Raw genomic sequence first — 115,343 nt, 5'->3', positions numbered from 1 at the left:
GCGCCCAAAGGCGACCCCGACCCCTTTCATCTGGCCGATAACATAAGTTACCGAGGCGATGATCAAACAAACGACGGCAACAATGCGCGCGGTTTTTGAGTAGAAGCGCTCACCGACAAACTCTGGCACGGTAAATTTGCCAAACTTACGTAGGTAAGGAGCGAGCAACAGTGCGAGGAGCACGAAGCCGCCAGTCCAGCCCATCAAAAAGACCGAGCCCCCATAGCCCATAAACGCGATTAAGCCGGCCATAGAAATGAACGAGGCCGCTGACATCCAGTCGGCAGCGGTCGCCATCCCGTTCGCCACCGGATTGACCCCGCCACCGGCAACATAGAACTCTTTGGTGGAGCCTGCGCGTGCCCAGATCGCAATCCCGATATACAGTGCGAACGTGAACCCGACAACAATATAAGTAATGGTTCTTAAATCCATGTGTTAGTCCTCTTACTCGTCGTCCACGCCGAACTCGCGATCGAGTTTGCGCATTTGTTTGGCATACACGAATATGATGCCGAGGAAGGTATAAATTGATCCCTGCTGAGCAAACCAGAACCCAAGTTTGTAGCCACCAATTTGAATAGTATTGAGGGCATCCACGAATAAGATCCCACAGCCGAATGAGACAACAAACCAGACAATCAGCAGACTGATCATCAGTTTTACGTTTCTGTCCCAGTAGGCTTTCGCGTGTTCCTTGCTTTGAAACGCCATCGCCTTCTCCTTGTTTAGCACGTTAATGGAATGTTACTTGAAGACGATAGCAGGGGATGGAAGAAGCGACATTGCAACTTTAGTCGAGCGCAGTAAGCGGTAATGAGCGGAAAAAGCAGGGTTTTTGTGAGCTAGGCACGGCTGGCTCGGGTTGAGCCAGCCAAGCCTTGCGCCAAAGGTCTAACTAAGGTGATAAAACTTTTGGATACCTTCAAGTAAATTAGCAACGGCGACGGAGGCTAGGATCAGCCCCATGACGCGGCTGATAATCGACGCCCCCACATTCCCAATCACTTTGTGAATGACATTGGCCCCAAGGAGTAAGACCAAGGTCGCGACCAAAACAAAAAACATCACCCCAGCGGTCACTGCTTGTTCAGCGATGGCATATCGATTGTTATCTGTGAGCATGACCACGGCCATCATGGCACCGGGGGAAGCAATGGAAGGGACGGCGAGTGGATACACTGCGGTGGCGGCAATTTCTGCTTTATCAACGTCTTCACTCAGCATTTTGGCTTCTTGGCCGGGTTTTCCTTCACCGAAAATCATGGTGAGGGAAAACAATAGCAATACCAAACCACCGGCCGCTTGGAATGCGGGTAACGGGATTTGCATGGCTTCGAGCAAAATCTGACCGACAATTAAAAAGAACAGTAAAATAGCAAATGCAATCGCCACGGCTTTCACCGCGACGCGGCGCTTTTGTTTGGCGGACATGTGGCTGGTTTGTGACAGATAAATGGGCACGCTACCGACAGGGTCGATCACGGCCCATAAAATCACGAATTGCGTAGCAAGAATACTTAACATAGGCGCTCCAAAGTCGGTGTCTGGGGCGCTAGCGTATCAAAGTTCTATATTAGATTGCTGCAATAAAATCACCGCCTGAGTGCGGTTCTTTACCCCTAACTTGCGAAAGATGGCAGTCATGTGGGCTTTAATGGTCGCTTCGGAAACCGCCAGGTCGTAGGCGATTTGTTTGTTCAATAGACCATCGCAAAGCATTCGCAACACTTTGTACTGCTGTGGGGTCAGTGTGGCGAGTTTGTCAGATAAGCTATCGCTCTCATCGTCTTCGCCGAGATTATCAGGAAAGCAGGGAGTGCCTTCAAGCACTTGGGTTAGCGACTGTACCAATGCACGCATATCGCTGGATTTAGGGATAAAGCCAAAGGCACCATGAGCGCGTACCTGGCGGATCACGCTCGGTTCTTCACTGGCAGAGATCACCACAATTGGCAGGGTAGGGTACTGGTGACGCAGCGCAATTAAGCCAGACATGCCATTGGCGCCAGGCATTTTTAGGTCGAGTAGCACTAAGTCGACCTCAGCATCTCGGGCTAAGATCTGATTTAGACTATCTAAGCTGTCTGCTTCTAGCAGGTTGGCACCGCTTATTGCCATATGTACCGACTGAAACAAAGCATTTCGAAACAGTGGATGATCATCGGCAATAACGATGGTGTGTTGCGCTTCCATAATGCGGCTATCTTTCCCTTTGTTTGCAATAAAGCTACCACCAGATATGGGGTTTATCAATTTTGTAACAAGAGAACTAAGAGATTGATCATTACTCGCTTTTTACTTCATGGATTAATCCATGCTGGCGCAGGTGAGTCATAAAAGCTTGAGGTGTCAAAAAACCGGTAATGCGGGCTGTCGCATTAATCTTTCCATTAGGCAACCAAAAGTCGAGTGTGGGTAGCCCGGCCACGTCTTGGTTGCGCATCAACGCAAAATCTTCAGGACGGTTATTACTCAGGTTCACTTTAATGCGGTGCATGTGGCTAAGCTGCTGAGCGACAGCCGGATCAGTGAAGGTTTTTTGGGTGAATTGTTTGCACGGGATGCACCAATCGGCGTAGTAATCAACTAAAGCGATTTGTTGATTAGCAGCAGCGCTAGCGAGCTCTGCATCAAGTGTTTCTTGCGAGTTGACGGTGATAAATGCCGGTGCGGAATGAGAGGCTGTCGGTGGTGCGGTGGCTTGTTGTGAGCGAACGATATAAAGCGCACTGGCGCCCAGTGCGATAATCAACAATCCAGCCGTCAGTGCAAAGCGGCGACCCTGTCTCATACGTTTTCCCTTTCATGCTAATAGGATGAGTATACACACATACCATGACTCATTTCGAAAAAGGAAATGATGAGATCAAGATGCTCTCACGCCGTGAGGCACTGCCACATCAGTGACAGCACCTAGCTTAATATTAGGCGCGTTTTTTTGCGCGCCCCTGCACGGCTTTAAAACGCGGATTGGTTTTACAGATAACAAATGTACGTCCGCGACGACGGACAACCTGACAATCAGGGTGACGCTGGCGGGCGCTTTTTAGTGAGTTAACGACCTTCATGATCTCTCCTTTTGGCTGCCACCAATTTGGCCAAACTTGCGCGCAAAGTTGGCGGCGCGCCCCTCTTTATTGGCAGCGCGTTGTTTACCTGTGTACACCGGGTGTGAGGCGCTCGAGATATCCAGTGGGTAGTAGGGGTAGGTTTTGCCATCTTGCCATTCGATGGTGCGTGATGTCTGCAAGGTTGAGCCGACAATAAAATAGGCGTCAACGCTGGTGTCATGAAAAACAACAGGGCGGTACTCGGGATGGATATTGGCTTGCATAATAACTCTCCTTTAATTGTTACGATATAACATAACAATTAAAGGAGAGGATGAAAAGTCCATCAACGTCCAGGTTAAAGATCTCATTTCCCGAACTTTTTGTTGTCAGTTCGCGAAAAGTGTTACTTTTTCTTACCTGAATCAACATGCGCGTTACGGTACCTGGTTAGGATTTGGCCATGGTGCTGAGCGCGGTTGCTCACATCTCCCACCAAGGATGGTGCTTATCGGTGGTGGTAAGCGGACGGAGGAATCGTCATATCGTATCTACGCCCCAATACGCCATGTGCGTGCCATAAGACAATGAATGCATGTCAACGGACGTATGGGGACGTCTATCCAAAGTAGGAGAAAGTTATGTTCTTGGTTGAGTTATTAGTGGTACTCAGCTGCATCTTGATTGGTGCCCGTATCGGTGGCATTGGTTTAGGTGTAATGGGCGGGGTCGGGCTCGCGGTACTCAGTTTTGGTTTCGGTTTGCAACCCACGCATCCACCTATCGACGTGTTACTGATGATCATGGCGGTGGTCGCCGCCGCAGCAACCATGCAGGCGGCTGGCGGTTTGGATTTTTTAATTAAAATTGCCACCAATATTTTACGTAAAAACCCACGTCACATTACCTTTGTTGCCCCGTTAGTGACGTATGTCTTCACCATGATGGCGGGAACTGGACACGTTGCCTATTCGGTCTTACCTGTTATCGCGGAAGTCAGTCGTAAAAGTGGCATTCGTCCAGCGCGCCCGTTAGGGATGGCGGTCATTGCCTCACAATTTGCGATTGTGGCCAGCCCCATCGCCGCCGCCGTGGTGGCTTGTGTGGCCTTTTTGGAGCCGCAGGGCATTACCCTTACCGATGTGCTGTCGGTCACCATTCCTAGCACCTTTATCGGCCTTGCTTTGGCGTGTGTGATCGTTAATAAGCTCGGTAAAGAGCTCAAAGACGACCCAGAGTATCAACGCCGCCTGCAAGACCCCGACTTTCGCCGTGAAATGGAAGCCGATTTGGCGGTGGAAGAGATCCAAGTCACACCGGAGGCAAAAAAATCGGTGGGTCTGTTTCTATTCGGCGCGTTAGCGGTCGTCGTCATGGGGGCATTCCCTACCTTGCGCCCCGCCTTTGATGGTGAGCCGATGGGCATGGCGCATACCATTGAAATCGTGATGCTGTCAGTCGGTGCACTGATCATTTTGACTTGTAAGCCGGATGGTAATGCGATTAGCCAAGGCTCGGTGTTCCATGCCGGTATGCGTGCCATTGTCGCTATCTTTGGTATTGCCTGGCTAGGTGATACCTTGATTGCTGGCCATGGTGAGATGGTGAAAGAGGCGGTGTCTGGCTTGGTTGAGATGGCACCGTGGACATTCGCGTTTGCTCTGTTTGCCTTGTCAGTAATGGTGAACAGTCAAGGGGCGACGACAGCCGTCTTGGTGCCTGTGGCGATTACCTTGGGGCTACCACCTTCGATGATCATTGCGACCTTTGTGGCAGTGAATGGCTATTTCTTTATTCCCAACTACGGCCCTATCATTGCCTCTATCGACTTTGACCGCACCGGCACCACGCGGATTGGTAAGTACATTTTTAATCACAGCTTTATGGCACCAGGCTTGCTGAGTATGGTGTTCAGTATCGCTTGTGGGTTGCTGATTACGCAGGTGTTGTAACGGCAATGGATGGTATAAAAGAAGGGCGCTGTCAGCGCCCTTTGTTGTCTCTATCGGTCGTCGGTGCCTATTATCAGCTGACCCACAACGATGACTGATCCACTACGCGTTAAAACGTTTGCCGCGGTATTTAGGATGCATCAGGTTCTCCACCGAGAAGATCTCGTCGAGCTCCGCCTCGGTCATTAGACCGCGCTCGAGCACCACTTCTTTGACGCTTTTACCCGTTTCCGCGCAAATCTTACCGACAATATCGCCTTCGTGGTGGCCAATAAAGGGGTTAAGATAAGTGATAATCCCAATCGAGTTATGGACGTAGTGCTCGCACACTGCTTGGTTGACGGTAATCCCGCTCACACACTTCTCACCCAAGTTCCGGCAGCCATTCGCCAGAATGGAAATAGACTCAAACAGCGCCTGCCCGATGACCGGCTCCATCACGTTAAGTTGAAGCTGACCGGCTTCGGCTGCAAAGGTGATGGTGGTGTCGTTACCCATCACGCGATAGCAAACCTGATTCACCACTTCTGGGATTACCGGGTTGACCTTGGCAGGCATGATGGATGAACCTGCCTGCATTTCTGGTAGGTTAATCTCATTGAGTCCCGCTCGTGGGCCTGAGGAGAGCAGACGCAGGTCGTTGCAGATCTTCGATAGTTTCACTGCCAGGCGTTTTAGCGCGCCATGCACCATCACATAGGACCCACAGTCTGAGGTCGCTTCAATTAAATCTTCTGCTGGGATGCACGGCAAACCCGTGATTTCAGCCAGGTGTTTTACCGCCAGTTGCTGATAGCCTTCTGCGGCATTCAACTTGGTGCCAATTGCGGTCGCGCCGAGGTTTACCTCTAACAGCAGCGCGGCGGTATATTTAATGTTTTTGATTTCTTCGCGCAGTAGCACAGAGAACGCTTTGAACTCTTGTCCGACCGTCATCGGTACCGCGTCTTGTAGCTGGGTGCGGCCCATTTTGATCACGTGGGCATAGGCGTCAGCTTTGGCATCGAATTCTTTTTGTAGATAATCAATCGCATCCATCAGCTTGAGAATGCTGTTGTAGACTGCAATTCGGAAGCCCGTTGGGTACGCACAGTTGGTGGATTGGCTCTTATTGACGTGATCATTGGGGTTAATCACATCATAGTCACCTTTCTCATGCCCCATCAGTTCAAGTGCAAGGTTGGCAATCACCTCGTTGGCATTCATGTTGACTGAGGTGCCTGCGCCGCCTTGGAAGACATCCGAGGGGAACTGATCCATGCATTTGCCCGTTGTTAAAATCTGGTCACAAGCTTTGATGATGTAATCACCGACATCAGCAGGAATGACACCAAGCTCTTGGTTTGCCATCGCAGCGGCTTTTTTGGTGTAAACCATGCCGCGTACAAAGTCTGGGATATCAGAAATCCGAGTGCCGGAAATAGTAAAGTTCTCGACCGCGCGTAGGGTATGGATGCCGTAGTATGCATCGGCGGGTACCGCGCGTTGACCGAGTAAATCTTCTTCTAAGCGCGTTGCAGTAGTGAGGGTTGGGGTTTCATTAGGTGTTACAATCGTCTGAGACATGCGTTGGCCTTAACATCAAGTTATTATAATGATTAAAACGTCGCCACAAATTTTGCTGTAGAATCCATTCCTCAGAGATTTTGGCTGGATGTATTATCTGTTACATCCTTTCAGCCGCCATTACAGCATATAATGCGGTGAAAAGGGCTGACCCCGGTCACAGCTGTAGCATGGCGCACAGACAAAATGCGCTTTATTGCACATTGATTCAAGCGCTAAATTCGGTTTCGTTGTTCGGCTTTTGGCTGATTTTGATGTTAGGATGAACAGTCCATTTCCAGCGCGAGGTGAATCGTGTTTCCAATCTTATTGCTGCTATTTATTCTGGTCCCAGTGATTGAAATCGGCCTGTTCATTCAGGTTGGTGGTTGGTTGGGATTGTGGCCAACATTGGCGCTGGTATTGATCACCGCATTCGTCGGTGCCTCTTTGGTGCGCAGCCAAGGACTGATGACTCTGGCTTCGGTGCAAGACAGGCTTAATCGCGGTGAGTTGCCGGCTCAGCAAATCCTTGAAGGTGTGATGCTGGCAGTGTCAGGCGTTTTGCTTTTGACCCCGGGCTTTATGACCGACGCGATGGGGATGTTGGTGCTTTTGCCCGGACCACGTGCCGCGCTTGCCAAACAAGTGATGAAGCGCGTCACTGTGTCTCAAGCAGGCTTTAGCCAAGGTAGCTTCCATCAAGGGGGCAATGCACAAGGTCCTTTTGGGGAGGATCCTTTCCGTCGCGGAGGCCGTGGTGAGGATGGCAACACCTTTGAGGGGGAATATGAGCGCAAAGATGACGACGATGATGACCATCGCCTGCGCTAAGCCATTTCGGGACAAAGCCCAGCCAAAAGGCCGCATGAAGATGCGGCCTTTTGCGATCATCGCGTCAGCTTACTCGCTGAGCTCGGGGCGCTGACGGTATTGGTCGAGTGATGCTGGGTTATCCAGTGCGCTTAACTGTGCCACGTCTTGGCCATGAACCACATCGCGCACCGCCAGCTCAGCCAGTTTCCCTGACTTGGTGCGCGGAATATCGCTCACCTCGGCAATCACGGCGGGAACATGGCGCGGTGTGCACTGGGTGCGGATGGTTTTTTTGATGGTTTGCTTGAGTGACTCATCCAGTGTCACGCCGGCGGCGAGTTTGACGAACAGCACCACGCGGACATCATTTTGCCATTGCTGGCCAATGACCACTGAGTCCATGATCTCGCTAAGCTGGTTAACATGGCGATAGATCTCTGCCGTACCAATTCGTACCCCGCCTGGGTTCAATACCGCATCAGACCGACCATAAAACACCATGCCACCTTGTGCGGTCAGGCGCACATAGTCACCATGAAACCAGATATCATCAATCTTGTTCCAATAGGCGTTGTGATAGCGACTGCCATCGGTATCGTGCCAAAAGCCAACCGGCTGGTTGGGGAAGCTATTGCAGCACACCAGTTCCCCTTTCTGCTCTTCAACCGCTTGGCCTTGGGCGTTAAACACTTGTACATCGAGCGCCAAGCCTCGCTTTTGGCTTTCGCCGCGATAAACCGGTGACAGCGGGCTGCCAAGAACAAAGCAGCCACAAATGTCGGTGCCACCCGCAATCGAGCTTAACTGCAGATCAGATTTTATCTTTTGATAGACATAATCAAACTGCTCGGGCGCAAGTACCGAGCCGGTCGAACACAGGACGCGTAGCGACGCCAGCGAGTAATCATCTTTCGGTGCCACCCCTTGTTTTTCCAATGCTTCTAAGTACTTTGCCGCCGTACCAAAAAGGGTGAGCTGGTGCCGCTCGGCCAGTCGCCAAAGTACCCCCGCATCGGGATAAAACGGCGAGCCATCATAAAGCACCAAGGTCGCGCCACTTGCCAAGGCACTGACCTGCCAATTCCACATCATCCAGCCGCAGGTGGTGAAGTAGAAAAAGCGATCGCCGGGGCGCACATCCGAATGGAGCTGATGCTCTTTCAAATGATTGAGCAATATCCCCCCAACCGAATGAATAATGCACTTGGGCTTACCCGTGGTGCCGGAAGAGTACAGCACAAAGAGTGGGGCATTGAACGCCACGCGGGTAAAGCGAAGCGGCGGCGCGTCCTTGGCTAATAAGTCTTGCCAGTTATCCACGCCAGCAGGTAAAGAAGGTCGATCGCTATCAAAAGGGATCACCACTAGGCGCTCAATGGCCGGTACGTTATCCACCACCTGCTGTGCTTTATTCAGGCAGTCATAGGTTTTGCCGTTGTAATGGTAATGATCGGTGGTAAACAGCACTTTGGGCTCGGTTTGGCCAAAACGGTCTAACACACTGTCGACGCCAAAGTCCGGTGAGGTTGAGGTCCAAATCGCGCCCAGAGCCGCGGTGGCAAGCATCGCAATCACGGTTTCAGGCAGGTTAGGTAAATAGCCAGCAACCACATCGCCCGGCTGAACACCTTGCTTGTCTAAATAGTGACGGATGGCCGCGACCTGATCGACGAGCTCACGCCAAGTGATAGTTCGTGCCACTTCATGCTCACCGCTAAAAATTATCGCCGGTTGGTCGGCATATTGCTCTGCGTGCTTGAGTAGGTTTTCGGCATAGTTCAGACGTGCGGTGGGAAACCAGTGGCTATCTCGATTGGGGTGCTCGGGGTCGATATCGCACACACTCTCGCCCGGATCGCCGATCACGCCAGCAAATTGCCATAACTGTTGCCAAAAATCGCCGCTTTGACGTACTGACCATGCATAGAGATCGTCATAACCACTCAGCTGGGTGTCGTGAGTCTGATTCACGGCACGGATAAACGCGGCGAGTAACGTGTGGGTTTGACGTTCCTTATCCGGCGCCCACAACAATCCGTCTTTCATGTTCTCTCCTTAGCTCTTATCAGGGTGTGCCTGTATAAATGCATCCAGCGTTTGGCACTGTGCCTCAATGCGCGTCAGTGTTGGGTAGGCCGTTAAATCAAACGCAAATCGGCGTGCATTAAAAAGCTGCGGTACCAAACAAATATCGGCCAAATTAGGCGCTTCTCCGCCGATAAAGGGGCTGTCTAATCCCTGTAGTTTGGCTTCCAAGCCATCGAACCCTTGTTTTAGCCAATGGTGATACCAAGTGATTTTGTCGTCATCACTGTGGCCAAAGGGGCCAGTTAAGTATTGCAGAACACGCAAGTTATTGAGTGGATGCACATCACAGGCAATATCGAGCGCCAGAGATCGGCACTGGGCTTTTTGCACTGGATCACTGGGGAGCAGTTTTACCTGCGGATAGCGCTCATCAAGGTATTCAATAATGGCCAGTGATTGGCTCAAGGTGACATCGCCATCGACCAAGGTAGGCACTAAACCGGCGGGATTGAGCGAGCGATAGGCGTCGCTGTGCTGGTGTTTATCCAGCAAAGACACGGTTTCTCGTTGGTAGGAGAGGCCTTTAAGGCCAAGGGCGATGCGGACGCGGTAGGCCGCGGTCGACTTACTGTAATCATAAAGCAGCATACAAGCTCCTAGACGGCGTCAACGTCAAGCGCGCCCAGAGGCTCTAGGCGCGCATCAAGGTTACTCGGCGATGTAACGGGTCACGGTTTGGTCAATGGCGCCGAAAATAGACGCATCTTGGCTGTCGCGCATATCGATGGTGACGCTATCGCCAAAGGTCATAAACGGGGTTTTTGCCTCGCCCTGGTCGATAATTTCCAGCATGCGCTTTTCGGCTAAGCAGCAAGAGCCTTTACTGCGATCGGTATTGGAGACGGTGCCGGAGCCAATAATGGTCCCAGCGCTGACATGGCGGCTTTTCGCCACATGCGCAACCAACTCGGCAAAATCAAAGGTCATATCGACACCGGCGTCGGGTGACCCGAACCATTCGCCGTTGAGGGTGACATGCATCGGTAAGTGGACTTTATGGTCGCGCCAGTGATCGCCCAGCTCATCTGGGGTAACCGCCACCGGTGAAAATGCAGAGGCGGGCTTAGATTGGAAAAAGCCGAACCCTTTGGCAAGCTCGCCGGGGATCAGGTTGCGCAGGGAAACGTCGTTGACCAGCATCAGCAGTTTAATGTGTTGGCCCGCTTTGTCAGCACTAAGGTGCATGGGCACATCATCGGTGACGACGGCAAGCTCGGCTTCAAAGTCACAGCCCCACGCATCATCGACCAATTCAATCTCGTCACGTGGGCCGAGAAAGCCATCAGACATGCCTTGATACATGAGTGGATCGGTCCAAAAACTCTCAGGCATTTGTGCGCCGCGTGCTTTGCGCACCAGTTCAACGTGGTTAACGTAGGCGCTACCATCCGCCCACTGATAGGCGCGGGGCAGTGGTGAGTCGCAGACACTTGGGTCAAAGGCAAAGGATTCACTGACTTGGTTGTCATTGAGCGCGTCGTAGCGCTGAGTCAGTTTGGGTGCCAGTGTCGCCCAATGATCGAGTGCCGCTTGTAGTGTGGGTGCAATATCGTCGGCGTGGACGGCGCGAGTAAGGTCACGAGAGACCAAAATCAATTTGCCATCACGTCCGTGTTTGAGTGAAGCCAGTTTCATTGCTTTCTCCTTCGCTATTCTGCGTCACTTGGCGTGCGCCAAGAGTAAACATAATCGGTCAGTTCGGTGGCTTTCGCCGCGTCGCCCATATCAAGTGGCATGCGGGTATCGATCATCACCGCCACTTCATCGGTCTCTTTTTTCTGATGCTTTTTGCCCGCAGCAAAGGCTTTTGGGTGAGGCCCATGTGGGAAGCCACAAGGGTGTAGGGTCACCATGCCGGCATCAATGTTATCGCGGCTGAAAAAGTCACCTTGGTGATAGAAAAGCACTTCATCATAGTCATCGTTATTGTGGTAGAAAGGCACCTTCAGTGCACCGGGATCCGACTCGATTGGGCGGGGGACAAAGGTACAAATCACAAAACCTTGCGCGACAAAGGTGGTGTGCGCGGATGGCGGTAAGTGATAACGATGGCTCATCAACGGGCGGATATCTCGCCAGTTGAGTCGGAATACGGTGAGGTTGCCCTTCCAGCCTACCGCATCGAGTGGGTTATAAGGATAAGTGACGCGGTTAAGCTGTTGGCGCGATTTGATCATCACCTGCCAGCTTTCGTTATCGGATTGCTGGGCTTTAAAGCTATCGTCAATGCGCGCATGTTCTAACACCGCGGGGTCAAACACCGCATGTTCGCCGACAATGCCTCGTTCGGCGCTCATGTAGGAGCCATGTGTCGCTTCAATCATCAGCAAAGTGGTGGCCTCATCCGGCACCAGTCGCCAGCTGGTGGCGCGAGGAATGATCAAATAATCGCCTTTGGTGTAGCGCAAGTGGCCATAATCGCAATACAGCGAGCCTTCACCCTGGTGGACAAACAAGCAATCGTCACCATCGCTGTTGCGCACTAGATAAGACATGGCGGTATCGGTGCGCCATAAGCGAACCTGAACGTTGGCATTGGATAACAGCACAGGCGCATCCATTGGCGACGTGCCTTGAGTTTCAACTCGGTTGGTGTCAAAAGCATGCGGTCGCAATGGGCCTTCCCACTCGCTCCAGCCCGTCGGGGGATGGCGGTGATACATATGACTGGCCGGGCCAAAAAAGCCTTCCTTGCCACACTCGCGCTCGTAGGTTCCCTCGGGGAAGTCGCAGTGGGCTTGACGTGAGGCATCCCCTTCACGAATGGGGAATGAAAACCACTTTCGCATAACTCGCTCCTTGTGCTGGGCGGCCGTGCTCACCGGGACGGCCAAATAGTTTCAAAAGAAACAATATATCCGTTTATACTAGCGATCAGAGACGAGAAAAAGCAACGCGCTGTTAACAAATAATTTACCTTTTGTGTTCAGTATTTTTGCCGCTTAAAAACCGTAAGTGTAAACAAAGCACTACCTTTGCATCTTATCGAAGCCTCTCGTAAAGTATTCCACATGATTTCACTTGAAACTAAATGATATGACCCTTCCTCATTTAGCGCTCGATAGCTTTTTGCCTTATAAGCTGGTTCACACGGCGGAACTGGTTGCCGATAGTCTTGCGGCACGTTATGAAGCAGAGTTTGGATTGTCGCGTCCAGAATGGCGCGTGCTGGCCTCTTTGGGCGCACGGGATGGCGTGATGGCGAAAGATTTAGCCGCAGAAACGCGGCTGGATAAAGTAAAAGTGTCGCGCTTGCTTACCCGTTTAGAGCAGCATCAGTTGGTGGAGCGGCGCGCGTGCCAAGGTGATCAGCGCGCTGCGTTAGTCCATTTGACCGACAAAGGGCGCACCCATTATCAGACCATTGTTCCCAAGGTGCTGGAGTGGGAAAAAGCCATGCTCGAGGGACTCAGTGCGGCGCAGTATCAAGCGCTTTATCAGGCGTTAGATGCGTTGCAGCACCGCGTTCATGAGCTGGCTCAGACGGACAGTGACGCCGCGAGTGTCTGACGGCGCAGCACCACGGCATACAGGTACGCCATAATACCGGCCAGTAGATTGGCAATGGCGATTCCCGCAAACAGACCATGGGTACCGTTGACCATGCCGCCCAGCCATGCACAGGGCACTAAGAAGACAAACAAACGCACTAGGTTGCAGGCGAACGAATGCAGCGAACGCTTCATGGCATTCAGGCCGCCGACCAATAACATCAAGGTGCCTTGTAAGCCGTAACTGGCCGGGACCACCATTAAATAGTGGGCAATTTCTTGTTGAACTCGCACATCGTCACTGAATACATCCGCAATCAGATCGATAAAAGGCCACAGCGACAAGTACAAGGCAAACTGAAACAAGATGGCAAAGCGCATCGCGCTAAACAGCGCTTGAAAGGCCCGTTGATGGTATTGCGCACCAAAGTTTTGCGACATTAAGGGCGTGAGCGATGACGTCATCGCCATCATCACAATTAATAAAATGGCTTCAATGCGTTGAGCGGCGCCATAGGCGGCAACGCTTTCTGTTCCCTGTGAGGCAAGCATCATCATTAAAATGGCGCCTGCGGCTGGGTTTAAGGCATTGGTCATTCCAGCCGGCATGCCAATTTTAAGGATTTGACGCACATCAGTCGCTAGCTTGGTCCATTGCGGTGCCATCAGCAGCCGCTCACGGCGGATAAGAATACTCAGTGCGGCTATCAATGCGCCGGCCCAGCTGACGGCACTGGCGATGGCCGCCCCTTGCACACCCAGTTCGGGAAATGGACCCAAGCCGAAAATCAGTAAGGGGTCGAGCGCCCCATTAATCAGGCCGGATACCATCATGATTTTCGCCGGCGTTTTCGTGTCGCCCGTGGCACGGATAGCCGCGTTTCCTGCCATGGGTACCACAAGTAATGGAATGGTGAGGTACCACACTTGCATATAGTCATGGATTAACGGCAATAAGTTGTCGCTTGCCCCCAACGCGGAGAACACTGGGTCGATGGTGGCCGCCCCCAACCAGCCGACGGCCATCACCATGAAGACCGCCAACATCAAGCCGTGACTCGAGACCCGCGCGGCATCTTGATGATCGCCCTGACCAAGCAATCTTGCCACCAAGGCAGCAATACCGACTCCTAATCCGAGCGTGATGGAGTTAACCGCAAAGGTAATAGGGAAGGTGAAGCTCACCGCGGCTAATGCTTCCGTGCCAAGCAGTGAAATAAAGAAGGTATCCACCACATTGAACATGATGATCGCAAATAGCCCAAATACCATGGGCACGGTCATCTTACGTAATGTGAGGTTAATCGGGGCAGACAGCAGCCCGTGTTTGTCGTTCATAATCTCTTATCACTGGGTTGGGACGGCTTACCCTAGCGGATCCTCACAATCGGAGAAAGTTGCCAGTCTAAAAAAACAAAAAAATTGCTGTAAAACCCTTGGGAAAGAAAAAGGGCGTCCCCACATAGGGAGTTACATCAGGAACCGGACGCATGTACGGCCTGTGTGCATACTTACTTCATCAAACGGAACATCATTACTAATTCAGGAGACGACCGATGAACATTCGTCCACTACATGATCGCGTTATCGTTGAGCGCCAAGAAGCTGAGTCTAAATCAGCGGGCGGCATCGTGTTAACTGGTTCTGCTGCAGAAAAGTCTACCCGCGGCAAAGTGCTGGCGGTAGGCAAAGGCCGTATTCTTGAAAACGGCAACGTGCAGCCATTGGACGTTCAAGTGGGTGACACTGTTATCTTCTCTGAAGGCTTTGGCACCAAGACGGAAAAAATCGAGGGTCAAGAAGTTCTGATCTTGTCTGAAAGCGACATCATGGCAATCGTTGAATAATTCATTTCACCTCCAATCAATAATGTAAGAAAGGAATAGAATCATGGCTGCTAAAGACGTTAAATTTAGTGACGACGCGCGTGCGAAAATGCTCGAAGGTGTGAATGTTCTGGCTGATGCCGTGAAAGTCACACTGGGCCCTAAAGGCCGTAACGTAGTACTAGACAAATCATTCGGTGCCCCAACCATCACCAAAGATGGTGTCTCTGTTGCACGTGAAATTGAACTGGAAGACAAGTTCCAGAACATGGGCGCACAAATGGTGAAAGAAGTAGCGTCTCAATCAAACGACGCTGCGGGTGACGGTACGACTACCGCTACAGTATTGGCGCAATCCATTGTTAATGAAGGCTTGAAAGCAGTAGCGGCAGGCATGAACCCAATGGATCTAAAGCGCGGTATCGACAAAGCGGTTGTTGCGGCGGTTGAAGAGTTGAAAAAACTGTCTGCGCCTTGCACCAGCAACAATGCGATTGAGCAAGTGGGCACTATTTCTGCCAACTCTGACCACACCGTTGGTAAAATTATCGCACAAGCGATGGAAAAAGTCGGTCGTGACGGTGTCATCACCGTTGAAGAAGGTCAATCACTGCAAGACGAACTGAGCGTCGTCGAAGGCATGCAGTTCGACCGTGGTTACCTGTCTCCTTACTTCATCAATAACCAAGAAGCCGGTAACGTTGAGCTGGATAACCCATTTATCCTGCTGATCGACAAAAAAGTGTCGAACATTCGCGAGCTGCTACCAACCCTTGAAGCGGTTTCTAAAGCCTCTCGTCCACTGCTTATTATTGCAGAAGACCTTGAAGGTGAAGCGCTGGCAACCTTGGTGGTTAACAACATGCGTGGCATCGTTAAAGTCGCTGCAGTGAAAGCCCCTGGCTTTGGTGACCGTCGTAAAGCGATGCTGCAAGATATCGCAACCTTGACAGCAGGTACTGTGGTTTCTGAAGAAATCGGCATGGACCTAGAGAAAGTGACGTTGGAAGACCTGGGTCAAGCTAAGCGTGTTACCGTCACCAAAGACAACACCACCATCGTTGACGGTGTGGGTGAGGAAGCTGCGATTGAAGGGCGTGTTGCGCAAATTCGTCAGCAAATCGAAGAAGCGACGTCTGATTACGACAAAGAAAAACTGCAAGAGCGTGTAGCTAAGCTAGCTGGCGGTGTTGCGGTGATCAAAGTCGGTGCGGCGACTGAAGTCGAGATGAAAGAGAAGAAAGATCGCGTTGAAGATGCTCTGCACGCAACACGTGCGGCGGTTGAAGAAGGCGTGGTTGCCGGTGGTGGCGTTGCGCTTATTCGCGCAGCGAGCAAAGTTGGCGAGCTGAAAGGTGATAACGAAGAGCAAAACGTGGGCATCCGTGTCGCACTGCGCGCTATGGAATCACCACTTCGTCAAATCGCGACTAACGCGGGTGACGAAGACTCAGTGGTTGCTAACAAAGTGAAATCTGGCGAGAACCACTTTGGCTACAATGCATCAACCGGCGAATACGGTGACATGATTGAGATGGGTATTCTTGACCCAACCAAAGTAACACGTAGTGCACTACAGTTCGCTGCCTCTGTTGCGGGTCTGATGATCACCACTGAAGCCATGGTTACCGATCTGCCACAAAAAGACGGTGGTGCTGATATGGGCGCTGCTGCTGGTATGGGTGGCATGGGCGGAATGGGCGGCATGATGTAATCGCCTCTCCCTCCCTGAAATGAAAAAACCCAGCTTCGGCTGGGTTTTTTCGTTGTGTGCTGTCAGGATCTATTTTTAATCTTTAGTGTGTTGAGGTGGATGAGAATATGTTCATCACGGCCACACCAGAGACAATCAATGCCATTCCGATCACCGCCGGCGCATCCAGCTTTTGATCAAAGACCAGCCAACCAATTAAAGCAATCAATGTCACGCCCGCGCCGGCCCATATGGCATAGGCGATGCCTACGGGAATTGCGCGCAAAGTGAGGGCGAGTAGATAAAAAGAGAAACTGTATCCCACCACCACTAATATCGAAGGAACGAGCTTAGAAAAGCCGTCACTGTTTTTGAGTGATGCGGTTGCAATCACCTCTGCCACAATAGCAAACCCTAGAAAAAGCCAATGCTTCATATCGATGACTCCCAAGTGAGAAACAGGTGAGCCATGCTACCAGCCAATTTTTATGATGTATGCCTCATTTTGAGTGGAGAAGAGTGAAAGATACGATCGGGCATGTAAGCCAAGGTGAACACTGGCGGCAAAATATAGGGGGTAAAATAGACAAAAAAACTTGTTTTGTACGAATTTCGCTCAGGTGAGATTTTTTTTAAAAAAAGGGGTTGCGGTAAAAACTGAGATCTCTATACTGCGCTTCCTGTTGACGGGGCAACGAGACGCAAGTCACGAAATGCCGACCACGAAGTCAACATGCTCTTTAACAATTTGACCTATGCAATCTGTGTGGGCACTCGTTGAGAATAGACAAAAAGATTTATTCGATGAACTGAGTGACCAATTCATGTTGGTGCAGCCTTGAGCTGTTTTGATTTCACTTTTTTAAAAGTGGATGCCAACAGGAGCACAGTCAATTCGTTTGTCTCGTAAGAGACGAACAAAACAGTATTTATCGAGCCGTTTGTCTTTCCTTTTGGGAAAGCGAACAAAAAAACTTAAATTGAAGAGTTTGATCATGGCTCAGATTGAACGCTGGCGGCAGGCCTAACACATGCAAGTCGAGCGGAAACGGCAGCATTGAAGCTTCGGTGGATTTGCTGGACGTCGAGCGGCGGACGGGTGAGTAACGGCTGGGAACCTGCCCTGACGAGGGGGATAACCGTTGGAAACGACGGCTAATACCGCATAATGTCTTAGTTCATTACGAGCTGGGACCAAAGGTGGCCTCTACATGTAAGCTATCGCGTTGGGATGGGCCCAGTTAGGATTAGCTAGTTGGTAAGGTAATGGCTTACCAAGGCAACGATCCTTAGCTGGTTTGAGAGGATGATCAGCCACACTGGGACTGAGACACGGCCCAGACTCCTACGGGAGGCAGCAGTGGGGAATATTGCACAATGGGGGAGACCCTGATGCAGCCATGCCGCGTGTGTGAAGAAGGCCTTCGGGTTGTAAAGCACTTTCAGCAGTGAGGAAGGTAATGTACTTAATACGTGCATTGCTTGACGTTAGCTGCAGAAGAAGCACCGGCTAACTCCGTGCCAGCAGCCGCGGTAATACGGAGGGTGCGAGCGTTAATCGGAATTACTGGGCGTAAAGCGCATGCAGGCGGTTTGTTAAGTCAGATGTGAAAGCCCGGGGCTCAACCTCGGAACCGCATTTGAAACTGGCAGGCTAGAGTCTTGTAGAGGGGGGTAGAATTTCAGGTGTAGCGGTGAAATGCGTAGAGATCTGAAGGAATACCAGTGGCGAAGGCGGCCCCCTGGACAAAGACTGACGCTCAGATGCGAAAGCGTGGGTAGCAAACAGGATTAGATACCCTGGTAGTCCACGCCGTAAACGCTGTCTACTTGGAGGTTGAGGTTTAAGACTTTGGCTTTCGGCGCTAACGCATTAAGTAGACCGCCTGGGGAGTACGGCCGCAAGGTTAAAACTCAAATGAATTGACGGGGGCCCGCACAAGCGGTGGAGCATGTGGTTTAATTCGATGCAACGCGAAGAACCTTACCTACTCTTGACATCCAGAGAACTTTCCAGAGATGGATTGGTGCCTTCGGGAGCTCTGAGACAGGTGCTGCATGGCTGTCGTCAGCTCGTGTTGTGAAATGTTGGGTTAAGTCCCGCAACGAGCGCAACCCTTATCCTTGTTTGCCAGCACATAATGGTGGGAACTCCAGGGAGACTGCCGGTGATAAACCGGAGGAAGGTGGGGACGACGTCAAGTCATCATGGCCCTTACGAGTAGGGCTACACACGTGCTACAATGGCAGATACAGAGGGCAGCGAAGCTGCGAAGTGGAGCGAATCCCTTAAAGTCTGTCGTAGTCCGGATTGGAGTCTGCAACTCGACTCCATGAAGTCGGAATCGCTAGTAATCGTGGATCAGAATGCCACGGTGAATACGTTCCCGGGCCTTGTACACACCGCCCGTCACACCATGGGAGTGGGCTGCACCAGAAGTAGATAGCTTAACCTTCGGGAGGGCGTTTACCACGGTGTGGTTCATGACTGGGGTGAAGTCGTAACAAGGTAGCCCTAGGGGAACCTGGGGCTGGATCACCTCCTTACTGACGCTATTTTTGCGAGTGTTCACACAGATTGTATAGGTTGAAGTATTAAAGAGGATATGTTCCCAAACATATCAGTGTGTCCCATTCGTCTAGAGGCCTAGGACACCGCCCTTTCACGGCGGTAACAGGGGTTCGACTCCCCTATGGGACGCCACTTTATAAACATACTTTCGAGTGTGGTTACAAAGTGGTTTATTTAGCAATAAACGACATGCTCTTTAACAATCTGGAAAGCTGACAAGTCATTCTTAAAGAATGACAGTAAAGTTCTCAATCAGTGACATGTAATGTCACTCACACAATCAAGTGTGCTTGGGCTTTGTCTTAGTAATAAGCAAAGTCTCTATTTTGAGTCCGGCAAAAACAAAACCTTAATTAGTTGATGATTCAACACTCAGTGGTTTTGCGACGCAGATTTCTTTTTTAGACAATCTCGCGCGAGGCGTTTGTCGCTGGGAGCGTAACGTGTTACGTGACCAAGCAAACGGTGAGCAAGAGGCCGTATAAAAGAGAAAGATCGAGCAAAAAGACCTTTTGGGGTTGTATGGTTAAGTGATTAAGCGTAGACGGTGGATGCCTTGGCAGTCAGAGGCGATGAAGGACGTACTAACCTGCGAAAAGCGATGGTGAGCTGGTAAGAAGCATTTGAGCCATCGATGTCCGAATGGGGAAACCCACCTGCATAAGCAGGTATCTTAGCGTGAATACATAGCGCTAAGAGGCGAACTCGGGGAACTGAAACATCTAAGTACCCGAAGGAAAAGAAATCAATTGAGATTCCGGCAGTAGCGGCGAGCGAACCCGGAGCAGCCCTTAAGCGGCTTAGGCGTTAGGTGAACAGGTTGGAAAACCTGGCAATAAAGGGTGATAGCCCCGTAGCCGACGGCGCCTTAGTCGTGAAAACGAGTAGGACGGGACACGTGATATCTTGTCTGAACATGGGGGGACCATCCTCCAAGGCTAAATACTCCTGACTGACCGATAGTGAACCAGTACCGTGAGGGAAAGGCGAAAAGAACCCCTGTGAGGGGAGTGAAATAGAACCTGAAACCGTCTACGTACAAGCAGTGGGAGCCTCCTAGTGGGGTGACCGCGTACCTTTTGTATAATGGGTCAGCGACTTAATGTAAGTAGCAAGGTTAACCGCATAGGGGAGCCGTAGGGAAACCGAGTCTTAACTGGGCGTCGAGTTGCTTGCATTAGACCCGAAACCGAGTGATCTAGCCATGGGCAGGTTGAAGGTTGAGTAACATCAACTGGAGGACCGAACTCACTAACGTTGAAAAGTTAGGAGATGACCTGTGGCTAGGGGTGAAAGGCCAATCAAACTCGGAGATAGCTGGTTCTCCCCGAAAGCTATTTAGGTAGCGCCTCGGACGAATACTACTGGGGGTAGAGCACTGTTAAGGCTAGGGGGTCATCCCGACTTACCAACCCTTTGCAAACTCCGAATACCAGTAAGTACTATCCGGGAGACACACGGCGGGTGCTAACGTCCGTCGTGGAGAGGGAAACAACCCAGACCGCCAGCTAAGGTCCCAAAGTTATCGCTAAGTGGGAAACGATGTGGGAAGGCTCAGACAGCCAGGATGTTGGCTTAGAAGCAGCCATCATTTAAAGAAAGCGTAATAGCTCACTGGTCGAGTCGGCCTGCGCGGAAGATGTAACGGGGCTAAGCGATACACCGAAGCTGCGGCAATGTCCTTATGGATATTGGGTAGGGGAGCGTTGTGTAAGCTGTTGAAGGTGTGCTGAGAGGCATGCTGGAGGTATCACAAGTGCGAATGCTGACATGAGTAACGATAAAGGGGGTGAAAAACCTCCTCGCCGGAAGACCAAGGGTTCCTGTCCAACGTTAATCGGGGCAGGGTAAGTCGGCCCCTAAGGCGAGGCCGAAAGGCGTAGTCGATGGGAAACGGGTTAATATTCCCGTACTGCTACTTACTGCGATGGGGGGACGGAGAAGGCTAGGTGGGCCTGGCGATGGTAGTCCAGGTTCAAGTGCGTAGGCTGATTTCTTAGGCAAATCCGGGAAATCAAGGCCGAGACACGATGTCGAGCCACCAAGGTGGTGAAGTCATTGATGCCATGCTTCCGGGAAAAGCCTCTAAGCTTCAGGTAAGTAGCAACCGTACTCCAAACCGACACAGGTGGTCGGGTAGAGAATACCAAGGCGCTTGAGAGAACTCGGGTGAAGGAACTAGGCAAAATGGTACCGTAACTTCGGGAGAAGGTACGCTGCCCGCGGTGAAGTCCCTTGCGGATGGAGCTATGGGCAGTCGCAGATACCAGGTGGCTGCAACTGTTTATTAAAAACACAGCACTGTGCAAAATCGAAAGATGACGTATACGGTGTGACGCCTGCCCGGTGCCGGAAGGTTAATTGATGTGGTTATCGCAAGAGAAGCCATTGATTGAAGCCCCGGTAAACGGCGGCCGTAACTATAACGGTCCTAAGGTAGCGAAATTCCTTGTCGGGTAAGTTCCGACCTGCACGAATGGCGTAATGATGGCCACGCTGTCTCCACCCGAGACTCAGTGAAATTGAAATCGCAGTGAAGATGCTGTGTACCCGCGGCTAGACGGAAAGACCCCGTGAACCTTTACTACAGCTTGGCACTGAACATTGAGCCTACATGTGTAGGATAGGTGGGAGGCTTTGAAGCGGCGACGCCAGTTGCTGTGGAGCCATCCTTGAAATACCACCCTTGTATGTTTGATGTTCTAACTTAGCCCCGTTATCCGGGGTGAGGACAGTGCCTGGTGGGTAGTTTGACTGGGGCGGTCTCCTCCCAAAGCGTAACGGAGGAGCACGAAGGTGGGCTAATCACGGTCGGACATCGTGAGGTTAGTGCAATGGCATAAGCCCGCTTAACTGCGAGAGTGACGGCTCGAGCAGGTACGAAAGTAGGTCATAGTGATCCGGTGGTTCTGAATGGAAGGGCCATCGCTCAACGGATAAAAGGTACTCCGGGGATAACAGGCTGATACCGCCCAAGAGTTCATATCGACGGCGGTGTTTGGCACCTCGATGTCGGCTCATCACATCCTGGGGCTGAAGTCGGTCCCAAGGGTATGGCTGTTCGCCATTTAAAGTGGTACGCGAGCTGGGTTTAGAACGTCGTGAGACAGTTCGGTCCCTATCTGCCGTGGGCGTTGGATGATTGAGGGGAGCTGCTCCTAGTACGAGAGGACCGGAGTGGACGAACCGCTGGTGTTCGGGTTGTGTCGCCAGACGCATTGCCCGGTAGCTAAGTTCGGCACAGATAAGCGCTGAAAGCATCTAAGCGCGAAGCTGGCCCCGAGATGAGTCATCCCTAGAGCTTCGAGCTCTCTAAAGGGTTGTCGTAGACGACGACGTTGATAGGCAGGGTGTGTAAGCGCTGTGAGGCGTTGAGCTAACCTGTACTAATTGCCCGTGAGGCTTAACCATACAACACCCAAGAGGTTTTGGGTTGGACTTGAAATAAGCCAGTTGATTGTGGCGAGAACGAACAGCTTTCTAGATTACCGAATTTGCTTGGCGACCATAGCGCTTTGGACCCACCTGACTCCATGCCGAACTCAGTAGTGAAACGAAGCAGCGCCGATGGTAGTGTGGGGTCTCCCCATGTGAGAGTAGGACATCGCCAGGCTTTGATTATAAATTGCGCCTATTGCTTGCGATTTTTGATAGCTGCGATGCTCATGTATTGGCATACACTGCGCGTCTCGCTTCAAAAATCCCTACGCATAGCTCGCAATGTAAGCATCAAAGCAGATAGATGTAAGACTTTGATGAGAAAATACAGAGCCCTGACCTGACGGTCAGGGCTTTTTTGTGTCTAAACCAACATTGTGCGCGTTTTGCCTCAATAACCTGCTGCTTCTCCAACTCTCTAAACCGTTATACATCGACAAGCGTGTGGCTGTTCTCACTCAGCGCTGAAGCTGAGCGTTGATTACAATTATACTCGACGAAGCTTTCTTGGCGCCGCTGATCTATAGATATAAAAAAACCTCCTTGGCGGAGGTTTTTATTAGCAAGCTTGTTAGCCGTTATTACGCTGGATTCTTAGCGATAAGTTTTCTTGTTCGCTCTGCCGGTTCGTCGAGTCCGAGTTTTTCATAGGCTTTAAGCATCAAGGGTAACGATGCGCGTGCTGCTTCTGTATCAGGGAAGTCACGCTGCAACGCCTGGCAACGGTTAACCGCGGCAACCCAAGCTTCTCGACGGATGTAGTAATCAGCGGCGGCGAGCTCATAGTTAGCAAGGCGGTTTTTCAATGCGGTCATCCGCGCTTTGGCATCTGCGGCATACTCACTGTTGGGATAGCGCTCAAGTAAGCGACGAAAATCGGCAAAGGCTTTACGTGCTGGTTGCGGGTCTCTGTCATCCCGCTCCATACGTAGGATGTCGTGAATGAGGCTACGATCTTGGCCCATATGGACAAGACCACGCATATAAACCACCCAGTCACTTTCTGAGTGCGCTGGGTGCATACGCATAAAACGATCAATCGTGGCTTCGGCCAAAGCTAAGTCATCATTTTTGTAATATGCATAAATAAGGTCCAGCTGCACTTGATCAGAATAAGCACCAAAAGGATAGCGTGAATCCAGTGCTTCAAGCTTTTCAATCGCGGTTATCCAAGCCCCTTGATTTAACTGCGCTTCAGCATCCTGATACAGTTTGGATGGCGGATCGTCTTGAACGACTTGGTCGTTGCTTGAACAACCGGCGAGTAGAGAGGCTGCGAGTAGCGCAGTCAGGGTTAGGCGTTTCATGGGTTATCGCACTTCCTTGAAAAGTTTTTATGCCATCTGGATTACGGTCGCAGCGGCAAACAGATACAATGTCATTATTCCGGCTATTTTATCCAGTGACAGGCGACTATAGCAAAAGGCGTTTGCAGGCGATATGCCAAGCGCCACTATAACGACTGTCGCAAGGGTTTAGTCATAGAAATCACAGAAAAGTTCGATATGGCACAACAGATAGAGTTATCCCATCAGATCCAAGATCATCAACTAGGTCAGCGGCTCGACCAAGCTATCGCTGAGCTGTTTCCTGATTACTCGCGCTCTCGGATCAAAACCTGGATCCAAGCCGGTCAGGTGTCACTCAATGGCGTGGCTATTGATAAACCGCGTCAAAAAGTGATGGGAGGGGAAAACGTCGAGATCACCGCGGAAATCGAGGACGATGACCGTTGGATCCCGCAAGATATTCCATTGGACGTGGTTTTTGAAGATGACGACCTGTTAGTGATCAATAAACCTGCAGGACTTGTAGTGCATCCGGGAGCGGGCTGCCCAGACGGCACCTTGCTCAATGGCTTGTTATATCGGTATCCCGCAATAGCAGATGTGCCTCGAGCAGGGATAGTCCATCGTTTGGACAAAGACACTACTGGCTTGATGGTGGTCGCCAAAACGATCCCGGCACAAACACGTTTAGTTCGGGCGCTACAGAAGCGGAAAATCACCCGTGAGTACGAAGCGATTGCGATTGGCAATATGACCGGTGGTGGTTTGGTGGATAAGCCGATTGGCCGCCACGCAACGAAACGTACCCACATGGCGGTGCATGAATTAGGTAAGCCCGCGATCACCCACTACCGTGTGGCTGAGCATTTTCGTGGTCACACGCGGTTACGTTTGCGCTTGGAAACGGGCCGGACCCACCAGATCCGAGTCCATATGGCTTATTTAAACCACCCTTTAGTGGGCGATCCGCTATATGGTGGCAAGGCTAAACCACCTCGTCATGCCGATGATGAGCTCATCCAAGGCTTACGCCAATTCCGGCGCCAGGCGCTACATGCGGCCATGCTACGTTTAGATCATCCCGTCACTGGCGAGCAAATGGAATGGCATGCACCGATTCCAGATGACATGGTCGCCCTGACTGAGCTGCTAAGGGATGATCAAAGCCAATATGGAGAAGAGGAATACTGATGTGCTACCTCCAGCCCGATTGGCCAGCCCCAAGCAATGTACGTGCGCTGACGACCACGCGTGTTGGTGGCGTGAGCCATGGGCGCTTTTCGGGTTGGAACTTGGGTATGCATGTTGGCGACACACCTGATGATGTTGTAAAAAACCGACTGCTACTTGCAAAGCAGGTCGGAGGCGATATTACCTGGCTGGACCAAGTACATGGCACGCAGGTCGCGTGCCTTCCAAGTGAGGACCCTCACCCCAAGGCAGATGCGGCCTTCGCCGAAACAACGGGCCAAGTCTGTACCATCATGACGGCTGATTGTTTGCCAGTACTTTTTTGCAGTGACGATGGTCAGCAAGTCGCGGCAGCCCACGCAGGTTGGCGCGGATTATTACATGGTGTGCTGGAATCAACATTATCGATGTTTGAGGAACCAAGCCGATGCCTCGTTTGGCTGGGGCCTGCGATTGGTCCCCAAGCTTTTGAGGTGGGAGAAGATGTGTATCAGGCATTTACCGCTTTGTCACCGGAAGCCAAGGTCGCCTTTATGCCTACTGACAACCACAAGTACTTGGCTGATCTTTATATGCTCGCGACGCAACGACTTAGGCAGGTAGGTGTGACAGCGATCTATGGGGGAGGGGTCTGTACCTATCAACAAGCTGACCAGTTCTATTCATATCGACGAGATGGGCAAACAGGCCGGATGGCAACCTGCATCTGGCGGGTGAAATAAAATCGACAAAGGTGCTTGAAAAGCGCTTCAATCGTGCCCATTTATTCATCAATTAGAGGTGTTAAGTGGGAGGAACTATGCGCCTTGACCGATTTACGAGCAAATTTCAAATTGCGATATCTGATGCGCAATCACTCGCATTAGGGCGAGATCACCAATACATCGAGCCTGTTCACTTGATGACCGCGCTCCTGAACCAAGACAGCAGTGCCATCCGCCCGTTATTGACCATGCTGAACGTGGATGTGAGTCAGTTGCGTTCCAGTCTTTCTGAGTTATTGGACCGCCTACCACAAGTCACTGGTACGGGTGGCGAAGTACAGCTTTCAAACCACCTAGGCACGCTATTTAATCTGTGCGACAAAATCTCGCAAAAGCGTAAAGACAAATATATCTCGTCAGAGCTTTTTGTTTTGGCTGCGGTGGAAGACAAAGGCCAGTTGGGCGAGCTGTTACGTAGCCACGGTTTGACGTCGCAAAAGGTTGAAGAAGCGATAGAGAAAGTCCGTGGCGGCCAGCAAGTCGATGATCCAAACGCGGAAGAGAACCGCCAAGCCCTTGAAAAATTCACCATCGATCTTACTGAGCGTGCAGAACAAGGCAAGCTCGACCCTGTTATCGGTCGCGATGATGAAATCCGTCGTACGGTGCAAGTGTTACAACGCCGCACCAAAAATAACCCAGTGCTGATTGGTGAACCCGGTGTCGGTAAAACCGCCATTGTGGAAGGCTTAGCTCAGCGTATCGTCAACGGTGAGGTTCCTGAAGGGCTACGCAAAAAACGCGTTCTCTCGCTAGACATGGGTTCGTTGGTGGCCGGTGCGAAATACCGTGGTGAATTCGAAGAACGTTTAAAAGCGGTGCTGAATGAACTTGCGAAAGAAGAAGGCAATGTCATTCTCTTCATCGATGAATTACACACCATGGTCGGTGCAGGCAAAGCCGAAGGAGCGATGGATGCGGGCAACATGTTGAAGCCGGCGTTGGCTCGTGGGGAGCTACATTGTGTTGGGGCAACCACGCTGGATGAGTATCGGCAGTATGTGGAGAAAGATGCTGCATTAGAGCGTCGTTTCCAAAAAGTGTTGGTGAGTGAGCCAAATGTCGAAGACACGGTGGCCATTTTGCGAGGCCTCAAAGAGCGTTATGAATTGCATCATGCGGTAGAAATTACCGACCCGGCTATCGTGGCTGCTGCGAGTTTGTCACACCGCTATATTGCTGATCGGCAGCTGCCAGATAAAGCCATCGATCTGATCGACGAGGCTGCGTCTAGTATTCGGATGCAAATAGACTCTAAGCCAGACTCACTCGACAGGCTTGAGCGTCGCATTGTGCAACTGAAGATAGAGCAGCAAGCGCTGGAAAAAGAAGAAGACAGTGCGAGCCAAAAGCGCTTAGAAACGCTTCGCGACGAGTTAGAAGCAAAAGAGCGTGAGTACGCAGAATTGGAAGAGGTCTGGAACACTGAAAAAGCTGCTGTGTCTGGTGCACAACACATTAAAGCGGCGTTAGAGCAAGCACGTACTGACATGGAAATCGCTCGTCGAGCTGGTGATTTGAGCCGGATGTCAGAGCTGCAATACGGCAAGATCCCTGAGCTAGAGAAGCAATTGGATCTTGCCAGTCAGGCAGAGATGCAGGAAATGACGTTGCTTAAAAACCGTGTCACGGATGCGGAGATCGCAGATGTTATCGCACGCCAGACAGGCATTCCAGTGTCGCGTATGCTTGAAAGCGAAAAAGAAAAGCTGCTCAAGATGGAGTCGGCATTGCATGAACGCGTGATAGGGCAAGATGAAGCGGTGAGCGCTGTTGGTAATGCTATTCGCCGTAGCCGTGCTGGTTTGGCGGATCCGAATCGCCCGATTGGTTCATTTCTCTTCTTGGGCCCAACAGGGGTAGGTAAAACCGAACTTTGTAAATCACTGGCTGAATTCATGTTTGACAGCCGAGATGCCATGGTACGGATTGATATGTCCGAATTTATGGAGAAGCATTCCGTGGCTCGCCTTGTGGGGGCACCTCCAGGTTATGTGGGTTATGAAGAAGGGGGGTATCTGACCGAAGCAGTACGTCGTCGCCCTTACTCTGTCATTCTGCTTGATGAGATAGAGAAAGCCCACTCGGATGTGTTTAACATCTTGCTACAGGTGCTGGATGATGGTCGCCTGACGGATGGTCAAGGCCGCACCGTCGACTTTCGCAATGCGGTGGTGATCATGACGTCAAACCTTGGGTCGGAGCAGATTCAGGCGCATTTCGGTGAATTGGACTATGCGGGTATAAAACGCACCGTGATGGAAGTGGCTGCCAATCATTTCCGTCCAGAGTTCATCAACCGAATCGATGAAGCGGTGGTTTTCCATCCATTAGCCGAAGACCACATCAAAGAGATTGCGGGACTGCAGATGCAAGAGCTGGCCCACCGTATGGCCGAAAGAGACTTTAAGCTTGAGGTGTCTGACATGGCCTTAGCGAAAGTCGCCAAAGGTGGCTTCGATCCTGTCTATGGCGCGCGTCCATTAAAACGTGCTATCCAGCAGACGATTGAAAACCCACTGGCTCAGCAAATTCTAAGTGGCGAGCTTGTACCAGGGCGACCTGTTTTCCTTGATGTTGAAAACGACCAAATCATCGCAAAACAGGACTAATAAGGGCTTATCGGCCGAAAGCCACCAATTTTAGGTGGCTTTCTGCCTCGTTTTAGCGTGGAAATGCTCACTAATAACGCACCTTGCTGGGTTTTTGTTCGCCTGGAAAGTTTTTCTTAAAAACCCCTTGCGTCACAAAATTACCTCTCTATAATGCGCTTCTCGTTGGCACGGCAAACCGCGCCAACAACGGCAAAACAGCCAAGCAAACAAAACGCTTGACTCGATGCCAAAGTGGCGTAAAATGCCACTCCCGCTCAAGATTGGGCGGCGCTCTTTAACAATTTGACCTATGCAATCTGTGTGGGCACTCGTTGAGAATAGACAAAAAGATTTATTCGATGAACTGAGTGACCAATTCATGTTGGTGCAGCCTTGAGCTGTTTTGATTTCACTTTTTTAAAAGTGGATGCCAACAGGAGCACAGTCAATTCGTTTGTCTCGTAAGAGACGAACAAAACAGTATTTATCGAGCCGTTTGTCTTTCCTTTATAGGAAAGCAAACACCAAAACTTAAATTGAAGAGTTTGATCATGGCTCAGATTGAACGCTGGCGGCAGGCCTAACACATGCAAGTCGAGCGGAAACGGCAGCATTGAAGCTTCGGTGGATTTGCTGGACGTCGAGCGGCGGACGGGTGAGTAACGGCTGGGAACCTGCCCTGACGAGGGGGATAACCGTTGGAAACGACGGCTAATACCGCATAATGTCTTAGTTCATTACGAGCTGGGACCAAAGGTGGCCTCTACATGTAAGCTATCGCGTTGGGATGGGCCCAGTTAGGATTAGCTAGTTGGTAAGGTAATGGCTTACCAAGGCAACGATCCTTAGCTGGTTTGAGAGGATGATCAGCCACACTGGGACTGAGACACGGCCCAGACTCCTACGGGAGGCAGCAGTGGGGAATATTGCACAATGGGGGAGACCCTGATGCAGCCATGCCGCGTGTGTGAAGAAGGCCTTCGGGTTGTAAAGCACTTTCAGCAGTGAGGAAGGTGGTGTACTTAATACGTGCATTGCTTGACGTTAGCTGCAGAAGAAGCACCGGCTAACTCCGTGCCAGCAGCCGCGGTAATACGGAGGGTGCGAGCGTTAATCGGAATTACTGGGCGTAAAGCGCATGCAGGCGGTTTGTTAAGTCAGATGTGAAAGCCCGGGGCTCAACCTCGGAACCGCATTTGAAACTGGCAGGCTAGAGTCTTGTAGAGGGGGGTAGAATTTCAGGTGTAGCGGTGAAATGCGTAGAGATCTGAAGGAATACCAGTGGCGAAGGCGGCCCCCTGGACAAAGACTGACGCTCAGATGCGAAAGCGTGGGTAGCAAACAGGATTAGATACCCTGGTAGTCCACGCCGTAAACGCTGTCTACTTGGAGGTTGAGGTTTAAGACTTTGGCTTTCGGCGCTAACGCATTAAGTAGACCGCCTGGGGAGTACGGCCGCAAGGTTAAAACTCAAATGAATTGACGGGGGCCCGCACAAGCGGTGGAGCATGTGGTTTAATTCGATGCAACGCGAAGAACCTTACCTACTCTTGACATCCAGCGAATCCTTTAGAGATAGAGGAGTGCCTTCGGGAGCGCTGAGACAGGTGCTGCATGGCTGTCGTCAGCTCGTGTTGTGAAATGTTGGGTTAAGTCCCGCAACGAGCGCAACCCTTATCCTTGTTTGCCAGCACGTAATGGTGGGAACTCCAGGGAGACTGCCGGTGATAAACCGGAGGAAGGTGGGGACGACGTCAAGTCATCATGGCCCTTACGAGTAGGGCTACACACGTGCTACAATGGCAGATACAGAGGGCAGCGAAGCTGCGAAGTGGAGCGAATCCCTTAAAGTCTGTCGTAGTCCGGATTGGAGTCTGCAACTCGACTCCATGAAGTCGGAATCGCTAGTAATCGTGGATCAGAATGCCACGGTGAATACGTTCCCGGGCCTTGTACACACCGCCCGTCACACCATGGGAGTGGGCTGCACCAGAAGTAGATAGCTTAACCTTCGGGAGGGCGTTTACCACGGTGTGGTTCATGACTGGGGTGAAGTCGTAACAAGGTAGCCCTAGGGGAACCTGGGGCTGGATCACCTCCTTACTGACGCTATTGTTGCGAGTGTTCACACAGATTGTATAGGTTAAAAGTCAAAGAGATACGAATGCCTTAGTGAAAGGCTCGTACCTTAGATGGGTCTGTAGCTCAGGTGGTTAGAGCGCACCCCTGATAAGGGTGAGGTCGGTGGTTCAAGTCCACTCAGACCCACCAATTTCTCCTGATGCTGCGTTAGTGCATTCCTCGTTTAGCGAACTAAACGTCGAAATACACTGCCTTGCCTCAAAAGAAATTGGCACCAGCATCTAAGGGATTCATGATGGGGCTATAGCTCAGCTGGGAGAGCGCCTGCCTTGCACGCAGGAGGTCAGCAGTTCGATCCTGCTTAGCTCCACCACTTTTTAAGCGCATTTATGATGATAAGTGTCTTTAAAAAGTGGTTTATCGTATTGATAGATTCACATGCTCTTTAACAATCTGGAAAGCTGACAAGTCATTCTTTAAAGAATGACAGTAAAGTTCTCAATCAGTGACAGAAATGTCACTCACACAATCAAGTGTGCTTGGGCTTTGTCTTAGTGATAAGCAAAGTCTCTATTTTGAGTCCGGCAAAAACAAAACCTTAGTTGTTTTCATGCAAGACCTTTTGGGGTTGTATGGTTAAGTGACTAAGCGTAGACGGTGGATGCCTTGGCAGTCAGAGGCGATGAAGGACGTACTAACCTGCGAAAAGCGATGGTGAGCTGGTAAGAAGCATTTGAGCCATCGATGTCCGAATGGGGAAACCCACCTGCATAAGCAGGTATCTTAGCGTGAATACATAGCGCTAAGAGGCGAACTCGGGGAACTGAAACATCTAAGTACCCGAAGGAAAAGAAATCAATTGAGATTCCGGCAGTAGCGGCGAGCGAACCCGGAGCAGCCCTTAAGCGGCTTAGGCGTTAGGTGAACAGGTTGGAAAACCTGGCAATAAAGGGTGATAGCCCCGTAGCCGACGGCGCCTTAGTCGTGAAAACGAGTAGGACGGGACACGTGATATCTTGTCTGAACATGGGGGGACCATCCTCCAAGGCTAAATACTCCTGACTGACCGATAGTGAACCAGTACCGTGAGGGAAAGGCGAAAAGAACCCCTGTGAGGGGAGTGAAATAGAACCTGAAACCGTCTACGTACAAGCAGTGGGAGCCTCCTAGTGGGGTGACCGCGTACCTTTTGTATAATGGGTCAGCGACTTAATGTAAGTAGCAAGGTTAACCGCATAGGGGAGCCGTAGGGAAACCGAGTCTTAACTGGGCGTCGAGTTGCTTGCATTAGACCCGAAACCGAGTGATCTAGCCATGGGCAGGTTGAAGGTTGAGTAACATCAACTGGAGGACCGAACTCACTAACGTTGAAAAGTTAGGAGATGACCTGTGGCTAGGGGTGAAAGGCCAATCAAACTCGGAGATAGCTGGTTCTCCCCGAAAGCTATTTAGGTAGCGCCTCGGACGAATACTACTGGGGGTAGAGCACTGTTAAGGCTAGGGGGTCATCCCGACTTACCAACCCTTTGCAAACTCCGAATACCAGTAAGTACTATCCGGGAGACACACGGCGGGTGCTAACGTCCGTCGTGGAGAGGGAAACAACCCAGACCGCCAGCTAAGGTCCCAAAGTTATCGCTAAGTGGGAAACGATGTGGGAAGGCTCAGACAGCCAGGATGTTGGCTTAGAAGCAGCCATCATTTAAAGAAAGCGTAATAGCTCACTGGTCGAGTCGGCCTGCGCGGAAGATGTAACGGGGCTAAGCGATACACCGAAGCTGCGGCAATGTCCTTATGGATATTGGGTAGGGGAGCGTTGTGTAAGCTGTTGAAGGTGAGCTGAGAGGCTTGCTGGAGGTATCACAAGTGCGAATGCTGACATGAGTAACGATAAAGGGGGTGAAAAACCTCCTCGCCGGAAGACCAAGGGTTCCTGTCCAACGTTAATCGGGGCAGGGTAAGTCGGCCCCTAAGGCGAGGCCGAAAGGCGTAGTCGATGGGAAACGGGTTAATATTCCCGTACTGCTACTTACTGCGATGGGGGGACGGAGAAGGCTAGGTGGGCCTGGCGATGGTTGTCCAGGTTCAAGTGCGTAGGCTGATTTCTTAGGCAAATCCGGGAAATCAAGGCCGAGACACGATGTCGAGCCACCAAGGTGGTGAAGTCATTGATGCCATGCTTCCGGGAAAAGCCTCTAAGCTTCAGGTAAGTAGCAACCGTACTCCAAACCGACACAGGTGGTCGGGTAGAGAATACCAAGGCGCTTGAGAGAACTCGGGTGAAGGAACTAGGCAAAATGGTACCGTAACTTCGGGAGAAGGTACGCTGCCCGCGGTGAAGTCCCTTGCGGATGGAGCTATGGGCAGTCGCAGATACCAGGTGGCTGCAACTGTTTATTAAAAACACAGCACTGTGCAAAATCGAAAGATGACGTATACGGTGTGACGCCTGCCCGGTGCCGGAAGGTTAATTGATGTGGTTATCGCAAGAGAAGCCATTGATTGAAGCCCCGGTAAACGGCGGCCGTAACTATAACGGTCCTAAGGTAGCGAAATTCCTTGTCGGGTAAGTTCCGACCTGCACGAATGGCGTAATGATGGCCACGCTGTCTCCACCCGAGACTCAGTGAAATTGAAATCGCAGTGAAGATGCTGTGTACCCGCGGCTAGACGGAAAGACCCCGTGAACCTTTACTACAGCTTGGCACTGAACATTGAGCCTACATGTGTAGGATAGGTGGGAGGCTTTGAAGCGGCGACGCCAGTTGCTGTGGAGCCATCCTTGAAATACCACCCTTGTATGTTTGATGTTCTAACTTAGCCCCGTTATCCGGGGTGAGGACAGTGCCTGGTGGGTAGTTTGACTGGGGCGGTCTCCTCCCAAAGCGTAACGGAGGAGCACGAAGGTGGGCTAATCACGGTCGGACATCGTGAGGTTAGTGCAATGGCATAAGCCCGCTTAACTGCGAGAGTGACGGCTCGAGCAGGTACGAAAGTAGGTCATAGTGATCCGGTGGTTCTGAATGGAAGGGCCATCGCTCAACGGATAAAAGGTACTCCGGGGATAACAGGCTGATACCGCCCAAGAGTTCATATCGACGGCGGTGTTTGGCACCTCGATGTCGGCTCATCACATCCTGGGGCTGAAGTCGGTCCCAAGGGTATGGCTGTTCGCCATTTAAAGTGGTACGCGAGCTGGGTTTAGAACGTCGTGAGACAGTTCGGTCCCTATCTGCCGTGGGCGTTGGATGATTGAGGGGAGCTGCTCCTAGTACGAGAGGACCGGAGTGGACGAACCGCTGGTGTTCGGGTTGTGTCGCCAGACGCATTGCCCGGTAGCTAAGTTCGGCACAGATAAGCGCTGAAAGCATCTAAGCGCGAAGCTGGCCCCGAGATGAGTCATCCCTAGAGCTTCGAGCTCTCTAAAGGGTTGTCGTAGACGACGACGTTGATAGGCAGGGTGTGTAAGCGCTGTGAGGCGTTGAGCTAACCTGTACTAATTGCCCGTGAGGCTTAACCATACAACACCCAAGAGGTTTTGGGTTGGACTTGAAATAAGCCAGTTGATTGTGGCGAGAACGAACAGCTTTCTAGATTACCGAATTTGCTTGGCGACCATAGCGCTTTGGACCCACCTGACTCCATGCCGAACTCAGTAGTGAAACGAAGCAGCGCCGATGGTAGTGTGGGGTCTCCCCATGTGAGAGTAGGACATCGCCAGGCTTTGAATACAATTAATTAAAGCAGCTATATGTAAGACTTTAATTAGTAGAAACACCAAGCCCTGACCTTACGGTCGGGGCTTTTTTGTATCTTGAGGGTGTATCAGCCCTGTACGTCTCGCTTCAAAACTCCCTGCACATAGCTCGCAATTTAATCATCAAAGCGGATATGCGTAAGACTTTGATGAGAAAATACCAAGCCCTGACCTGACGGTCAGGGCTTTTTTATGTCTGTTATTTTTGTACTGAGCGCTATGCTTTTCCCTTCCTGCTCGATTTTTTACCGTGCGTTTTTCTGATCTTCATTGCCCTTCTGTGCGTAATCTCGCTGTTAGGAGGTGTGATTATGGTGACTGTATTTTATGACAGCATGTGTCCTTTATGCGTGAAAGAAATGCGTAAGCTGTCTCGTTGGGATACCCAAGGCGCGTTGCAGCTGGTTGATATTCATCAAGCTGATTTCTCTATTCGTTTTCCTGACATAGATCCCAGTGCCGCCAATCGCATTTTGCATGCGCAAGATAGCGGCGGGCAGATAGTGTATGGTTTAGATGCGACTTATGTAGCTTGGCGGGCTGTGAATAAAGGATATTGGGTGAAGTGGCTACGCTGGCCTGGTATTGCTTGGGTTGCTGACAAACTGTATCTGTTCTTTGCCCAACACCGTTATCGCATATCCGCGCTGTTAACGGGACAAGCTCGCTGTCAACAATGCCAACTTAAGTAAGGATGGATATGGCTCTGAGTGTGTATGAGAGAGACGATATACTGGCGATGGAAAAGCGTTATCGCGCGGCGTTCGTGAATAGCCTGTCCGGCTTTAAATCGGCGAACCTGCTAGGCACCAGTGACTCAAATCGACAGACAAACTTGTGCATTGTGAGTTCTGCGTTTCATCTAGGGGCCAACCCAGCGTTAATGGGTGTGATTATCCGCCCTGATACCGTACCGCGTGATACCTTAGAAAACATTCGCGAAACCGGGGTTTATACACTTAACCATGTTCAAAAGGAAATGGTTGTCGCCGCGCATCAAACGTCAGCACGCTATCCACACGGGGTGTCTGAATTTGAGCAAGTGGGTCTGACGCCCTTATGGCGTGAGCGAATTAATGCGCCTTATGTTCAAGAAGCCGCGATACGTCTTGGCCTGATTCTTCGTGAGGAGCATACCATGGCAATCAACGGCACCCATCTATTGGTCGGTGAGATCATTGAGGCGCATGTTCCAGATAGCTGTATCAGCCACGATGGTTTTGTCGATATTGAGCAAGCAGGCACCGTCGCGTTGAGTGGCTTAGACAGTTACCATCGCACCGACCGTGTGGGGCGGCTCAGTTACGCTAAGCCCGATACTATGCCTGAGTGGCTTGATTAGCGGGTACGCGCCATATAATGGGCATCAACAAACTCGCCGTTACGGAACGCAAACTGTTTGGCGGTGCCTTCAATCTCAAAGCCAAACTTTTGGTAGAGGCGGGTCGCAGCCGCGTTATCCGTATAAACGGTTAGCTCTATCCGTGATACGTTCAGCCAGTTTTCGGCTAAATCGATCGCTTTTTCCATTAGCGCACTACCAATGCCGCGGCCTTGATAAGCATCATGAACGCCCATGCCAATATCTGCAACGTGGCGACGGCGCGGGTTCGCGGCAATGACTAAGCCGAGGTTGCCGACCACTTTTCCCTCCAGCTCGGCAACCAATGGGTATACGCCATCTGGCACGTTATTAAGCCGTTTTTCCCACATCGCGAGGCTTGGCATCGGCAATTGCAGGGTGCCTGCTTGAGCCTTGGGTTGCGCGTAGATTTCACGTATCGCCGGAATGTCGTCGGTGTGGTATTGACGAATAATCAGAGACATAACACATCCTTGTGGTGAACTTTCCTCTCTAATAAGCCATGCAAGCAAAAATAAATCAACAGCTTATATCAATTAAGTCACTGATTATTCACTCTAAATGTAGATCCAGCGGCGTTTTACTGGCTCGTCCGCCAACTTCTCGGGTCAGTCGGGGGACTAAATAGCCGGAAAGCTGGCCGATAATGTCTTGCATTAAGGCGCGTGCTTCATCGTCTGAGACTAGAAAGTGGGCGGCGCCTTGGACTTTATCCAATACATGCAGATAGTAAGGTAAAACGCCGGCCTCAAACAGTCGTTGACTCAGAGCCACCAAAGCGTCAGCGCTATCATTCACGCCTTTAAGGAGGACGCTTTGGTTAAGCAGCGTGATACCTGCTTGTCGCAGTGCGTGGAGTTTGTCGCTTAACTCGTCATCGATCTCATTGGCGTGGTTGATGTGGGTGACCATCACCACGTTTAAACGCGAGTGCGATAAGCGCTCGGTCAGCGCTGAGGTGATGCGTGCGGGGATCACGACGGGCAAGCGAGAGTGGATACGCAGCCGTTTAACATGTGTTATTTGTTCAATAGCACTGATGAGCCAATCGAGCTCATCGTCTTTGGCCATCAGTGGGTCGCCACCAGATAAAATCACTTCGTCTATCTCTGCATGAGCGGCGATATAGTCCAGCGCCCCTTGCCATACACGCTTACTGCCTTTGTTGTCCTGGTAAGGGAAATGGCGACGGAAACAATAGCGGCAGTTTATCGCACAGCCGCCTTTTACGATCAGTAGCACTCGGTTGTGGTATTTGTGCAACAGTCCAGGGACGGCATTATCTTGTTCTTCCAGTGGGTCAGCGCTGAACCCGTCAACCTCATTAAATTCGTCGGCAATCGGTAGTACCTGCTTTAACAATGGGTCATGAGGGTTTCCCTTTTCCATTCTGGCGACAAAGCTGCGCGGTACACGCTGTGAAAACAAACGGCGCGCCGTAAAACCGGACTCCCATCCCTGTGGTGAAATTTCAAGCATTTGCAGCAGTTCACTGGGATCTGTGATCGCCTCTGCGAGTTCTTTGATCCAGTTTCGCTCAACAGCAGGCTGGATTCGGGTTATGATGTGCGACATTTGTGAAAACTCGAAGATGTTAAGAGGATCAAGATGGCGTCTTTCAGCACTAATGAATTCCGCGGCGGTTTGAAAATTATGCTCGATAACGAGCCGTGTGTCATTACCGAAAATGAATTCGTAAAGCCAGGCAAGGGTCAGGCCTTCAACCGTGTCAAAATCCGTAAGTTGATCTCCGGTAAAGTACTAGAGAAAACATTTAAATCGGGTGACAGCGTTGAAGCGGCCGACGTGATTGAAGTTGATATGGATTACCTGTACACAGACGGTGAATTCTATCACTTTATGAACAATGAAACCTTTGAGCAAATTGCGTCTAACGAGAGCGCAGTGGGTGATAACGTCAAGTGGCTCGTCGAGAACAACACGTGTACGCTTACACTGTGGAATGGCGACCCTATCGTGGTTACCCCACCTAACTTCGTTGAACTAGAGGTGACAGAAACCGATCCAGGCTTGAAAGGTGATACGCAAGGAACGGGCGGCAAGCCAGCGACACTGAGCACAGGCGCTGTGGTTCGCGTGCCTTTGTTTATTCAAATCGGCGAAGTGATTAAGGTCGATACCCGTACGGGTGAGTACGTTGGACGGGTTAAGTAACCTTTGTTAAAAAGCCCTGCGCTTCATCAGCCAGGGCTTTTTTTATGCCTTGTTTTGACTGGAATTAGACAATCAATACCAACAGTATGGCCGCGACACTGACCGCAAAGGCGATGGCGTAGCAAATTACCTTACCGGCGAGTCCAACATGCAGCTTTAAGTCGTGCAGCCCGTGATGGATGCGATGCATGGCATGCCACATAGGCAACGCAAGGGTGGCCAGGATCAGCAGCTTGCCGAGCCAGTGCTCAGCAAACATCGTCACACGGTCATAGCTCAATGTGGATGGGTCAATAATCCCGAGAGGGATGAGTACCCCTAAGATCAAGACAGTCACTGGGGTAAACATCGCGAACCAGGTTCCCCCGGCGCCAAAGAGGCTCCACCAAATGGGCTCATCGGAACGTTTGGGTTTGGAATCAATCATAACACCTCCTAAATGAGCACCAGAGCAATCAGTGATATCACCGCCACCGCGGCCCATTGCGCACCAATCACCCATTTACCGTCGAGCAGTTTGCCTTTAATGCGAATTGGCATCACTTGCGGCATCATGCTGAAAAATGTGGTGGCATGAAACAGGCTGGCGACCAAGGCAACCAGGTTCAAGGTAATCACCACCGGGTGGGCCATGTAATCCAGCCAGCTTTGCCACGCTTGCGGTCCCTGAACCAAGCAAATTAATCCAGCTGTGAGACTAAGCGTGAAAAAGACCAAAGGCAGTACTGTCGCTTCTCGCACCATATAAAAGCGGTAGAACGGATGGTCGAGCCACCAAGTACGCGGCATGGGGCGTGTATAGGGTTTGCGGTTACTCATCCTCTTACCTCCTGCCCATCTTTATTAGGGTTAAACATGGCAATCACCATATCTTGGGTGGAAGCCACCTTGCCTTGGTTGACTGCACCCGCAGGATCAACACCTTTCGGACACACTTTGGAGCAGTAGCCGACGAAAGTGCATCCCCACGCGCCGTTATCACTATTAATCAGCGGCATGCGTTGGGCTTTTCCCTTGTCTCGGCTGTCAAGATTATAGCGGTGTGCCAGCGCGATCGCGGCAGGGCCTAAAAAGTCGGGGTTGAGACCAAATTGCGGACAGGCGGCATAGCATAAGCCGCAATTGATACAAGCGGCAAATTGTTTATAACGTGCCATTTGTTCAGGCGTTTGTGTATTGGGCCCGTCTTCAGGGCGTCGATCATTACCCAAGATATAGGGTTTGATTGCTTCAAGACGCTCAATAAAGGGCGTCATATCGACAACGAGATCTTTCTCGATCGCAAAATTAGCCAAAGGCTCAATCACCACCCCTTTGGCGTAATCACGTAAAAACGCTTTGCAAGCGAGCTTGGGAACACCATTGACCATCATTCCGCATGAGCCACAAATGGCCATGCGACAAGACCAGCGGTAAGACAGCGATTTATCGAGGTTGTCTTTGATATAGCCTAGCGCATCTAAGACCGACATGGTTTCATCGCCGGGCACAACGAAAGATTGCGAGTAAGGCGCCTCATCCGTTGCCGGATCGTATCTGAGCACTGAGACCTGGTAGGTAGTTTGCGTCATGATGCGGGCTCCTCTTGTTGATCCACATTGCCACGATTGGCGTGTTCCGCCGCATCGCCATATAGGCGTGCTTGTGGTTGTGATTTGGTGATTTTAACATCGCCGTAGTCAATGCGAGGGCCGCCCTCGGGTTGATAGAAGGCCAAGGTATGTTTGAGGTAGTTATCATCATCACGCTCGGTGCAGCCTTCATCTAGCCGTTGGTGAGCGCCACGAGATTCCTTACGCTGGATGGCAGAGTGTGCCATGGCCTCTGCGACCTCCAAGCCATAGCCCACTTCAATGGCATAGAGTAGGTCAGTATTGAACACACTCCCTTGGTCTTGGATGGCAACATGCTGATAGCGTGCTTTGAGCTCAGCAATTTTATCAATGGTGGCTTGCATCAGATCTTCGCGACGATAAATACCGCAGCCCGCTTCCATTGTCTCGCCCAGCTCTTTGCGAATATCCGCCCAGTTTTCTTCGCCTTGATTGCTCAGCAACTGATCAATGCGCGCTTTGACGTTCTGAACCTGGGCATCAATAGCTGCTTGATTCCAACCTGTAAAGGCCGCTGCCCGTTTTGCTGCGCCTTCACCCGCCAAACGACCAAATACCGCTAATTCAGCGAGCGAGTTTGAGCCGAGTCGATTAGCCCCGTGCAAACCGACGGAGGAGCACTCACCAACCGCAAATAAGCCGTTAACGCGCGTTTCGGTTTGGGCATCCGTTTCAATGCCACCCATGGTGTAGTGCACCGTGGGACGAATTGGGATCGGCTCTTTGGCGGGGTCAACGTTGACATAGGCTTTGGCGAGCTCACAAATAAACGGCAGCCGTTCTTGAATATAGTCTTCGCCGAGGTGACGTAAATCGAGATGAACAACGTCACCGAGCGTGTGCTTGATGGTATTGCCTTTTTGCTGCTCATGCCAAAAGGCTTGTGAGACTTTATCGCGTGGGCCGAGCTCCATGTATTTGTTCTTTGGCTGTCCGACCGGCGTTTCTGGCCCGAGACCATAATCTTGCAGGTATCGGTAGCCGTCTTTGTTGACAATAATGCCACCTTCGCCACGGCAGCCTTCGGTCATTAAGATCCCCGTTCCAGGCAGCCCTGTGGGGTGATATTGGACAAATTCCATATCACGCAGCGGGATACCGTGGCGATAAGCCATGGCCATGCCATCCCCGGTGACAATCCCACCATTGGTATTGCAGCTGTACACGCGTCCGGCGCCGCCCGTGGCTAACACCACCGATTTGGCTTTAATACAGACCAGCTCGCCTTCCGCCATGTGCAAGGCAATCAAGCCTTGTACTTGCCCGTCATCGATAATCAAATCAATCACAAAGTATTCGTCGAGACGTTGGATCTGTGGATATTTGGTCGAGGTTTGAAACAGGGTATGGAGCATATGGAAGCCGGTTTTATCCGCGGCAAACCAAGTACGCTCGACTTTCATGCCACCAAAACGGCGGACATTGATGCTGCCATCGTCTTTTCGGCTCCAAGGGCAGCCCCATTGCTCGAGTTGTACCATTTCATGGGCACAATGTTTGACAAAGTAATCGACGACATCTTGTTCGCATAACCAGTCGCCACCGCTGACGGTATCATTGAAGTGGTTGTCTAGGCTGTCTTCGTCCTTGATGACGGCAGCTGAGCCACCCTCTGCGGCCACAGTGTGGGAGCGCATCGGATAAACCTTAGATACCAGGGCAATATTAAGAGAGGGGTCTGCCTCGGCGGCCGCAATGGCGGTGCGCAGCCCGGCGCCACCAGCGCCAATCACTGCAATATCTGTGGTAATGGTCTGCACGTTCATCCTCCAGTGTAGGGAAAGCCAGTGCTTGGCTTATTTATTGTTCTGCTGTCATGGTAGGCAATCTGTGCACAGCAAAAATTGACTCAGTCGGGGAATTACCGCGATTTTGTGGGCATGAGTGTTAAATTGCATAAAAGTGTGATGTTAGTCGTTAAGTGCCTGCCGCTCTTGTAAAAAGGGGAAATAATTACAAAGAAAATGCGTTATGTGGCACATGCTTGCCGCGCAACACTAATCGTGAGTACTTGTCATTCCAGACGGCAGCGATAGACTGGCGCCATCAGAGAGCGTGCAAGGGTAACGTATGAGTGAGATGAATCAGTGGCAGCCAACCGCAGGCTTGCCACAATTAAAAAAACGCGCCGCGATCATCGCCCGTATCCGTCAATTTTTTGCTGATCGTGACGTATGGGAAGTGGATACCCCTGCACTGAGTCAAGCGGCGGTGACTGATGTGCACCTGCACAGTTTTTCCACCTCGCTGGTCGGCCCCGGCTTTGCCAAGGGACTACCTTTGTATTTGATGACCAGCCCAGAATTTCATATGAAGCGATTACTGGCAGCGGGCAGCGGTGCCATTTACCAAATCAGTAAGGCGTTTCGTAATGAAGAGGCAGGGCGCTACCACAACCCTGAATTTACGATGTTGGAGTGGTATCAACCTGGCTATACCCACCATGACTTAATGGATGAAATGGATGGGTTGTTGCAAGCGGTACTTAGGTGTCAAGCTGCGACACGGATGAGCTATCAAACGGCCTTTGAATCGTTCACCGGACTGTGCCCATTAACCGCGGATAGTAGTCAGTTGCGTGCACTGGCTGCTACGCAGGGATTGGCAGACATCACTCAGGATGAAACCGACAAAGATACCTTGCTGCAGCTGCTTTTCTCCGTGATGGTAGAGCCGAATATTGGCCAGCAGGTGCCCGCTTTTATTTATGACTTTCCCGCGTCGCAAGCCGCGCTGGCTAAAATCAGCGAAGAAGACTGGCGTGTTGCGCATCGGTTTGAGGTGTACTTCCGAGGGATTGAGCTGGCCAATGGTTTTTATGAGTTGCAAGACGCCAACGAGCAACGACAGCGGTTTGAGGCGGACAATGCGGCACGTGAGGCTCGCGGTCTACCACCACAACCTATCGATGAGCACTTATTGTCCGCGCTGGAAAGTGGCTTACCTGATTGCGCGGGGGTGGCATTAGGCGTCGATCGTTTAGTGATGTTAGCGCTCGGTTGTGATCACATTGATGCGGTGACCGCGTTTCCTGTCTCACGCGCGTAGCGCCATAAGAAAAACGCCGCCTTGCGGCGGCGTCTGAAAGGGCATTCACCTAGACTTTAAATTTTGACAAATCTTGATGCATATCCCGCGCGGCTTGCGCCATGCTTTCACCTTGATCGCCGGTGGCACTGGCTTGCTGGTGGATCTCATAGGACAGATCTTTTACCGCTTGAGTATTGCGATTGATGTCGTCGGTGACCGCACGCTGCTCCTCTGCAGCACTGGCAATTTGAATCGCCATTTCTGAGATAGTACCAATAGCGCTGGTGATTTGGTTGAGGCGCTCACTGGCCGCTTCGGCGCGATCCACACTTGATGTCGCCATTTCATTACTTTGGGTCATATCATCGACCGCGCGCTGTGTGGTGTGCTGCAGCGTCTCAATCATGTTGCGAATCTCTTCGGTGGAGTCATGGGTACGCTGGCTCAGTACGCGCACTTCATCGGCGACCACTGCAAACCCTCGCCCTTGATCGCCTGCTCGGGCTGCCTCAATGGCTGCGTTGAGAGCAAGCAAGTTGGTTTGCTCGGCCACCCCTTGAATGGTCGCGATGATTTGGTTGATACTCTGGGCGTTCTCATCCAGCTCGCGGATCACATTAGTGGCTCGCTCTACTTGCTCGGCCAACTGAGTGATAGCATTGCGGTTATCACTGACGACACTTAACCCCTCTTGGCATGACTGCTCCGCCTGTTGCGCGGACGAGGCCGTATCTTCAGCATGGCTTGCCACCTCGTTGGCTGTGGTCGACATTTCGTGGATAGCCGTCGCTATTTGGTCAACATCATTTTGCTGTTTATCAACCAACTGGCTGGACTGCAGGGCGTGGGTGCGACATTCTTCGGCGCTTTCTGACAGCGTCATGCTCTGACTAACCGCTTTACCGACCATCTGCTGGAGCTGAGCGAGGAAGGCATTGACGTATCCAGCCAGTTCGCCAATTTCATCTTGGCGGGCGATGTTGAGCCTTTGCGTGAGATCCCCTTCGCCTGCAGAGAGAGTACGTACAGCGCCTGTCAGCTCGCCTAATGGCTTAAGCAGCTGTTTGATTAACGCACCGGCGACAAAGGCAATCACGATAAACAAGATCACTGAGGCAATCACCACAAAGGTAATTTGCTCTGATACCGAAGCATAGGCTTGTGTCTTATCTTCGACGATACCCAGGGTCCAATCGGTATTGGGAACCTCGATCGCCGCGAGAAGCTTTTCTTTGCCATTAAGCTCGAAGGTAGTGAGTTGGCGCTGGGCGCTCGCGCTAGCCATAAATGTGGGCGTGAGTTCTTCGTCAAGCTCAGTCAGTGGCTGACGGCTAAGATCGGTATCGCGATAGGCCACTAGGCGGTTGTCACCATCGACGAGGAAGGCAAAGCCATTGCTGAGTTTTAAATTTAATACTTGCTCGACAATATCGGTCACGGTGACATCGGCAGCTAGTACCCCTTGATATTGGCCATTAAAGGCTTTGGCGAGACTGACCACCAAACTGCCATCGAAATCTTGATAGGGCTCGGTAATGATTAAGCCATTGGCGTCACTGGCGCTTTGATACCAAGGGCGAGTGCGCGGATCATAGTCGGCGGGCCAATCTTCGCTTTTATCACCGTAGGCGATACGGCCATCTTCAAAACCGGCATACACGGAGAGGAAACGCCCCGCTCGCTTGGTGACAAGAAGCTCGCGATCCACATTAGCCTGGTTGGCGATCAGTGATTCGTTTGCCAATAGCATATCGGCGCGCGTACTCAGCCAGCTGTCGATAAACTGGACGGTGGCATCCCCGACATCATGCATTTGCTTGGTGATACTGCTAGTCGTCTCGCTTTGGAGTTGACGCACAGAAATGCTGGCAAGTACCGCACTGACCAAGGCCACGATAAAGGCAATAGCCACAATGATTTTTAGCTTAATTGTTGGCTTGGGCATAGACACATTTCCATCTGCTTGAAAAGTGTCACAAGTGTATACGCAACGTTTGCACTAAAGTTGGATCGATAAGACAAAATGCGGTCACAAAAGCGGCAAAGTGAGAGAATAAGGGTGAATCTGTGATCTTTCTGCCAGTGACAGTCTGCCTACCTAGGCAGGCAGACTGCGGTGGCGCAGGTTATACTTTGAACTTGGAAAGGTCGTTGTGCATTTCTTGCGCATCTTGCGCCATTTGCTCACCTTGCTCGCCCGTTTCATTGGACTTTTGGTGGATCTCTAACGAGAGGTCACGCACCGCTTGGGTATTACGGTTGATATCTTCGGTCACCGCTCGTTGTTCTTCAGCCGCGCTGGCGATTTGTGCCGCCATCTCAGAAATGTCGCCGATTGCACGGGTGATTTCGTTGAGTTTCTCGCTCGCTGAGGCTGCGCGTTCGACACTTGAAGTCGCCATATCATTACTTTGGGTCATGCCATCTACTGCGCGTTGAGTGGTGTTTTGTAGCGTTTCAATCATGTTACGGATCTCTTCCGTGGAATCATGAGTACGCTGACTCAATACACGCACTTCATCAGCGACGACAGCAAAGCCACGTCCTTGTTCACCGGCTCGGGCGGCCTCAATGGCGGCGTTAAGCGCGAGTAGGTTGGTTTGTTCGGCAATATCCTGAATAGTGGAGATGATTTGGTTGATGCTTTGTGAGTTGGTATCCAATTCACGGATCACATCTGTGGCTTGCTCCACCTGTTCTGCTAGTTGGGTAATGGCATCACGGTTGCTTTCCACTACCTCTAGGCCGTCACGGCATGAGCCCTCTGCCTCTTGGGCAGAGCGCGCGGTTTGTTCGGCATTACTGGCGACTTCGTTAGCCGTGGTCGACATCTCATGGATGGCGGTGGCAATTTGATCAACATCGCCTTGCTGCTGACCCACCAAGCTACTGGACTGGTGAGCAAGGTTGCGACATTGGTCGGCGCGATCCGATAGGGTCACACTCTGAGTGACGCTGCGGCCTATCATCGCTTGTAACTGCTCAAGGAACGCATTGACGTGTCCGGCTAACTCTCCAATTTCATCTTTACGGACAATATCAAGACGCTGAGTGAGATCCCCACTACCTTTTGAAAGCGAGCTTACTGCCTGTGTCAGTTGAGTCAGCGGCGCCAACATCCGGTGGATAAGCGCCCCGGCAATCAGAGCAATGATCACAAATAAGATCACTGACGTGACCAAGGTGGAAACAATCTGCTCGGAGACAGACGCAAACGCCAACTTTTTATCTTGCACCACGCCAAGGCTCCAGTCAGCGCCTTCAACGGGCGTTACCGCGAGCAGTTTTTCTCTGCCGTCACCGTCAAAAGTAATGGTTGAGAGTGCATCACTGTTACGTGCCTGTTGGATAAAAGCGGGGGTAAGTTCATCGTCAACCTGGGTCAGGGGCTTGGTACTGAGCGCAGTATCCCGATAAGCCACGACATTGTTGTTACCATCAACCAAAAAAGCAAAGCCTTGGTTGGGCAACCGCACATTGAGTACTTCTTGCACAATGGCGTCAACGGAGAGGTCTGCAGCAATGACGCCCTCGTAGCGTTGATTGAACGATTTGGCAAAACTGATCACCATCCCAGCGCCATTAGCATCGACATAAGGGGGGGTGATGATTAGCTCATTAGCGGCGTTGGCTTGTTTGTACCAAGGTCGAGTCCGTGGGTCATAATTGGCCGGCCAGCTTTCTGTTTTGTCACCATAAGCAATCGAGCCGTCTGCAAAGCCGGCGTAAACGGTGAGAAAGTTACCCTGGCGCTTGGTCAGCAATAATTCACGATCGACATTAGGCTGAGTCGCAATCAGTGGCACATTGGCGACTAGCATGTCACTGCGGATATCAAGCCACTCTTCGATAAAGTTGCTGGTGGAAAGACCGACATCGCGCATTTGCTCAGTGACGTTTTGCTGCGTCTCTTGTTCCAATTGGTTAACGGAAAACCATGCCTGTACTGCACTGACTAAGGCAACGACCAAAGCAACAGCAAGCAATATTTTGGTCTTGATGGTGAATTTCATTAAAGATCCCTCGTACTACCACGTTCCGACGATACTTTCTTATTGAGTATCTGATTAATTGTAGAAAGCTTGGCCAGCGTTGATAAAGTTTTTTTAAACGTTGTCTTATCCGCGCCGCGCATTTTCTATTTTGCCTACATCACAAGTGTTATCCCATTTTTACTCGATGAAACATATCCACTTACACAGGATGGAGTGAATTTATCGTTTTTATTTCTCAATTGTTAAACGCATGTCACGTTAGTAAGACAACTGCACTGTAGACCAAACCTAAACCACTGACGCCTAAAATAACCCCTACCTTGACCAAATCTTGACTGTTGATAAAGCCGGTTGAATACGCCAACGAATTGGGCGGTGTCGAAACGGGTAGAATCATCCCCAAGGAGGCCGAGAAGGCAACCACAATTAATAGCCCCTGCATACCACCAATGCTTGCCAGCGCGGGCATGGAGGTGGCAATGGCGGCAGCTATCGGCATTAAGAGGTTGGCGGTGGCTGTGTTGGACATAAAGTTCGCCATCAGCCAGCAGATAATTGATAAGGTAACCAGCACCGTCATGGCGGTAAGCAAGTTGTAATCGACCGCATGCGCGAGGGCCGCGGCAAGTCCTGTTTGATCGAGTGCTATCCCCATCGCAATCCCGCCGGCGACCAGCCATAAGACATCCCAGTTGATCTGTTTGAGCTCTGGCTTACCAATAATGCCAGTGAGGGTAAAAATCGCCAGTGGGATCACTGCCACCACATAAGTATTCATGCCATGCAAGCTGGTGGTAAGCCAGAGCACGATCGTGAGGGCGAAGGTAATGTAAACCGTGTAGGCCTGCCAGCTTTGTAGAAAGCGTCCCTCTAAAGCAAGATTCACTTGGGTCTGTTGACTACGAAAGAGACGTTGTAATAGCCACCAGGCGAAGGTGAGCTGAACGATCACGAAAGGCAGGCCCATCTGCATCCAGCCCAGAAAAGAGACTTTATACTCCCCCGTTAAGTACTGTAAGGCAATGGCGTTTGGCGGCGTCCCTATTGGTGTCGCAATACCACCGGTATTGGCGGCTACAGGAATACAGAGCACGAGTGCTTTGATGAGAGGATCCCCTTTGGGCAGTACCGCGATGATTGGGGTAAGTAGTGCCAGCATCATCACCGTGGTGGCAGTATTGGACATAAACATCGAAAACACTGCGGTGATTAACATCAGGCCGAGCATGATAAATTTAGGGTGCTGACCAAAGGGTTTCAGTAATACGCGTGCTAAGTTGATATCCAGTTCGTACTTTGACGCGGCGATGGCAAGCGAAAACCCGCCCATAAAGAGAATAATGATAGGGGATGAAAACGCACTGAGAATATCGGTATAAGGAATTAATTCGCCACGTGGATGGTGGGGGCTCATACCGCGAAACCAGTGCAAGCCTTTATCTGAAATCATCACCAGTTGTAGTGTGATTATCAATAAAGACGTAGAAAAAACAGGCACAGGCTCTAACACCCACAGTAATGCCGCCATCAAAAAGATCGCCAATAAACGGTGTTGAATAATGGTGAGGTTGGCAATCGGTAACCAATCAGTGGGGATAAGCAATAATATGAGCGGTAAGCCGAGGGCGACCAGCAATTTTATAAAATGAGCATTAACCACAAATACGCTCCTTCGTTATCGGTGGGCGAGCGCGTCCCGTCTTAGACGCTAAGACCTGCGTGCGCCTTGTTCTCGCTAATGGAATATCCTTATCATACGGTGCTGCATCGACGATTAACGGGAAAAATCTCCGAATTTCGACACAAAAAAGGGGCTTAAATGCCCCTTATTTCACATTTTCCACCTTGGATGGGTGAGATGGGTTAGCGTTGGCGATGTGCGTAAGGTTGCCCGAGTCGTGTGGCTTCTCCAGGGTAAACGCAATCATCAAAATGTACCGCGCCTTTGGGAAATAGGTTAATCACGGTAGAGCCGAGCTTAAACCGACCCATTTCGTCACCTTGAGCAAAGTGAACCGCTTGTTCCCCTTCACTGGGGTATTGCCAGCGACGAATACTGCCGCCAGTGGGTGGGGTAACCGTACCTGCCCACGTGGTTTCGATACTACCGACAATGGTGGCGCCGACTAATATTTGCGCCATGGGACCAAATTCCGTATCGAAAACGCACACGACGCGCTCGTTACGAGCAAAGAGATTAGGCACGTTTTCTGCCGTCAATGGATTCACTGAAAATAAATCGCCAGGAATATAAACCATTTCTCGCAATATCCCGTCGCAAGGCATGTGGACGCGGTGATAGTCGCGAGGAGAAAGGTACAAGGTGGCAAATTCGCCTTGGTCAAATTTCGCCGCAAGGGTGTCATCTCCGCCCACTAACTCGGTCAGAGAGAAGCTATGGCCTTTCGCTTGAATCAAGCGGCCTTGATCGATGGCGCCAGCTTGGCTGACACAGGCATCTGCGGGAAAGACGAGTGTGTCGTCATCGCCTTCGATAGGGCGAAGTGCGGGCTTTAGCTCGCGGACGAAAAAATCGTTAAAGGTGCTATAGTAACTCGGATCGCTGACTTTCGCTTCGCTCATATCGACGTGGTATTGTTTGATAAACCACTTGATGACTGCAGTGGTTAACCAGCCACCTTTTAAGCTCGCAAGCTTGCCCATAAATCGGGTTAACGCATGTTTCGGCGTAAGATATTGTAGGCCGATTTTCAAATCGTCTCGCACAGTGTAGTCCTAACCAGTTATCGGATTGATGATGCAGCTGATGCGCACCTCTACTGGCGCGCAGTGTAGCGAATCTGTGGGCGAAGTGACAGCCGCTCAGTGTTGCTTATTGCGGGAGAACTGACGGTTGTCTTTGGCTTCTTTCATGCTCTCAATGATACGGTGATAGCTGTCAAAACGCTCGACACTAATATGTCCGTCTTCAACCGCTTGTCGCAGCAGGCAACCGGGATCATCTCCATGTTTGCAATCACGGAACTTACACCCACCCAAATAATCACGAAATTCGACAAAGCCATGGGCAATTTGTTCCGGCTCTAAATGCCATAAGCCAAATTCACGCACGCCCGGCGAGTCAATCAGATCGCCACCTTGGTCGAAATGATACAAACGTGCGGCGGTGGTCGTGTGTTGGCCTAGCCCTGAATTTTCCGATACCTGGTAGGTTTGGGCGTGCACGTCAGGGAGCAGGGTATTGACCAAGCTTGATTTACCGACGCCGGATTGGCCGACAAAGACGCTGACATGCTGGTCAAGATGTTGGGTTAAGGCTGACATGCCTTCGCCCGAGTCTGCGCTGACCATCACCACGGAATAACCTATCTCTCGATAGATATCGAGCAGTTCATCAACCATCTCCCGACCGTCTTCGTCCAATAAGTCAACTTTATTGACAGCAATCAGTGGCGCGATATCCAGTGCCTCACAGGCAATCAGATAACGGTCGATAATATTGAGTGACAATTCGGGTAAGATCGCGGCAACGATCACGACTTGATCAATGTTAGCGGCCACCGGCTTGACCCCATCGTAATAATCGGGACGAGTCAGCACAGAATCACGCTCACGGACGGCTTCTACTACCCCTGCAAATCCATCGAGGGTTTCTTTACCGGGTCGCCAGACCACTCGGTCGCCGGTGACTAAACTATGGACAGAGCGGCGTAGGTTGCACCTGTGCACTTTTCCTGTATCTGGGTCTTCGATATCGGCATGCTGGCCAAAGCGGGTGATAACGCGCCCTTCACGCGCAGATTCAAGCGCTGCATCTTCCCACTGCAGATCATTATCTTTGTCTTTGATCCGGCGCTGCTGGTTGGATCTAACCCGTCGTAGTTGACCCTTAGTTAGCTTTTTCTTTTTTGCCACGTTGACTCTTATCGGTTAAGTTGGCTTTCATATCAAGCACAGTATGATACATGGTTTATCGATAAAAAAGGCAAGTTCAATGGCGTTCAGTGAAAACAATTTAATCTGGATTGATCTGGAAATGACGGGGCTGGATCCGGATACACATAAGATCATTGAGATCGCGACAATTGTCACCGATGCACAGTTGAATATTCTGGCTGAGGGACCCGTGCTGGCGGTACATCAACCGCAAAGTGAGCTCGACAAAATGGATGATTGGTGCACGCGAACACACAGCCAGTCCGGCCTAGTAGCGCGCGTACAACAAAGTGATATTGATGAACAAACCGCCATTGAGCAAACCATCGCGTTCTTATCGCAATGGGTGCCGTCTGGCGCATCACCGATTTGCGGTAATAGTGTGGGGCAAGATCGACGCTTCCTGTATCGACACATGCCAGCACTCGAGCGCTATTTTCACTATCGCACCGTGGATGTCAGTACCTTGAAAGAATTAGTACGACGCTGGAAGCCTGAGATATTGAATGACTTTTCGAAGCAGGGGACGCACTTAGCGCTTGACGACATCCGAGAATCAATTGCAGAATTACGCTTCTATCGCGAGAGGATCTTAACGATCTGATGAGTCAGTCATCGATCTGGTGTTCTTTTGAGCGATTAAAAGAAAAAACCAAAATTTTGCTCGTCAGCACTTGCAACCCGGTTTTTTCTTCGTATAATTCGCAGCCCTAACGACGTGAAACGTCTGTTGAAAGCGACATTAGCTCAGCTGGTAGAGCGCAACCTTGCCAAGGTTGAGGTCACGAGTTCGAACCTCGTATGTCGCTCCAAATTAATGTCGATCTGAGATTGATCAGGTCGATCTAAGCGACACTAGCTCAGCTGGTAGAGCGCAACCTTGCCAAGGTTGAGGTCACGAGTTCGAACCTCGTGTGTCGCTCCAAATTAAAATGCGATGTAATGCATCAGCAATGCGACATTAGCTCAGCTGGTAGAGCGCAACCTTGCCAAGGTTGAGGTCACGAGTTCGAACCTCGTATGTCGCTCCAAACAACAATTCGGAATAAGCGACACTAGCTCAGCTGGTAGAGCGCAACCTTGCCAAGGTTGAGGTCACGGGTTCGAACCCCGTGTGTCGCTCCAATCACTTGGTTAACCACCAGTGTGGCGTTTAAGATAGCGCCATCTTTAATGCTGTGAAGCATCATTTCTTACACGAATCCCATCTGCCCATGCTTTCTCTGAAAGCGCATGGTGGCGCGGTTTTTACTCATACTGCACAGACTTATCCACAAGTGAAGTGTTGTGGATAAACCAGTTAATGGATTTGTTGCCGTGTATGGTTCTGGTTATCTTATCATCAGGCACGATATCTATGTTGCACATATGAAATAAACGCAAAAACACCATAAATGCTTGTAAAATAATAAAAATATAGGGTTTTCTTTCAGGTTAACTAACGCTTATCCACAGTGTTATGCACTTACGTGATCTTGCTCGCTTAATGCACCATCAATGTGTTTAACTATCAAAAAGCGCACCATAAATGCGCATTGCGTGACGGTTTTCCACATTATGTGAATAGTGTCATCTTTCCGCTTGTAAGCCTCGATTAAGCGTCACGAGGCAATCCTTTTTCTACGATGCGCACGAGACGACGCGTCCCTGTGGGTAACGGCTTGACATCAATACGCTGTCGTTTCTGCTCCTGCTCATTAAGTGCCCACTTTATGTGCTCGTCAACCAGATCATCCTCGCCGAGCCGCGCAGTGAGACAGTCAATAATGTCTTGATTGAATGGGGCATTGCCCATCGCAATAGCCAGGTTGCGCCGCCATTTTTGGATCCCAATGCGACGTATCGCCGATCCCTGTGTCAGCGATAAGAAAGTCTCCTCATCCCAATTGAACAGTGTGGTGAGTGGCTGTTGTTCAAGGCTGGGGCGACAATGAAAATCGGCCTCTAAGGTGATCTCGGCCTCACGGTTAAACGGACAAACTAGCTGGCAGTCATCGCAGCCATAGATGCGGTTGCCAATGGCATGGCGAAACTCTAGTGGGATCACGCCATCATATTCGATGGTGAGGTAGGAAATGCAGCGGCGTGCGTCGACCACGCCTTCAGCGACGATCGCTTGGGTTGGACAACTGGTCATGCAGGCCACGCATTTTCCACACTGATTCTCGACAGGCGTGTCGACAGGTAAAGGCAGATCCACCAATAACTCACCGAGGAAGAACCAGGATCCGGTTTCATCATTGAGGATCAGGGAGTGTTTGCCTGTCCAGCCCAATCCTGCCTTTTCCGCTAAAGGACGCTCAAGTATTGGTGCGGAGTCGACGAAAGGACGGTAGCCATAGGCGCCTACTTCATGCTCGATTTGTTGCCCAAGTTTTTTTAAGCGATTGCGGATCAGCTTATGGTAGTCACGTCCCAGCGAGTAACGACTCACATATCCTAGATCAGGGTTTGCCAGTGTTTGGGCAAAACCTGCATTGGGGGGTAAGTAGTTCATCCGCACACTGATCACGCGTACCGTGCCGGGTACTAATTCGTCCGGTCGGGCGCGCATCATGCCATGTCTGGCCATCCACGCCATCTCACCGTGATACCCGTTGTCTAGCCAACGTTGCAATTGCGCTTCATGTTGCTTGAGATCAACATCCGTGATCCCCACCTGCTGGAAGCCTAGCGCTTGCCCCCATTGCTTGATACGTTGGGCGAGGTGATCGAAATCAATGGATGCATCGGACTTGGGTTGCGACATAGCGGTAGATCCTGAGGCCTTGGGTGGTGCAGAACAATCAATGGAGGCACTTAATGGCGACAAGTTTACCACAGAGTTTCTATCGCGCAGAGCAAGTTCGTGAAGGCGAGCAAGCTGTTGCGCAAGCGTTGTCTATCCCCATGTATCAATTAATGTTAAGAGCGGGGCAGTCGGTGTTTGATAGCATCAACCAGTATTACCCCAATGCTGCGAGGCTGCTAATTGTATGTGGCGCTGGTAATAACGCGGGTGATGGCTATGTGATCGCCCGGCTTGCTAAATCTGCTGGGTTAAGTGTCACTGTGTGGTCGCTAGTGACACCAAGCCAACTCGAGGGTGATGCGGCGACCGCTTGGCAAGAGTGGCAAGATTGTGGTGGTAGCTATGTTGAGCAACAACCGACCATAAGCCAGTTTGATGTGGTCGTCGATGCTATTTTAGGTACCGGATTATCGCGTGTCGTAGAGGGGGCGTTTGCTCAGGCGATCAGCGCCATCAACCTCGCGGACGTACCTGTGGTTGCGGTAGATATTCCCTCTGGGCTTTGTGCCAATAGTGGCTGCGTGAAAGGCGTAGCCATTGATGCGGATATGACCGTCACCTTAATTGCGCTCAAACAAGGACTGCTGACCGGTCAAGCGGTTGCCCATCGCGGTGAATTATTGTTTGCGGGTTTGAACGTGGCAACAGCGTTCGCGCGTCAATGTACACCCGCCGGCTATCTTGTCCGCGATGACTGGATTGAACAGCATTTACCAAAGCGTGCGCGTAGTGCACACAAAGGCCAGTTCGGGCGCGTACTGTGCTTAGGCGGCGATCAAGGTATGGCAGGCGCGGTGACCTTGTCGGCACAAGCAGCGTTAAGGACCGGTGCCGGGCTTGTCAAAGTGGTGACGCAAAAAGCGCATACGTTGATGCTGGTCACCCGTCAGCCTGAGCTGATGACACAAGATTGGGCGCCAGGTCAATCACTCAGCGAGACGCTAGCGTGGGCAACACATTTAGTCATTGGCCCGGGACTCGGTCAGAGTGCATGGTCCGACGCGCTATGGAATATTGTCGTGAATGCCCGAAGCCCCAAGGTAATTGATGCCGATGGCCTCAATAAGTTAGCGCGGCAGCCACAACACCGTGATGACTGGATCCTGACGCCTCATCCTGGTGAGGCCGCACGATTATTAGGTTGTGACACGAAAGATGTGGAACTTGACCGTTTTGCTGCCGTCAAAGCGATACACACGCGTTATGGTGGCGTTGCCGTACTTAAAGGAGCGGGAACAATCGTATATGATGGCACAAATTATGCCGTTGCTAATGTCGGCAACCCTGGCATGGCGTCAGGGGGAATGGGCGATGTGTTATCTGGTGTAATAGGCAGTCTTCTTGCGCAAGGCGTAGACTTATTTCCTGCCGCGGCTCTGGGGTGCTATCTTCATGGTAAAGCGGGCGACAAGGCGGCCGAGGCAGGTGAACGGGGATTATTGGCCAGCGATCTATTCCCCTATTTGCAGCAACTAGTTGATTAACGTACTGGGATGGCAAAGGCCGCCCAGGTGCGACAAATACCCATATAAAGATGAGATCCCGTTGTAGTATGACCCAGACTTTTATCACCTCGTTAACTGATGCCGATCGTACCGTGGCCTTTGGTGCCGCACTTGCCCGGGCGTGTACGCAAAGTACCACTTGTTACTTGCACGGTGATCTTGGCGCCGGCAAAACCACGTTCTGCCGCGGCTTTGTGCAAGCAATGGGACATACTGGTAATGTGAAAAGCCCTACCTATACGCTCGTAGAGCCTTACCAGTTAACGCCATGGCAGGTTTATCATTTTGACCTTTACCGGTTGGGTGATCCGGAAGAGCTGGAGTTTATGGGGATCCGTGATTATTTTAATGATCAAGCGCTTTGCTTGATTGAATGGCCGGAAAAAGGCCAAGGCTGGTTACCGCGCGCCGATCTAGACATTACTCTGCGCTATGAAGGTGAGCAACGAGAACTGGTTATTAACGCGAATACCCGCGTTGGGATCGCAATTATCGACCGTCTAGAATGGGAAGACTAGCATGATGTGGCAGCGGCTTTGCATCTTGATGATCGCCAGTTTGTTGAGTGCAACAAGTTGGGCCAATAAGATTGAAAATATTCGGGTATGGCCCGCCCCCAATGAGACACGGGTGGTGGTTGATCTTGAAGATAAACCGGATTTTAGCTATTTCTCTCTGTCACGCCCCGATCGGCTGGTGGTTGATTTAAAGCAAAGCCAGCTGGCGACGCGTTTGCCTAAGCCGGTCAAGGGCAGCGACATTCTGAGTAAGATCCGTAAAAGTAGCCCGCCAGAAGCATCGACCTACCGGCTAGTCTTTGAATTAAAAGACGGTGCCAAGCCGCATATCTTCTCGCTCGCGCCCGGTGGTGAGTACGGCCATCGTCTGGTCGTCGACTTGCCCCACCCAAAGAAGGTGGATAAAAACAAACCCGAATTGTCTGTTGCTGAAAAGAAGCGGCGTGAGACGGTGGCTGCATTGCCTTTTGGCACTGAGGATATCGTGGTGGCCATTGATGCCGGACACGGCGGTAACGATCCCGGCGCGGTGGGGCCGAGCCGCAAATTTGAAAAATATGTCACGCTCTCCATCGCTAAGCAAGCGGCGGCGCGTATTAACGCTGTTCCCGGCATGCGTGCGGTCTTAACCCGTACGGGCGATTATTTTGTCGACTTGAACCGTCGTTCCGAAATTGCACGTAAACACAAAGCCCATTTATTGGTCTCGGTGCACGCGGATGGCTTCCATAAACCACAGCCTCGAGGCGCGTCAGTATGGGTACTTTCTCGTCGCCGTGCGAACAGTGAAATTGGTCGTTGGATAGAAAAACACGAAGAGCAATCCAACTTGTTGGGTGGGGGCTCTTTGCTGGCTCAGAATAATGAAGACGAGTATTTAAGTCGTGCGGTGTTGGATTTGCAGTTTAGTAACTCGCAAAAGGAAGGCTTTAATGTCGCGAAACGCGTACTAAAGGAGCTCGGCAAAGTCACCAAGTTACATAAATCGAGTCCAGAGCACGCTAGCCTTGCCGTATTAAAATCACCAGACATACCGTCTTTGCTCGTCGAAGTTGGCTTTATCTCTAATCCACAAGAAGAACGCCTGCTATTTCAGCGTGATCATCAGCGCCGGCTCGCGGATGCGGTCTATCATGGTATTCGCAATTATTTTGAGCGCTTCCCGCCGGATGGCACCTTGTTTGCTGCGCGCAAAAACGGGGTAAAACACAAAGTCAGTGCCGGTCAGTCACTGTCGGTCATTGCCAAAAAATATAAGAGTTCCGTCGCCGCGATAAAATCGGCGAATGGATTAACCTCCAATACCTTACGGGTTGGCCAAGTGTTATCGATCCCCAATGTTGATGTCGCTAAATTAGCAGGCAAGACCAGCAAAACGACGTCAACGCGTACGCTGACGCACACCGTGAGTCGCGGAGAGTTTCTTGGCAAAATTGCCGAGCACTACCAAGTCTCGGTGGCGACGTTGCGCCGCGCGAATAACTTGAAGTCTGACACGCTCTGGGTGGGGCAAAAGCTAAAAGTGCCGGGCGCGACATCACCAGCGGTGAAGCACAAGGTAAAACGCGGTGAATACCTTGGCAAAATTGCCAGCAATTACGGGGTGACCATTGAAAGCCTCCGCCGCGCCAATGAATTACGCTCTGATACGCTGGCGGTCGGACAAACCTTGATCATCCCAGGAAGCTGATATGGCGATTGAGATTTTACCCGCGCGCCTAGCCAACCAGATTGCAGCAGGTGAAGTGGTCGAGCGTCCCGCCTCGGTGGTGAAAGAGCTGGTAGAAAACAGCATTGATGCGGGGGCGACCCGTATTGATGTGGATATTGAAAAAGGGGGAAGCAAGCTGATCCGTGTGCGTGATAACGGGTGTGGGATCAGTAAAGCGGATCTGCAGCTCGCCCTCAGTCGACACGCTACGTCTAAGATCCACAGCCTTGATGACCTTGAGGCGATCATGAGCCTTGGCTTTCGTGGTGAGGCGCTAGCCAGTGTGAGCTCGGTATCACGCCTAACCATCACTTCGCGTCCTGCTGAGCAGCAAGAAGCATGGTCGGCGTTTGCCGAGGGGCGAGAGATGGCGGTGAATGTAAAACCCGCCGCCCATCCGGTTGGCTGTACCGTTGAAGTGGTAGACTTATTCTTTAATACCCCAGCGCGGCGCAAATTTTTACGGACCGACAAAACCGAATTTGGCCACATTGATGAGCTATTACGCCGCATTGCATTGAGCCGGTTTGATATCACCATCAATCTACGCCACAACGGCACGCAAGTGCGCCAATATCGACGTGTACCAGAAAATGGCGATCCACTGCGTCGCGTCAAGGCGATTTGTGGGCAAAAATTTGTTGAGCATGCGTTGCGGATTGACTTACATCATCACGACATGGCACTGACCGGCTGGATTTGCACACCGGAAGGGGCTCGACAGCAAAACGATATGCAGCATTGTTTTGTTAATCAGCGAATGATGAAAGATAAGCTGATTAACCACGCCATTCGTCAAGGGTATGAACAAAGCCTTGCGCACGATCAGTACGCCGCGTTTGTGTTGTATATCGATGTCGACCCGCATCAAGTCGATGTCAATGTGCACCCCGCCAAACACGAAGTCCGGTTTCATCAGGCACGCCTGGTCCATGATTTTATCTATCAAGCTATTTATGATGGTTTACAACAAGCGGCATTGTCAGCTGAAAATGGCGTGGATCCCGATACGGGAGAAATAAGAGAAGCGGTAACCTACCAGCCGCGCGCCTCTGCGACCGCCAAACCCAACCCTTACCAACAAGCTGTTGACGCGTTTCCTGATTACCCGGGTAAACGCGAAGGCGGCGGTTCATCACTGACGACCTCGTCGCGTGATACGGCATCGTATAAGCACGACGCCAGTGACAGCTCACACCGTGGCCGCTCCTCTCACGGTTCAGAGTGGGCAGGTAGACCAGCTGCGCCCTCAAGCCCTCCTTCAAAGCAAGCGACGCAAGCGTATCAAGCGTTGATGACGCCCCAGTCTGATGCAGGCACTGACCTTGGTGGTGCTATGCAAAGAAGCGCGACAACGTTATCGCATTTTGAAAGTATCCCAGCAACGCTCGATACCGTCTCAACAACGGAGTGCACGGGCCAGTCTGGACTAGGCAAGGTGCTTGCAGTGGTTGAGCAGCACTATGTGCTGATGTCTTGGGGCGAGGGGTTATGGTTAGTCGATCATCACCGGTTAGAGTGCTGGCGCCATCAAGGTGCGCTTCAACCCGCTCTGGGTGAAGGGCTAGTCACTCAACCTCTATTGATCCCACAACGGTTATCTGCCTCTGAAGAAGAGTGTCAGCGCGTGATCCAGTATCAGGCGTTACTTGGTCAGTTTGGTATTCATATTCGCCCTAAAGGGCAGCAATTGATGGTGATGTCAGTCTGTCAGCCACTACGCCAACATAACTTGCAAGCATTTATACCTGCACTGCTGGATTTTTTGGGTGGGTTAGACCCCGACCAATCCCACACGGATCACAGCGCGAGTATGTGCAGTTGGCTGGCAAAGCAGTTGACAGTAGCATCGGATCCAGTCAGCCTTGCGCAAGCGGTACAAACCGTATCGGACATTGAACAATATTGGCAGGGGGATGCGTTAGAAAAGGGCCGTCAGCGCTACTTTAAACGCCTCGACCTGACCTCAGTGATAGAAGCATTACAGCATGACTAATCCGCTGCCTAAAGCGATTTTTTTAATGGGGCCGACTGCATCCGGGAAAACGGATTTGGCCATTGCAATACGCCAGACCTTGCCAGTGGAAATCATTAGTGTTGATTCGGCACTGATTTATCGCGGGATGGATATTGGTACTGCTAAGCCAACAGCGGAGGAATTAGCGCAAGCGCCACATCGTTTGATCGACATTCGTGATCCGTCTGAAGCCTACTCGGCGGCAGACTTTCGTGACGATGCGCTCACAGAAATGGCGCGGATCGTCGCGGATGGCAAGATCCCACTGTTGGTGGGAGGCACCATGCTGTATTTTAAAGCATTGCTAGAAGGGCTATCACCGTTGCCTAGTGCGGATCCTGACATCCGTGAAGCGTTAGAAAACGAGGCGCAGCAGCATGGGTGGGAAGCATTACATGCTCAGTTGTGTGAGGTTGATCCCGTGTCGGGGGCGCGGATCCATCCTAACGATCCTCAGCGAATTACGCGGGCGTTAGAAGTCTATCGGATCAGTGGCCAGACCCTAACAGCATTGACAGAAAAAAAAGGTGAACCTTTGCCGTATCAGGTACACCAATTTGCAATAGCGCCTCAGGATCGAGGCGAATTGCATCGCCGCATCGAGCTTCGTTTCGACAAAATGATCGACGCGGGGTTTGAAAAAGAGGTACGGACGTTATACGAACGAGACGATCTGCATGTCGATCTGCCCTCGATTCGTTGTGTCGGCTACCGCCAGATGTGGGATTATTTGGCCGGACGTTGCACCCATGATGAAGCCGTTTACCGTGGGATTTGCGCGACGCGCCAGTTAGCCAAGCGTCAGATAACCTGGCTAAGAGGCTGGGATAATGTGACTTGGCTTGATAGCGACACACCGTCGCTGTCTTTACAAACGGTGACAAAAGCGTTGACAGCAGGGACGGAAACTTGATGTATACTGTCACTGACAAGGACGCTGCTTAACCGCGACAATTGACTACAATTACAAACAAATAAGGAAAAGAAATAATGGCTAAGGGGCAATCATTACAAGACCCATTCCTGAACGCGTTACGTCGTGAACGCATTCCTGTCTCCATTTACTTAGTAAATGGTATTAAGTTGCAAGGCCAAATTGAATCGTTTGATCAGTTCGTGATCCTGCTAAAAAATACGGTTAATCAAATGGTGTACAAGCACGCGATTTCAACCGTTGTGCCGGCACGTGCTGTAAGCCACCACAACAATAACCAAGGGGCTGGTGAGCGTCCACAGGGCGAGCGTCAGCAAGAAAAACCTGAGGAATAAAGCATTCTATTGCTAAGGAGTCTATCGCTTGTTTGACCGTTACGAGGCCGGTGAACAGGCTGTACTCGTTCATATAAACTTTACCCATGATGGCGAGTGGGATGATCTCAGCGAATTTCAAATGCTGGTGTCATCCTCGGGTGTCGATGCCTTGCAAGTTGTTGTCGGCAGCCGTCAGTCCCCTCATCCCAAATATTTTGTTGGAGAGGGCAAAGCCCAAGAAATAGCAGATACTGTGCAACAAGTCGGCGCGGACATTGTGATTTTTAATCACACCTTATCCGCGGCCCAAGAGCGCAACCTAGAACAGCGATTTAAATGCCGAGTATTAGACCGAACCGGATTGATCCTCGATATTTTTGCCCAGCGTGCGCGTACGCATGAGGGTAAGTTACAAGTTGAGCTCGCACAGTTACGCCACTTATCTACCCGGCTGGTGCGAGGCTGGACTCACCTTGAGCGTCAAAAAGGCGGGATTGGCTTGCGTGGCCCGGGTGAAACACAGTTAGAAACAGACCGTCGCTTAGTGCGTGATCGGGTGAAAGCGATTTTAAAGCGACTGGATAAGGTTGCGAAGCAGCGTGAACAAGGGCGACGCGCTCGGGCACGGGCGGAAGTACCGACTGTGTCATTGGTGGGGTATACCAATGCGGGCAAATCAACCTTGTTTAATCGGATCACCGAAGCGGGGGTATATTCGGCCGATCAGCTGTTTGCCACCTTGGATCCGACCTTACGCCGTATTGAAGTGGACGATGTGGGTACCGCGATATTGGCGGATACCGTCGGCTTTATTCGTCACTTACCGCATGACTTGGTCGCGGCATTTAAAGCAACGCTTCAAGAAACCCAAGAAGCGAGCTTGCTACTACACGTGGTCGATGCCAGTGATGAACGCTTTGGTGAAAACATTGAAGCGGTCAACAGTGTGTTAGATGAAATCGATGCGGCAGATGTGCCTCATCTTATCATTATGAACAAAATAGATAGTCTGGATCAGGCTGAACCTCGTATTGAACGGGACGAAGAGGGCGTTCCGAGAGCAGTATGGGTGTCAGCGTTGTCTGGTCAAGGTATCGCGCTCATATTTGAAGCCCTTACTGAGCGTTTATCTGGCACCATGGTGCGGCATCAATTACGGCTGCCACCTAGTATGGCTGGGCGAATGCAAAGTAAATTTCACCAGATGCGATGCGTTATCAGTGAAGAATACCAAGATGATGGGCATCTGTTAGTCGATGTCAGGCTGCCACAAACGGACTGGTATCGGTTAGAAAAAAGAGAAGGCAACCAACTCGGCGACTTTATCGTCAGTGATTAGGCTGCTAGAGTAAAAAATTATCGTCAGATCAATTTGATGGAGTGCGCGAATGGCGTGGAATGAGCCAGGAAACAATGGCGGTCCCGACAAAGACCCCTGGGGGAATCGTGGAGGCCGTAATCAAGGGCCACCGGATCTTGATGAATTGTTTAACAAACTAAGCCGCAAACTGGGTGGCTTAGGTGGCCGCAAAGGTAAAGGACCATCGTTCGGCGGTGGCATGGCAGGGCTAGGCGTTCTCGCGCTGGTAGGTATCATTGTCTGGGGTATTTCCGGGTTCTATACCATCGGGGAAGCTCAGCGTGGTGTGGTTCTGCGGTTTGGTCAGTATGATCGTATCGTTCAACCGGGCCTTAACTGGAAGCCAACCTTTGTGGATACGGTAAGCACGGTAGATGTGGAGTCGATTCGTTCGCTCAACAGCTCTGGCCTGATGCTGACTAAAGATGAAAACGTCGTCAATGTAGAGATGGACGTTCAGTACCGCGTGATGGATCCACAGCAATATCTTTATAGCGTGACCAATGCAGATGACAGCTTGCGTCAAGCAACCGATTCAGCATTGCGTGCGGTCGTCGGTGACTCTTTGATGGATGACATCATCACCCGTGGCCGTCAAGAAGTGCGTGAGCGCACTCAGGTTGAGCTGAACGAAATCATCGACAAGTACGACATGGGCTTGCTGGTGGTTGACGTCAACTTCCAATATGCACGTCCACCAGAGCAAGTAAAAGACGCCTTTGATGATGCGATTGCAGCGCGAGAGGATGAGGCCCGCTTTATCCGTGAAGCCGAAGCGTATCGTAATGATGTGTTGCCGAAAGCAACGGGTCGTGCTGAAACGCTGAAAAAAGCGGCATTGGGTTACAAAGAGCGTACCGTTAACGAAGCAGAGGGTGAAGTCTCTCAATTTGAGAAACTCTTGCCTGAGTATCGTGATGCACCCCGTGTGACGCGTAACCGGCTATACATCCAGACCATGGAAGAAGTGTACAGCAATACGAGTAAGGTGATGGTGGATTCGCAAAGCGGAAACAGCAACCTGATGTATCTCCCACTGGATAAGCTAATGGGAGGCGCAGCCGTTGGCGCTAACCAGCGTAAAGAAACGTCGAGCAGCCAATATGGTATTGAGCTTGAGCAAAGCTCACAGCCTCAACAGCAAGAGTCGGCGCCGCGTTCTGGTTCATCACGAGAAGGGAGATACTAAGCATGCGTAAGATGATGATCCCAGTTGTCGTCCTAGCGGCAGTGGTCTTTTTGATGTCGATCTTCGTGGTGAGTGAAGGTGAGCGTAGCATTGTGATCCGCTTTGGACGTGTGCTTAAAGCGGATAACGATGTGGCGAAAATCTATCAGCCCGGTCTGCACTTCAAGCTGCCGTTGTTTGATCGCGTTAAGACGTTGGATGCCCGCATTCAAACGATGGATGACCGCGCTGACCGCTTTGTTACCGCTGAGAAAAAAGACGTTATTATCGACTCGTACGTCAAATGGCGTATTAAAGACTTTGGCCAGTACTATCTGTCCACGGGGGGCGGTAATAAACTGACGGCTGAATCTCTGTTGCAACGTCGTGTCGCTGATGGGCTGCGTGCCGAAATTGGTAACAAGACCATCAAAGAGATTGTGTCTGAAAAGCGTGATCAAGTGATGAAAAGTGTCCTTGAGCGTGCGGCCAGCGAGGGCTCGCGTGATTTGGGGATTGAGTTAATTGATTTACGTATCAAGCGTATCAACTTGCCGAGCGAAATCAGTGAGTCGATTTATGCGCGTATGCGCGCTGAGCGTGAGGCCGTAGCCCGTCGCCATCGTGCACAGGGTCGCGAGCAAGCGGAAATCATTCGTGCACAAGCTGAGCTCGAAGTGGCGACGATTCTGTCTAAGGCAGAGCGTCAAGCAAGGATCACCCGAGGTGAAGCGGATGCGGAAGTGGCGAAGCTGTTTGCCAGTGCTTTCAAGAAAGAGCCTGAATTTTATAGCTTTGTTCGCTCGCTACAAGCGTATCGCAAGAGCTTTAACAGCAAGAGTGATATGCTCGTCGTGGATCCGAAGAGTGATTTCTTCAAATACATGAAGCAACCTGAAGCGATAGAAAAGTAAATCGTTAAGTGAGCTATCTCGTTTGAAAGACAAGGCCCAGGCCTTGTCTTTTTTTATCTCGCAACGCCATGTTTATGTAGCTGGAGGTCATTATGGATAGCGTGTGGGGCGCGTTAGCACTGGTGTTAGTGGTAGAGGGGTTAGGGCCGATGTTATTGCCCAAACAGTGGCGACAAATGGTCATGGCTTTAGGTGAGCAGTCTGACACGCAGTTGCGGCGTATTGGTGGCTGCTTAGTGGTGATTGGGAGTGTGCTGGCTTACCAATTTTTAGCTTAACACTCCGCAACCTAGCACCGAGCAGGTGAGTGAAAATGTCAATACGGTTAAAAAATGACTGCAACCGAGTTTTTAAGGTGCTAGAATCCATTTTTAACTAGCTGCATATCGAAGAAGATGGGTAATAACGTAGTCGTTCTCGGCACCCAATGGGGTGACGAAGGTAAGGGAAAGATCGTTGATCTTTTGACTGAAGATGCAAAATACGTGGTTCGCTACCAAGGCGGTCACAACGCAGGTCATACTCTTGTCATTGACGGTGAAAAGACCGTCCTACACTTGATTCCTTCTGGTATCCTCCGCAACAACGTTAAATGTATTATCGGCAACGGTGTGGTGCTATCTCCAGACGCTTTGCTGAAAGAAATGGGTGAGCTAGAAGCACGTGGTGTGCCTGTGCGTGAGCGCCTATTCCTGTCAGAAGCGTGTCCTCTGATCCTGCCTTATCACATCGCACTAGATGCGGCACGTGAGCAAGCACGCGGTAAGAAAGCTATCGGTACCACGGGGCGTGGTATTGGTCCTGCGTACGAAGACAAGGTAGCACGTCGTGGCCTACGCGTTGGCGACTTGTTTGACAAAGAAGCCTTTGCTGAAAAGCTCAAAGAAGTGATGGAGTTCCACAACTTCCAGCTTGAGCATTTCTACAAAACCGAGCCAGTCAGCTACGAAGAGACCTTGGCGAAAGTCATGGAGCAAGCGGACATCCTCACCGGTATGGTGATGGACGTGACCCAAGAGCTGGATGATGCCCGCAAACGTGGTGACAAAATCATGTTTGAAGGCGCGCAAGGCACTTTGCTTGATATCGATCACGGCACCTATCCGTATGTGACCTCATCGAACACCACCGCAGGCGGTGTAGCGGCAGGCTCTGGCTTTGGCCCGCGTCATCTTGGCTATGTGTTGGGGATTGCTAAAGCCTACTGCACCCGCGTAGGGGCAGGCCCATTCCCGACTGAGCTGGATGATGAGATTGGCATGCACCTTGGTACCAAGGGCGCTGAGTTCGGCGCAACCACGGGCCGTAAGCGTCGTTGTGGTTGGTTTGATGCGGTGGCAATGCGTCGTGCCGTACAGATTAACTCGGTATCGGGTTTCTGCTTAACCAAGCTTGACGTGATGGACGGTTTGGAAGAAATCAAAATCTGCACCGGTTACAAGATGGCAGACGGTTCAACGGTTGAGGTTTCTCCATTGGCCGCTGACGCGTATGAGAACATCGAGCCTATCTATGAAAGCATGCCTGGCTGGAGTGAAAACACCTTTGGGGTGAAATCTCTCGACGAACTGCCGCAAGCTGCGCTCGATTACATCAAGCGTATCGAAGAGTTGACTGGTGTGCCCATCGATGTGGTCTCGACCGGTCCAGACCGGAACGAAACCATTATCAAAGTGCACCCTTTTAATAGTTAAGCACGTGAGTTCGTTTTGATAACAAAGGCCAGCGTTGATCGCTGGCTTTTTTAATAGTTTGGTATGGAGTTGGAAGCCAAATCGCGTGAAAGCGGAAAAAACTTGCCGCCTTTGCTAAAGTCAGTATGCAAGGTGCCGATACAAAAAAGCACACGGCGAGCGTGCGCGTTGCTGTTGGGTTTCTTGGTTGAATAGCGAGTAGGCATGAAGTTTCGAACGCTGATTTTTTCACTTTCTCTGACGGCAGCGACGCTGACGACAGCAACGGCCCGCGCGGACGTCGGGGCGGCTGTGCCATTATATGAAGAAAGTGAGCTTATCACGCTGTTTGAAACCAACTCTCACCTTGAGCGCGTCAAACAAGACGAATGCCAGCTCGTGCAAGACATCGAAGCCCGTGCCACCCGTGTGGGGTCTCCTGCCTATGAATTTTTGTACGGTGATATGCTGGCGTGGGGTGTGTGTGTGGATCAAGACGCGGATCTCGGTGTTTACTACATGAAGCAAGCGGCGCAGCAAGGGCTGCCCGCCGCGCTAGAGCAAATTGGGCGTTACTACGCCAATGGCACCCTGGTCCAACAGGATCAACGCCGAGCGATTCCTTACCTTCGTGAAGCCGCGTCGCTGGGTGATACACGTGCGCGGATCCAACTGGCTGAGTTGTTAGTGGACGATGTTGGCTCGCCACTTGATTATGAAGACGCTTATCGCTGGCTATATCAAACCATCACTGCAGATTCTCGCACTCGTAACCGTATTTCAGAGCTTCGTGCCGCACTTGAAGCACGGATGCCACAGAATATTATCGCCCGTGCCAAACGCCGGACCAGTTATTGGTGACCGTGAGAGGCGTCAGTAGGCGACTTTATGCGCAAAATCCGTTACACTCCCTATACACATCTGTTCCCAATCTGATTTGATATGGCCTAGGTGCCATGCTCCTCTCGTAGCCTGCAAGCAAGGCGCTGAAACAAAACGTCAAACTGCGATCATCGTGGCGCAATAGCGACAGTTTACAGATATAATGAAATCAACATACGCCAATAGGAAAAGGTCTATGTCGCAAGACACAGGTTCGACAAATAATACCCCTAACAGCCTCGCAGCCGATCCTCACCACGCGCGCGAAGCAGAGAAATATGACAATCCGGTTCCCAGCCGTGAGCATTTGCTGGAAGTTATCCGCAGCTTCAAGGCACCAGTGAGCCGCGATAATCTGTTTTCACACCTTGGCTTAGCCGGTGATGAACAGTATGAAGGGCTACGTCGACGCCTGCGCGCCATGGAGCGTGATGGACAATTGGTGTTTACTCGCCGTCAGTGTTATGCCTTACCCGAGCGATTGGACTTGGTCAAAGGTACCGTGATTGGTCACCGAGATGGCTTTGGCTTTCTGCGCCCAGAAGGCAAAGGCAATCATGATGATTGGATGCTGCCACACCACCAAATGCGCAGCGTGATGCACGGTGATGTGATTTTAGCCCAAGGTGTCGGCACCGATAAACGCGGTCGCAAAGAAGCCCGTGTAGTGCGGGTGCTCGAGGCGCGCCAAGGCCAAATCGTGGGTCGTTACTTTGTTGAAGATGGCATGGGCTTTGTGGTGCCGGATGATAGCCGCCTTGGTCAAGATATTGTGATCGACAAAGAACAAACCCAAGGTGCGCGGATGGGCAATGTGGTGGTGGTCGAGATCATGCAGCGCCCAACCCGCCAAACCAATCCTGTCGGTAAAATTGTCGAAGTGCTGGGCGAGAATATGGCACCCGGTATGGAAATTGAGATTGCACTGCGTACGCACGATATTCCTCATCAATGGCCGGATGCGGTGCTCAAGCAAGTCAAAAGCTTGAGTGAAGAGGTACCAGAAAAAGCCAAAGAAGGCCGCGTCGATCTGCGTGACTTGCCACTGGTAACCATCGATGGTGAAGATGCCCGCGACTTTGATGACGCGGTGTATTGTGAGCGTAAACGCTCGGGCGGCTGGCGCTTGTGGGTGGCGATTGCCGATGTCAGTTACTATGTGCGTCCTGACTCAGCGCTGGATAAAGAAGCGCAAAATCGCGGTAACTCGGTGTACTTCCCTAACCAAGTGGTGCCCATGTTGCCGGAAGTGCTTTCCAATGGCTTATGCTCGCTGAATCCCCAAGTCGACCGCTTGTGTATGGTGTGTGAGATGACGATTTCAGAATCAGGGGCGTTGTCTGGTTACAAACATTACGAAGCGGTGATGAACTCCCACGCGCGTCTGACCTATACCAAGGTGTCCCATATCCTAGAAGGGGACCAAGAGTTGCGTGAGCGCTACCGCTCTCTGGTACCGCACTTAGAAACTTTACACGATATGTACAAGGTACTCAGTGGTGCGCGTCAGCAGCGTGGGGCGATTGAGTTCGAGACGGTGGAAACTCAGTTTATATTCAACGCACAGCGCAAAATTGACCGCATCGTGCCGGTGGAGCGCAACGATGCGCACAAGATCATCGAAGAATGTATGATTTTGGCCAATGTCGCGTCTGCCCGTTTTGTAGAAAAACACAAAGAGCCGGCGCTCTTTCGTGTTCACGAAGCGCCCGGTGAAGAGCGCCTCAGTGGCTTTAAAGATTTCTTAGGCGAGTTAGGTTTGAGCTTAAGTGGTGGCCTAGAGCCGACACCGAAAGACTACGCGGCACTGATGCATCAAGTGCATGGTCGCGCTGACAGTGAACTGATTCAAACCATGCTGCTACGTTCGATGAAGCAAGCGGTCTATCAAGCGGATAACCAAGGCCACTTTGGTTTGGCGCTCAAGCAATACGCGCACTTTACCTCGCCCATCCGTCGTTATCCGGATTTGCTGTTGCACCGTGCGCTTAAATACCTGATTGCCAAGCAAGCGGGCAAAAACCAAGACCGTTGGACACCCACCGGCGGCTATCATTACTCGTTTGATGATATGGACGTGCTGGGTGAACAATGCTCGAAAACAGAGCGACGTGCCGATGATGCCACCCGAGATGTATCGGACTGGCTCAAATGTGAGTACATGCAAGATCACGTTGGCGATGAGCTAGAGGGTGTGATTGCCAATGTCACTGGTTTTGGCTTCTTTGTTCGCCTCAATGAGCTACATATCGATGGCTTGGTCCATATTTCTAACCTCGATAACGATTACTATCGCTTTGATATGGTGGGTCAGCGTCTGGTGGGCGAAGGCTCGGGTCGTGTATTCCGACTCGGCGATCAGGTGACCGTGAAAGTCTTAGCCGTGAACTTGGATGAGCGACAAATTGACTTTGAGCTGGTAGGCTCTGAGCGCAAAGCCCGTCGCCCGGGCAAAACCGCGCGCGATAAACGCAAGAAAGGCCGTGCGGAGTCGAATAAAGACCCGCAAGCCCGTCGTGAGCGAACCTCGGTACGGCAACAGCTCAAACGTGGGGCGGTGCCAAATGTTGAAGCCGATAAGGCGCCTGCAGATAAAAACGGCAAAAAGCGTAAAGTGAAATCGCCTGCGGAAAAAGCGCGTAAGAAAAAGGCGAAGAAACAAAAAGCCAAAGCGGGTCAGAAAAAGAAGTAAATCATGAGTAATGAAGTAATTTACGGTATTCATGCCGTTAAAGCGATTTTAGCGACCGACCCTTCCCGCTTTATCGAAGTGATGGTGTTAAAAGGGCGCCAGGATGAACGTCTGGTACCTGTGCTAAATGAGATTGCGATGCTGGGCGTCAGTATTCAGCAAGTCGGCCGCAAAGCGTTAGACGACAAAACCCAAGGTGCGTCGCACCAAGGGATTGTGGCACGTGTCAAAGCGGGCCGTCAGTATAACGAGAATGACTTGGAGGCGATCCTCGCCAATAGCGAGAACCCCTTGCTGCTGGTGCTTGATGGGGTGACTGATCCCCACAATTTAGGGGCGTGCTTGCGTACCGCGGATGCGGCGGGAGTCAGTGCAGTGATTGTCCCGAAAGACAAATCCGCTCAGCTCAATGCCACGGCGCGAAAAGTCGCCTGTGGCGCGGCTGAAGTCGTGCCTTTAGTGCGTGTCACCAACTTGGCGCGAACCATGCGTGCGCTCAAAGAGCAGGGTGTGTGGTTTGTGGGTACGGCGGGTGAAGCCGATCATGATGTTTACGACACCAAATTGGTCGGGCCGCTAGCCTTAGTGATGGGCGCAGAAGGAGATGGCATGCGCCGTTTGACCCGTGAAACCTGTGATGAACTGATCCGGGTACCAATGGCGGGCAGCGTGTCGAGCTTGAACGTGTCCGTGGCAACTGGCGTCTGTTTGTATGAAGCGGTGCGTCAGCGTCGTTAAGTGCCGCCTCTCTGTCCACTGTTTAAGAAAAACGCCCCAGCTGGGGCGTTTTTTGTTTGGCAGGAAAAGCATCTCGTTACAGTAGTTGCCAGACCGTGGCGCTGCCCGGCTTTTCCCCTTGCGTCCACCACTTGGCTTGGTAGCGTTGGTTGTTATATTCAACTTCATCGCCGCCGGAATAAGCAACGGTCGCTTGCCATTCACTGCTTTGGTTGGCTTGGCTATCCCCGACGCGCTCCCATGGCCCGCCTTGATCTGGGCGCTGGCCTTTTGTCCACCACTTGGCGCGATACTCCACCCCTTGATACAGGACGCGATCGCCGCCGACATACACGGTGTTTTCATCCCACGTTGGCAAGCCGCTGGCCGGTGTCACGGTTACCGTGAATTGCGCTTGCGTGGTTTTGTCGCCATCGTTGACCTCGACCGTGACCACATAGTCGCGATTCTCCGTCACGGTGGGCGCGGTCAGTGTCACCTGATCACCGGTGCCAGCAACGGCCAGATCGCCGGATGCACGGTAGGTGTAGCTGAGTGTATCGCCATCTGGGTCGTTTGCCTCAACCGTCACGCGGGTTTGCTCACCGCTTTTCAGGCTAACAGGGGCGATAGGTGCCACGGTAGGAGCTTGGTTTTCACCCGGTACCACCACCTTAATAGTAGCGTTGGCCTCGGCATTGGCTTGACCATCCGATACCGTCACCGACAGGGAATAGTCGGTGCTGGTGCTCACATCGGGGGCGGTCACGGTGACCGAATCCGTGTCGCTATTAGTCAGGGTCAACGCCGTATCGCCTTGCCAGCGATAGGTCAGGGCGTCGCCATCCCGATCACGCCCATTGGCAGCAATGGTTAACGACGATCCGGGTGCCAGCGTATAGCTTTGCTGCGCAAGGGTGACGGTAGGAGCACTATTGACGGGTGGTTGACCATCCTGTGCTAAGCCCTCGTGCATCGCATTAAGGATATCGCCATTGTCGGCATCGATTTCCCAAGCAAACAAACCGGCGAAGTTGTGGTTGCGTACATACTGGCCTTTAGCTTTGACCGAGCGCTGGTTGTCGTAAGTGACTAGCTTGCCGTTGTCTGGGTTCCAAACGTAGGCCGCTTCAGCTTGCTCATCATAACCGGGTTGGAAGCCATTGATACCGTTCCCCGCGCTGCCGAGCATTGATTTGACGACGCCTTTGTAGTCAATCACGCCCGCTTCCCAAATACCATCAGCGGTGCTGCCTTTGATTGGGCCGTTACCGGGGGCGGTCATCGGGTTGCTAGGATCGGTCGCATTGGCAGGGAAAACGCCTTCCCAGCCACGGCCGTACATCGCGGTACCGATCACCATTTTCTCCGGTGGCACGCCGCTTTCGAGCAGTAATTGCACGCCATTATCGAGGGTGTAGGCAGGGCCTTTACGGGGCTCGCCGTTGTCATCGACGCCAGTACCATCACACTCATCGGCGCTCATATGGCTGCCGCAGTAAATCGCGGTTTGGTGACCGGTGACATTATTCCACGCGCCGAAAAAGTCGTAGGTCATGGCAAAGATGTAATCCATGTACGGTGCGCTGGCGCTGTAATCGACGTTGGCGATTTTGTCATAACCGGCCCCGACGGCCGAGGTGAGTTGGTACTCACGGCCCGTGTCGGCTTCGAGCTCATCCAACATCGCGCGCAGCTCACGCATTAAGGCCGCGTAGGCTTGACTGTCTTTATCTGGATTGCCTAAATCTGGGTTGGCACCGCCACCGCCTGGGTATTCCCAGTCAATGTCGACCCCATCATAGAACTTCCAGGTTTGTAGGAACTCTTTCATCGAGGCAACAAAGACATCACGGTTGGCTTTGTCGGTGAAATCATAGAAGGGGTCTGATAGGGTCCAGCCGCCAACGGATGGGAGAATTTTCAGATCCGGGTAACGCTGCTTGAGCGCCATCATTTGCGCGTAAGTGCCACCAATTGGATCTTTAGCTGGTGTGCCGGGCAGTTTTTTCTGAATCGCTGCCCAAGGGTCATGGATCACCACTTCATAGTCTTTTGAGCCTTGGCAAGCGAGCTCAAGCGCGCGCAAGCTGTTGCCATTTTCGATGTCGCCCAATGACTCATTGGGGCCACAAATGGGGACAAAGCCATATAAGATGTGGGTGAGATTACCCGCGGGCACCTGACTGACATCGAAGTTACGGCCATAAATGCCCCATTCGACAAAGTATGCCCCCACCACGGTATCAGGCTGTTTGGGGTAGTCATTGTTATTGGGGTCGACATTCATCGGCAGTGGGTCAAGATGCACACCGTCGGTGTCTGCGATCACGATGGGTTTGGCGGCACTGGTGGCACACTGGCCATCCACGCCGCCTTCACACAAGGCGAGTTTAAGCTGGTGGCGGCCGCCTTTGTCATAGGGAAAAGTGACAATGCCGGATTTGGTTCCTGCCGGTAAGGTGCCTTGATTGACGACTTGATCGTCAAAGTACACCTTGTAGCTGTCACCGCCATCACCGGACCACGCATTCCATTTAATCTCAATTTGGACTTCATCCACGCGTTGCACCAGATCTTTGTACGATCCGCGGCCATATTCGTCGACTTCAACAAAAGAATAGTTTTGTGGCTTCCAGTCCAAACTTGGGGTTGAGGGGGCCGCCACGGCGTGGCTGGCACCCAGTGCCCCAGCAATCGCCAGAGAGAGTAGGGTCATTGGCTTCATGTTTGCTCCTTATTGTGTCACGCGTTGCCAAACAAGGGCAGCGCCGGGTTGCTCGTTGCGTGTCCACCATTTTGCTTGGTAGATGTTGTCGCCATAGCGCACGCGATCCTTGGCCACATAGACGTCAGATGCATTCCAAGTGGGCAGGTTACTGGTGGGTTCGTCGGTAGCCGGGATCACCGACAGGTTGAAGCTATAGCTATCGTGATGGCTAAAGACTTGGTTTTGCACCACGTCATCGGCATTAAACTGGATCTCACCGTGGCGCATCACCCCGATACGTAAGGGCTCGTTAGCCTGTTGCTCGATAAGGCTGGCCAGTGCGTGTGGCCAATTCGCCACATTTTGGTCCGTCAGGGTGAGTGTGACATCCACGACTTCTTGGCCTTGGCGATTGTGCAAGCGGGCCCGCACGCGATCGCCCAATGCTGCCATTTGTGGATGTGGGACAAAGTAGCCCAGCTCGTGCCATTGGGCGGGTGCGGTCTGACCAGGGGTGATAGTGATGTCGGCACAGTTGTAGAAGCCTTCTCCGGCCGGATCAATACGTTGCCAACGGCTATAGAGAATGGCATCACCTTGACGATCGGCGGGCAGGGTCACGGTCATCTCGTAATACCGGTTGCCGTTATCGCCAACCACAATGGGCAGGTCGCCAAAGGTGTCGATCTTTTCGAGATCGTCCCACGTCAGCGCATCGGTCGCGCCGTTGTAGTCTGGCTTGGTCAGATAAATTTCCCAAAAGCTTGGGTTGTGCGGTGTGGTGGCGCGAAAACGCACGTCAATTTGCCCATTGCCATCTGGGGTGACTTCGGTCCGTTGCCAATCCGGTGAGGGCAAACTGATCCCCGCTTTATTGGGATCACCGGCACCGCATAAGTTGCCATCGGTAACGGCCGCTTTCACCGCATCCATATTGCGATAATCTGCCACCAATTGCGCTGATTCGTGGTGTTGCACAAATGGGTAGTGCCCCGACTCTAAGAACGCAGCGCGACAGGCAGCGTTAGGGATACGTGATCCATCTGAAGGCCACCAATAGCCCCCTTGCTCATGGCAAATCGCTTGGCGTGCTTTGGGGCTTTCTAAATAGCCATGTGCCATCACTTGTGAACTGCTTGCGACCAGCGCAAGGGCCACGGCGCTACGGCAGGAAAACTGTGTGAGCGAAGACTTGAACATAACGACTCCTTAACGGGGGCACGCAGCCCCCGCATTCAAGATCAGAAATGGATTAGAGGCTGCAGACTTTGCGCCAAGCTTGACCACCGGGTGCTGCTTGGGTCCACCATTTGGCTTCCCATACTGCATCTTGGTAGATAAGTTGGTCGCCACCGCTGGCATGGTTGCCACCATTGGGCCAGTTGGGGTAGGTACTCAGGCTCGCGACATCGACGCCGGGACACTGAGTGTCGCCACCACTTTGACCGGTGCTACCGGGTAGCGCAGGCGGAAGGCTTGGATACTCCTGCTTTACCGCATAGCGCTGGCCATCTTTTTCGATGGTGATATTGGTCGGGTTAGTGATCGGCATGTAGTACATCACCTGTGTGTCCAAGGTTTCACCCGGCTTAAAGCTTTGCTCTATACCACCCCATTCGTTGATCAAGGTGATGGCAAAGCGATGATGCGTGGCATCAAACCCGCCGATGTTGTTACCACTGGCATTGCTGCTATCACGCACGACTTCCATGCGCAGCTTTTTCTGGGCGTTCCAGTCAGATTTAAAAATGGCCGAGGTGGAAACCGGCACATCAAAGCTGATGGTGGCGCCCGATAAGTCCAGATCCGAGTGGTTGGTAAAGCGGAACGTGGGGCGGATAGGATAGTTGTCATCGCCCACTGGGAAGTTCAGCGCGTCAAACGTGACATCCACTTGCTCGCTTGGCACTTGGAAGTTGGCGTCGCCACGTTGTAGCGAGTAGTCGCTGCCGGATTGCTTAAAGGTTTGGTACGCCAGCGAGGTCAGGGTGTCACCCATAAAATAGGCTTGACGCTGATCATCATAGCGATAATCCCCCGCCAGCTCCCAGAACATCACCCCGCCTAGGCCTTTGTTGACGACGTAGTCCACTTTCTCGGCCATCGAGGTTTCGTCTTCCATCGACAGGAATACGCGTTTCTCCTCGTTCCAAACCCATGGCGCTTTGGCGATGTCATCGTAGTAACGCTGATAACTACCAGTAAGGCGATCAGTGGGGTCTTGCTCAGGGTCGAGTCCGTATTCCGCCGCATAGGCCGGTAGTTTGCCGTCGAGCAGGTTTTTCACATGCCACAATGGGTTAGACCCTGCAGGCACTTCGTTACCGAGCTCGTCCACATCATGCCAAAGGTTATCTATCCCGACTGCACCGTTGCCGCATTTGTTTTTCTCACCGACACCGGTGCCAGCTGGGCACTCACTTTGGTTTGGCAGTGGCGCGCGTCCCCAAAGACCTTTATCGCCGCCTTGTACGTCTTTAAAGCCGCGGGTGTAATACGGGATACCGATATTGATACGCCCGGGTGACATACCGCCCATAAAGTAGGTTGCTGCCCAGTCGGTATTTAAATAACCAATTCCCTCGAACTCAGGGGTTTGGTAGACATTCCACTGTTTAAGCTCCGAGTCTTCGCCGGTGTCGTACAGCGGCGCTTGATGGCCAACATGATCGTTCCATGCCCCATGTAGGTCATAGCTCATGATGTTGACGTAATCTAAGTATTGGGTGGTTTGGAAGGTTTCCATCCCGCGCAATAAGTAACCCGACGACGGTGCGGCAATGGTCAGCATATAGTGCTTGCCATCTTGTGCACTGGCTTTATCGAGCGCTTCACGCAGCGACTTCATCAGCACTTGATAGGATTTATTCAAGTGTGCTCGACGTGGGTTGGAGTAACCGAAATCGTCAGGGTGGCCAGAGTCTTTCATTGACGATGGGTATTCATAATCAATGTCGAGACCATCAAAGCCATACTGGCGCAAGAAGGCGACGGCACTGTCGGTGAAAGCTTCAATGCCAGCTTGGTTGACGCTGCCATCGGCATTGGTGGTCATAGTGTAGAAACCGCCACTGTCGATGCGCTCGCCGTTTTCACCGAAGTAACCCCCGGTTTCGGCCCAGCCACCTACGGAGATCAGCGTTTTCACGTCGGGGTGCTGCTTCTTATACTTGTTGAGCAAGTTAAAGTGGCCTTTGTACGGCAGGGTTGGATCCATTTCTGCGCCGGCCACGCCCGGCCAGGTCATTTGGGTCGCTGGGTTATCGGGGGCGTTGGGATCGCCAATAGACAGTTGGTTGTCCGCGTTGACGTGGGCAAAGGCGTAGTTAATGTGGGTGATCTTTTCCCAAGGAATATCGTTGACTAAGTAAGCTGGCTGGCCGTTGGCGCCGTTTCGCCAGCTGGTGAAATAGCCAATGACACGGCGAGGGTGATCGGTGCCCATGTCTTCAAGGCCGTTCTCGTCATACACCGAGCAATACGGCACGTCGACATCGGGGGTGGTGTATAAACCAGCAGGGCGACAGGCATACTCATCGCCGCCGGTTTGATCATCCCCCACCACCTGCTGCAATGTTTGGGTATCGGTCGCGTCTTTGTCGTCGGTCACGGTGAGACTAAACGTAAAGCGCCCCGTTTGTTCGGCTTGCCAGTCAATGGTGGTCGCTTCTGCACCTTCATATAAGACAGTGTCGCCTTGTGAGAGTACGAATGAGGTCACCGTGCCATCCGTGTCGGTTCCGGCGAGGGTGAAGGTGAGTGTGTCGCCAACCTTAACGGGTCCAGACGGGGAGACGGTTAAGGTTGCGGTAGGGGCTTGGTTGACGCTGCCCGCGCACTGGCCGAGGATTTTCCACGCTTTCCATTCGCCAGACTGAGTCGCAGGATCGGATTGCGTCCACCACCTTGCTTCATAGGCGGTATTGTCCGCTTTGACTTGATCCCCTGAGGTATAGGTATTTCCGTCCTGCCAAGCGGGCAATGGCTGGCAATCAACCGCAGCATGCACGCTGGGGCTACTTAACGCGAGTCCCGCCAAACCTAGCGCGACGGCACGTGATGGCGTCATCAGTTTCATATTTTGCTCCCAAAATTTTTGAAGCGAATTTCATCAATGCAGTCAGTGATTGATGAGTCCTTTCCCTACGCTTTTTGCAGTAAAAAACTGACTTTCAGGTCAAGCCTAGGCAATAAAACCGTTATGTTGGGCAATTGATGCCAAGAAATGGAGGCGGAAATGCAATAATTTGAGCGCGGGTTCAGAAATTAATTATCATTGAAAAATAAGTACATCGGTAGCGTGATGTCGGTTGAAAGTTAAACAAACTTGACAGTTTGCAGGCTTGATTTCTTGATTTGTTTGCGATCTGTCAAGTTTTTGCGGCCAACGTCACGAAGAGATGTTATCAGTATGTTGTTTTGAGCGAATTAACTAGTGTGCCGATTTCATGCTGTAGGTGGTGAGAAGTTGTGGGTGATGAGAATAAAGAGCGTTAGTTGACGAGAGCGACAAACGGTGGTGGAAGACGGGCAAATTAAGAGAAAATCTGTTTGCTTATGTCGCTGCAATTCTGTACTATCTCGCGCCTGATTCTCGGTCTTTTACTTTTCGTTCCTTGCTTCCGCTGGACGACCGAGCCAATTGTGGAAGCTGATTAATCCGTAAGGAGCAACTCAATGCGTCATTACGAAATCGTATTCATGGTGCACCCTGATCAAAGCGAGCAAGTTGCTGGCATGATCGAGCGTTACACTGCGTCTATCAAAGATGCAGGCGGTCAAATCCACCGTCTAGAAGACTGGGGCCGTCGTCAACTGGCTTACCCAATCAACAAGCTGCACAAAGCACACTACGTTCTTATGAACGTGGAAGCTGAGCAGGCTGTGATTGATGAGCTGGAAAGCATGTTCCGCTTCAACGACGCGGTGATCCGTAACATGATCATGCGTACCAAAGACGCTATCACTGAGCCATCTGTGATGATGAAGGCTAAAGAAGAGCGTACTGCTAAGCGTGAAGATCGCCCTGAGCGCGAAGAGCGTGCAGAAGCGAAACCAGAAGCAAAAGCTGAAGCGCAAGCTGAAGGCGAAAACGCAGCTGAGTAATTGCTGTGATGACCAATCGGTTGGAGCTTGCTGGTGTCATCAGTAAAGGTCCGGTCCGTCGCCAAAGCCCTGCTGGAATTCCGCACTGTCACTTTGTGCTAGAGCATCGTTCCACGCAGGTTGAAGCTGACCTACCTCGACAAGTGTTTTGTCGCTTATCAGTGGTAGCCAGCGGGCAAGTGTCAACACAACAAACGCAAAATTTAGCTTTAGGCAGCCATATCAAGGTAAGCGGGTTTCTCGCCTACCAGACCAGCCGACAAGGCGAGGGAAAATTGGTATTGCACGCCGACAACATCATAGACATTTAGATCAGGAGATAAGCCCATGGCACGTTTCTTCCGTCGTCGTAAATTCTGCCGTTTCACTGCAGAAGGCGTACAAGAGATCGACTACAAAGATGTAGCGACTCTAAAAAACTACATTACCGAATCAGGTAAAATCGTACCTAGCCGTATCACTGGTACTCGTGCTAAGTATCAGCGTCAACTGGCTCGTGCTATCAAGCGCGCTCGTTACCTGGCCCTGCTGCCGTACACTGACAAGCATCAGTAATCGGAACTGTCCAAGTTAGAGAGGATTGAAGAATGCAAGTTATTCTACTTGATAAAATCGGTAACCTGGGTGGCCTAGGTGATCAGGTAACTGTTAAATCTGGTTATGCGCGTAACTTCCTTATCCCTCAGGGTAAAGCAGTTATGGCAACCAAAGCCAACATCGAACATTTTGAAGCACGTCGTGCTGAGCTAGAAGCAAAAGTTGCTGAGCAACTGGCCGCTGCTCAAGCGCGTGCAGAGAAAGTTGAAGCACTAGAAGCGGTTGAAATCGCTTCTAAAGCGGGTGATGAAGGTAAACTGTTTGGTTCTATCGGTACCCGTGACATCGCTGATGCTGTGACTGCAGCCGGCGTTGAAATTGCGAAAAACGAAGTTCGTCTTCCAGAGGGCGCACTGCGTCACACTGGCGAGTACGAAATCAGCGTTCAGCTGCACTATGACGTGTTCGCAACTGTAAAAGTTAACGTTGTTGCTGCGTAATTGCGCATCAATACGTTGTAAAAAACCAGCCTTCGGGCTGGTTTTTTTTTCGTCTTTTATAGCCACTGATAACGAAGACCGAGTGTGAGCACGCTATCGTGATTTTTGAGCCCTGGTGGTACATCCGTCATATAGTTGTGTTTACTGGTTATCTTTATCGAAAGCTTCTCGGTAATGGTGGAAGCCAGAGTGACGGCGCCTTCCACGCTGGTATTACTGCCACCTGATATCACTATGCTTCTCCCCTCTAAGCTAACACTGTCGACCAGTTGCCATTCTCCTTTGGCCTGTGCCCGAATCACTGGCTCGCGAACCGAGTACGGCATGATGAGATCATCATCGTCGATTTCATCAAGGTTGGGGCGCTGGTAGCGATACCCTGGCCCCACTTCCGTGCTGAGTTGGAATGTGTCACTTTGCCTCCATTGGTGGCCAAGCCCTGTGGCCAACATAAAGTCATCATAGTAAGGACCATAGCGATCTGCGACATAGGTAGCGTTCAGTAAGACATAGCTACGCGCGCTAATACCACGGTTTGCTTGGGTTTCTAATTCTGTTTTACGTTTATCTTCCTCACCATCTTTTTCCACTTGTAGCACGCTCGCGCTGGCTTGATAACGTGTTTGTTCGCCATCATATTGACCATTTACTTCCCCGTTGACTGTTTGTGAATCGGCATTGCCGCTTAACTGTTGCAGCCCTAGAGACAAATCACTTTGCCAAGGGGACGGCGTGGCCTCCGTTGCGTTGCACAAAGGGATATATAATGTGGACATCACAAGGAAGAGAGACAGCACTTTCATCGTGAATCACCTGTTGACAATATCGCGCCTTATCCTAGGTGCATGGGCTCCCTCAGCCGTCAAATTTCCGTTAAAATCGCGGCGACTTCTTCAGCGTTGGGAAAAAAATGCTGCGTGGGGCAGCGTCTTGCGAGGACAGCGGGTATAATGACCCCCAGTAGCAATAGGTGAGTTTTTATGGCAGACAATCGTAAACCCGCAAAAGATCAGCAAGTCGCTAACCTTAAAGTGCCCCCACATTCCATCGAAGCCGAGCAGTCTGTGCTGGGTGGCTTGATGTTGGATAACGAGCGCTGGGATGCGGTTGCGGAAAAAGTGGTTGGCCATGACTTTTACAGCCGTCCGCATCGATTGATTTATGAGTCTACCAAGTCTTTGCTCGATGAAGGCAAGCCACTGGACTTGATCACCCTGTCTGAGCATTTAGAAAAAGGCGGACATTTGGATGATGTCGGTGGGTTTGCCTATCTCGCAGAGTTGGCGAAAAACACGCCAAGCGCAGCGAATATTGTCGCTTATGCGGACATTGTCCGCGAACGTGCTATGGTTCGTAACCTGATTGGGGTTGCCAATGAAATTGCGGACGCCGGCTATGATACTCAAGGGCGTACGTCAGAAGATCTGCTCGATATGGCAGAGAGCAAGGTGTTTGCGATTGCCGAGTCACGCACCAGCGAGACAGAAGGGCCGCAGCATATTGATTCTGTGCTCAGCAAAACCCTTGAGCGTATCGAAGAGCTCTTTAAAACTCCGCAAGATGGAGTTACTGGGGTTTCGACCGGTTTTACCGACCTCAATAAAAAAACGGCAGGTTTGCAACCGTCCGACTTAGTGATCGTTGCCGCGCGCCCCTCGATGGGTAAAACCACCTTTGCGATGAACCTGTGTGAAAACGCAGCGATGGATCAAGAAAAGCCGGTACTCATTTTCTCGCTCGAGATGCCAGCGGAACAGCTGATGATGCGTATGTTGGCCTCGCTATCACGGGTCGACCAAACCAAGATCCGAACCGGCCAGCTTGATGATGAAGACTGGGCGCGTATTTCCTCATCGATGGGGATCTTGATGCAGAAAAAGAATATGTACATCGATGACAGCTCCGGCCTGACGCCCACCGATGTGCGCTCGCGAGCGCGTCGAGTCGCGCGTGAGCATGGAGGAGTGAGCATGATCATGGTCGACTACCTGCAGCTGATGCGAGTGCCTGGTTTACAAGAAAACCGAACCCTTGAAATTGCCGAAATTTCCCGCTCGCTCAAAGCGCTCGCCAAAGAGCTGAACGTGCCAGTGGTGGCGCTATCACAGCTCAACCGTTCGTTGGAGCAGCGCGCAGACAAACGCCCGGTGAACTCCGACTTGCGTGAATCGGGCGCCATTGAGCAGGATGCTGACTTGATCATGTTTATTTACCGTGACGAAGTCTATAACCCGGAAAGTGCGATGAAAGGGATTGCAGAAATCCTGATTGGTAAGCAGCGTAACGGCCCGATTGGCTCGGTGCGACTGACGTTCCAAGGCCAGTATTCGCGATTTGATAATTATGCAGGACCGGCGTTTGATGACGAGTAATCCTTTTATCATGACCAATGCGGCCAAAGCCGTTATCGATCCGGAGGCGATGGTACACAACATCCAGGTGATGCGTCGCCAAGCCCCCCACAGCAACGTCATGACAGTGGTTAAATCTGATGGTTACGGGCATGGTTTGGTCTCAGTGGCCACCACCCTTGCGCCATATAGCGATGCTTTTGGGGTGGCGCGGATTGAAGAAGCATTGACGTTACGTCAGGCTGGTATCAACTTGCCTATTGTCTTGCTGGAAGGCTTCTATGAAGCTGACGAGCTCCCGCTATTGGTTGAACACCAGCTGACCGCCACTGTGCACTGTGACGAACAAGTCACCATGTTGACTCACGCGGCACTGAGTGAGCCTTTACCCGTGTGGCTTAAAGTCGACTCAGGCATGCACCGCTTAGGTTTTCAGCCTGAGCAAGTGCCCGAAGCACTCGCCGCCCTGAAAGCCTGTGACAACGTGGCGCCAGACATCGGCTTTCTCAGTCATTTTGGTTGTGCCGATGAAATGGATAACCCCATTACGCAAGCGCAAATAGACACTTTTACAAAGGTGACGGAAGGGCTGCCTGGTGAACGCTCACTGGCGGCGTCGTCGGGAACCTTGTTTTGGCCGCAAAGTCATTTTGATTGGGTGCGCCCCGGCATTTGCCTATATGGCATTTCGTCGCGGATTGAACTGACGGGTGAACAGCTGGGCTTGAAACCGGCGATGCGCTTAACGTCACGTGTTATGGCCGTTCGTAAGCTAAAAGCTGGGGAGCCCGTGGGATATGGCGCTCGGTGGCGAACTGAGCGCGATACCCTGATTGGTGTGATAGCCATCGGGTATGGCGATGGCTATCCACGGCTGGCGCCTGATGGCACGCCAGTGTGGTTGAATGGCCGCGAAGTGCCGCTCGCTGGGCGGGTATCGATGGATATGATCACCGTTGATCTGGGTCCAGATGCGACCGATAAAGTGGGTGACGAAGCGGTATTGTGGGGGCCAGAGCTACCGGTCGAACGTATTGCACGTCTCGTTGACACCATCGGCTATGAGCTCGTATGCCAAGTGACGGGGCGCGTACCGCGCCAATACCTGACCATCAACTCTGACCAACGGGCAGCGGGATAGCCTCGCGCCATCCGTTAATTTTCAAGCCTGTTTGCCGGTGGCATCAGACGTTGGCTTGTGGCGCGCCTTGCAGGGTCACTACCAAGGTACGCATGCCGCCTGCATCGCGATGCTCGCCCAGATAAATCCCTTGCCACGTACCGAGGTTCAACCGACCTTGGCTGATGGGCACCGTGACGCTTGCGCCTAACAATGATGCTTTAATGTGCGCTGGCATGTCATCGTCCCCTTCGTAGGTGTGGCGATAATAAGGCGCGCGCTCAGGCACTGCGTGATTAAAGTGCGCCTCCATATCTTGGCGCACGGTCGGGTCGGCGTTTTCATTGAGGGTTAAGCTCGCTGAGGTGTGCTTGATAAACACCTGCACCATACCCATTTCCACATCGTTCAGCATAGGCAGTGCATTAACGATTTCGTCGGTGACCAGGTGAAAGCCGCGCGGCCGGGCACGCAGACGAATCTCAGTTTGATACCACATAAGCAATCCTTGTTGTGATCTTTATCGTATGCTGTTGGCTCACAGGCGATCCAACTATTCTATGATTGATCGCAACCTACTCACAGCGATTAGATGTGAGAATCGAGCCATGATTATGTAATATTACACCAATGACCGCTGCGTACAGCGTGGTGGTGCTGACGTTATACAGGATCCTTGCCTGCTGTGATACCCACAGCAGCACTCACAACGCGATTTGGATGACATGATGCTAAAGACAACGAATCCCACTCAGACCGTGGCGTGGCAATCACTGACCGCCCATTTTGAAGAAGCGCAGGACTACACACTGGCTGATCTGTTTGCTGATAACCCAGAGCGATTTGCCCACTTCTCAACGCAATTCGAAGACAGCATTTTGTTGGATTATTCCAAAAACCTGATCAGTGAAGAAACGCTGACCAAGTTATTGGCACTCGCCGACGAAACCGGGGTGGCTGAAGCGATTGAGTCAATGTTTAGCGGTGAGAAAATCAACCGTACAGAAGATCGCGCGGTTCTCCACACAGCACTACGTAATCGCAGTAACACGCCTGTGATGGTTGACGGCGAAGATGTGATGCCTAAGGTCAACGCGGTATTGGCACAGATGCAGTCTTTTTCCGATCGCGTAATCAGTGGCGAATGGAAAGGTTATACCGGCAAAGCGATCACCGACGTGGTGAATATTGGTATCGGGGGGTCAGATTTGGGTCCTTATATGGTGACTGAAGCACTCGCCCCTTATAAGAACCACCTCAACCTGCACTTTGTGTCTAACGTCGATGGCACCCATATGGCCGAGACGTTAAAAGCCCTTAACCCGGAAACCACCTTGTTCTTGGTGGCGTCAAAAACCTTTACCACCCAAGAAACCATGACCAATGCGCACACAGCGCGTGACTGGTTTATGAACGCAGCAGGCGATGAGAGCCAAGTGGCGAAGCATTTTGCCGCGCTTTCAACGAATGCCGATGCCGTGGCGAACTTTGGTATTGATACCGCCAACATGTTCGAGTTTTGGGATTGGGTTGGCGGCCGCTACTCACTGTGGTCAGCGATTGGTCTTTCTATCTGTTTAGGCGTGGGTTACGACAACTTTGTCGCGCTGCTTGATGGCGCGCACCAAATGGACAACCACTTCAAAACCGCACCGATGGCGCAAAATATGCCGGTGTTATTGGCTTTGATTGGCCTTTGGTACAATAACTTCCACGGTGCGGAATCAGAAGCGATTTTACCGTATGACCAATACATGCACCGTTTTGCTGCCTACTTCCAGCAAGGCAATATGGAATCAAACGGTAAGTATGTCGACCGCAACGGTAACCCTGTTGACTACCAAACCGGTCCAATCATTTGGGGTGAACCAGGCACCAATGGCCAGCACGCTTTCTATCAGCTGATTCACCAGGGCACCAAGTTGATCCCATGTGACTTTATTGCACCGGTACATAGTCACAACGCGATTGGTGATCATCACGCCAAATTGATGGCGAACTTCTTCGCCCAGACGGAAGCGCTAGCCTTTGGTAAGAGCCGTGAGCAAGTTAAAGCCGAGCTGACGCAAGCGGGCAAATCGGCGGAAGACGTGGCTGCGATTGCGCCATTTAAAGTGTTTGAAGGCAACCGCCCAACCAACTCGATTTTGGTGGAGAAAATTACCCCTTATACACTCGGCGCGCTGATTGCGATGTACGAACACAAAATCTTCACCCAGGGTGTGATTTGGAATATCTTCAGCTTTGATCAGTGGGGTGTTGAGCTGGGTAAACAGCTGGCAAGTAACATCCTGCCAGAGCTTAGTGATGCACAACAGGTTGAGAGCCACGATAGCTCAACCAATGGCCTGATCAACGCGTTTAAGCAGTGGCGCCAAGCATAAGTTAAGTGGAGCCACGATTGAGAACGTCAAACGCCGCGAGAGTAATCGCGGCGTTTTTTTATTTTGTTTGGGTTAACCACTCGAGTGAACGGGGGATGCCTGACTAGTGGTCGAAACAGATTTCGATAAAGGCGGTGCCGTGCGGGGATTTAAATGGCATGATGATCACAGGCCCATCACTTTTGTGGTTGATGGTATGGCCTTTGCCGGATACCACCACTGGCGTTGCCATTTCAAACTCGAAGCCTTTTTCTGACAAAATACGCTTCGCGCCACCTGTCACCATATTGGTGATCTCACCGACCATATCCGTCACTTCTTCATCAATCGACTCGGATCGCTCTCCGAGCATGCGTTGCATGATTTCAAGCGCCATGTCCTCATCAAAGGTGACGGAAAAGGAGCCTTTAGTCTGTGGGCCGACCATGCCAATTAATCCAGAAACGTCCCCTTTGGCGATCTCTGACTTCTTCAAGTGAGGCTTCTCAGGCTGGATTTCCAGCTGTGCCATGGTCTGTAGCACATTGATCAGTGAAGTAAGAAACGGGTTGACGAATTGTGCTTCCATAAAGAATGTCCGTCCTAATCAATTCAGTATTAGTGAGCTAGGCATTGTGCGCAGGTTCCGTGAGTTTCAATCACATGGTGTTGAACCTCAAACCCCATCGTTTGCGCTTTTTCACGCAATGCCTCAGAAAGCTCCTCAGTGTGACACTCTTCCACGGTGCCGCATTGATCACAGATGAGCAGTTGGGAGCAGTGCCCCTGGTGGCCAAGATGGCAACAAGCGATATAGCTATTGGTTGACTCCACCTTATGCACAAACCCCTGCGCTAACAGAAAGTCTAGCGCACGATAAACCGTTGGTGGTTTGGCTTGTGGCTCTGTTTCACGCAGCTCGTCTAGCAGCTCATAGGCGGTGATCGCACGTGAATAGTTGGCGATAATCTCGTAAACGCGCGTCCGCTGCGGCGTTAATCGCACGCCGCGTTGCTCGCAAAGCTGCTGTGCGCGGTGCAGTAACCCAGTGGTGTTGGTCATAGCGCCTCAAAGTGCTAACAGTCAGTCAGTTATCTTACCATAGCTGTATAACATCGCACCCCACCTATCGTCATCCTATGCGCTTTGCCACAAGTGTAAATAGGTAGTCCAATATCACTTGATCGCGATCAGTTACCTTACAGTAATGATAGAAGTAAAAATAAAAACCAATCAGTCGATTTTTGAATCGGCTAACTGTTTTGCGCTGTCATGTCAGTATGATGACAGCGTGCCACAGGCATTAAAAACATACCTTTACATCCATAATAGGAGTATGTACCGATGAAAAAACTGTTAGCCCTCGCCGCCCTGGCGTTCGCGTCTGTTTCAACGCAAGCGGCTGCCAATGAGTGTGAGTTAACTGTCACCACCGGCGATAAAATGGCCTACGATCAGTCATCGTTGTCCGTACCAGCAAGCTGCAGCGAAGTCACGCTAACGCTTGAGCATCAAGGCTCAATGCCTGTGACCTCTATGGGCCACAACTGGGTGCTGTCGGAAACGTCTAACCTGCAAGACATCGCCATGAAAGGCGCCGGTGCAGGGGCTGATAACGACTATCTGCCACAAGGCGACGATCGTATTTTGGCACACACTAAGTTGATTGGCGGCGGCGAAAGCACCACCATCACCTTCTCAACTGAAGGCTTGCAAGGCAAAGACTTAACTTATTTCTGCTCTTTCCCAGGCCACTGGACTGTAATGAAAGGCAAATTCACCATCGAATAAGTCTTGTCGCGAGAGAGCACCTTGTTCGGCTCTCTCGCTTGTTTCACTCCCTCGTCATCTTGCTCAACTAGGCTTTCCTATACATGGATTGACGGAGCAAGGGTGTGAGTAAACTCCGCTACTATAGTTATAACTTGGCACTCAATGCTATTCCTAATGATTGGTATCGCACATGGATGTGCCGGCAACTGTTGCCCATTTATCAGCAGCACAAATCTGATATTGACCAACGTGTCAGTTATTACAACCGTTTGAATGCGCCATTTTGTTTATCTGAGCAATACTGTGATCACCAGACGGGCCGTGTGAGACAAGATAAAGGGTCGGTGTACTTTTTAGATATATTGCGAGTGATGCGCTGGTTCCCAAATGGCTTGTTTCTTCACTACTTAGGCGGCGATGTAACGCAACCACCATTTACGCCTGCATTTGTAAAAAGCCGCCCCATTCATGGCGACAACCAAAACGCCGTACTACTCAAGCTCAATGCAGTGCGTCATTTTCAATTTATCGATGATCCCGTACCGTTTACGCAAAAACGCGATAGTGCGGTATGGCGCGGACGCTGTTTCAATCACAAGCGCCACCAGCTTCTTCAGCGCTTTTACACGCACCCAACCATTGATGTTGGGGATACACGCCCAGCGAGTGATAATGACCAAGCCTATCGAAAAGCCCCGCTGACACCGCAAGCGCAGCTACAGCATAAGTTTATTCTCAGTGTGGAAGGGAAAGACGTTGCCACCAACTTAAAATGGATCATGTCCTCTAACTCGCTTTGCTTGTCACCCCCAATGGAATATGAAACTTGGTTTATGGAGGGCCAATTAATCCCTGGAGTCCACTATGCCGAGGTCAACGCAGATTTTTCCAACCTAGAGGTAGTCATCGACTACTACCTCACTCATCCGCATGAAGCACAAGCGATCATCAACAATGCTCACCAATGGGTAAACCAATTTCGCGACCGACAAAAAGAGGCGGTGATCAGCTACTTGGCGGCAGAGAAATACTTTCGGCTCTCACAGCAGCTATAGGAGCATAGGGGCTGGTTTGGTTTAAACGATCATAACGGCTGCCATACTGTTAGCTTGTGCTTTTCTTCTGCCTCGCGGTCAGGCGGGATGGTTCTGCTTAAATCTTACCGGTGCAATGTGTATAATCCGCGTCCGCCTGTCGAAAACGACCGTCGTTCAACGTAATTGCAGAGATTCGAGACCATGACTAACCCCAGCAAAACCGCCGCCAGCCCTGATGTGACGCCAAAAACGGTGATGCAGCGTTTCTCTGTTGCGCCCATGCTCGATTGGACCGATCGCCACTGCCGTTATTTTCATCGTTTATTATCAGAACACACGTTGCTGTTTACCGAGATGGTGACCACAGGCGCGATCATTCATGGTAAGGCGGATTACCTTGCCTATAACGAGCAGGAGCATCCGGTGGCGTTGCAGCTGGGGGGATCGGATCCGGCGGATTTGGCAACGTGCGCCAAGCTGGCGGCCGAGCGTGGCTATGATGAAATTAACCTAAACGTAGGTTGCCCGTCGGATCGGGTGCAAAACGGGCGTTTTGGTGCTTGCTTAATGGCTGAACCTGAGCTGGTGGCGCAGTGTGTGGCCGCGATGCGCGAAGTGACCGAGGTGCCTATTACGGTGAAAACCCGCATTGGTATTGATGAGCAAGATAGCTACGAATTTTTGACTGACTTTGTGGGTATTGTGAGTGAAAAGAGTGGCTGCGATATGTTTACGGTTCACGCGCGCAAGGCGTGGTTGAAAGGCCTGAGCCCTAAAGAAAATCGTGAAATTCCGCCGCTGGATTATCCGCGTGTTTACCAGCTTAAAAAAGATTTTCCGCACCTGACGCTTGCTATCAATGGTGGCGTGAAAAGCCTTGAGGAGGCGGAACAGCACCTTGCGCATCTTGATGGCGTGATGGTCGGCCGCCAAGCCTATCAGAGCCCGTTTATGTTAGCCGAGGTCGATCAGCGTTTATTTGGCAAGACAACCCCTCGCATTACACGTCGCCAAGCAGTCGAGGCGATGTTCCCATACATCGAACAGCAGCTCACTCAAGGGGCGCAACTCAATCATATTAGTCGCCATATGTTAGGTCTGTTCCAAAATATGCCAGGCGCGCGGCAATGGCGCCGCTATATCAGCGAGAATGCGCACAAGCCGGGCGCGGGGGTCGAGGTACTGACCACTGCAATGAGCCATATCCCTGAGCAATGGCTTGATGCCTGAACCGGTTAAAAGCACCAATTATTGGTGAAAATATAACCGCGCCCTCATTGAAACCGGAAGTCAGCGCCGTAATCTATTGAATTAATGAGTAATTATCGAGTGACAAATTGGCCTAAAACCTGCAAAGTCTGTCTCGCTACCAAGACAAGGAGATCGTAATGATCGAAATACTCTTTCTGATTGGCTTTGCTGTTGTGTTATTCATGACAGGCGTGAGCATCATGGGCATGGTGTTGGCCATGCTGGCAGGCTTTGCCGTGATGATGCTGGCCGGGATGATAGGTACGCTGCTTAAGCTACTACCATGGCTTTTGGTGATCGCCTTGGTCGTGTGGCTTGTTAAACGCCAGCGTCGCAGCCGCAAAGGTGAGCCTGAAGTGATTATCAACGAAAAGCGCTGGGAACGATTCCGTCGCCGTTAAGCGAACAAAATTTGCGCGTTGACACAGCAAACACACGCCGTTGCGGGTTTTTCTCTTCACCTCGGCACAAAGCTTGCTATTATTCTAAGCAATCGGCGACAAGGCATGGCTTTGCCGCCTCCGCGTGACGACCTTTTTTAATCGACAATGTGGAGAGTTTCATGAAAACCACTTCAATGACGCTTGCCGCCGCAGCGCTCACTGCGTTTCTGGCCATGCCCGCTCAGGCTGATACCTTGGCAGGCGGTAAAGTAGGGGCTGATGCCTGGTTTATGGATGCTGACGTCAATAATGTAGAAGCCGATGATGCGAGCACGGCCGGCTCTTATTATGCGGCGATTGAGCACCCGTTACCATTGATCCCCAATGCGAAAATCCGCCAAACCTCGGTGAGTGTGGATAACCCTGACGTTGATTTTGACCAAATCGATTTTGTTGCCTATTACGAGTTTCTCGATAACGATCTCGTGTCGGTGGATGCGGGCATCAATATGCAGCGTTTCCAATCCGGCAAGTTCCAAGGGCAAAGCTTTGACGAGTGGCAACCGAACATTTATGCCGATGCTCGTGTAGGTCTAGTCGGCACGCCTTTATTTGTATTTGCCACTGTGAGCAAAGGCGAGTTTGATGGTACCAGCACCTTGGATGCCGAAGCAGGCTTGCAATATCAGTTAGGTTTAGTGGCCGCTGATTTGAACGTGCGAGGCGGGTATCGCATGATCGACCATGACTTTGACTACTTTGATAACAACGATGGCGAGCTTGATGTGACTGGCTTCTTTGTCGGCGCAGAGCTCGACTTTTAATCGGTTGAGCGTCAAGGCTATGAGTAAAAACCGCGCACATGCGCGGTTTTTTTATACCTGAAGATTCTGCCTATTCGCTTCTGTTGCCCATGTCTCACTGCGACTTTCGCCTAATACCCAGCCAATAAAATCTCTGCCACGCTTTTTGGGCAATAACGGCAAGGAGAGAGCTGTGCGTACTCCGCCACCCACTCAAACATGGAATAAGGAAAGAGTATGATCTACGCAAAACCAGGAACAGATGGGTCAGTGGTAAGTTTTAAGTCGCGTTATCAAAACTTTATTGGTGGTGAATGGGTGCCGCCGGTGAAAGGGCAGTATTTTGCCAATACGTCACCGTGTACCGGCGAAACCCTTGCTGAAGTGCCGCGATCAAGTAGCGACGATGTGGATTTGGCATTAGATGCAGCGCATGGTGCTAAAGACGCATGGGGCAAAACCTCGGTCACTGATCGGGCCAATATTTTGTTAAAAATAGCTGATCGGATTGAAGCGAACCTTGAAATGCTTGCGGTGGCGGAAACCTGGGAAAACGGTAAAGCGGTGCGTGAAACTCTGGCGGCGGACATTCCTCTTTGCGCTGATCACTTTCGTTATTTTGCCGGTTGTATTCGCGCCCAAGAAGGCACGGCGGCGGAGCTTGATACCGGCACGGTGGCTTATCATATTTACGAGCCTTTAGGTGTTGTGGGGCAGATCATTCCGTGGAATTTCCCTTTGCTGATGGCATCGTGGAAGCTCGCGCCGGCCTTGGCGGCGGGCAACTGCGTAGTACTCAAGCCGGCGGAGCAAACCCCGACGACCATCTTGCTATTGATGGAGTTGATTGGCGATCTGCTGCCTGCTGGTGTGGTTAATGTGGTCAATGGTTATGGCGCAGAGGCGGGCCAAGCGCTTGCGACGTCCCCTCGGATTGCCAAACTGGCGTTCACAGGCTCCACGCCTGTGGGTCATCACATTCTACGCTGCGCGGCAGAAAACCTCATTCCTTCAACCGTTGAGCTGGGTGGCAAATCCCCCAACATCTATTTTGAAGATGTGATGCAGCAAGAAGAAGCATATATCAACAAAGCGGTAGAAGGCCTGTTGCTTGGCTTTTTCAACCAAGGCGAGGTGTGCACCTGTCCGTCGCGCGCGCTGATCCAGGAAAGCATCTACGACGACTTTATCGCCCGCGTGATTGAGCGCGCAGGCACGATAAAACAGGGTAACCCGCTCGACACCGAGACCCAAGTGGGCGCGCAAGCGTCAGATGAGCAGTTTGATAAGATCATGAGTTATTTGAAGGTCGGACAAGAAGAGGGGGCGAAGGTCTTAATTGGCGGAAGCCACCAGGATTTGGGCGGCGGCTATTATGTGCAGCCGACCTTACTGAAAGGCCATAACAATATGCGGGTTTTCCAAGAAGAGATCTTTGGGCCGGTGATTGGGGTGACCACCTTTAAAGATGAGGCGGAAGCGCTAGAGATTGCCAACCACACCGAGTACGGGTTGGGCGCAGGGCTTTGGACCCGCGATATGAACCGCGCCTATCGTGTTGGACGTGCGATTGAAGCAGGTCGTGTCTGGACAAACTGCTATCACCTTTATCCTGCACACGCGGCGTTTGGTGGCTACAAAAAATCAGGGATCGGGCGAGAGACGCACAAAATGATGCTGGGTCACTATCAACAAACGAAGAACTTACTCGTTAGCTACGACATTGATCCTTTAGGCTTCTTTTAATAGAGGCACCCTCAAAGCAGAGGCGGTAACAACATCGCCTCTGGCCTCAAACGTCCCGCATGGCAGCTTTGCTTATCTGAGACTAAACTCAATAAGTGATCCAATTCAGTGGGCAAAGCATCATGACAGCCGAACAGCTACGTGCTTTATACCGCCAACAGCTTTTGATTGAGGCGGTCGTTGAGCCTTCGTTAGATAGCGAGGGGTGGGTGGTGGAGTGTCGCCACACCGGTGGTGGTTTAATGGCCCTTACTAATGCTGAAGGGATTGAACAATGCTTTACCGATATTGACCAAGCAACCTTGAACGCGCTTGAGATTGGTTTTCAGCAAGTACGTATTGCCGATTAATCGCGTTACCCGCCTCAAAACACGCTTTCTCCCATCCTATCTTACAAAAAGTTATAAAACATTCGTATCTATTCTTTATTGTTATTAATTGGTGAGGGTACGCTAGCATTCACGCAATGTTAGCAAGGAATGTCGTCACCATGTTACTCAAGGATCTCTCCGGGTTAACCAGCCCGCTCAATGATCAGCAGATAGGCCAGTTGCAACAAGCAGTGGCGGAGTTGTCACCGCAGCAACTGGCCTGGATCAGTGGTTATTTTTGGGGGTTAAGCCAAACACCTGCTGGTGAAGCGGCGGCCCCCAATGCTATGCCACAAGCCAGTTCTGCCCCCAACCATACTCTGACCATTTTGTATGCGTCACAAACCGGCAATGCTAAAGGCGTGGCGGAGGCGCTGCATCAGGAAGCGGAAGCGGCTGGGATCCCAGCTAAATTGGTTGCGGCAGATAACTACAAAGGCAAGCAACTGGGCAAAGAAACCCATCTTGTGATCGTCGCCTCTACTAATGGGGAGGGCGAGCCGCCCGACAACGCCATTGAGCTGCATGAATTTTTGCAATCAAAGAAAGCGCCCAAACTTGATCATCTTCATTATGCCGTTTTGAGCTTAGGGGATTCGAGCTATGAGTACTTCTGCCAGACGGGGAAAGACTTTGATGCCTTCTTGCAAAAGCTTGGTGCCAAGCCGATGGTTGCTCGTCTTGATTGCGACGTGGATTATGAAGCGACGGCCAGTGCTTGGCGAGAGCAAACCTTAGCCGAGGTCAAGCAACAATTTAAGGCCAGTGGCGATGCGCAGGTAGTGCCTCTCCATCAAGCCACCGCGCAAGCAAAATACACCAAACAGTCTCCTTATACGGCTGAGCTACTCACTTGTCAGCGTATTACCGGACGAGGCTCAGATAAAGCGGTTTACCATATTGAATTCGATCTTGATGAGTCCGGCATGGAATATCAGCCAGGCGATGCGTTGGGCGTATGGTACCAAAATGATCCCGAACTGGTGGACAAGCTCGTCGCCAAGGTGGGCCTGCGTGGCGATGAAAGCGTCGATATCGATGGTGACAACCTCTCGCTGCGAGACGCGTTAATTTCCCACTATGAGATCACTGCTTCTAACCCGCAGCAGATCACAGCGTTGGCTGCGTTATCTGAGAGCGACACACTCACCGCATTGACCGAAGACAAAGCCGCCTTGCGCGAGTTCGCGAATCGCACCCAGCTGATCGATGTCTTGGCTCTGGCGGACGTCAGCCTGAATGTCGAGCAATTTCAATCGATATTGCGCCGACTGACTCCGCGTTTGTACTCGATCGCCTCTAGCCAAGCGGAAGTGGAAGATGAAGTGCACCTCACCGTGGGGCTGGTGGAGTATCAGCATGAGAGTGGAGAGTCACGCCAAGGCGGTGCATCGAGCTTTCTCGCCCACCGCGCTGACGCGGCCGAGACGGTCAAAGTGTTTATTGAGCACAACGATAACTTCAAACTGCCAGCCAGTGATGACACCCCCATCATCATGATAGGCCCAGGCACCGGCATTGCGCCGTTTCGCGCCTTCTTGCAAGAGCGAGAGCAGCGCGAGGCGAAAGGCGATAACTGGTTGTTCTTTGGCGATCGCACCTTTACTGACGATTTCCTCTATCAGGTTGAATGGCAGCAATACCTTAAATCTGGCCTGTTGACGCGGATGGATGTGGCCTTTAGCCGCGATCAGGCTGAGAAAGTGTATGTCCAGCATCGGTTGCTCGCGCGTGCTGAGGCGGTATGGCAATGGCTATCAAATGGCGCGTACATCTATGTGTGTGGTGATGCCAATCAAATGGCGAAAGATGTCCATGAAGCGTTAATTGAGATTGCCCAGACACAGGGTCAACAAAGCCGTGAGCAAGCGGAAACCTTTATTAATGAATTGCGCAAAGATAAGCGCTATCAAAGGGATGTGTACTAATGAGTGAACAGAAATTTGAGGGCGATACACTGGGCCCACTGGCTGATAATGAACGGCTTAAAAAAGACAGTGATTACTTGCGTGGTACCATTGATCACGACTTACAGGATCCTATCACGGGTGGTTTTACCGATGATAACTTCCAGCTGATCCGTTTTCACGGCATGTATCAGCAAGACGATCGCGATATTCGTGCTGAGCGGCAAAAACAAAAACTCGAGCCGCTACACAACGTGATGCTGCGTGCGCGGATGCCGGGCGGGATCATTACGCCCCAGCAATGGCTAGCGATTGATAAGTTTGCGCGAGAGAGCTCGCTCTATGGCAGTATTCGCCTGACGACCCGACAAACCTTTCAGTTTCATGGTGTCCTTAAGCCGAACATCAAGCTTATGCACCAGACCTTGAATGAATATGGCATTGACTCGATTGCCACCGCCGGGGATGTCAATCGCAACGTATTGTGTACCTCCAACCCGGTGGAGTCAGAGCTCCATCAGCAAGCCTATGACTGGGCAAAGCGCATCAGCGAACACTTACTCCCTAAAACGCGCGCTTACGCAGAGATTTGGCTCGACGGTGAAAAAGTCGAAGGCAGCCAAGATAAAGAGCCGATTTTGGGCGAGCGTTATCTGCCGCGTAAGTTCAAGACCACGGTGGTGATCCCACCACAAAACGATGTGGATGTGCACGCGAACGATCTTAACTTTGTCGCGATTGCGGAAAACGGACAGCTGATTGGCTTCAACGTCCTCGTCGGTGGCGGGCTGGCGATGACCCATGGTGACACCAACACCTACCCGCGTCGTGCCGATGACTTTGGCTTTATTCCGCTAGAACATACGTTGCAGATTGCTGAGGCGGTGGTCACCACCCAGCGTGATTGGGGAAACCGTTCGAACCGTAAGAATGCGAAGACCAAGTATACCCTTGATCGCGTTGGCGCAGATGTATTCAAAGCGGAAGTCGAAAAGCGTGCTGGTGTGACCTTTGCACCAAGCCGGCCTTATACCTTTACCGGACGCGGCGATCGCTTAGGCTGGACCAAAGGCATTGACGGTAAATACCACCTCGCCCTGTTTATCGAAAATGGCCGTTTGCGTGATACACCAGAAAAACCGCTCAAAACCGGCATGGCAGAGATCGCCAAGGTACACCAAGGCGATTTCCGTATGACCGCCAACCAAAACTTGATCATTGCTGGGATCCCAGAAGCGCAAAAAGACGAGATTGAGGCGTTAGCGCGTCGTTATCGGTTAATTGACGATGAACACAGTGTTCAGCGTACTAACTCGATGGCGTGTGTGGCCTTCCCAACGTGTCCACTGGCGATGGCAGAAGCCGAACGCTTCTTGCCGGACTTTGTCACGGAAGTGGAGAAAATTCAGCAAAAGCATCAAGTGCAAGATGATCCGATTGTACTGCGTGTGACAGGTTGCCCGAACGGCTGTGGTCGCGCAATGCTGGCTGAGGTCGGCTTGGTGGGTAAAGCGCCCGGGCGTTACAACCTGCACTTAGGTGGAAATTGGGAGGGAACACGGATCCCCAAAATGTATAAAGAAAATATCACCGATCGCCAAATCCTTGAGGAGTTGGATCAGCTGATTGGTCGCTGGGCGACAGAGCGCGAACCGGGCGAGCACTTTGGTGATTTCTTGATCCGTGGCGAGGTGGTTGCGCCCGTGCATGTATCTAAGAGGGACTTTTATGCCTGAAGCCATTCAACCCAACGCGACGTTAGCCTTAGCTGACATTGCCGCGATGAATAAAAGCCAGCGAGCGTTGGCATTGGCGGAGGTCAATGCCACCTTGGAAACACTTTCTGCACCTGAGCGTGTCGCCTGGGCGTTAGAGCACCTTGAGGGGCAATTTGTCCTCTCATCGAGCTTTGGGGTGCAAGCGGCATTGATGCTGCATTTGGTCAGCCAAGTAAAATCAGATATTCCGGTAATTTTAACCGACACAGGTTACTTGTTCGCTGAAACTTATCGGTTTATCGATACCTTAACCACGCGGCTAGATTTGGACTTACGGGTGTATCGCGCTGCACTCAGCCCCGCTTGGCAGGAGGCACGCTATGGCCAACTGTGGGAGCAAGGTGTGGAGGGGATCACCCAATACAATCAAATCAACAAAGTTGAGCCGATGAAGCGCGCGTTGCGAGAGCTAAACGCCGGCACCTGGTTCTCGGGATTACGCCGGGGGCAGTCAGACTCTCGTGCCAATTTGCCGATACTCAGTGTCCAGAATGGGGTGTTTAAGTTCTTGCCGGTGATTGATTGGTCTAACCAAGCGGTGGACGATTATCTGCGCGAGCATGACTTGCCGAATCATCCTTTGCGCGAACAAGGGTATGTGTCGGTGGGCGATGTGCATACTACCCAGCGCTTGGAGCCAGGAATGCGTGATGAACAAACGCGCTTTTTTGGTTTAAAACGCGAGTGTGGATTACACGAAGACGATCTGAACGATGGGGCTGGCATCTAGCTCGTTGAGTCCTGTCTGCAACCAGGCTTCTCTCAAACGCCACCGTGAGGTGGCGTTTTTTTGTTCAAACACGCGGAACTTGTCTATCTTTTTTATTGAGTGACTCGTCAGCCGTGAAGTGTTCTGTGATATAAACAGCGCGCAATGCCAGGAGGCACAAATAGAAGCGCCAAGCTTTTATTTCAACACGTCACGGATGCTCCATTTATGTGACCAACAGTGAAGCTTATGAACAAAAAATTCTCTTTAGTGGCGCTTGCCGTCGCCGGTGTTGTTGCCCTCGGGGCACCTGCCGTCATCGACTACTCTTCACCAGCACCGTCAACACCGGATACGGGCAACCGTTATATGGGACATGGCAACGGCTGGCTAGAAGTGAGCACCTCCACCTTTGGCGACAATATTCAGCGTGTTCAGCAGCAAGTCAGTGAAGGCACCAAGATTTGTGCGGTGATGAAAGCCGACGCTTACGGTAACGGCATTGCAGGCCTACTGCCGACTGTGATTGCCAGCGGCATTGACTGCATTGGCATTGCCAGCAACGAAGAGGCGCGTACCATTCGGGAAGGCGGCTTTACCGGAGAAATCATGCGTGTGCGCACGGCAACCTTACAAGAAATGGAAAGTGGCTTAGCGCTTAACATTCAAGAGCTTGTCGGTTCAGCGGAGCAAGCTGAGCAAATGCGCCAACTTGCCGACAAACACGATATGACCATTCCCGTTCATATGGCGTTTAATGCCGGTGGCATGGGACGGAATGGCATCGAGATGAACGAGGAGTCTGGTAAACAAGTCGCTATGGATATTGCCACTGACGCGCGTTTTGACGTGGTTGGCATCATGACGCATTTCCCAAACTATCAAGAAGACTATGTCCGCAGCAAGCTAGGGCAATTTAAAGCCAACAGCGAATGGTTGATTGAACAGGCGGGTTTGAAGCGTGAAGAGGTTTTGCTGCATGCGGCGAACTCGTTTGTCACCTTAAACGTGCCGGAGGGGCATTTTGATATGGTTCGCCCTGGCGGTGCCCTGTATGGTGATCAGCCTACAAACCGAGAGTTTCCGCCCATCATGAGCTTTAAGACCAAGGTGGCCTCGGTGCATCATTTGCCTGCTGGTAGCACGGTCGGTTATGACAGCACCTATACTTTAGAGCGTGACTCTATCTTGGCTAACCTACCTGTCGGCTATTCGGATGGCTTCCCACGTAAAATGGGTAATGATGCCGATGTGCTTATTCAGGGCCATCGGGTGCCTGTCGTCGGGGTGGCCTCTATGAACACCATTATGGTTGATATTACTGATATTGCTGATCAAGTGGCGCCTAATGACGAAGTGGTGCTATTCGGTCAGCAAGGGGAGCAAACCATTGGCGCGGTGGAGTATGAGACCAATGCGGATGTGATCTTCCCCGAAATCTATAGCTGGTGGGGCGCGGTGAACCCACGTGAATACGTGCAATAACGCCGGATTAAAAGACAAAAAGCGATGCCTCGGCATCGCTTTTTTGCTTCCTGACCCGATTTGAAATGGGGCAGACGCTTATAGAATGTCGAGTAGCTCAACTTCAAAGACAAGGGCGGCAAACGGAGGAATGGCTGCACCCGCGCCACGCTCGCCGTAGGCAAGGTCTTGGGGTACATAGAGCTTCCACTTAGAGCCAACCGGCATCATTTGCAGGGCCTCAATCCAACCTTTAATCACGCCAGTCACAGGGAATTCAACCGGCTCACCACGCGTGACTGAGCTATCAAATACACTGCCGTCAATCAATTGACCATGATAGTGAACACGCACCTGCTTGTCGCTGGTTGGGATGTCACCGTCACCTTGTACCAGTACTTCGTACTGCAAACCTGAATCTGTCACAGTCACTTCTTCACGCTTGGCATTGTCTGCGAGAAAAGCGTCGCCCTCTGCTGCTTGTGCTTTTGCAGCCTCTTGACGAACTTCTTCTGCTTTTGTGTGAAGCTCACGCAGTGCGTTATTGATGTCGTCAATTTCAATTTCTGGCATTTCGCCAGCGAGCGCGGTGCTGATGCCTTTTGCAATCGCATCAACATGCAAGCCTTCTAGGCCGCTACCTGCAAGCTGTTGACCCATTTGTAGGCCGATACCATAGCTTGCTTTTTGCTCGACAGTTTCCAGTTGTACGTCAGACATAACGTCTCTCTTTTTTGCGTCAATAAAGTGTGAAAGGATAACAGGTGATGGTTTCGTGGGTAAACTTTTGTGCCAATAAGGCGTCCAAGATGAGGACAAAACAACAAAACATGCGCGGAGTGGCAATGAAGTTAACAGCAATGCGTACACAATTTAAAGATTGGTGCGTGAGATGGGGACGAATGCTCGCTTCTTCATCCAATAGAAAAGGGCAATGGCAAGACATGGCATGGGTACGCACAGTACGCCGCGCTTGGCTCCGCCTTCCTCGCTTGCACCAACGATTATTAATGGTGTTGGTCCCTTTGGTATTAGTACTAAGCCTACTGCCCACACCGTCCTCGACTGAAACGACCGTGCAGCCTCAGGAGCGGCGTTCTGTGGCGATTGATACTCAGGCACAACCCAAACGCAATGCCGCGTCAACAGACAACCCGAAACCGGAGGCATCACAACCTTCCACGCTAGAAAGTGAGTGGGTCAGCCACCAAATTGAGCAAGGGGATACGCTTGCCAAGGTGTTTCGCGATAATGATTTGGCGCTGACCGACCTTTACGCGATTGCCAATATCGAAGGGGAAGGAAAACCCATTAGCCGTATTCAGCCGGGTCAATGGATTCGCTTTAAGCGCACCGACAGTGGCGCGCTCGACATTCTTCAAGTGGAAACGCAAGCAGGTCAGTCCGTGTTGTATTTCCGTTTATCGGATGGTGGCTTTGCGCGCCAACGCTAGTCCTTCTTTTCAGGCACGGGGTCACCGTGCCTACGCTTCCCTTCTTGTTTGTTTTTTAAACTCCCGTGCCGATAAATTCGCCATTGGCGTTTTTTTCATCTACTTTTTAATAAATCAGTCAATATGGCTGGGTTTATGCTGTGACTTGGAGGTTTTTAGCGATTATTCGCTAATTTATGCGCCTGTGCCTGCGAATTTGACCAGCGTGTATGACATACTTTTTCAGGGAATAATGAGTTTTATGTCACACTTTGGTGAATTTTTGTGCTAGTATTCGCGCCGGCTGTGTAGGGGATACACGCAAGCCCGCCTCAACATGGATGTCTAGGCATTAACACGCTAATCACTAATTTGTTGAGGACTCGCTTTTCCATGTTGAAAAATCTATCTATTGGTAAAAAGTTTACGGCGGCTTTTTCCCTGATTGGTATCGCTGTGGTGATCTTTGGGTTTTACATTTATACCCAAGTCAGTGGCATGCGCGATAACATGCTGAACTTTACTGACGATACCCTGCCTGCGGTGCTTGAGATCGAGCGACTCAATGAAGAGATAATACGTATTCGTCAAGACCAGTATGCGGTGCTTACCTTTAGTGATCCGGCAGAACGACGTGAAATCTTGGGTGAAATCGATGTCATGAAGCGCGATTATAGCCGCGCGCTCGATGCCTATGAAGAAAGCCTTTGGTACGATAACGAGCGTGCCATTTTCACTCGTATTCAAAATCACTGGGACCAGTACAATCAAGAGCTCAGTGCCTTTCCTGACAGAGTCGAAGCGGGACAACTGACCGCGGCGCAAAAAATCCTGTCGAGCTCGTTTGGTACTTTTGGCCAGCTGGATAAAGCGCTTAAAGAAATGTCTGAGCTGACCCAAGGGTTTATCACCTCAAACCGCACTTCTATGCTGAATCAAGTGTCTACGGTAAGCATGACCATTATCGGGGTACTGCTTGCGGTAATCGCCTTTATGATTGTGGTTGCGGTTGTGTTCACCCGCGCGATTATTAATCCGTTACGCTTAGTGATGGAGCAATCGTCTGCGATTGCCAAGGGCGACCTGACTTACCAGTTGGATCGTAGCCAGATTGGTAATGATGAAATGGGTAAATTGGCCGACTCGAGTATCGCCATGCAAGATAGCTTGCGTAGCTTGATTGAAGAAGTGATTGCCGCGGTAACCCAATTGAGCAGTGCGGTAGAAGAAGTGAGTGCGGTGTCTAGCCAAACCTCCAGCGGCATGCAAAACCAGCAGCATGAGGTATCGCAAGTCGCCACCGCGATGGCGCAGATGAAAGCCACTGTCGCGGATGTGGCGCAAAACACCGAGAGCTCATCCACCGCGGCCAATGAAGCGAGTGAACAGTCTCGCATGGGCGCACAAGACATTGACGGCATGGTGGGCTCGATTCGTAAAGTCGCCGAGGACATGCGTCAAACGGGCGATACTGTGAATGAATTGGATCAGCAGTCGAAACAAATCAACATGGTGGTGGATGTGATTCGTGACATCGCCGAGCAAACCAACTTGTTGGCCTTGAACGCAGCGATTGAAGCAGCGCGCGCCGGTGAGTCGGGCCGTGGCTTTGCGGTGGTCGCCGATGAAGTGCGTACTCTCGCGGGTCGGACGCAAGACTCGACCGGTGAAATTACCGCCATCATTGAGAAACTGCAGCAGTTTGCAACCCAGGCTCGCAATGCCACCACCCAAAGCTGTGAAAGCATCGAGCAATGTGTGGAGCAAGGCGATCAGGCACAGCAATTGGTGCGTGGTATTGAAACCTCAGTGGAAAATATTGCTGATATGGGCATGCAGATTGCGAGCGCCTGTGGTGAGCAAGACTCAGTGGCGGATGAGCTAAGCCGCAACATTGAGCGCATCAACGATTCAGCCCAAGAAGTGGCGGGTGGCGCCGATCAAACTGCGCAAGCCTGTAACGAACTGAGTCAGTTAGCGCAATCATTGCAAAGCACCATGCAGCGTTTCCGCCTGACAAAATAATCGCGTACGCTACATTACAATGAATCCCGCTCCTTGAGCGGGATTTTTTTGCTTAAACGGCAGACGTCTCACTGACTGATAAACTCATATCAATATGTGGGATCCCATCTTCCAGATAGGGCTCGGAAAAGGTCACAAAACCGTGTTTTTGGTAAAAGCGTTGTAAGTGAGCTTGAGCGCCAATGTCTATATTCGCATCTGGCCATTGCCGTTGACATAATTGAATGGCTTGGCGGATCAGCTGGTGACCCCATTGCCCATTGCGATGAGCAGGGGCAATGATCACTCGGCCAATACTGCTCCCTGGGTAGCTCGCCCCAGGGGCGAGAATACGGGCATAGGCGGCAAGCTCTCCGTTTAGCCAGCCCATTAGGTGCAGTGTGCTGGGGGCGATGTCGTGTTCATCAAGCTCTGGATAAGCGCAGGCTTGCTCGACCACAAACACATCGACACGCAATTTCATCAGTGTGAATAAGGTGCGGGTATCCAGCTCATCAAAGGTTGCTTGTTGCCATTCCATGTCACTTCCTCTTGATTGCACATAAAAAATACCGCAGACAGGCTGCGGTATTCAAAGGCTATTTATCGTTCTGTGTTAATTACTGGCGAGGTTGGCCTAAATCAACATGATAAACGGCAAATCCGACCTCATCTTTCCCTTCTCGCGTCATCGACCAGCGACCTTTTTGCTCGATAAACTGCGCCGCTTGCTCACTCGGGGAGGTTTCAAAGCTTACCACGGCATCTCCCTTAATCGGGGCAATCGACCAGTTGTTGTCCGCGCTGACGGTCACCTGACCTTCTTCTTCACTGACGCGGCTGATGTAATTGGCCACCACGGTACGGTTTTCATCCGGCGCGGCAAAGGCAATATGATCACTGCCGGTACCTGGGAACTTCGCCCCATACGCACGGTAGTTATTGGTCGCCACCAAGAAGGTTTGCTCAGGGTCAACCGGCTCGCCTTGATAGGTGAGGTTGACGATGCGTGATGCCTCTGGATTCACTTCATTGCAATCGCCGTCGTAACGCGCGGGTTGGGTGACATCAATCTGATATTCCACCCCATCAATCACATCAAAGTTATAGGTGCGGAAGCCGTCCCAGTTGATCAGTGATTGCGGCTGATCTGCGTTTGGATCGATTTGATTAAACTGGCCGGCGCTGCACTCCAGCCATTGGGTGAGTTCGGCGCCAGAGACTTTCAGCGCCACCAAAGTATTGGGGTACAAATACAAATCAGCGGCGTTGCGGAAGGTCAGTTGCCCAGCTTCCACTTCAGTAAAGTTGCTCGGGTCGTTTTTGCGTCCACCGGCCTTAAAGGGCGCGGCTGCAGACACGACGGGCAGATCGGCCAAGTCTGGATCGCCTTGGATCATGCGCTCGACATAGTCTTGCTGCGCAAGGTTAACAATCTGCACAGTCGGATCGTCTTGGAGCAATGCTAAGTAGGAGTACATCACATCATTGGCTTTGCCGATCGGTTGATTCACAAAATCTTGTGTGGCTTTATGATCGGCCTCTACCGCGTCAAGCATCGCCTCATCGGCTTCAACCAATGCCTTATTGTTGGCACGATCAAAAATCGGTCGCGCATGCGCGTTGCTATCAGTGACTTGCCACTGACCGTCCACTTGCTCCAAGGCAAGATCGATGACCCCGACATGGCTCCCCCAGCGGCCGGCCATCACACTGGCGACACCATTGATGGTGCCTTTTTCAATATCCGCGCCGGGAATATTGGCAAAGTCCTCGCCAGGGAAAACAGCGTGTGAGTGACCAAAGGCAATCGCATCAATGTCGTCGACATCGGTGAGGTAATACACGGAATCTTCAGCCATCGCTTTATACGGCGCTTGGGAGATACCAGAGTGTGGGATTGCCACCACCACGTCTGCGCCCTTGGCTTTGATCTCTGGAACAAGCTTTTCAGCGGTTTGTTTAATGTCTTTGGCAATCACTTTGCCTTCAAGGTTGGCTTTATCCCAAGTCATGATCTGAGGTGGGACAAAACCAATGTAGCCGACTTTGATGGTGTGGGTATCACCGTCTTCGTCTTGCAGCTGATAGTCTTTAATCAGGTAAGGGTCAAAGTAATGCTCGCCAGTCTCTGCATCAAACACGTTGGCGTTGATATACGGGAAGTTGGCATCGTTAATTGACTCTTTTAAGAATGCTAAACCGTAGTTGAACTCATGGTTACCGATGTTACCCACTTCATAATCGAGCAAGTTCATCGCTTTATACACGGGGTGAACTTCACCGGGTTTAATGCCTTTGCTGGCCATGTAGTCGCCCATTGGGCTGCCTTGAATCAGGTCACCGTTATCCACTAATAGTGCGTTTTTGGCTTCATCACGCGCTTGCTTAACCACGGTGGCGGCGCGAACCAAGCCGATTTTTTGCGAGGGCTTGTTTTTGTAGTAGTCGTAGTCCATCACGTTGGTGTGAATGTCGGTGGTTTCAATCACACGTAGGTTAATGGTATCGGCAAAGGCACTGCCAGAGGTAGCAAGCAGGCCGGCAACTACCGCTGTAGCGACCGCAGATGGCATCAAACGCATAACAAAGTCTCCAGTGAAAAATGTGCGTTAGTTATCAGGCAGATGAATTATGCCGTTTCTCATACCTAAAAAGCTGTGCGATTGATCGGCTTATTATCCTCGGCTATCGCTCAACACCGATATCTTGCACGCTTTGCGATCTCAGTCATTGTTAATCCTTTCAGGCAAGGGCACTTCAGGCCTATTAAGCACAAAAAAGAATAAAAAATGAATTTATAGAATTTCAGGTAATAGATATGGGGCGATATAGTGGCGGTATTGTCATCAAGGGAATGCGCGATCATGGATTATCTCCCCCTCTTTGCTCAGCTCAAACACCGTCCTTGCCTCGTGGTAGGTGGCGGCGAAGTCGCATGGCGCAAAACGCGCATGTTACTCAAGGTGGGCGCGGCCGTCACTGTGGTTGCCCCTGACGTCGACCGTGAAATTGCGGAAGCGCAAGCGCAAGGAAAGCTGACGGTATTGCGTGAGGCGTTTCGTCCCGATCATCTGGACGGAAAGATGCTGGCGATTGCGGCGACTGACAATGCCCTCGTCAATGAGCTGGTCTCCACCGCCGCTGATAGCCGCAATATCTTGGTCAATGTCGTTGATGACACCCCTAAATGCAGCTTTATTGTCCCCTCTTTGGTTGATCGCTCTCCCATCATTATTGCCATCTCATCGGGCGGCAAAGCGCCGGTATTGGCGAGGATGCTGCGTGAAAAAATTGAAACCCTGGTACCGCAACATATCGGCAAGATGGCGGCAATGGCGGGTGCGTTTCGCGACAAACTGAAAGCGCGCATTCCGACCTTAACGGGCCGGCGCAAATTCTGGGAGGCCGCTTTTAGTGGGCGGTTTGCCGATTTAGTCGCGGCGGGTAAACACCAGCAAGCCGAGCAAGCGCTGGAGCAGCTTAGCGGACAAATCACCACCCAAGGCGAAGTGGCGTTGATTGGCGCCGGGCCGGGGGATCCTGGGTTATTGACCTTGCGCGCGTTGCAATTGATGCAGCAAGCCGATGTGGTGCTTTACGACTACTTGGTGGCTGAACCGATTATGGAGCTGTGCCGCCGAGATGCGGAGCTGATTTGTGTGGGCAAACGGGCGAGCTACCACAGTGTGAGCCAAGACGACATTAATCGTCTGTTGGTCGAGCATGCTCAAGCGGGAAAACGGGTGGTGCGCTTAAAAGGGGGCGATCCTTTCATGTTTGGCCGTGGTGGTGAGGAATTACAAACCCTTGCCAACGCTGGTGTCTCGTTTCAAGTGGTGCCCGGGATCACTGCGGCAGCAGGGGCGACGGCCTATGCCGGTATTCCGCTCACCCATCGCGATCATGCCCAGACCGCGCTGTTTATTACCGGTCATTTGAAAAAAGAACAAGACACCTTGGAGTGGGCGACGTTAGCGCGCCTGCGTCAGACCTTGGTGATTTATATGGGCTTGATGAAATCGGCCCATATTCAAAACCAACTGATTGCCCATGGCCGATCGCCGGACACCCCTGTGGCGGTGATTGAAAACGGCACGCGTCCGGAACAGAAAGTCTTTACCGGTCAACTCAACAACTTACCGTCGCTGGCTGAGCAAGCTGCGTCGCCCGCGCTTATCGTGGTGGGCGAAGTGGCGGCACTCACCGGTCAGCTGACATGGTTTGGCGAGGGGCGCGCGGTAAGCGATGCCGACCCCACGCAAGCCCCCACCGCTGTGGTTAACTTCGCTTAAAGGATAGTTACGATGGATGCAAAAACACTCACTCACCTCCAGCAGTTAGAAGCCGAGAGCATTCATATACTGCGGGAAGTCGCGGCGGAGTTTGATAACCCCGTGATGCTGTATTCGATTGGCAAAGACTCGTCAGTGATGCTGCATTTGGCGCGCAAAGCTTTTTACCCCGGAAAGATCCCGTTTCCGCTGTTGCATGTCGATACCGACTGGAAGTTTCGCGACATGATTGCCTTTCGCGATCGCACCGCTAAAGAGCTGGGGCTAGATCTGATTGTGCACAAAAACCCAGAAGGGATGGCTCAGGGGATCAACCCTTTTGATCACGGCTCCGATAAGCACACCGATATCATGAAAACCCAAGCGCTGAAGCAGGCGCTGGATCAGCATAAGTTTGATGCGGCATTTGGCGGCGCGCGTCGGGATGAAGAAAAATCCCGCGCCAAAGAGCGTGTCTATTCGTTCCGCGATAAGAACCATCGCTGGGATCCGAAAAACCAACGGCCAGAGCTGTGGCGCAACTATAACGGTCAAGTGAATCCGGGCGAGAGTATTCGCGTGTTTCCGCTCTCTAACTGGACTGAGCTCGATATCTGGCAATACATCTATCTGGAAAATATCGACATTGTTCCGCTTTATTTAGCGGCCGAGCGCCCAGTGGTAGAGCGCGATGGCACCTTGTACATGGTGGATGATGCGCGGATGCCGATTGGGCCTGAGGAAACCGTGACCCATAAATCGGTGCGTTTTCGCACCCTGGGTTGCTACCCACTCACCGGTGCAGTGGAGTCGCAGGCTAACACCTTGCCAGAGATCATCGAAGAGATGCTAGTCGCTACCTCGAGTGAACGCCAAGGGCGGGCGATCGACCACGATCAGTCCGGATCCATGGAGCGCAAAAAGCGTCAGGGTTATTTCTAAGGAGCAGTCATGAATCCAGCAATTCAACAACAGGTAGCCGATCTGGGTATTGAGGGTTATCTGCAACAGCACCAACACAAAAGTTTATTGCGCTTTTTGACCTGTGGCTCGGTCGATGACGGTAAATCGACCTTGATTGGCCGCTTGCTGCACGACTCGCAGCAGATCTATGAAGATCAGCTGGCTGCTGTCCATGCCGATAGCCAGCGTGTCGGTACCACGGGCGAGAAACCGGATCTGGCGCTATTGGTAGACGGCCTGCAAGCCGAGCGCGAGCAGGGGATCACCATTGATGTCGCGTATCGCTATTTCTCCACCTCCAAGCGTAAATTTATCATCGCCGATACCCCCGGCCATGAGCAGTACACCCGGAATATGGCTACCGGTGCGTCGACCTGTGATGTGGCGGTGATCTTAATCGATGCGCGCCACGGCATCTTGGATCAGACTCGTCGCCACTCGTATATCGCTAACTTGCTGGGTATTCAGCATTTTGTGGTGGCGGTAAACAAAATGGACTTGGTGGCATATAGCCAAGCCCGGTTTAATGAAATTCAAGAGCAGTATCTGGCGTTTGCTGACCAGCTCAACCCCGGCTTGTCAGTGTCTATGGTGCCCTTGTCGGCACTCGAAGGCGACAACGTGGTCAATGCCAGTGACGCGATGGCGTGGTATCAAGGCGAGCCGCTGCTCAGCCAGCTAGAAGGCATCGACATTGAAAAATCGCGCGGGACGGGTGCGTTCCGTTTTCCGGTGCAGTATGTCAATCGACCGGATCTAAACTTTCGCGGTTACGCGGGCACCCTTGCCAGTGGCGAGTTGCATGTGGGCGATGAGGTTAAGGTACTCCCCTCTGGGCTTACCGCGAAGGTCGCGCGCATCGTCACCTTTGACGGTGATCGTGAATTTGCCTTTAGCGGTCAAGCGGTCACCCTCACTTTGGATAGAGAAATTGATATTTCGCGTGGCGATCTCCTGGTGCGAGCGGACGATGACGTCGCGGTGGGGCAACGATTTGACGCCGACGTGGTGTGGATGACGCAAACCCCACTGGCACCGGGGCGCGAATACGACATTAAGTTGGCCAGCAAGAAAACCTCGGCGCAGGTTGAGGCGCTGTCGTATGGGGTCGATGTCAATACGCTTAACACTCATGACGCAGACACCTTGCCGCTCAATGGCATTGGTCGTTGCACCTTGACTCTGAGCGAAGCGGTGCCGCTGGATACCTATCAAGATAGCCCGAATACCGGTGGCTTTATCCTGATTGATCGTCTCACCAATGTGACGGTCGGCGCGGGCATGATCCGTCATGTGGCGGAGGCGCAGCCGCAAACCACCTCGTCGTTCTCAGCGTTTGAGCTTGAGTTGAACCAGCTGATCCGCAAGCACTTTCCGCATTGGCAAGCGCGGGATCTGCGTCAACTGGGATAAACGATGAGTTGGCAAGAAACCACGGTACTCACTTTGCTGGTGGCGATTGTCGCCGGCTTGGTGCTCACCCGTATAAAGCCTGTACTCTTGTTTGCGGGGGCCGCGTTTGTGGCGTTCCAAACCGGGCTTACCTCGGTTGAAGCGCTGACGGCGAACTTTACCGCGCCATCGCTGCTGACCTTGGTATTGCTGATTTTGGTTTCTTGTGCGTTGGAGAAAACCCATTTGACCAGCTGGGTCGCCCGACAGGCGTCGCACGGCGCACTCCCCACCGTGATTGCCAAATTAGGCATCTCAAGTGCGCTGCTGTCGGCGCTGGTCAATAACACCGCCGTGGTAGTGTCCATGATTGGCGCGATCAAGCGCAACCGACGTCACTCACCCTCACAGCTTTTGATCCCATTGTCATATAGCGCCATTCTCGGCGGCACCCTAACCCTGATTGGCACGTCCACCAATCTCATTGTGAACAGCTTTGTTGAGCGGGCGGGTTTACCCAGTTTGGGCTTTTTCACCCCAACGGTCATCGGTGCCGCGGCACTGGTGGCAGGGCTATTGGTATTAATTCCGTTTAGCTATCGGTTGCCACGCCATGATGGTGAACAAGAAGAGAGCTTGCCGTATGTGCTCGAAGCACGGTTGGCCGCCGACTCCCCCTTATGCGGTCGCAGTGTCGCAGACAATGGCTTGCGGGCACTACGCCGCTTGTACTTGGCCGAAATTCATCGTCAAGACGGCATTATTGCGCCTGTGTGTCCGGATACGCCGTTATTGGCCGGTGACAAGTTGCAGTTTGCCGGCGATGTGGAAAGTGTCGCGACCTTGCAAGAGATCCCAGGCTTGACCTTGTTCGGCCAGCATCACATTGATGGACAAAATTTGATTGAGGTGGTGGTGAGCCACAGCGCCAGCATTTGTGGCAAAACCCTCAAAGCTGCCCGATTTCGAGAGACCTTTGATGCCGTGGTGGTCGCCATTCGCCGCGGCCATGAAAAACTCGACGGTGGGTTGGGCAATATTCCTTTGCATGCCGGCGATACGCTGGTGTTAGTGCCGGGCAAAACCTTTCGCCAAGACAGCCAAGCGTTACGGCGTGAATTCGTGCTCTTTAATGGTTTGGAAGCCAGTACCCGTCTTTCCGAGCGTAAAAGCGTTGCGGTACTGGCGGGATTTGTCGCGGTGATTGGCGCTGCCTTGCTCACCCCGATGCCACTGCTGAATGGCTTAGCGGCGTACTTGGTGGTGTTGCTGGTCACCGGCATTATCTCTTTGCACGATTTACAACGCCGCTTTCCGATTGAAGTGGTGGTGATTGTCGGTGCGGCGCTGACATTGGCACAACTGATGTTGGCGTCAGGGCTGTCGGCACGCTTTAGTGATTGGTTTATGGCGACCTTTAGCGCAGGAGGCGCGATAGGGGCGCTGGTGGCTGTGTACTTGCTGACCTTGTTACTCACCGAGCTTATCACCAACAATGCCGCGGCGGCGCTGGCTTTCCCGCTGGGCTATAGCTTGGCGCTAGGGTATGGGGTTGATCCTATGCCTTTTGTGATGGCAGTGCTGTTTGGCGCCAGTGCCAGTTTTATTTCCCCTTACGGGTATCAAACCAATTTATTGGTATACAGCGTGGGCAATTACCAGCTACGTGATTATTTGCGTCTGGGGCTGCCATTATCTGTGGTGTATTCCGCAGTGGTGCTTACCCTGTTACCGATTGTTTTTCCTTTAACGGCGGTGGCCTCTTAATCATGGCGTGGCCAACGAAATAGCGGAGACTTTCATGACTGACACTGTATCTGCGTCAACCGATCCCAATGTGATCTGGCATCAACATCATGTTGACCAAGCTCAGCGCAGCGAACAAAAACAGCAGCAACCTGTCGTGCTTTGGTTTACTGGCTTGTCTGGCTCGGGTAAATCGACCATCGCTGGCGCGCTTGAGGCGGCCTTGGTCGCCGAAGGGCACCATACCTATTTGCTAGATGGCGATAATATTCGCCATGGCTTATGTCGCGATCTGGGTTTTTCCGATCAAGACAGGCGCGAGAATATTCGCCGGATTGGTGAAGTGGCCAAGTTGATGACCGATGCGGGTCTGATTGTCTTGAGTGCCTTTATCTCTCCGTTTCGCGCGGAGCGAGAGATGGTGCGCGAGCGTTTGCCAGAGGGTCAGTTTATTGAAGTCTTTGTCGATACGCCGCTGGCGGTGTGTGAGCGGCGCGACCCCAAAGGGCTGTACAAAAAGGCACGTGCCGGCGAGATCCCTGCGTTTACCGGCATATCGTCAGAGTATGAACCACCGCAAACACCGGCGATCCATTTGACCGGTGATCACAGCGTCGCCGAGCATGTGGCGACCTGTCTTCACGTACTGCGTGAGCGCGGGGTGTTGCGCCTGTCAGATTAAGCGTGAGTGTTGACCGTATCACCCACATCGCTGTGCATCTCAAAGCCTTCGGCGAGCAACTCACAAATGGCGTGATGGTAATCGGGATGCACGCGTTTACCGACCAGTTTTGCCAGCTCATGGCCGGTGGGACTAAAGCGGTAATAATAAAGACGCATCCCTTTGTGTAACGGGGTGAGCATGTATTGGGTGTCTTGCAGTTTAAACGGCATCGCTGGTTGCATTTCAATCACACCGGATTCGAGCTCAGTGCGCAGGATCAGCCCCAAGTCCATCAACAGCATTAAGTCGGTATAAGACAGTTGATAGTGACCCAGCGAAAGCTTATGGGGCGGCTCTGGGCGTAGCAGTTGCACCAAGCCTTGGCGGCGGCGAAAACCGGTTACCAGCTTTTTGGTGCTGTCTTGCCCAAAAGTGCTGGACAATGCACAAGCGCGTTGCAGTGCTTGCGCTTCACGTTGCGTCATGGTCTCGAGAATGGTCAGGGCTTTAATCGAGGTGCTGCCGGGGCGGAGCATTTCTTGTTTGAGAATTTTCGCCCACAGTTGCTGCATCGCATGGCCGTGAATATTGCGGGCTAAATCAAAAAAGCGAACCAGCCAGTCTGGGTCTGGGGTCTGAGCGGTTTCGCTATGACACTGGTCGTAGGTGAGGGCAATGATGGCTTCGAGATTAGCCTGCTGCTTTTGCATCACATGACGCTGGCGGTTGGCACTGCGGTGAGCGAGATCTTCCTGCTCAACCTCTTGCAGGCGCGCATCCACGTGGTATTCACTGGCAATCGCTTTTAGCCGCCCCTTACTGCCACGTAGATCAGCGTCGTCTTTGTAGTTGTGCTCCTGATGTCGCCGTTTTTCTGGGTGGGCGTCGACGGTCACGGGTTTGTCTTGCTCTGCCATGCGATTCTCACACTGATTGTCAGCAAATTTAGTGCTGGCAAATATGTTAATTAAAGATTAAATTTGTTAACATTGTGAGTGTTAACAATCAAGTGTAGGGATGCGTGTGCGCAAGCAAAAACTCAACCCCATCAATCTGCTACTGATTGCCGTGTACATTGGCGCACTGGCGATCTTGTCTCATTATATTGTCTGACAATATCGTGTGCGCCGATCAGGGTCACTGATTGATAGGGACTTATCCGTCGTCGTAGTCAGTTAATTCGGTGCCTTGTAGCACATATCCCACTTCTGCCAAGTCATGACTCACATGTTCGGTTTTCAGCGTGCCTTCGACATAGACCACATCCCATAACTGTTGAATCGGCGCACCGCCGGCAAACTTTACATAAACAATCTGATTAGGTGGCGGGGGTGGGACATGGATACAGGCACCAAGAAAGGGCACCAGTAGGAATTCCGTGACCACTTTATCGTCGCCTTCCAGTGGGATCACAAAGCCGGGAATTTTGACTTGGCTGTTATTGAGCTCTGGGCGAACCGAGCCGACCAGGCTTTGTGGATTCTCACTATCGTGATTGATTTCCGGCATCCCGCGGCTATCAAATTGAGCGCGTTCGTGCTCAGGAACCAAATCAATCCAATCCAGCGTGAGTGGCTCATTGCTCGCCCACGTCGGCGAGCTCAACACACCACTCAGTAAGGCAATAAGCCCAAGCATTATTCGTTTTTTCATCTGTTATACCTTAATTGTCATGCCATCAGCGAGCGCCTGTCGGTAGGCGCGCCAAGCCGGGATTAATCCCACGATAAAGCCAGCGACCAACACACCTGCCATCAGTGAAAGCTCATAAGAAGACGGCCAATCGAGTGGCAAGAATAAGCCAAATTCACTGAGAATATAGGGCTGCGCCAACGCCAGTCCACCATAAAGCAGGAGCACGCCAACGACGATCCCTGCAAAGGTGATCGCGACCGCCTCACTGACCAAAAGCAAAATAATATGCAAAGGGCGCGCGCCCATTGCACGTAAGATTGCCATTTCTCGTCGACGTTCGTTCAAGCTAGTGAGCAGGCTTGAGAGCATACCCAACAGCCCCGCGACGGCCACAAAGCCAGAGATCACCAGCAGGGCTTGTTCGCCCACCCGCATCATGCCCCATAGCTCGTGCAAGGCAATGCCGGGCATGATGGCGGTTAATGGTTCGCGTGGATAGGTGTTGACCCAACGCTGGACAGCGAAGGTTTTGATTTTGCTTTTCAAGCCCACCATCACCGCGGTGAGTTGCTCCGGTTGCAGCTCGCGTTGCTGCGCTTGCGCTTGGGTCAGGCCTTGGCCGAGTCGTGCGCCACTTTCCCAGCCGACATGAATCGCTTCGATGGCCTCGAGCGACACATGTACGCTACGGTCGACGGGGGTGCCCGTGGGCGCCAAGATCCCGGTGACCGTAAAGGGCAGGTTGTCATGCTGATTAAAGCCTTTGTCGGCCAGTCCATGGGCAATGACCAGACTATCGCCCATCTTGTATCCCAGCTCTTTCGCCACTTGGGCACCAATCACGGTATCAAACAAGCCGGAAAATGGGCCGCCTTGGCGAAAGGCCAGTGGTTGTTTTTGACCATATTGGTAATGATCAAAGTAATCATTGGTGGTACCAACCACCCGAAAGCCACGGTGAGAGTCCCCCAGTGAAATGGGGATGGTCCAACTCACATCCGGATGCTCACCAAGGCGCTGGTAACTGTCCCAGCCGATATTGTTGGTGGCGTTACCGATGCGAAATACGGAATAGAGCAGTAAATTGATGGGGCCGGAGCGGGCGCCGACAATTAAATCGGTGTTGGAGATGGTATTGGCAAAGCTGGCTTTGGCTTGGGTGCGCACCTTCTCCACCCCGAGCAAGAGCACCACGGCAATGGTGACGGTCAGTAAAGAAAGCAGTGCGGTGGCGCGGCGATTCTTGAGGCTTTGCCCTGCCAATCCTAACAGTGAAATCATTGGTTGGCCTCCTCGCGATGCATGGCGCGATTAAGCGCGGGAAGCGAGATATCGCGGTCAAATAAGGGCGCCAATTGGCTGTCATGGCTGACAAACAATAAGCTGCTGTTGGCTTCTCGGCAGCGGTCTTGAAGCAACTCAATAAAGGTATTGCGGGTGTCCGCATCGAGCGCAGAGGTCGGCTCGTCAGCGATAATTAACGCCGGTGCCCCAATTAATGCCCGTGCCGCGGCGACCCGCTGTTGCTGGCCGATACTTAGCGCAGTCACTGGCTGATGGTAACAGTGTGCGGGAAGACCAAGCTTATCGAGTAGATAGGCGGCCTCTTGGTGTGCCGGTTGGCAGAGTGCCTGACGCCGCGTGTGAGAAAAGCGTAGCGGGACGGTGACATTATCAATCACCGATAAATAGGGCAGCAGATTAAATTGCTGAAAAATATAACCAATATGGTTAGCACGGAACTGATCCCGTTGGCGATCATTCAGTGCGGTAAGCGCTTGATGATTGACCGTCAGTGTCCCCGATTGTGGGGTATGAATGCCTGCAATCAGGCTCAGTAGCGTGGATTTCCCGCTGCCACTGGGGCCTTTTAAAAATACATGCTCGCCTTCAACGACCGCAAAGCTATCGATATCTAAAATAGGTTGCGGCTGAGCTGGCCAAGTAAAACGTAGTTGTTCGATGGTTATCATGCCTGACAGGGGCGCTGGATGCGCCCCGCCTCCTTGTTCACTACCACTGGATGTGCGACTTGGCACGATTCAAGGTTTCGACCCAGACCTTGTCATCAGTAAAGGCCTGAATTTTGATGGTTTCTGTGTTGGGGAATAGGCTAAACCAATCAGTTTGCAATTCGGTGAAGGCTTGCGGGTTTTGGCAAACGAATTGATAGTTTGCCGATAAGGTGTTGTGGTTACCGTGATCATGCCCATGATGGTCGTCATGGTGAGCATCATGCTCATCGTGGCCGTGGTGCTCGTCGTGGTCATGGTGCTCGTCGTGACCGTGGTGTTCGTCGTGGCCGTGGTGCTCGTCGTGGCCGTGGTGTTCGTCGTGGCCGTGGTGCTCGTCGTGGCCGTGGTGTTCGTCGTGACCGTGGTGCTCATCGTGGCCATGATGTTCGCCATGATCGTGATGCTCGTCTTGGCCATGATGGTCGTCGTAGTCGTCAAAACTGCTGGTGACTTTGGTCTCAGCGAGCTGGCAATCGGCTGCCTTAGCAAGCTGGAAGCGTTTCCCGCCATCACGCAGCAGTGCATAAGCATCTTCGAGCGTTTGCTGATCCTTGGCATTTTTAGGGTGGTGCTCAAACCCAACCACATCATGGCCGGGTGCGGTCAATTCAATCAGCACACGCTCACCGTCTTGGGCAAGGCTTGCGGTGACTTCACCGTGTACGTGGGCATCGAACGACTGATAGTTGGCTTCGTCAGCAACTGTGGCTGTGGACGCGGTTGCGATGGCCATGGCGATAACATTGGGTAAAAAACGCGTTTTCATTGGGTTCTCCTAGTGAATAAATGGATTAAATCATTGCGGTATTTATCCGACTAGGTGGGTCGCGCGCTGAAAAGGCAATGGCGATGTGGTAAGCCTGAGCAGGCTTTGAGAGCGCAACAATCGCGTTGACCACATAAGTGGGGGCAGGCGCTGAGACCGCATACGCGATCAGTGCGGGAGGCGCCAAATGACAGAGGCTGCAATGTTCGCTGTGATGTGTGGGCGTGAAGGTATCGAGGTGATGACGCGCCCACAGCCCAGATTGGCTGAGTACGACGATCAACAGCAGATGGACGATAAACGGCCGAGTCATGCAGACATCCACACCTTTAAAAGTAATGTGATAACATAACAATTATCATCATCAACGCCAAGTGTTGAATGACAGCGCGGGCTTTCCCCGCGCTTGGTTTATTGATTGACCAGTTGGGTGAGCAAGCTGACGACTTGATTCACTTCGTCGGCACTCAATTTGCCCTCTTTGACAAAACGTACCGAGCCTGTGTCATCCAATACGGCAATTAACGAGCTTTCTTCTTTTAGGCGCCAGGCGTCGGCGACACTGCCGTTTTCGTCGAGCACAATAGAGGACCAGCTAAACTCGCGTTTACTGTCTTCGGCTGATGATTTGACAAAGCCACCGGTGCCCCAAATCGCATCATCTTGGTTAATGATGGTGGTGGTTTGGTAGCGAGCGTCGTCAAAGTCTGCGGCGGTGATGGCTTCCATCAAGGGGGCATTCATTTCTTTGGCGCTGCTGCGTCCGGCGATGGCCTGGATCACGCGTACTTTGCCCGGCAATTGCTCGGTTTGCCAAACTTGATAAGCGATATCGTCGCCTTTGAGGGTCAATTCGCCGTGCTCGGCGACCTTGGCTGGCGGTAAGGGCGCACCATTTTGGATCGTGTGCGCCATACTGGTGCCAGAGAGTAGCGCAAAGGTGAGAGCGAGTAGGGTGGTTTTTTTCATTATTAATCATCCATGTTTGTGGTCACTATTTGGCATCAAGTGCCAAGTTATCTATGGTTACGCCAGACGGTGATTTGTGCCAAGTATCTAGGGTGAATCCGTGCGCAAGATCGGAGTTTTATCCTGTGAGCTTAAAAAGCATTGGCTCGT

Annotated in this window: 96 protein-coding genes, 7 tRNA genes and 6 rRNA genes (1 of these 109 running past the window's edge); 65 read left to right on the top strand and 44 right to left on the bottom strand. The window is 51.7% G+C overall.

The genetic code is table 11. The features are described from left to right. From N8M53_RS11915 to N8M53_RS11885, 7 genes are all read right to left on the bottom strand, one after another. A protein-coding gene (locus tag N8M53_RS11915) for a sodium:solute symporter family protein (protein WP_269578931.1) crosses the window boundary here: on the bottom strand, nucleotides 1-435 show its start. It extends 1,293 nt beyond the left edge of the window; 435 of the gene's 1,728 nt are visible here — the first part of the coding sequence; it begins with the start codon at nucleotides 433-435; its stop codon lies beyond the left edge, outside the window. Between the two features lie 12 nt (nucleotides 436-447). Next, on the bottom strand, nucleotides 448-714 hold the full coding sequence (locus N8M53_RS11910) for a DUF4212 domain-containing protein (RefSeq protein WP_046074540.1): 267 nt from the start codon (nucleotides 712-714) through the stop codon (nucleotides 448-450). 180 nt (nucleotides 715-894) lie between these two features. After that, entirely contained in the window at nucleotides 895-1,527 is a 633-nt protein-coding gene (locus N8M53_RS11905; protein WP_269578930.1) for a MarC family protein, read from the bottom strand. A 36-nt stretch (nucleotides 1,528-1,563) separates the two neighbouring features. Beyond that, nucleotides 1,564-2,196: a response regulator gene (locus tag N8M53_RS11900; protein ID WP_269578929.1), complete on the bottom strand. Its 633-nt coding sequence runs from the start codon at nucleotides 2,194-2,196 to the stop codon at nucleotides 1,564-1,566. A gap of 91 nt (nucleotides 2,197-2,287) precedes the next feature. After that, nucleotides 2,288-2,794, bottom strand: coding sequence for a thioredoxin fold domain-containing protein (locus N8M53_RS11895; RefSeq protein ID WP_269578928.1), 507 nt, complete (start codon nucleotides 2,792-2,794; stop codon nucleotides 2,288-2,290). A gap of 133 nt (nucleotides 2,795-2,927) precedes the next feature. Further along, nucleotides 2,928-3,071, bottom strand: a complete 144-nt coding sequence (gene ykgO / locus N8M53_RS11890) for a type B 50S ribosomal protein L36 (RefSeq protein WP_269578927.1) — start codon at nucleotides 3,069-3,071, stop codon at nucleotides 2,928-2,930. After that, nucleotides 3,068-3,337, bottom strand: a complete 270-nt coding sequence (locus tag N8M53_RS11885) for a type B 50S ribosomal protein L31 (protein WP_269578926.1) — start codon at nucleotides 3,335-3,337, stop codon at nucleotides 3,068-3,070. The genes ykgO and N8M53_RS11885 overlap by 4 nt, the downstream gene beginning before the upstream one ends. A gap of 357 nt (nucleotides 3,338-3,694) precedes the next feature. On the opposite strand from N8M53_RS11885, the gene N8M53_RS11880 reads away from it, so the two are divergent. After that, nucleotides 3,695-5,005, top strand: a complete 1,311-nt coding sequence (locus N8M53_RS11880; protein WP_269578925.1) for an anaerobic C4-dicarboxylate transporter family protein — start codon at nucleotides 3,695-3,697, stop codon at nucleotides 5,003-5,005. Between the two features lie 102 nt (nucleotides 5,006-5,107). Here the strand turns inward: N8M53_RS11880 and aspA are convergent, their stop codons facing one another. Then, on the bottom strand, nucleotides 5,108-6,571 hold the full coding sequence (aspA, locus tag N8M53_RS11875) for an aspartate ammonia-lyase (RefSeq protein ID WP_420066591.1): 1,464 nt from the start codon (nucleotides 6,569-6,571) through the stop codon (nucleotides 5,108-5,110). 294 nt (nucleotides 6,572-6,865) lie between these two features. Here aspA and N8M53_RS11870 point away from each other — a divergent pair, with 294 nt between their 5' ends. Further along, complete coding sequence (locus tag N8M53_RS11870) at nucleotides 6,866-7,384, top strand: FxsA family protein (protein ID WP_269578924.1); 519 nt, start codon at nucleotides 6,866-6,868, stop codon at nucleotides 7,382-7,384. 69 nt (nucleotides 7,385-7,453) lie between these two features. Here N8M53_RS11870 and N8M53_RS11865 read toward each other — a convergent pair whose 3' ends face one another. Genes N8M53_RS11865 through N8M53_RS11850 form a run of 4 tightly spaced genes read right to left on the bottom strand, consistent with a single transcriptional unit; the run spans nucleotide 7,454 to nucleotide 12,243 of the window. Continuing rightward, nucleotides 7,454-9,412, bottom strand: a complete 1,959-nt coding sequence (locus N8M53_RS11865; protein WP_269578923.1) for an acetoacetate--CoA ligase — start codon at nucleotides 9,410-9,412, stop codon at nucleotides 7,454-7,456. Between the two features lie 9 nt (nucleotides 9,413-9,421). Further along, complete coding sequence (maiA, locus tag N8M53_RS11860) at nucleotides 9,422-10,042, bottom strand: maleylacetoacetate isomerase (protein ID WP_077640728.1); 621 nt, start codon at nucleotides 10,040-10,042, stop codon at nucleotides 9,422-9,424. A gap of 60 nt (nucleotides 10,043-10,102) precedes the next feature. After that, nucleotides 10,103-11,089, bottom strand: coding sequence for a fumarylacetoacetate hydrolase family protein (locus tag N8M53_RS11855; RefSeq protein WP_269578922.1), 987 nt, complete (start codon nucleotides 11,087-11,089; stop codon nucleotides 10,103-10,105). A 14-nt stretch (nucleotides 11,090-11,103) separates the two neighbouring features. After that, nucleotides 11,104-12,243: a homogentisate 1,2-dioxygenase gene (locus N8M53_RS11850; RefSeq protein ID WP_069586957.1), complete on the bottom strand. Its 1,140-nt coding sequence runs from the start codon at nucleotides 12,241-12,243 to the stop codon at nucleotides 11,104-11,106. Between the two features lie 232 nt (nucleotides 12,244-12,475). Here N8M53_RS11850 and N8M53_RS11845 point away from each other — a divergent pair, with 232 nt between their 5' ends. After that, nucleotides 12,476-12,964, top strand: a complete 489-nt coding sequence (locus tag N8M53_RS11845; RefSeq protein WP_332301566.1) for a MarR family transcriptional regulator — start codon at nucleotides 12,476-12,478, stop codon at nucleotides 12,962-12,964. Here N8M53_RS11845 and N8M53_RS11840 read toward each other — a convergent pair. Next, nucleotides 12,934-14,283, bottom strand: coding sequence for an MATE family efflux transporter (locus tag N8M53_RS11840; protein WP_269578921.1), 1,350 nt, complete (start codon nucleotides 14,281-14,283; stop codon nucleotides 12,934-12,936). The genes N8M53_RS11845 and N8M53_RS11840 overlap by 31 nt on opposite strands. 218 nt (nucleotides 14,284-14,501) lie before the next feature. Here N8M53_RS11840 and N8M53_RS11835 point away from each other — a divergent pair, with 218 nt between their 5' ends. Both N8M53_RS11835 and groL read left to right on the top strand, forming a co-directional pair. Continuing rightward, nucleotides 14,502-14,792 carry a co-chaperone GroES gene (locus tag N8M53_RS11835; protein ID WP_046074554.1) on the top strand — a complete coding sequence of 97 codons (291 nt, stop codon included), beginning with the start codon at nucleotides 14,502-14,504 and terminating at the stop codon, nucleotides 14,790-14,792. 43 nt (nucleotides 14,793-14,835) lie between these two features. Further along, the gene (gene groL, locus N8M53_RS11830; protein WP_269578920.1) at nucleotides 14,836-16,485 is read left to right on the top strand and encodes a chaperonin GroEL; all 1,650 of its coding nucleotides are present in this window, start codon (nucleotides 14,836-14,838) and stop codon (nucleotides 16,483-16,485) included. 82 nt (nucleotides 16,486-16,567) lie between these two features. Here groL and N8M53_RS11825 read toward each other — a convergent pair whose 3' ends face one another. Next, a complete protein-coding gene (locus N8M53_RS11825; protein ID WP_269578919.1) occupies nucleotides 16,568-16,900 on the bottom strand; it encodes an SMR family transporter in 333 nt (110 codons plus the stop codon). 541 nt (nucleotides 16,901-17,441) lie between these two features. On the opposite strand from N8M53_RS11825, the gene N8M53_RS11820 reads away from it, so the two are divergent. From N8M53_RS11820 to rrf (N8M53_RS11805), 4 genes are all read left to right on the top strand, one after another. After that, nucleotides 17,442-19,011: ribosomal RNA gene (locus tag N8M53_RS11820) — 16S ribosomal RNA — on the top strand. Between the two features lie 81 nt (nucleotides 19,012-19,092). Then, a tRNA-Glu gene (locus N8M53_RS11815) sits at nucleotides 19,093-19,168 on the top strand. A 392-nt stretch (nucleotides 19,169-19,560) separates the two neighbouring features. Continuing rightward, a 23S ribosomal RNA gene (locus N8M53_RS11810) occupies nucleotides 19,561-22,447 on the top strand. Nucleotides 22,448-22,533: 86 nt separating this feature from the next. Continuing rightward, nucleotides 22,534-22,649 (top strand): 5S ribosomal RNA (rrf, locus tag N8M53_RS11805). The 16S, 23S and 5S rRNA genes sit together here with 1 tRNA gene alongside, the layout of an rRNA operon. Nucleotides 22,650-23,055: 406 nt before the next feature. On the opposite strand, the gene bamD is transcribed toward rrf (N8M53_RS11805), so the two are convergent. Beyond that, a complete protein-coding gene (bamD, locus tag N8M53_RS11800) occupies nucleotides 23,056-23,781 on the bottom strand; it encodes an outer membrane protein assembly factor BamD (RefSeq protein ID WP_077523552.1) in 726 nt (241 codons plus the stop codon). A gap of 198 nt (nucleotides 23,782-23,979) precedes the next feature. Here bamD and rluD point away from each other — a divergent pair, with 198 nt between their 5' ends. The 10 genes from rluD (at nucleotide 23,980) to N8M53_RS11750 (ending at nucleotide 35,493) form a co-directional block, all read left to right on the top strand. Next, nucleotides 23,980-24,954, top strand: a complete 975-nt coding sequence (rluD, locus tag N8M53_RS11795) for a 23S rRNA pseudouridine(1911/1915/1917) synthase RluD (protein ID WP_269578918.1) — start codon at nucleotides 23,980-23,982, stop codon at nucleotides 24,952-24,954. After that, a complete protein-coding gene (gene pgeF, locus N8M53_RS11790) occupies nucleotides 24,954-25,676 on the top strand; it encodes a peptidoglycan editing factor PgeF (RefSeq protein ID WP_269578917.1) in 723 nt (240 codons plus the stop codon). The genes rluD and pgeF overlap by 1 nt, the downstream gene beginning before the upstream one ends. 77 nt (nucleotides 25,677-25,753) lie before the next feature. Continuing rightward, nucleotides 25,754-28,330, top strand: a complete 2,577-nt coding sequence (gene clpB / locus N8M53_RS11785) for an ATP-dependent chaperone ClpB (RefSeq protein ID WP_269578916.1) — start codon at nucleotides 25,754-25,756, stop codon at nucleotides 28,328-28,330. Nucleotides 28,331-28,845: 515 nt separating this feature from the next. Further along, nucleotides 28,846-30,415, top strand: a 16S ribosomal RNA gene (locus N8M53_RS11780). 91 nt (nucleotides 30,416-30,506) lie between these two features. Beyond that, nucleotides 30,507-30,583, top strand: a tRNA-Ile gene (locus tag N8M53_RS11775). Nucleotides 30,584-30,691: 108 nt separating this feature from the next. After that, nucleotides 30,692-30,767, top strand: a tRNA-Ala gene (locus N8M53_RS11770). Between the two features lie 261 nt (nucleotides 30,768-31,028). After that, nucleotides 31,029-33,915 (top strand): 23S ribosomal RNA (locus tag N8M53_RS11765). Nucleotides 33,916-34,001: 86 nt separating this feature from the next. Then, nucleotides 34,002-34,117, top strand: a 5S ribosomal RNA gene (gene rrf / locus N8M53_RS11760). Between the two features lie 345 nt (nucleotides 34,118-34,462). After that, nucleotides 34,463-34,843 (top strand): DUF393 domain-containing protein, encoded by a 381-nt coding sequence (locus N8M53_RS11755; RefSeq protein ID WP_332301565.1) that lies wholly within the window; start codon nucleotides 34,463-34,465, stop codon nucleotides 34,841-34,843. Between the two features lie 8 nt (nucleotides 34,844-34,851). Beyond that, a complete protein-coding gene (locus N8M53_RS11750) occupies nucleotides 34,852-35,493 on the top strand; it encodes a flavin reductase family protein (protein ID WP_269578914.1) in 642 nt (213 codons plus the stop codon). Here N8M53_RS11750 and N8M53_RS11745 read toward each other — a convergent pair. Both N8M53_RS11745 and epmB read right to left on the bottom strand, forming a co-directional pair. Then, nucleotides 35,490-35,978, bottom strand: coding sequence for a GNAT family N-acetyltransferase (locus tag N8M53_RS11745; RefSeq protein WP_269578913.1), 489 nt, complete (start codon nucleotides 35,976-35,978; stop codon nucleotides 35,490-35,492). The two genes, N8M53_RS11750 and N8M53_RS11745, sit on opposite strands and share 4 nt — an antisense overlap. Nucleotides 35,979-36,066: 88 nt before the next feature. Continuing rightward, on the bottom strand, nucleotides 36,067-37,089 hold the full coding sequence (gene epmB, locus N8M53_RS11740) for an EF-P beta-lysylation protein EpmB (RefSeq protein WP_269578912.1): 1,023 nt from the start codon (nucleotides 37,087-37,089) through the stop codon (nucleotides 36,067-36,069). Between the two features lie 33 nt (nucleotides 37,090-37,122). Between epmB and efp the strand changes: the two genes are divergently transcribed. Then, a complete protein-coding gene (gene efp, locus N8M53_RS11735) occupies nucleotides 37,123-37,689 on the top strand; it encodes an elongation factor P (RefSeq protein ID WP_046074398.1) in 567 nt (188 codons plus the stop codon). A 64-nt stretch (nucleotides 37,690-37,753) separates the two neighbouring features. Here efp and frdD read toward each other — a convergent pair whose 3' ends face one another. The 4 genes from frdD to frdA are packed head-to-tail and all read right to left on the bottom strand — an operon-like array spanning nucleotide 37,754 to nucleotide 41,062. Then, a complete protein-coding gene (gene frdD / locus N8M53_RS11730) occupies nucleotides 37,754-38,116 on the bottom strand; it encodes a fumarate reductase subunit FrdD (protein ID WP_269578911.1) in 363 nt (120 codons plus the stop codon). An 8-nt stretch (nucleotides 38,117-38,124) separates the two neighbouring features. Further along, nucleotides 38,125-38,508: a fumarate reductase subunit FrdC gene (gene frdC, locus N8M53_RS11725; RefSeq protein WP_269578910.1), complete on the bottom strand. Its 384-nt coding sequence runs from the start codon at nucleotides 38,506-38,508 to the stop codon at nucleotides 38,125-38,127. After that, on the bottom strand, nucleotides 38,505-39,260 hold the full coding sequence (locus N8M53_RS11720; protein ID WP_269578909.1) for a succinate dehydrogenase/fumarate reductase iron-sulfur subunit: 756 nt from the start codon (nucleotides 39,258-39,260) through the stop codon (nucleotides 38,505-38,507). The genes frdC and N8M53_RS11720 overlap by 4 nt, the downstream gene beginning before the upstream one ends. Further along, complete coding sequence (frdA, locus tag N8M53_RS11715; RefSeq protein ID WP_269578908.1) at nucleotides 39,257-41,062, bottom strand: fumarate reductase (quinol) flavoprotein subunit; 1,806 nt, start codon at nucleotides 41,060-41,062, stop codon at nucleotides 39,257-39,259. The genes N8M53_RS11720 and frdA overlap by 4 nt, the downstream gene beginning before the upstream one ends. Nucleotides 41,063-41,381: 319 nt before the next feature. Here frdA and epmA point away from each other — a divergent pair, with 319 nt between their 5' ends. Beyond that, entirely contained in the window at nucleotides 41,382-42,350 is a 969-nt protein-coding gene (epmA, locus tag N8M53_RS11710) for an elongation factor P--(R)-beta-lysine ligase (protein WP_269580042.1), read from the top strand. A 49-nt stretch (nucleotides 42,351-42,399) separates the two neighbouring features. Here the strand turns inward: epmA and N8M53_RS11705 are convergent, their stop codons facing one another. The 5 genes from N8M53_RS11705 to rsgA form a co-directional block, all read right to left on the bottom strand. Further along, the gene (locus N8M53_RS11705) at nucleotides 42,400-44,277 is read right to left on the bottom strand and encodes a methyl-accepting chemotaxis protein (RefSeq protein WP_269578907.1); all 1,878 of its coding nucleotides are present in this window, start codon (nucleotides 44,275-44,277) and stop codon (nucleotides 42,400-42,402) included. Between the two features lie 181 nt (nucleotides 44,278-44,458). Continuing rightward, entirely contained in the window at nucleotides 44,459-46,345 is a 1,887-nt protein-coding gene (locus N8M53_RS11700) for a methyl-accepting chemotaxis protein (protein ID WP_269578906.1), read from the bottom strand. A gap of 235 nt (nucleotides 46,346-46,580) precedes the next feature. After that, complete coding sequence (locus tag N8M53_RS11695) at nucleotides 46,581-47,987, bottom strand: SLC13 family permease (RefSeq protein ID WP_269578905.1); 1,407 nt, start codon at nucleotides 47,985-47,987, stop codon at nucleotides 46,581-46,583. Nucleotides 47,988-48,190: 203 nt separating this feature from the next. Next, complete coding sequence (gene asd, locus N8M53_RS11690; RefSeq protein WP_269578904.1) at nucleotides 48,191-49,054, bottom strand: archaetidylserine decarboxylase; 864 nt, start codon at nucleotides 49,052-49,054, stop codon at nucleotides 48,191-48,193. Nucleotides 49,055-49,150: 96 nt separating this feature from the next. Next, entirely contained in the window at nucleotides 49,151-50,203 is a 1,053-nt protein-coding gene (rsgA, locus tag N8M53_RS11685) for a small ribosomal subunit biogenesis GTPase RsgA (protein WP_269578903.1), read from the bottom strand. Between the two features lie 79 nt (nucleotides 50,204-50,282). Here rsgA and orn point away from each other — a divergent pair, with 79 nt between their 5' ends. The 5 genes from orn to N8M53_RS11660 all read left to right on the top strand — a co-directional run bounded on the left by orn (nucleotide 50,283) and on the right by N8M53_RS11660 (nucleotide 51,349). After that, nucleotides 50,283-50,828: an oligoribonuclease gene (orn, locus tag N8M53_RS11680; protein WP_269578902.1), complete on the top strand. Its 546-nt coding sequence runs from the start codon at nucleotides 50,283-50,285 to the stop codon at nucleotides 50,826-50,828. Between the two features lie 132 nt (nucleotides 50,829-50,960). Then, nucleotides 50,961-51,036 (top strand) — tRNA-Gly (locus tag N8M53_RS11675). A gap of 37 nt (nucleotides 51,037-51,073) precedes the next feature. Then, a tRNA-Gly gene (locus N8M53_RS11670) sits at nucleotides 51,074-51,149 on the top strand. Nucleotides 51,150-51,179: 30 nt separating this feature from the next. Then, nucleotides 51,180-51,255, top strand: a tRNA-Gly gene (locus tag N8M53_RS11665). Nucleotides 51,256-51,273: 18 nt separating this feature from the next. Continuing rightward, a tRNA-Gly gene (locus N8M53_RS11660) sits at nucleotides 51,274-51,349 on the top strand. A gap of 469 nt (nucleotides 51,350-51,818) precedes the next feature. On the opposite strand, the gene queG is transcribed toward N8M53_RS11660, so the two are convergent. Continuing rightward, nucleotides 51,819-52,946 (bottom strand): tRNA epoxyqueuosine(34) reductase QueG, encoded by a 1,128-nt coding sequence (queG, locus tag N8M53_RS11655; RefSeq protein WP_269580041.1) that lies wholly within the window; start codon nucleotides 52,944-52,946, stop codon nucleotides 51,819-51,821. Nucleotides 52,947-53,026: 80 nt separating this feature from the next. Here queG and N8M53_RS11650 point away from each other — a divergent pair, with 80 nt between their 5' ends. From N8M53_RS11650 to rlmB, 14 genes are all read left to right on the top strand, one after another. Further along, on the top strand, nucleotides 53,027-54,499 hold the full coding sequence (locus N8M53_RS11650) for an NAD(P)H-hydrate dehydratase (protein ID WP_269578901.1): 1,473 nt from the start codon (nucleotides 53,027-53,029) through the stop codon (nucleotides 54,497-54,499). 68 nt (nucleotides 54,500-54,567) lie between these two features. Next, nucleotides 54,568-55,038: a tRNA (adenosine(37)-N6)-threonylcarbamoyltransferase complex ATPase subunit type 1 TsaE gene (tsaE, locus tag N8M53_RS11645; protein WP_269578900.1), complete on the top strand. Its 471-nt coding sequence runs from the start codon at nucleotides 54,568-54,570 to the stop codon at nucleotides 55,036-55,038. 1 nt (nucleotide 55,039) lies between these two features. Then, nucleotides 55,040-56,728, top strand: a complete 1,689-nt coding sequence (locus N8M53_RS11640) for a LysM peptidoglycan-binding domain-containing protein (RefSeq protein WP_269578899.1) — start codon at nucleotides 55,040-55,042, stop codon at nucleotides 56,726-56,728. A gap of 1 nt (nucleotide 56,729) precedes the next feature. After that, nucleotides 56,730-58,745 (top strand): DNA mismatch repair endonuclease MutL, encoded by a 2,016-nt coding sequence (mutL, locus tag N8M53_RS11635; protein WP_269578898.1) that lies wholly within the window; start codon nucleotides 56,730-56,732, stop codon nucleotides 58,743-58,745. After that, nucleotides 58,738-59,679 (top strand): tRNA (adenosine(37)-N6)-dimethylallyltransferase MiaA, encoded by a 942-nt coding sequence (gene miaA / locus N8M53_RS11630; RefSeq protein ID WP_269578897.1) that lies wholly within the window; start codon nucleotides 58,738-58,740, stop codon nucleotides 59,677-59,679. The genes mutL and miaA overlap by 8 nt, the downstream gene beginning before the upstream one ends. Nucleotides 59,680-59,756: 77 nt before the next feature. Continuing rightward, complete coding sequence (gene hfq, locus N8M53_RS11625) at nucleotides 59,757-60,035, top strand: RNA chaperone Hfq (protein ID WP_046074381.1); 279 nt, start codon at nucleotides 59,757-59,759, stop codon at nucleotides 60,033-60,035. Between the two features lie 28 nt (nucleotides 60,036-60,063). Then, a complete protein-coding gene (hflX, locus tag N8M53_RS11620; protein ID WP_269578896.1) occupies nucleotides 60,064-61,356 on the top strand; it encodes a ribosome rescue GTPase HflX in 1,293 nt (430 codons plus the stop codon). 49 nt (nucleotides 61,357-61,405) lie between these two features. After that, the gene (gene hflK / locus N8M53_RS11615; RefSeq protein ID WP_046074379.1) at nucleotides 61,406-62,566 is read left to right on the top strand and encodes an FtsH protease activity modulator HflK; all 1,161 of its coding nucleotides are present in this window, start codon (nucleotides 61,406-61,408) and stop codon (nucleotides 62,564-62,566) included. A gap of 2 nt (nucleotides 62,567-62,568) precedes the next feature. Next, nucleotides 62,569-63,459: a protease modulator HflC gene (hflC, locus tag N8M53_RS11610; protein WP_046074378.1), complete on the top strand. Its 891-nt coding sequence runs from the start codon at nucleotides 62,569-62,571 to the stop codon at nucleotides 63,457-63,459. A gap of 92 nt (nucleotides 63,460-63,551) precedes the next feature. Further along, nucleotides 63,552-63,737, top strand: coding sequence for a DUF2065 domain-containing protein (locus tag N8M53_RS11605; protein WP_420066590.1), 186 nt, complete (start codon nucleotides 63,552-63,554; stop codon nucleotides 63,735-63,737). Between the two features lie 117 nt (nucleotides 63,738-63,854). Further along, nucleotides 63,855-65,153, top strand: a complete 1,299-nt coding sequence (locus N8M53_RS11600; RefSeq protein WP_269578895.1) for an adenylosuccinate synthase — start codon at nucleotides 63,855-63,857, stop codon at nucleotides 65,151-65,153. Nucleotides 65,154-65,357: 204 nt separating this feature from the next. Further along, the gene (motX, locus tag N8M53_RS11595; RefSeq protein ID WP_077667688.1) at nucleotides 65,358-65,993 is read left to right on the top strand and encodes a flagellar protein MotX; all 636 of its coding nucleotides are present in this window, start codon (nucleotides 65,358-65,360) and stop codon (nucleotides 65,991-65,993) included. A 217-nt stretch (nucleotides 65,994-66,210) separates the two neighbouring features. Further along, nucleotides 66,211-68,706, top strand: coding sequence for a ribonuclease R (gene rnr / locus N8M53_RS11590; protein WP_269578894.1), 2,496 nt, complete (start codon nucleotides 66,211-66,213; stop codon nucleotides 68,704-68,706). A gap of 3 nt (nucleotides 68,707-68,709) precedes the next feature. Beyond that, entirely contained in the window at nucleotides 68,710-69,444 is a 735-nt protein-coding gene (gene rlmB / locus N8M53_RS11585; RefSeq protein WP_269578893.1) for a 23S rRNA (guanosine(2251)-2'-O)-methyltransferase RlmB, read from the top strand. Between the two features lie 76 nt (nucleotides 69,445-69,520). Here rlmB and N8M53_RS11580 read toward each other — a convergent pair whose 3' ends face one another. The 3 genes from N8M53_RS11580 to N8M53_RS11570 are packed head-to-tail and all read right to left on the bottom strand — an operon-like array spanning nucleotide 69,521 to nucleotide 76,211. Continuing rightward, the gene (locus N8M53_RS11580; RefSeq protein ID WP_269578892.1) at nucleotides 69,521-72,151 is read right to left on the bottom strand and encodes a glycosyl hydrolase family 18 protein; all 2,631 of its coding nucleotides are present in this window, start codon (nucleotides 72,149-72,151) and stop codon (nucleotides 69,521-69,523) included. A 9-nt stretch (nucleotides 72,152-72,160) separates the two neighbouring features. Then, nucleotides 72,161-73,333, bottom strand: a complete 1,173-nt coding sequence (locus N8M53_RS11575; RefSeq protein WP_269578891.1) for a lytic polysaccharide monooxygenase — start codon at nucleotides 73,331-73,333, stop codon at nucleotides 72,161-72,163. Nucleotides 73,334-73,385: 52 nt separating this feature from the next. After that, nucleotides 73,386-76,211, bottom strand: coding sequence for a glycosyl hydrolase family 18 protein (locus tag N8M53_RS11570; protein WP_269578890.1), 2,826 nt, complete (start codon nucleotides 76,209-76,211; stop codon nucleotides 73,386-73,388). 599 nt (nucleotides 76,212-76,810) lie between these two features. Here N8M53_RS11570 and rpsF point away from each other — a divergent pair. Genes rpsF through rplI form a run of 4 tightly spaced genes read left to right on the top strand, consistent with a single transcriptional unit; the run spans nucleotide 76,811 to nucleotide 78,276 of the window. Next, nucleotides 76,811-77,239, top strand: a complete 429-nt coding sequence (gene rpsF, locus N8M53_RS11565) for a 30S ribosomal protein S6 (RefSeq protein ID WP_069361595.1) — start codon at nucleotides 76,811-76,813, stop codon at nucleotides 77,237-77,239. Nucleotides 77,240-77,247: 8 nt separating this feature from the next. Further along, complete coding sequence (priB, locus tag N8M53_RS11560; protein ID WP_077772274.1) at nucleotides 77,248-77,550, top strand: primosomal replication protein N; 303 nt, start codon at nucleotides 77,248-77,250, stop codon at nucleotides 77,548-77,550. 16 nt (nucleotides 77,551-77,566) lie between these two features. Beyond that, on the top strand, nucleotides 77,567-77,794 hold the full coding sequence (rpsR, locus tag N8M53_RS11555) for a 30S ribosomal protein S18 (protein ID WP_069589695.1): 228 nt from the start codon (nucleotides 77,567-77,569) through the stop codon (nucleotides 77,792-77,794). Nucleotides 77,795-77,826: 32 nt separating this feature from the next. Further along, nucleotides 77,827-78,276: a 50S ribosomal protein L9 gene (gene rplI / locus N8M53_RS11550; RefSeq protein WP_046074368.1), complete on the top strand. Its 450-nt coding sequence runs from the start codon at nucleotides 77,827-77,829 to the stop codon at nucleotides 78,274-78,276. A 56-nt stretch (nucleotides 78,277-78,332) separates the two neighbouring features. Here rplI and N8M53_RS11545 read toward each other — a convergent pair whose 3' ends face one another. Further along, nucleotides 78,333-79,079 (bottom strand): DUF481 domain-containing protein, encoded by a 747-nt coding sequence (locus N8M53_RS11545; RefSeq protein WP_269578889.1) that lies wholly within the window; start codon nucleotides 79,077-79,079, stop codon nucleotides 78,333-78,335. A 177-nt stretch (nucleotides 79,080-79,256) separates the two neighbouring features. Between N8M53_RS11545 and N8M53_RS11540 the strand changes: the two genes are divergently transcribed. Together N8M53_RS11540 and alr (N8M53_RS11535) are read left to right on the top strand one after the other, a co-directional pair. Continuing rightward, nucleotides 79,257-80,648: a replicative DNA helicase gene (locus N8M53_RS11540; protein WP_046074366.1), complete on the top strand. Its 1,392-nt coding sequence runs from the start codon at nucleotides 79,257-79,259 to the stop codon at nucleotides 80,646-80,648. Next, nucleotides 80,638-81,768 (top strand): alanine racemase, encoded by a 1,131-nt coding sequence (gene alr, locus N8M53_RS11535; protein WP_269578888.1) that lies wholly within the window; start codon nucleotides 80,638-80,640, stop codon nucleotides 81,766-81,768. The genes N8M53_RS11540 and alr (N8M53_RS11535) overlap by 11 nt, the downstream gene beginning before the upstream one ends. A gap of 43 nt (nucleotides 81,769-81,811) precedes the next feature. On the opposite strand, the gene N8M53_RS11530 is transcribed toward alr (N8M53_RS11535), so the two are convergent. Beyond that, nucleotides 81,812-82,246, bottom strand: coding sequence for a secondary thiamine-phosphate synthase enzyme YjbQ (locus tag N8M53_RS11530; RefSeq protein ID WP_269578887.1), 435 nt, complete (start codon nucleotides 82,244-82,246; stop codon nucleotides 81,812-81,814). Nucleotides 82,247-82,475: 229 nt separating this feature from the next. On the opposite strand from N8M53_RS11530, the gene pgi reads away from it, so the two are divergent. Next, the gene (gene pgi, locus N8M53_RS11525) at nucleotides 82,476-84,131 is read left to right on the top strand and encodes a glucose-6-phosphate isomerase (RefSeq protein WP_269580039.1); all 1,656 of its coding nucleotides are present in this window, start codon (nucleotides 82,476-82,478) and stop codon (nucleotides 84,129-84,131) included. 103 nt (nucleotides 84,132-84,234) lie between these two features. On the opposite strand, the gene N8M53_RS11520 is transcribed toward pgi, so the two are convergent. Together N8M53_RS11520 and zur are read right to left on the bottom strand one after the other, a co-directional pair. Next, nucleotides 84,235-84,699: a chemotaxis protein CheX gene (locus N8M53_RS11520; protein ID WP_046074362.1), complete on the bottom strand. Its 465-nt coding sequence runs from the start codon at nucleotides 84,697-84,699 to the stop codon at nucleotides 84,235-84,237. A gap of 29 nt (nucleotides 84,700-84,728) precedes the next feature. Then, nucleotides 84,729-85,172 (bottom strand): zinc uptake transcriptional repressor Zur, encoded by a 444-nt coding sequence (gene zur / locus N8M53_RS11515; protein WP_046074361.1) that lies wholly within the window; start codon nucleotides 85,170-85,172, stop codon nucleotides 84,729-84,731. A gap of 282 nt (nucleotides 85,173-85,454) precedes the next feature. On the opposite strand from zur, the gene azu reads away from it, so the two are divergent. The 11 genes from azu (at nucleotide 85,455) to alr (N8M53_RS11460) (ending at nucleotide 97,353) form a co-directional block, all read left to right on the top strand. Next, complete coding sequence (gene azu / locus N8M53_RS11510; protein WP_046074360.1) at nucleotides 85,455-85,901, top strand: azurin; 447 nt, start codon at nucleotides 85,455-85,457, stop codon at nucleotides 85,899-85,901. 104 nt (nucleotides 85,902-86,005) lie between these two features. Next, complete coding sequence (locus N8M53_RS11505) at nucleotides 86,006-86,938, top strand: glycosyl transferase family 90 (RefSeq protein ID WP_269578886.1); 933 nt, start codon at nucleotides 86,006-86,008, stop codon at nucleotides 86,936-86,938. A gap of 183 nt (nucleotides 86,939-87,121) precedes the next feature. Further along, on the top strand, nucleotides 87,122-88,150 hold the full coding sequence (dusA, locus tag N8M53_RS11500) for a tRNA dihydrouridine(20/20a) synthase DusA (protein WP_420066589.1): 1,029 nt from the start codon (nucleotides 87,122-87,124) through the stop codon (nucleotides 88,148-88,150). Between the two features lie 158 nt (nucleotides 88,151-88,308). Further along, nucleotides 88,309-88,572 carry an envelope stress response protein PspG gene (gene pspG / locus N8M53_RS11495; RefSeq protein ID WP_269578885.1) on the top strand — a complete coding sequence of 88 codons (264 nt, stop codon included), beginning with the start codon at nucleotides 88,309-88,311 and terminating at the stop codon, nucleotides 88,570-88,572. A 161-nt stretch (nucleotides 88,573-88,733) separates the two neighbouring features. Next, the gene (locus N8M53_RS11490; protein ID WP_046074319.1) at nucleotides 88,734-89,378 is read left to right on the top strand and encodes a TIGR04219 family outer membrane beta-barrel protein; all 645 of its coding nucleotides are present in this window, start codon (nucleotides 88,734-88,736) and stop codon (nucleotides 89,376-89,378) included. 216 nt (nucleotides 89,379-89,594) lie between these two features. Next, nucleotides 89,595-91,103 (top strand): aldehyde dehydrogenase family protein, encoded by a 1,509-nt coding sequence (locus tag N8M53_RS11485; RefSeq protein ID WP_269578884.1) that lies wholly within the window; start codon nucleotides 89,595-89,597, stop codon nucleotides 91,101-91,103. Between the two features lie 122 nt (nucleotides 91,104-91,225). Then, the gene (locus N8M53_RS11480) at nucleotides 91,226-91,453 is read left to right on the top strand and encodes a hypothetical protein (RefSeq protein WP_046074318.1); all 228 of its coding nucleotides are present in this window, start codon (nucleotides 91,226-91,228) and stop codon (nucleotides 91,451-91,453) included. A 140-nt stretch (nucleotides 91,454-91,593) separates the two neighbouring features. Beyond that, on the top strand, nucleotides 91,594-93,402 hold the full coding sequence (locus N8M53_RS11475; RefSeq protein WP_269578883.1) for an assimilatory sulfite reductase (NADPH) flavoprotein subunit: 1,809 nt from the start codon (nucleotides 91,594-91,596) through the stop codon (nucleotides 93,400-93,402). Next, the gene (cysI, locus tag N8M53_RS11470) at nucleotides 93,402-95,117 is read left to right on the top strand and encodes an assimilatory sulfite reductase (NADPH) hemoprotein subunit (RefSeq protein ID WP_269578882.1); all 1,716 of its coding nucleotides are present in this window, start codon (nucleotides 93,402-93,404) and stop codon (nucleotides 95,115-95,117) included. The genes N8M53_RS11475 and cysI overlap by 1 nt, the downstream gene beginning before the upstream one ends. Then, nucleotides 95,110-95,889 (top strand): phosphoadenylyl-sulfate reductase, encoded by a 780-nt coding sequence (locus N8M53_RS11465; protein ID WP_269578881.1) that lies wholly within the window; start codon nucleotides 95,110-95,112, stop codon nucleotides 95,887-95,889. Before cysI ends, N8M53_RS11465 begins: the two co-directional genes overlap by 8 nt. 228 nt (nucleotides 95,890-96,117) lie before the next feature. Continuing rightward, on the top strand, nucleotides 96,118-97,353 hold the full coding sequence (gene alr / locus N8M53_RS11460) for an alanine racemase (RefSeq protein ID WP_269578880.1): 1,236 nt from the start codon (nucleotides 96,118-96,120) through the stop codon (nucleotides 97,351-97,353). Nucleotides 97,354-97,431: 78 nt separating this feature from the next. On the opposite strand, the gene N8M53_RS11455 is transcribed toward alr (N8M53_RS11460), so the two are convergent. Continuing rightward, a complete protein-coding gene (locus N8M53_RS11455) occupies nucleotides 97,432-98,052 on the bottom strand; it encodes an FKBP-type peptidyl-prolyl cis-trans isomerase (RefSeq protein ID WP_077667673.1) in 621 nt (206 codons plus the stop codon). 125 nt (nucleotides 98,053-98,177) lie between these two features. Here N8M53_RS11455 and N8M53_RS11450 point away from each other — a divergent pair, with 125 nt between their 5' ends. Further along, on the top strand, nucleotides 98,178-98,786 hold the full coding sequence (locus N8M53_RS11450; protein ID WP_269578879.1) for a LysM-like peptidoglycan-binding domain-containing protein: 609 nt from the start codon (nucleotides 98,178-98,180) through the stop codon (nucleotides 98,784-98,786). A gap of 372 nt (nucleotides 98,787-99,158) precedes the next feature. Continuing rightward, nucleotides 99,159-100,790, top strand: a complete 1,632-nt coding sequence (locus tag N8M53_RS11445) for a methyl-accepting chemotaxis protein (RefSeq protein ID WP_269578878.1) — start codon at nucleotides 99,159-99,161, stop codon at nucleotides 100,788-100,790. Between the two features lie 52 nt (nucleotides 100,791-100,842). On the opposite strand, the gene N8M53_RS11440 is transcribed toward N8M53_RS11445, so the two are convergent. Further along, nucleotides 100,843-101,310, bottom strand: coding sequence for a GNAT family N-acetyltransferase (locus tag N8M53_RS11440; protein ID WP_269578877.1), 468 nt, complete (start codon nucleotides 101,308-101,310; stop codon nucleotides 100,843-100,845). A 79-nt stretch (nucleotides 101,311-101,389) separates the two neighbouring features. Beyond that, nucleotides 101,390-103,345 (bottom strand): bifunctional 2',3'-cyclic-nucleotide 2'-phosphodiesterase/3'-nucleotidase, encoded by a 1,956-nt coding sequence (locus N8M53_RS11435; RefSeq protein WP_420066612.1) that lies wholly within the window; start codon nucleotides 103,343-103,345, stop codon nucleotides 101,390-101,392. A 291-nt stretch (nucleotides 103,346-103,636) separates the two neighbouring features. On the opposite strand from N8M53_RS11435, the gene cysG reads away from it, so the two are divergent. The 5 genes from cysG to cysC are packed head-to-tail and all read left to right on the top strand — an operon-like array spanning nucleotide 103,637 to nucleotide 109,826. Then, on the top strand, nucleotides 103,637-105,064 hold the full coding sequence (gene cysG / locus N8M53_RS11430; RefSeq protein ID WP_269578875.1) for a siroheme synthase CysG: 1,428 nt from the start codon (nucleotides 103,637-103,639) through the stop codon (nucleotides 105,062-105,064). 12 nt (nucleotides 105,065-105,076) lie between these two features. Continuing rightward, a complete protein-coding gene (gene cysD / locus N8M53_RS11425) occupies nucleotides 105,077-105,985 on the top strand; it encodes a sulfate adenylyltransferase subunit CysD (RefSeq protein WP_269578874.1) in 909 nt (302 codons plus the stop codon). Nucleotides 105,986-105,994: 9 nt separating this feature from the next. Continuing rightward, nucleotides 105,995-107,419, top strand: a complete 1,425-nt coding sequence (cysN, locus tag N8M53_RS11420; protein ID WP_269578873.1) for a sulfate adenylyltransferase subunit CysN — start codon at nucleotides 105,995-105,997, stop codon at nucleotides 107,417-107,419. 3 nt (nucleotides 107,420-107,422) lie between these two features. Continuing rightward, nucleotides 107,423-109,165 (top strand): SLC13 family permease, encoded by a 1,743-nt coding sequence (locus tag N8M53_RS11415; protein WP_269578872.1) that lies wholly within the window; start codon nucleotides 107,423-107,425, stop codon nucleotides 109,163-109,165. 34 nt (nucleotides 109,166-109,199) lie between these two features. Continuing rightward, on the top strand, nucleotides 109,200-109,826 hold the full coding sequence (gene cysC / locus N8M53_RS11410) for an adenylyl-sulfate kinase (RefSeq protein WP_269578871.1): 627 nt from the start codon (nucleotides 109,200-109,202) through the stop codon (nucleotides 109,824-109,826). Here the strand turns inward: cysC and N8M53_RS11405 are convergent. The 7 genes from N8M53_RS11405 to N8M53_RS11375 form a co-directional block, all read right to left on the bottom strand. After that, nucleotides 109,823-110,725 (bottom strand): TIGR03899 family protein, encoded by a 903-nt coding sequence (locus N8M53_RS11405; protein WP_269578870.1) that lies wholly within the window; start codon nucleotides 110,723-110,725, stop codon nucleotides 109,823-109,825. The genes cysC and N8M53_RS11405 overlap by 4 nt on opposite strands. A 238-nt stretch (nucleotides 110,726-110,963) precedes the next feature. Further along, nucleotides 110,964-111,461, bottom strand: coding sequence for a DUF3299 domain-containing protein (locus tag N8M53_RS11400; RefSeq protein ID WP_269578869.1), 498 nt, complete (start codon nucleotides 111,459-111,461; stop codon nucleotides 110,964-110,966). Nucleotides 111,462-111,464: 3 nt separating this feature from the next. After that, the gene (locus N8M53_RS11395) at nucleotides 111,465-112,724 is read right to left on the bottom strand and encodes an ABC transporter permease (RefSeq protein WP_269578868.1); all 1,260 of its coding nucleotides are present in this window, start codon (nucleotides 112,722-112,724) and stop codon (nucleotides 111,465-111,467) included. After that, nucleotides 112,721-113,416, bottom strand: a complete 696-nt coding sequence (locus tag N8M53_RS11390; RefSeq protein ID WP_269578867.1) for an ABC transporter ATP-binding protein — start codon at nucleotides 113,414-113,416, stop codon at nucleotides 112,721-112,723. Before N8M53_RS11390 ends, N8M53_RS11395 begins: the two co-directional genes overlap by 4 nt. Before the next feature lie 40 nt (nucleotides 113,417-113,456). Beyond that, nucleotides 113,457-114,224 (bottom strand): zinc uptake protein ZrgA, encoded by a 768-nt coding sequence (gene zrgA / locus N8M53_RS11385; RefSeq protein ID WP_269578866.1) that lies wholly within the window; start codon nucleotides 114,222-114,224, stop codon nucleotides 113,457-113,459. A gap of 25 nt (nucleotides 114,225-114,249) precedes the next feature. Then, nucleotides 114,250-114,537 carry a hypothetical protein gene (locus N8M53_RS11380; protein ID WP_269578865.1) on the bottom strand — a complete coding sequence of 96 codons (288 nt, stop codon included), beginning with the start codon at nucleotides 114,535-114,537 and terminating at the stop codon, nucleotides 114,250-114,252. Between the two features lie 98 nt (nucleotides 114,538-114,635). Then, a complete protein-coding gene (locus tag N8M53_RS11375; protein ID WP_269578864.1) occupies nucleotides 114,636-115,193 on the bottom strand; it encodes a YtfJ family protein in 558 nt (185 codons plus the stop codon). Nucleotides 115,194-115,343: the final 150 nt, after the last annotated feature.

The sequence above is a fragment of the Salinivibrio kushneri genome (assembly GCF_027286325.1).
Classification (GTDB): Bacteria; Pseudomonadota; Gammaproteobacteria; order Enterobacterales; family Vibrionaceae; genus Salinivibrio; species Salinivibrio kushneri_A.
Note: the sequence above shows the minus strand (reverse complement) of the source record. Positions and strands in the feature narration are given on the sequence as shown.

Bases quoted from the DNA above. Each gene is read 5' to 3' on its own strand.
- N8M53_RS11910 (WP_046074540.1), bottom strand. From the start codon at position 714: ATGGCGTTTCAAAGCAAGGAACACGCGAAAGCCTACTGGGACAGAAAC.
- N8M53_RS11905 (WP_269578930.1), bottom strand. From the start codon at position 1,527: ATGTTAAGTATTCTTGCTACGCAATTCGTGATTTTATGGGCCGTGATC.
- N8M53_RS11900 (WP_269578929.1), bottom strand. From the start codon at position 2,196: ATGGAAGCGCAACACACCATCGTTATTGCCGATGATCATCCACTGTTT.
- N8M53_RS11895 (WP_269578928.1), bottom strand. From the start codon at position 2,794: ATGAGACAGGGTCGCCGCTTTGCACTGACGGCTGGATTGTTGATTATC.
- ykgO (WP_269578927.1), bottom strand. From the start codon at position 3,071: ATGAAGGTCGTTAACTCACTAAAAAGCGCCCGCCAGCGTCACCCTGAT.
- N8M53_RS11885 (WP_269578926.1), bottom strand. From the start codon at position 3,337: ATGCAAGCCAATATCCATCCCGAGTACCGCCCTGTTGTTTTTCATGAC.
- N8M53_RS11880 (WP_269578925.1), top strand. From the start codon at position 3,695: ATGTTCTTGGTTGAGTTATTAGTGGTACTCAGCTGCATCTTGATTGGT.
- aspA (WP_420066591.1), bottom strand. From the start codon at position 6,571: ATGTCTCAGACGATTGTAACACCTAATGAAACCCCAACCCTCACTACT.
- N8M53_RS11865 (WP_269578923.1), bottom strand. From the start codon at position 9,412: ATGAAAGACGGATTGTTGTGGGCGCCGGATAAGGAACGTCAAACCCAC.
- maiA (WP_077640728.1), bottom strand. From the start codon at position 10,042: ATGCTGCTTTATGATTACAGTAAGTCGACCGCGGCCTACCGCGTCCGC.
- N8M53_RS11855 (WP_269578922.1), bottom strand. From the start codon at position 11,089: ATGAAACTGGCTTCACTCAAACACGGACGTGATGGCAAATTGATTTTG.
- N8M53_RS11850 (WP_069586957.1), bottom strand. From the start codon at position 12,243: ATGCGAAAGTGGTTTTCATTCCCCATTCGTGAAGGGGATGCCTCACGT.
- N8M53_RS11840 (WP_269578921.1), bottom strand. From the start codon at position 14,283: ATGAACGACAAACACGGGCTGCTGTCTGCCCCGATTAACCTCACATTA.
- N8M53_RS11835 (WP_046074554.1), top strand. From the start codon at position 14,502: ATGAACATTCGTCCACTACATGATCGCGTTATCGTTGAGCGCCAAGAA.
- groL (WP_269578920.1), top strand. From the start codon at position 14,836: ATGGCTGCTAAAGACGTTAAATTTAGTGACGACGCGCGTGCGAAAATG.
- N8M53_RS11825 (WP_269578919.1), bottom strand. From the start codon at position 16,900: ATGAAGCATTGGCTTTTTCTAGGGTTTGCTATTGTGGCAGAGGTGATT.
- bamD (WP_077523552.1), bottom strand. From the start codon at position 23,781: ATGAAACGCCTAACCCTGACTGCGCTACTCGCAGCCTCTCTACTCGCC.
- rluD (WP_269578918.1), top strand. From the start codon at position 23,980: ATGGCACAACAGATAGAGTTATCCCATCAGATCCAAGATCATCAACTA.
- pgeF (WP_269578917.1), top strand. From the start codon at position 24,954: ATGTGCTACCTCCAGCCCGATTGGCCAGCCCCAAGCAATGTACGTGCG.
- clpB (WP_269578916.1), top strand. From the start codon at position 25,754: ATGCGCCTTGACCGATTTACGAGCAAATTTCAAATTGCGATATCTGAT.
- N8M53_RS11755 (WP_332301565.1), top strand. From the start codon at position 34,463: ATGGTGACTGTATTTTATGACAGCATGTGTCCTTTATGCGTGAAAGAA.
- N8M53_RS11750 (WP_269578914.1), top strand. From the start codon at position 34,852: ATGGCTCTGAGTGTGTATGAGAGAGACGATATACTGGCGATGGAAAAG.
- N8M53_RS11745 (WP_269578913.1), bottom strand. From the start codon at position 35,978: ATGTCTCTGATTATTCGTCAATACCACACCGACGACATTCCGGCGATA.
- epmB (WP_269578912.1), bottom strand. From the start codon at position 37,089: ATGTCGCACATCATAACCCGAATCCAGCCTGCTGTTGAGCGAAACTGG.
- efp (WP_046074398.1), top strand. From the start codon at position 37,123: ATGGCGTCTTTCAGCACTAATGAATTCCGCGGCGGTTTGAAAATTATG.
- frdD (WP_269578911.1), bottom strand. From the start codon at position 38,116: ATGATTGATTCCAAACCCAAACGTTCCGATGAGCCCATTTGGTGGAGC.
- frdC (WP_269578910.1), bottom strand. From the start codon at position 38,508: ATGAGTAACCGCAAACCCTATACACGCCCCATGCCGCGTACTTGGTGG.
- N8M53_RS11720 (WP_269578909.1), bottom strand. From the start codon at position 39,260: ATGACGCAAACTACCTACCAGGTCTCAGTGCTCAGATACGATCCGGCA.
- epmA (WP_269580042.1), top strand. From the start codon at position 41,382: ATGAATCAGTGGCAGCCAACCGCAGGCTTGCCACAATTAAAAAAACGC.
- N8M53_RS11705 (WP_269578907.1), bottom strand. From the start codon at position 44,277: ATGCCCAAGCCAACAATTAAGCTAAAAATCATTGTGGCTATTGCCTTT.
- N8M53_RS11700 (WP_269578906.1), bottom strand. From the start codon at position 46,345: ATGAAATTCACCATCAAGACCAAAATATTGCTTGCTGTTGCTTTGGTC.
- orn (WP_269578902.1), top strand. From the start codon at position 50,283: ATGGCGTTCAGTGAAAACAATTTAATCTGGATTGATCTGGAAATGACG.
- N8M53_RS11650 (WP_269578901.1), top strand. From the start codon at position 53,027: ATGGCGACAAGTTTACCACAGAGTTTCTATCGCGCAGAGCAAGTTCGT.
- tsaE (WP_269578900.1), top strand. From the start codon at position 54,568: ATGACCCAGACTTTTATCACCTCGTTAACTGATGCCGATCGTACCGTG.
- N8M53_RS11640 (WP_269578899.1), top strand. From the start codon at position 55,040: ATGATGTGGCAGCGGCTTTGCATCTTGATGATCGCCAGTTTGTTGAGT.
- mutL (WP_269578898.1), top strand. From the start codon at position 56,730: ATGGCGATTGAGATTTTACCCGCGCGCCTAGCCAACCAGATTGCAGCA.
- miaA (WP_269578897.1), top strand. From the start codon at position 58,738: ATGACTAATCCGCTGCCTAAAGCGATTTTTTTAATGGGGCCGACTGCA.
- hfq (WP_046074381.1), top strand. From the start codon at position 59,757: ATGGCTAAGGGGCAATCATTACAAGACCCATTCCTGAACGCGTTACGT.
- hflK (WP_046074379.1), top strand. From the start codon at position 61,406: ATGGCGTGGAATGAGCCAGGAAACAATGGCGGTCCCGACAAAGACCCC.
- hflC (WP_046074378.1), top strand. From the start codon at position 62,569: ATGCGTAAGATGATGATCCCAGTTGTCGTCCTAGCGGCAGTGGTCTTT.
- N8M53_RS11605 (WP_420066590.1), top strand. From the start codon at position 63,552: ATGGATAGCGTGTGGGGCGCGTTAGCACTGGTGTTAGTGGTAGAGGGG.
- N8M53_RS11600 (WP_269578895.1), top strand. From the start codon at position 63,855: ATGGGTAATAACGTAGTCGTTCTCGGCACCCAATGGGGTGACGAAGGT.
- motX (WP_077667688.1), top strand. From the start codon at position 65,358: ATGAAGTTTCGAACGCTGATTTTTTCACTTTCTCTGACGGCAGCGACG.
- rnr (WP_269578894.1), top strand. From the start codon at position 66,211: ATGTCGCAAGACACAGGTTCGACAAATAATACCCCTAACAGCCTCGCA.
- rlmB (WP_269578893.1), top strand. From the start codon at position 68,710: ATGAGTAATGAAGTAATTTACGGTATTCATGCCGTTAAAGCGATTTTA.
- N8M53_RS11580 (WP_269578892.1), bottom strand. From the start codon at position 72,151: ATGAAGCCAATGACCCTACTCTCTCTGGCGATTGCTGGGGCACTGGGT.
- N8M53_RS11575 (WP_269578891.1), bottom strand. From the start codon at position 73,333: ATGTTCAAGTCTTCGCTCACACAGTTTTCCTGCCGTAGCGCCGTGGCC.
- N8M53_RS11570 (WP_269578890.1), bottom strand. From the start codon at position 76,211: ATGAAACTGATGACGCCATCACGTGCCGTCGCGCTAGGTTTGGCGGGA.
- rpsF (WP_069361595.1), top strand. From the start codon at position 76,811: ATGCGTCATTACGAAATCGTATTCATGGTGCACCCTGATCAAAGCGAG.
- priB (WP_077772274.1), top strand. From the start codon at position 77,248: ATGACCAATCGGTTGGAGCTTGCTGGTGTCATCAGTAAAGGTCCGGTC.
- rpsR (WP_069589695.1), top strand. From the start codon at position 77,567: ATGGCACGTTTCTTCCGTCGTCGTAAATTCTGCCGTTTCACTGCAGAA.
- rplI (WP_046074368.1), top strand. From the start codon at position 77,827: ATGCAAGTTATTCTACTTGATAAAATCGGTAACCTGGGTGGCCTAGGT.
- N8M53_RS11545 (WP_269578889.1), bottom strand. From the start codon at position 79,079: ATGAAAGTGCTGTCTCTCTTCCTTGTGATGTCCACATTATATATCCCT.
- N8M53_RS11540 (WP_046074366.1), top strand. From the start codon at position 79,257: ATGGCAGACAATCGTAAACCCGCAAAAGATCAGCAAGTCGCTAACCTT.
- alr (WP_269578888.1), top strand. From the start codon at position 80,638: ATGACGAGTAATCCTTTTATCATGACCAATGCGGCCAAAGCCGTTATC.
- N8M53_RS11530 (WP_269578887.1), bottom strand. From the start codon at position 82,246: ATGTGGTATCAAACTGAGATTCGTCTGCGTGCCCGGCCGCGCGGCTTT.
- pgi (WP_269580039.1), top strand. From the start codon at position 82,476: ATGCTAAAGACAACGAATCCCACTCAGACCGTGGCGTGGCAATCACTG.
- N8M53_RS11520 (WP_046074362.1), bottom strand. From the start codon at position 84,699: ATGGAAGCACAATTCGTCAACCCGTTTCTTACTTCACTGATCAATGTG.
- zur (WP_046074361.1), bottom strand. From the start codon at position 85,172: ATGACCAACACCACTGGGTTACTGCACCGCGCACAGCAGCTTTGCGAG.
- azu (WP_046074360.1), top strand. From the start codon at position 85,455: ATGAAAAAACTGTTAGCCCTCGCCGCCCTGGCGTTCGCGTCTGTTTCA.
- dusA (WP_420066589.1), top strand. From the start codon at position 87,122: ATGACTAACCCCAGCAAAACCGCCGCCAGCCCTGATGTGACGCCAAAA.
- pspG (WP_269578885.1), top strand. From the start codon at position 88,309: ATGATCGAAATACTCTTTCTGATTGGCTTTGCTGTTGTGTTATTCATG.
- N8M53_RS11490 (WP_046074319.1), top strand. From the start codon at position 88,734: ATGAAAACCACTTCAATGACGCTTGCCGCCGCAGCGCTCACTGCGTTT.
- N8M53_RS11485 (WP_269578884.1), top strand. From the start codon at position 89,595: ATGATCTACGCAAAACCAGGAACAGATGGGTCAGTGGTAAGTTTTAAG.
- N8M53_RS11480 (WP_046074318.1), top strand. From the start codon at position 91,226: ATGACAGCCGAACAGCTACGTGCTTTATACCGCCAACAGCTTTTGATT.
- N8M53_RS11475 (WP_269578883.1), top strand. From the start codon at position 91,594: ATGTTACTCAAGGATCTCTCCGGGTTAACCAGCCCGCTCAATGATCAG.
- cysI (WP_269578882.1), top strand. From the start codon at position 93,402: ATGAGTGAACAGAAATTTGAGGGCGATACACTGGGCCCACTGGCTGAT.
- N8M53_RS11465 (WP_269578881.1), top strand. From the start codon at position 95,110: ATGCCTGAAGCCATTCAACCCAACGCGACGTTAGCCTTAGCTGACATT.
- alr (WP_269578880.1), top strand. From the start codon at position 96,118: ATGAACAAAAAATTCTCTTTAGTGGCGCTTGCCGTCGCCGGTGTTGTT.
- N8M53_RS11455 (WP_077667673.1), bottom strand. From the start codon at position 98,052: ATGTCTGACGTACAACTGGAAACTGTCGAGCAAAAAGCAAGCTATGGT.
- N8M53_RS11450 (WP_269578879.1), top strand. From the start codon at position 98,178: ATGAAGTTAACAGCAATGCGTACACAATTTAAAGATTGGTGCGTGAGA.
- N8M53_RS11445 (WP_269578878.1), top strand. From the start codon at position 99,159: ATGTTGAAAAATCTATCTATTGGTAAAAAGTTTACGGCGGCTTTTTCC.
- N8M53_RS11440 (WP_269578877.1), bottom strand. From the start codon at position 101,310: ATGGAATGGCAACAAGCAACCTTTGATGAGCTGGATACCCGCACCTTA.
- N8M53_RS11435 (WP_420066612.1), bottom strand. From the start codon at position 103,345: ATGCCATCTGCGGTCGCTACAGCGGTAGTTGCCGGCCTGCTTGCTACC.
- cysG (WP_269578875.1), top strand. From the start codon at position 103,637: ATGGATTATCTCCCCCTCTTTGCTCAGCTCAAACACCGTCCTTGCCTC.
- cysD (WP_269578874.1), top strand. From the start codon at position 105,077: ATGGATGCAAAAACACTCACTCACCTCCAGCAGTTAGAAGCCGAGAGC.
- cysN (WP_269578873.1), top strand. From the start codon at position 105,995: ATGAATCCAGCAATTCAACAACAGGTAGCCGATCTGGGTATTGAGGGT.
- N8M53_RS11415 (WP_269578872.1), top strand. From the start codon at position 107,423: ATGAGTTGGCAAGAAACCACGGTACTCACTTTGCTGGTGGCGATTGTC.
- cysC (WP_269578871.1), top strand. From the start codon at position 109,200: ATGACTGACACTGTATCTGCGTCAACCGATCCCAATGTGATCTGGCAT.
- N8M53_RS11405 (WP_269578870.1), bottom strand. From the start codon at position 110,725: ATGGCAGAGCAAGACAAACCCGTGACCGTCGACGCCCACCCAGAAAAA.
- N8M53_RS11400 (WP_269578869.1), bottom strand. From the start codon at position 111,461: ATGAAAAAACGAATAATGCTTGGGCTTATTGCCTTACTGAGTGGTGTG.
- N8M53_RS11395 (WP_269578868.1), bottom strand. From the start codon at position 112,724: ATGATTTCACTGTTAGGATTGGCAGGGCAAAGCCTCAAGAATCGCCGC.
- N8M53_RS11390 (WP_269578867.1), bottom strand. From the start codon at position 113,416: ATGATAACCATCGAACAACTACGTTTTACTTGGCCAGCTCAGCCGCAA.
- zrgA (WP_269578866.1), bottom strand. From the start codon at position 114,224: ATGAAAACGCGTTTTTTACCCAATGTTATCGCCATGGCCATCGCAACC.
- N8M53_RS11380 (WP_269578865.1), bottom strand. From the start codon at position 114,537: ATGACTCGGCCGTTTATCGTCCATCTGCTGTTGATCGTCGTACTCAGC.
- N8M53_RS11375 (WP_269578864.1), bottom strand. From the start codon at position 115,193: ATGAAAAAAACCACCCTACTCGCTCTCACCTTTGCGCTACTCTCTGGC.